The sequence below is a fragment of the Lactobacillus sp. ESL0679 genome (assembly GCF_029433515.1).
GTDB lineage: Bacteria > Bacillota > Bacilli > Lactobacillales > Lactobacillaceae > Lactobacillus.
Genome location: NZ_JAQTIG010000001.1, coordinates 288,055 through 403,397, shown reverse-complemented (window position 1 = coordinate 403,397; position 115,343 = coordinate 288,055). Strand labels below are relative to the sequence as shown.

General features: G+C 39.5%; 105 protein-coding genes, 1 pseudogene and 1 riboswitch (2 of these 107 only partly in view). Of the genes and pseudogenes, 78 read left to right on the top strand and 28 right to left on the bottom strand.

What is annotated here, in order from left to right:
• Positions 1–696 carry the 3' end of a M13 family metallopeptidase gene (locus tag PT287_RS02040; RefSeq protein WP_277132181.1) on the top strand. The gene continues 1,254 nt to the left of window position 1, outside the view, so the window shows 696 of its 1,950 coding nt (coding positions 1,255–1,950); the start codon falls outside the window, past its left edge; the stop codon is at positions 694–696.
• A 98-nt stretch (positions 697–794) separates the two neighbouring features.
• On the opposite strand, the gene PT287_RS02035 is transcribed toward PT287_RS02040, so the two are convergent.
• The 3 genes from PT287_RS02035 to PT287_RS02025 all read right to left on the bottom strand — a co-directional run bounded on the left by PT287_RS02035 (position 795) and on the right by PT287_RS02025 (position 4,424).
• Entirely contained in the window at positions 795–2,822 is a 2,028-nt protein-coding gene (locus PT287_RS02035) for a KUP/HAK/KT family potassium transporter (protein WP_277132180.1), read from the bottom strand.
• 118 nt (positions 2,823–2,940) lie between these two features.
• A complete protein-coding gene (locus PT287_RS02030; RefSeq protein WP_277132179.1) occupies positions 2,941–3,363 on the bottom strand; it encodes a hypothetical protein in 423 nt (140 codons plus the stop codon).
• A gap of 212 nt (positions 3,364–3,575) precedes the next feature.
• On the bottom strand, positions 3,576–4,424 hold the full coding sequence (locus PT287_RS02025; protein WP_277132178.1) for a hypothetical protein: 849 nt from the start codon (positions 4,422–4,424) through the stop codon (positions 3,576–3,578).
• A gap of 186 nt (positions 4,425–4,610) precedes the next feature.
• Between PT287_RS02025 and PT287_RS02020 the strand changes: the two genes are divergently transcribed.
• Complete coding sequence (locus PT287_RS02020) at positions 4,611–5,276, top strand: type 1 glutamine amidotransferase (RefSeq protein ID WP_277132177.1); 666 nt, start codon at positions 4,611–4,613, stop codon at positions 5,274–5,276.
• Between the two features lie 40 nt (positions 5,277–5,316).
• Here PT287_RS02020 and PT287_RS02015 read toward each other — a convergent pair whose 3' ends face one another.
• On the bottom strand, positions 5,317–6,231 hold the full coding sequence (locus tag PT287_RS02015; RefSeq protein ID WP_277132175.1) for a prolyl aminopeptidase: 915 nt from the start codon (positions 6,229–6,231) through the stop codon (positions 5,317–5,319).
• A 513-nt stretch (positions 6,232–6,744) separates the two neighbouring features.
• Here PT287_RS02015 and PT287_RS02010 point away from each other — a divergent pair.
• The 14 genes from PT287_RS02010 (at position 6,745) to PT287_RS01945 (ending at position 20,104) form a co-directional block, all read left to right on the top strand.
• The gene (locus tag PT287_RS02010) at positions 6,745–7,497 is read left to right on the top strand and encodes a PAS domain-containing protein (protein ID WP_277132174.1); all 753 of its coding nucleotides are present in this window, start codon (positions 6,745–6,747) and stop codon (positions 7,495–7,497) included.
• 99 nt (positions 7,498–7,596) lie between these two features.
• Positions 7,597–8,046 (top strand): DUF3290 domain-containing protein, encoded by a 450-nt coding sequence (locus PT287_RS02005; protein WP_277132173.1) that lies wholly within the window; start codon positions 7,597–7,599, stop codon positions 8,044–8,046.
• Positions 8,047–8,057: 11 nt separating this feature from the next.
• Positions 8,058–8,693, top strand: a complete 636-nt coding sequence (locus tag PT287_RS02000; protein ID WP_277132172.1) for a DUF421 domain-containing protein — start codon at positions 8,058–8,060, stop codon at positions 8,691–8,693.
• 11 nt (positions 8,694–8,704) lie between these two features.
• On the top strand, positions 8,705–9,526 hold the full coding sequence (locus tag PT287_RS01995; protein WP_277132171.1) for a Sir2 family NAD-dependent protein deacetylase: 822 nt from the start codon (positions 8,705–8,707) through the stop codon (positions 9,524–9,526).
• A 12-nt stretch (positions 9,527–9,538) separates the two neighbouring features.
• On the top strand, positions 9,539–10,492 hold the full coding sequence (locus tag PT287_RS01990) for an exonuclease domain-containing protein (RefSeq protein ID WP_277132170.1): 954 nt from the start codon (positions 9,539–9,541) through the stop codon (positions 10,490–10,492).
• 97 nt (positions 10,493–10,589) lie between these two features.
• The gene (locus PT287_RS01985; RefSeq protein WP_277132169.1) at positions 10,590–11,450 is read left to right on the top strand and encodes a DNA/RNA non-specific endonuclease; all 861 of its coding nucleotides are present in this window, start codon (positions 10,590–10,592) and stop codon (positions 11,448–11,450) included.
• A 402-nt stretch (positions 11,451–11,852) separates the two neighbouring features.
• On the top strand, positions 11,853–12,065 hold the full coding sequence (locus tag PT287_RS01980) for a DUF1659 domain-containing protein (RefSeq protein WP_277132167.1): 213 nt from the start codon (positions 11,853–11,855) through the stop codon (positions 12,063–12,065).
• Positions 12,066–12,107: 42 nt separating this feature from the next.
• On the top strand, positions 12,108–12,383 hold the full coding sequence (locus PT287_RS01975; protein WP_277132165.1) for a DUF2922 domain-containing protein: 276 nt from the start codon (positions 12,108–12,110) through the stop codon (positions 12,381–12,383).
• A gap of 1,698 nt (positions 12,384–14,081) precedes the next feature.
• A complete protein-coding gene (locus PT287_RS01970; RefSeq protein ID WP_277132163.1) occupies positions 14,082–16,007 on the top strand; it encodes an SLAP domain-containing protein in 1,926 nt (641 codons plus the stop codon).
• 82 nt (positions 16,008–16,089) lie between these two features.
• Positions 16,090–16,407: a hypothetical protein gene (locus PT287_RS01965; protein WP_277132161.1), complete on the top strand. Its 318-nt coding sequence runs from the start codon at positions 16,090–16,092 to the stop codon at positions 16,405–16,407.
• A 584-nt stretch (positions 16,408–16,991) separates the two neighbouring features.
• Positions 16,992–19,193 (top strand): SLAP domain-containing protein, encoded by a 2,202-nt coding sequence (locus PT287_RS01960; RefSeq protein WP_277132160.1) that lies wholly within the window; start codon positions 16,992–16,994, stop codon positions 19,191–19,193.
• Positions 19,194–19,356: 163 nt separating this feature from the next.
• A complete protein-coding gene (locus PT287_RS01955) occupies positions 19,357–19,599 on the top strand; it encodes a type II toxin-antitoxin system RelB/DinJ family antitoxin (RefSeq protein WP_277132158.1) in 243 nt (80 codons plus the stop codon).
• Complete coding sequence (locus tag PT287_RS01950) at positions 19,592–19,873, top strand: type II toxin-antitoxin system YafQ family toxin (protein WP_277132157.1); 282 nt, start codon at positions 19,592–19,594, stop codon at positions 19,871–19,873. The genes PT287_RS01955 and PT287_RS01950 overlap by 8 nt, the downstream gene beginning before the upstream one ends.
• A gap of 87 nt (positions 19,874–19,960) precedes the next feature.
• Positions 19,961–20,104: a hypothetical protein gene (locus PT287_RS01945; RefSeq protein ID WP_277132156.1), complete on the top strand. Its 144-nt coding sequence runs from the start codon at positions 19,961–19,963 to the stop codon at positions 20,102–20,104.
• 220 nt (positions 20,105–20,324) lie between these two features.
• Here the strand turns inward: PT287_RS01945 and PT287_RS01940 are convergent, their stop codons facing one another.
• Together PT287_RS01940 and PT287_RS01935 are read right to left on the bottom strand one after the other, a co-directional pair.
• Positions 20,325–20,480, bottom strand: coding sequence for a hypothetical protein (locus PT287_RS01940; protein WP_277132155.1), 156 nt, complete (start codon positions 20,478–20,480; stop codon positions 20,325–20,327).
• A gap of 315 nt (positions 20,481–20,795) precedes the next feature.
• Complete coding sequence (locus tag PT287_RS01935) at positions 20,796–20,951, bottom strand: hypothetical protein (protein WP_277132153.1); 156 nt, start codon at positions 20,949–20,951, stop codon at positions 20,796–20,798.
• A 364-nt stretch (positions 20,952–21,315) separates the two neighbouring features.
• Here PT287_RS01935 and PT287_RS01930 point away from each other — a divergent pair, with 364 nt between their 5' ends.
• The 7 genes from PT287_RS01930 (at position 21,316) to PT287_RS01900 (ending at position 28,606) form a co-directional block, all read left to right on the top strand.
• The gene (locus tag PT287_RS01930) at positions 21,316–22,080 is read left to right on the top strand and encodes a hypothetical protein (RefSeq protein WP_277132151.1); all 765 of its coding nucleotides are present in this window, start codon (positions 21,316–21,318) and stop codon (positions 22,078–22,080) included.
• 21 nt (positions 22,081–22,101) lie between these two features.
• A complete protein-coding gene (locus tag PT287_RS01925) occupies positions 22,102–23,262 on the top strand; it encodes an XRE family transcriptional regulator (protein ID WP_277132149.1) in 1,161 nt (386 codons plus the stop codon).
• Between the two features lie 287 nt (positions 23,263–23,549).
• A complete protein-coding gene (locus PT287_RS01920; RefSeq protein WP_277132147.1) occupies positions 23,550–24,389 on the top strand; it encodes a hypothetical protein in 840 nt (279 codons plus the stop codon).
• Positions 24,390–24,620: 231 nt separating this feature from the next.
• Positions 24,621–25,127 (top strand): sigma-70 family RNA polymerase sigma factor, encoded by a 507-nt coding sequence (locus PT287_RS01915; protein WP_277132145.1) that lies wholly within the window; start codon positions 24,621–24,623, stop codon positions 25,125–25,127.
• 108 nt (positions 25,128–25,235) lie between these two features.
• Complete coding sequence (locus PT287_RS01910; protein ID WP_277132143.1) at positions 25,236–26,456, top strand: glucosaminidase domain-containing protein; 1,221 nt, start codon at positions 25,236–25,238, stop codon at positions 26,454–26,456.
• Positions 26,457–26,484: 28 nt separating this feature from the next.
• The gene (locus PT287_RS01905) at positions 26,485–27,627 is read left to right on the top strand and encodes an SLAP domain-containing protein (RefSeq protein ID WP_277132141.1); all 1,143 of its coding nucleotides are present in this window, start codon (positions 26,485–26,487) and stop codon (positions 27,625–27,627) included.
• Between the two features lie 127 nt (positions 27,628–27,754).
• Positions 27,755–28,606: a PfkB family carbohydrate kinase gene (locus PT287_RS01900; RefSeq protein ID WP_277132139.1), complete on the top strand. Its 852-nt coding sequence runs from the start codon at positions 27,755–27,757 to the stop codon at positions 28,604–28,606.
• A gap of 47 nt (positions 28,607–28,653) precedes the next feature.
• On the opposite strand, the gene PT287_RS01895 is transcribed toward PT287_RS01900, so the two are convergent.
• The 3 genes from PT287_RS01895 to PT287_RS01885 form a co-directional block, all read right to left on the bottom strand.
• A complete protein-coding gene (locus tag PT287_RS01895) occupies positions 28,654–29,616 on the bottom strand; it encodes a Gfo/Idh/MocA family oxidoreductase (RefSeq protein ID WP_277132137.1) in 963 nt (320 codons plus the stop codon).
• A 101-nt stretch (positions 29,617–29,717) separates the two neighbouring features.
• Positions 29,718–30,494: a DUF6612 family protein gene (locus PT287_RS01890; RefSeq protein WP_277132135.1), complete on the bottom strand. Its 777-nt coding sequence runs from the start codon at positions 30,492–30,494 to the stop codon at positions 29,718–29,720.
• 176 nt (positions 30,495–30,670) lie between these two features.
• The gene (locus tag PT287_RS01885; protein WP_277132133.1) at positions 30,671–31,462 is read right to left on the bottom strand and encodes a hypothetical protein; all 792 of its coding nucleotides are present in this window, start codon (positions 31,460–31,462) and stop codon (positions 30,671–30,673) included.
• Positions 31,463–31,619: 157 nt separating this feature from the next.
• Here PT287_RS01885 and PT287_RS01880 point away from each other — a divergent pair, with 157 nt between their 5' ends.
• Complete coding sequence (locus tag PT287_RS01880) at positions 31,620–32,309, top strand: 2,3-diphosphoglycerate-dependent phosphoglycerate mutase (protein WP_277132131.1); 690 nt, start codon at positions 31,620–31,622, stop codon at positions 32,307–32,309.
• A 62-nt stretch (positions 32,310–32,371) separates the two neighbouring features.
• Here PT287_RS01880 and PT287_RS01875 read toward each other — a convergent pair whose 3' ends face one another.
• Together PT287_RS01875 and PT287_RS01870 are read right to left on the bottom strand one after the other, a co-directional pair.
• Positions 32,372–33,562: an MFS transporter gene (locus PT287_RS01875; protein ID WP_277132129.1), complete on the bottom strand. Its 1,191-nt coding sequence runs from the start codon at positions 33,560–33,562 to the stop codon at positions 32,372–32,374.
• A gap of 25 nt (positions 33,563–33,587) precedes the next feature.
• A complete protein-coding gene (locus tag PT287_RS01870; RefSeq protein ID WP_277132127.1) occupies positions 33,588–34,508 on the bottom strand; it encodes an FAD-dependent oxidoreductase in 921 nt (306 codons plus the stop codon).
• Between the two features lie 189 nt (positions 34,509–34,697).
• Between PT287_RS01870 and PT287_RS01865 the strand changes: the two genes are divergently transcribed.
• From PT287_RS01865 to PT287_RS01800, 14 genes are all read left to right on the top strand, one after another.
• Complete coding sequence (locus PT287_RS01865) at positions 34,698–35,003, top strand: thioredoxin family protein (RefSeq protein ID WP_277132125.1); 306 nt, start codon at positions 34,698–34,700, stop codon at positions 35,001–35,003.
• Between the two features lie 19 nt (positions 35,004–35,022).
• Positions 35,023–36,444, top strand: coding sequence for an aryl-sulfate sulfotransferase (locus PT287_RS01860; protein ID WP_277132124.1), 1,422 nt, complete (start codon positions 35,023–35,025; stop codon positions 36,442–36,444).
• 13 nt (positions 36,445–36,457) lie between these two features.
• Positions 36,458–37,342 carry a LysR family transcriptional regulator gene (locus PT287_RS01855; RefSeq protein WP_277132122.1) on the top strand — a complete coding sequence of 295 codons (885 nt, stop codon included), beginning with the start codon at positions 36,458–36,460 and terminating at the stop codon, positions 37,340–37,342.
• 193 nt (positions 37,343–37,535) lie between these two features.
• Positions 37,536–38,729 (top strand): MFS transporter, encoded by a 1,194-nt coding sequence (locus PT287_RS01850; protein ID WP_277132120.1) that lies wholly within the window; start codon positions 37,536–37,538, stop codon positions 38,727–38,729.
• Positions 38,730–38,758: 29 nt separating this feature from the next.
• Positions 38,759–39,949 (top strand): MFS transporter, encoded by a 1,191-nt coding sequence (locus tag PT287_RS01845; protein WP_277132118.1) that lies wholly within the window; start codon positions 38,759–38,761, stop codon positions 39,947–39,949.
• Between the two features lie 250 nt (positions 39,950–40,199).
• Positions 40,200–40,361 (top strand): hypothetical protein, encoded by a 162-nt coding sequence (locus tag PT287_RS01840; protein WP_277132116.1) that lies wholly within the window; start codon positions 40,200–40,202, stop codon positions 40,359–40,361.
• A 367-nt stretch (positions 40,362–40,728) separates the two neighbouring features.
• The gene (locus PT287_RS01835) at positions 40,729–41,622 is read left to right on the top strand and encodes a LysR family transcriptional regulator (RefSeq protein ID WP_277132114.1); all 894 of its coding nucleotides are present in this window, start codon (positions 40,729–40,731) and stop codon (positions 41,620–41,622) included.
• A 209-nt stretch (positions 41,623–41,831) separates the two neighbouring features.
• Positions 41,832–43,319 (top strand): FAD-binding protein, encoded by a 1,488-nt coding sequence (locus PT287_RS01830; protein ID WP_277132113.1) that lies wholly within the window; start codon positions 41,832–41,834, stop codon positions 43,317–43,319.
• A 23-nt stretch (positions 43,320–43,342) separates the two neighbouring features.
• Positions 43,343–44,536, top strand: coding sequence for an MFS transporter (locus PT287_RS01825; protein ID WP_277132112.1), 1,194 nt, complete (start codon positions 43,343–43,345; stop codon positions 44,534–44,536).
• Positions 44,537–44,667: 131 nt separating this feature from the next.
• On the top strand, positions 44,668–45,576 hold the full coding sequence (locus PT287_RS01820) for a LysR family transcriptional regulator (protein ID WP_277132111.1): 909 nt from the start codon (positions 44,668–44,670) through the stop codon (positions 45,574–45,576).
• 196 nt (positions 45,577–45,772) lie between these two features.
• A complete protein-coding gene (locus tag PT287_RS01815) occupies positions 45,773–47,257 on the top strand; it encodes an FAD-dependent oxidoreductase (RefSeq protein WP_277132110.1) in 1,485 nt (494 codons plus the stop codon).
• Between the two features lie 31 nt (positions 47,258–47,288).
• A complete protein-coding gene (locus PT287_RS01810) occupies positions 47,289–48,506 on the top strand; it encodes an MFS transporter (RefSeq protein ID WP_277132108.1) in 1,218 nt (405 codons plus the stop codon).
• A gap of 27 nt (positions 48,507–48,533) precedes the next feature.
• Entirely contained in the window at positions 48,534–50,396 is a 1,863-nt protein-coding gene (locus PT287_RS01805; RefSeq protein ID WP_277132106.1) for an FAD-dependent oxidoreductase, read from the top strand.
• Between the two features lie 71 nt (positions 50,397–50,467).
• Positions 50,468–51,913, top strand: a complete 1,446-nt coding sequence (locus tag PT287_RS01800; RefSeq protein ID WP_277132104.1) for an FAD-binding protein — start codon at positions 50,468–50,470, stop codon at positions 51,911–51,913.
• Positions 51,914–51,974: 61 nt separating this feature from the next.
• Here PT287_RS01800 and PT287_RS01795 read toward each other — a convergent pair whose 3' ends face one another.
• The gene (locus PT287_RS01795) at positions 51,975–52,181 is read right to left on the bottom strand and encodes a hypothetical protein (RefSeq protein ID WP_277132102.1); all 207 of its coding nucleotides are present in this window, start codon (positions 52,179–52,181) and stop codon (positions 51,975–51,977) included.
• 80 nt (positions 52,182–52,261) lie between these two features.
• The gene (gene mmuM, locus PT287_RS01790) at positions 52,262–53,182 is read right to left on the bottom strand and encodes a homocysteine S-methyltransferase (RefSeq protein ID WP_277132100.1); all 921 of its coding nucleotides are present in this window, start codon (positions 53,180–53,182) and stop codon (positions 52,262–52,264) included.
• A gap of 198 nt (positions 53,183–53,380) precedes the next feature.
• On the opposite strand from mmuM, the gene PT287_RS01785 reads away from it, so the two are divergent.
• From PT287_RS01785 to PT287_RS01760, 6 genes are all read left to right on the top strand, one after another.
• Positions 53,381–53,833: a MarR family transcriptional regulator gene (locus PT287_RS01785; RefSeq protein ID WP_277132098.1), complete on the top strand. Its 453-nt coding sequence runs from the start codon at positions 53,381–53,383 to the stop codon at positions 53,831–53,833.
• Between the two features lie 48 nt (positions 53,834–53,881).
• Positions 53,882–55,285: an MDR family MFS transporter gene (locus tag PT287_RS01780; RefSeq protein ID WP_277132096.1), complete on the top strand. Its 1,404-nt coding sequence runs from the start codon at positions 53,882–53,884 to the stop codon at positions 55,283–55,285.
• 124 nt (positions 55,286–55,409) lie between these two features.
• On the top strand, positions 55,410–57,164 hold the full coding sequence (locus PT287_RS01775) for a sensor histidine kinase (RefSeq protein WP_277132094.1): 1,755 nt from the start codon (positions 55,410–55,412) through the stop codon (positions 57,162–57,164).
• 17 nt (positions 57,165–57,181) lie between these two features.
• Positions 57,182–57,925 carry a LytTR family transcriptional regulator DNA-binding domain-containing protein gene (locus PT287_RS01770; protein WP_277132092.1) on the top strand — a complete coding sequence of 248 codons (744 nt, stop codon included), beginning with the start codon at positions 57,182–57,184 and terminating at the stop codon, positions 57,923–57,925.
• Between the two features lie 145 nt (positions 57,926–58,070).
• Complete coding sequence (locus PT287_RS01765; protein ID WP_277132091.1) at positions 58,071–58,514, top strand: CidA/LrgA family protein; 444 nt, start codon at positions 58,071–58,073, stop codon at positions 58,512–58,514.
• Positions 58,514–59,239, top strand: coding sequence for an LrgB family protein (locus tag PT287_RS01760; RefSeq protein ID WP_277132090.1), 726 nt, complete (start codon positions 58,514–58,516; stop codon positions 59,237–59,239). The genes PT287_RS01765 and PT287_RS01760 overlap by 1 nt, the downstream gene beginning before the upstream one ends.
• 161 nt (positions 59,240–59,400) lie before the next feature.
• On the opposite strand, the gene PT287_RS01755 is transcribed toward PT287_RS01760, so the two are convergent.
• Positions 59,401–60,756, bottom strand: a complete 1,356-nt coding sequence (locus PT287_RS01755; RefSeq protein WP_277132088.1) for a threonine/serine exporter family protein — start codon at positions 60,754–60,756, stop codon at positions 59,401–59,403.
• A 136-nt stretch (positions 60,757–60,892) separates the two neighbouring features.
• Between PT287_RS01755 and PT287_RS01750 the strand changes: the two genes are divergently transcribed.
• The 4 genes from PT287_RS01750 to PT287_RS01735 all read left to right on the top strand — a co-directional run bounded on the left by PT287_RS01750 (position 60,893) and on the right by PT287_RS01735 (position 65,848).
• Positions 60,893–62,083, top strand: a complete 1,191-nt coding sequence (locus tag PT287_RS01750; protein ID WP_277132086.1) for an amidohydrolase — start codon at positions 60,893–60,895, stop codon at positions 62,081–62,083.
• 141 nt (positions 62,084–62,224) lie between these two features.
• Positions 62,225–62,980, top strand: a complete 756-nt coding sequence (locus PT287_RS01745; protein WP_277132085.1) for a DeoR/GlpR family DNA-binding transcription regulator — start codon at positions 62,225–62,227, stop codon at positions 62,978–62,980.
• Positions 62,980–63,894: a 1-phosphofructokinase gene (gene pfkB / locus PT287_RS01740; RefSeq protein WP_277132083.1), complete on the top strand. Its 915-nt coding sequence runs from the start codon at positions 62,980–62,982 to the stop codon at positions 63,892–63,894. Before PT287_RS01745 ends, pfkB begins: the two co-directional genes overlap by 1 nt.
• Positions 63,895–63,910: 16 nt before the next feature.
• Positions 63,911–65,848: a fructose-specific PTS transporter subunit EIIC gene (locus tag PT287_RS01735; RefSeq protein ID WP_277132081.1), complete on the top strand. Its 1,938-nt coding sequence runs from the start codon at positions 63,911–63,913 to the stop codon at positions 65,846–65,848.
• Between the two features lie 44 nt (positions 65,849–65,892).
• Here PT287_RS01735 and PT287_RS01730 read toward each other — a convergent pair whose 3' ends face one another.
• Positions 65,893–66,324 (bottom strand): Fur family transcriptional regulator, encoded by a 432-nt coding sequence (locus PT287_RS01730; RefSeq protein ID WP_277132079.1) that lies wholly within the window; start codon positions 66,322–66,324, stop codon positions 65,893–65,895.
• A 367-nt stretch (positions 66,325–66,691) separates the two neighbouring features.
• Here PT287_RS01730 and PT287_RS01725 point away from each other — a divergent pair, with 367 nt between their 5' ends.
• The 9 genes from PT287_RS01725 to PT287_RS01685 all read left to right on the top strand — a co-directional run bounded on the left by PT287_RS01725 (position 66,692) and on the right by PT287_RS01685 (position 76,423).
• A complete protein-coding gene (locus PT287_RS01725; RefSeq protein WP_277132077.1) occupies positions 66,692–67,573 on the top strand; it encodes a zinc ABC transporter substrate-binding protein in 882 nt (293 codons plus the stop codon).
• Between the two features lie 19 nt (positions 67,574–67,592).
• Positions 67,593–68,729, top strand: a complete 1,137-nt coding sequence (locus PT287_RS01720; protein ID WP_277132075.1) for an SLAP domain-containing protein — start codon at positions 67,593–67,595, stop codon at positions 68,727–68,729.
• A 57-nt stretch (positions 68,730–68,786) separates the two neighbouring features.
• Positions 68,787–69,407, top strand: coding sequence for an ATP-binding cassette domain-containing protein (locus PT287_RS01715; RefSeq protein ID WP_277132458.1), 621 nt, complete (start codon positions 68,787–68,789; stop codon positions 69,405–69,407).
• Positions 69,407–70,204 carry a metal ABC transporter permease gene (locus PT287_RS01710; RefSeq protein ID WP_277132073.1) on the top strand — a complete coding sequence of 266 codons (798 nt, stop codon included), beginning with the start codon at positions 69,407–69,409 and terminating at the stop codon, positions 70,202–70,204. The genes PT287_RS01715 and PT287_RS01710 overlap by 1 nt, the downstream gene beginning before the upstream one ends.
• A 174-nt stretch (positions 70,205–70,378) precedes the next feature.
• A complete protein-coding gene (locus tag PT287_RS01705) occupies positions 70,379–71,608 on the top strand; it encodes a lactate oxidase (protein ID WP_277132072.1) in 1,230 nt (409 codons plus the stop codon).
• 458 nt (positions 71,609–72,066) lie between these two features.
• Positions 72,067–73,566 carry an ABC transporter substrate-binding protein/permease gene (locus PT287_RS01700; RefSeq protein ID WP_277132071.1) on the top strand — a complete coding sequence of 500 codons (1,500 nt, stop codon included), beginning with the start codon at positions 72,067–72,069 and terminating at the stop codon, positions 73,564–73,566.
• Positions 73,559–74,308 (top strand): amino acid ABC transporter ATP-binding protein, encoded by a 750-nt coding sequence (locus PT287_RS01695; RefSeq protein ID WP_277132070.1) that lies wholly within the window; start codon positions 73,559–73,561, stop codon positions 74,306–74,308. Before PT287_RS01700 ends, PT287_RS01695 begins: the two co-directional genes overlap by 8 nt.
• An 11-nt stretch (positions 74,309–74,319) precedes the next feature.
• Positions 74,320–75,468 (top strand): ArgE/DapE family deacylase, encoded by a 1,149-nt coding sequence (locus PT287_RS01690; RefSeq protein ID WP_277132069.1) that lies wholly within the window; start codon positions 74,320–74,322, stop codon positions 75,466–75,468.
• 118 nt (positions 75,469–75,586) lie between these two features.
• Positions 75,587–76,423 (top strand): hypothetical protein, encoded by an 837-nt coding sequence (locus tag PT287_RS01685; RefSeq protein WP_277132068.1) that lies wholly within the window; start codon positions 75,587–75,589, stop codon positions 76,421–76,423.
• Positions 76,424–76,704: 281 nt separating this feature from the next.
• Here PT287_RS01685 and pepF read toward each other — a convergent pair whose 3' ends face one another.
• Positions 76,705–78,510, bottom strand: a complete 1,806-nt coding sequence (gene pepF, locus PT287_RS01680) for an oligoendopeptidase F (RefSeq protein WP_277132067.1) — start codon at positions 78,508–78,510, stop codon at positions 76,705–76,707.
• 158 nt (positions 78,511–78,668) lie between these two features.
• On the opposite strand from pepF, the gene PT287_RS01675 reads away from it, so the two are divergent.
• The 3 genes from PT287_RS01675 to PT287_RS01665 all read left to right on the top strand — a co-directional run bounded on the left by PT287_RS01675 (position 78,669) and on the right by PT287_RS01665 (position 82,736).
• Positions 78,669–79,889, top strand: a complete 1,221-nt coding sequence (locus tag PT287_RS01675) for an LCP family protein (RefSeq protein WP_277132066.1) — start codon at positions 78,669–78,671, stop codon at positions 79,887–79,889.
• 18 nt (positions 79,890–79,907) lie between these two features.
• Positions 79,908–80,279: a hypothetical protein gene (locus tag PT287_RS01670; protein ID WP_277132065.1), complete on the top strand. Its 372-nt coding sequence runs from the start codon at positions 79,908–79,910 to the stop codon at positions 80,277–80,279.
• Positions 80,280–80,477: 198 nt separating this feature from the next.
• Positions 80,478–82,736: an SEC10/PgrA surface exclusion domain-containing protein gene (locus tag PT287_RS01665; protein WP_277132064.1), complete on the top strand. Its 2,259-nt coding sequence runs from the start codon at positions 80,478–80,480 to the stop codon at positions 82,734–82,736.
• Positions 82,737–82,869: 133 nt separating this feature from the next.
• On the opposite strand, the gene PT287_RS01660 is transcribed toward PT287_RS01665, so the two are convergent.
• The 7 genes from PT287_RS01660 to lysA are packed head-to-tail and all read right to left on the bottom strand — an operon-like array spanning position 82,870 to position 90,017.
• A complete protein-coding gene (locus tag PT287_RS01660) occupies positions 82,870–83,922 on the bottom strand; it encodes an aspartate-semialdehyde dehydrogenase (protein ID WP_277132456.1) in 1,053 nt (350 codons plus the stop codon).
• Between the two features lie 10 nt (positions 83,923–83,932).
• A complete protein-coding gene (locus tag PT287_RS01655) occupies positions 83,933–85,111 on the bottom strand; it encodes an aminotransferase class I/II-fold pyridoxal phosphate-dependent enzyme (RefSeq protein WP_277132063.1) in 1,179 nt (392 codons plus the stop codon).
• 18 nt (positions 85,112–85,129) lie between these two features.
• A complete protein-coding gene (dapB, locus tag PT287_RS01650) occupies positions 85,130–85,906 on the bottom strand; it encodes a 4-hydroxy-tetrahydrodipicolinate reductase (protein ID WP_277132062.1) in 777 nt (258 codons plus the stop codon).
• On the bottom strand, positions 85,899–86,825 hold the full coding sequence (dapA, locus tag PT287_RS01645; RefSeq protein WP_277132061.1) for a 4-hydroxy-tetrahydrodipicolinate synthase: 927 nt from the start codon (positions 86,823–86,825) through the stop codon (positions 85,899–85,901). Before dapA ends, dapB begins: the two co-directional genes overlap by 8 nt.
• A 17-nt stretch (positions 86,826–86,842) precedes the next feature.
• Positions 86,843–87,997 (bottom strand): N-acetyldiaminopimelate deacetylase, encoded by a 1,155-nt coding sequence (locus tag PT287_RS01640; protein ID WP_277132060.1) that lies wholly within the window; start codon positions 87,995–87,997, stop codon positions 86,843–86,845.
• Positions 87,998–88,001: 4 nt separating this feature from the next.
• Complete coding sequence (gene dapD, locus PT287_RS01635; RefSeq protein ID WP_277132455.1) at positions 88,002–88,712, bottom strand: 2,3,4,5-tetrahydropyridine-2,6-dicarboxylate N-acetyltransferase; 711 nt, start codon at positions 88,710–88,712, stop codon at positions 88,002–88,004.
• 15 nt (positions 88,713–88,727) lie between these two features.
• Entirely contained in the window at positions 88,728–90,017 is a 1,290-nt protein-coding gene (lysA, locus tag PT287_RS01630) for a diaminopimelate decarboxylase (RefSeq protein WP_277132059.1), read from the bottom strand.
• Positions 90,018–90,101: 84 nt separating this feature from the next.
• Positions 90,102–90,278, bottom strand: a riboswitch (Lysine riboswitch).
• A gap of 169 nt (positions 90,279–90,447) precedes the next feature.
• Between lysA and PT287_RS01625 the strand changes: the two genes are divergently transcribed.
• From PT287_RS01625 to PT287_RS01590, 8 genes are all read left to right on the top strand, one after another.
• Positions 90,448–91,812 (top strand): aspartate kinase, encoded by a 1,365-nt coding sequence (locus PT287_RS01625; RefSeq protein ID WP_277132058.1) that lies wholly within the window; start codon positions 90,448–90,450, stop codon positions 91,810–91,812.
• A 2-nt stretch (positions 91,813–91,814) separates the two neighbouring features.
• Entirely contained in the window at positions 91,815–92,801 is a 987-nt protein-coding gene (gene dapF / locus PT287_RS01620) for a diaminopimelate epimerase (protein ID WP_277132057.1), read from the top strand.
• A gap of 535 nt (positions 92,802–93,336) precedes the next feature.
• Positions 93,337–94,881, top strand: a complete 1,545-nt coding sequence (locus PT287_RS01615; RefSeq protein WP_277132056.1) for an ABC-F family ATP-binding cassette domain-containing protein — start codon at positions 93,337–93,339, stop codon at positions 94,879–94,881.
• A gap of 94 nt (positions 94,882–94,975) precedes the next feature.
• Positions 94,976–95,656 (top strand): TetR/AcrR family transcriptional regulator, encoded by a 681-nt coding sequence (locus PT287_RS01610; RefSeq protein WP_277132055.1) that lies wholly within the window; start codon positions 94,976–94,978, stop codon positions 95,654–95,656.
• A complete protein-coding gene (gene lepA / locus PT287_RS01605; protein WP_277132054.1) occupies positions 95,634–97,421 on the top strand; it encodes a translation elongation factor 4 in 1,788 nt (595 codons plus the stop codon). Before PT287_RS01610 ends, lepA begins: the two co-directional genes overlap by 23 nt.
• Before the next feature lie 352 nt (positions 97,422–97,773).
• Positions 97,774–98,742 carry an ABC transporter substrate-binding protein gene (locus tag PT287_RS01600; protein WP_277132053.1) on the top strand — a complete coding sequence of 323 codons (969 nt, stop codon included), beginning with the start codon at positions 97,774–97,776 and terminating at the stop codon, positions 98,740–98,742.
• 18 nt (positions 98,743–98,760) lie between these two features.
• Complete coding sequence (locus PT287_RS01595) at positions 98,761–99,675, top strand: ABC transporter permease (protein ID WP_277132052.1); 915 nt, start codon at positions 98,761–98,763, stop codon at positions 99,673–99,675.
• Complete coding sequence (locus PT287_RS01590; RefSeq protein WP_277132051.1) at positions 99,653–100,456, top strand: ABC transporter ATP-binding protein; 804 nt, start codon at positions 99,653–99,655, stop codon at positions 100,454–100,456. The genes PT287_RS01595 and PT287_RS01590 overlap by 23 nt, the downstream gene beginning before the upstream one ends.
• Before the next feature lie 222 nt (positions 100,457–100,678).
• Here PT287_RS01590 and PT287_RS01585 read toward each other — a convergent pair whose 3' ends face one another.
• Together PT287_RS01585 and PT287_RS01580 are read right to left on the bottom strand one after the other, a co-directional pair.
• On the bottom strand, positions 100,679–101,386 hold the full coding sequence (locus PT287_RS01585; protein ID WP_277132050.1) for a C39 family peptidase: 708 nt from the start codon (positions 101,384–101,386) through the stop codon (positions 100,679–100,681).
• Positions 101,387–101,475: 89 nt separating this feature from the next.
• Entirely contained in the window at positions 101,476–103,053 is a 1,578-nt protein-coding gene (locus tag PT287_RS01580; RefSeq protein ID WP_277132049.1) for a multicopper oxidase domain-containing protein, read from the bottom strand.
• Positions 103,054–103,409: 356 nt separating this feature from the next.
• On the opposite strand from PT287_RS01580, the gene PT287_RS01575 reads away from it, so the two are divergent.
• The 4 genes from PT287_RS01575 (at position 103,410) to PT287_RS01560 (ending at position 106,635) form a co-directional block, all read left to right on the top strand.
• The gene (locus PT287_RS01575) at positions 103,410–104,003 is read left to right on the top strand and encodes a hypothetical protein (protein WP_277132048.1); all 594 of its coding nucleotides are present in this window, start codon (positions 103,410–103,412) and stop codon (positions 104,001–104,003) included.
• Between the two features lie 6 nt (positions 104,004–104,009).
• Complete coding sequence (locus tag PT287_RS01570; RefSeq protein WP_277132047.1) at positions 104,010–104,342, top strand: hypothetical protein; 333 nt, start codon at positions 104,010–104,012, stop codon at positions 104,340–104,342.
• A gap of 137 nt (positions 104,343–104,479) precedes the next feature.
• The gene (locus PT287_RS01565) at positions 104,480–105,877 is read left to right on the top strand and encodes an ISLre2 family transposase (protein ID WP_277132046.1); all 1,398 of its coding nucleotides are present in this window, start codon (positions 104,480–104,482) and stop codon (positions 105,875–105,877) included.
• A 137-nt stretch (positions 105,878–106,014) separates the two neighbouring features.
• Positions 106,015–106,635, top strand: coding sequence for an LVIS_2131 family protein (locus PT287_RS01560; RefSeq protein ID WP_277132045.1), 621 nt, complete (start codon positions 106,015–106,017; stop codon positions 106,633–106,635).
• A 42-nt stretch (positions 106,636–106,677) separates the two neighbouring features.
• Here PT287_RS01560 and PT287_RS01555 read toward each other — a convergent pair whose 3' ends face one another.
• Both PT287_RS01555 and PT287_RS01550 read right to left on the bottom strand, forming a co-directional pair.
• Positions 106,678–108,180 carry an O-antigen ligase family protein gene (locus tag PT287_RS01555; protein ID WP_277132044.1) on the bottom strand — a complete coding sequence of 501 codons (1,503 nt, stop codon included), beginning with the start codon at positions 108,178–108,180 and terminating at the stop codon, positions 106,678–106,680.
• Positions 108,181–108,626: 446 nt separating this feature from the next.
• Positions 108,627–109,112: a winged helix DNA-binding protein gene (locus PT287_RS01550; protein ID WP_277132043.1), complete on the bottom strand. Its 486-nt coding sequence runs from the start codon at positions 109,110–109,112 to the stop codon at positions 108,627–108,629.
• A 177-nt stretch (positions 109,113–109,289) separates the two neighbouring features.
• Between PT287_RS01550 and PT287_RS01545 the strand changes: the two genes are divergently transcribed.
• The 6 genes and pseudogenes from PT287_RS01545 to PT287_RS01520 all read left to right on the top strand — a co-directional run.
• On the top strand, positions 109,290–110,153 hold the full coding sequence (locus PT287_RS01545; protein WP_277132042.1) for an AvrD family protein: 864 nt from the start codon (positions 109,290–109,292) through the stop codon (positions 110,151–110,153).
• A gap of 9 nt (positions 110,154–110,162) precedes the next feature.
• Entirely contained in the window at positions 110,163–110,945 is a 783-nt protein-coding gene (locus PT287_RS01540) for an AAA family ATPase (protein WP_277132041.1), read from the top strand.
• Between the two features lie 16 nt (positions 110,946–110,961).
• A complete protein-coding gene (locus PT287_RS01535; RefSeq protein WP_277132040.1) occupies positions 110,962–111,651 on the top strand; it encodes an ABC transporter ATP-binding protein in 690 nt (229 codons plus the stop codon).
• Positions 111,648–113,900, top strand: a complete 2,253-nt coding sequence (locus PT287_RS01530; RefSeq protein ID WP_277132039.1) for an ABC transporter permease — start codon at positions 111,648–111,650, stop codon at positions 113,898–113,900. Before PT287_RS01535 ends, PT287_RS01530 begins: the two co-directional genes overlap by 4 nt.
• A 211-nt stretch (positions 113,901–114,111) precedes the next feature.
• Positions 114,112–114,360, top strand: a complete 249-nt coding sequence (locus PT287_RS01525) for an acyl carrier protein (RefSeq protein ID WP_277132038.1) — start codon at positions 114,112–114,114, stop codon at positions 114,358–114,360.
• 223 nt (positions 114,361–114,583) lie between these two features.
• A pseudogene (locus PT287_RS01520) lies at positions 114,584–115,083 on the top strand (transposase); the annotation flags it as partial.
• A 34-nt stretch (positions 115,084–115,117) separates the two neighbouring features.
• Here PT287_RS01520 and PT287_RS01515 read toward each other — a convergent pair.
• A protein-coding gene (locus PT287_RS01515) for a DUF2187 domain-containing protein (protein ID WP_277132037.1) crosses the window boundary here: on the bottom strand, positions 115,118–115,343 show its 3' portion. The gene runs 89 nt beyond the window's last position; 226 of the gene's 315 nt are visible here — the last part of the coding sequence; its start codon lies off the right edge, out of view; it ends in the stop codon at positions 115,118–115,120.

The following is a 115,343-nucleotide window of genomic DNA, read 5'->3' as shown; positions in this document are numbered from 1 at the left end:
GGCAGTTTGTATTCAAATAGTCGCGCCTTTGCTGTTGAGGAACAAAAGTATAACATTGAACAATTGCACAAGGAAGTCGACCGGACAATCTGGGCAATGCCGGGTAATTTGGTTAATGCGTGTTATGATCCACAAAGAAACGATTTGACGTTCCCAGCTGCCATTTTGCAGGCACCATTTTATGATTTGAAACAGGACCGTGCAACTAACTTTGGTGGGATTGGTTCAGTAATTGCTCACGAAGTTTCCCATGCCTTTGATAACAACGGTGCGCAATTTGACGAGTTTGGTAACATGACTAATTGGTGGACTGATGCAGATTACGCCGAATTCAAGAAGCGGACCCAAGATGAAATTGACATTTTTGACGGGATTGAATATGGCCCAGTTAAATTGAACGGTAAGCAGATTGTTTCCGAAAATATTGCCGATCAAGGTGGTCTGACAGCCGCAGTTGAAGCTGCTAAGAATGAAGGCGATGATTTAAGAAAACTGTTTGAAAACTTTGCTCGGATTTGGGCTAACAAGCAATTGACCGAATCAATCAAGACGCAAACTGCTGTTGATGTTCATGCGCCGGGTCCTGAACGGGCAAATGTCCAAATTCAATGTCAAGATGACTTCTATGATGTCTTTAATGTCAAGCCTACTGATGGAATGTGGCTTGATCCAGACAAGCGAGTTCATATTTGGTAATTGTGAATTTACGTAATAAAAAAGGAGCAGTGCTACTGCGCAACTCCTAAATAAAGAGCGTTTGGATTATAATCCAAACGCTCTTTTGATGTCTATTTTTAATTTTCTTCATTCTTTAAATTAGAATAATCGCGTGCTGCAACTCGCTTAATATGCAAGTTGCGTTCAGGTTTACCTAAGATCAGCGGTACGCGTTCGACAACAGTGTCTGTGTATTCAAGACCAAACCATGTTGCTGGGTTGGACGACAAGTTTTGCAGCCAAACCCGAGCTTGAACAATCCATTTTTCAAAGCCCTTAAGCTTAGTTAGTGGACTGACAACATCGTTAACGATAACGAAGGAAAAATCACCGACTTCACGTCCAGGCATTGTAGTGTATTCTTGTGGCTGGGCCTCAATCGTCCCGTCTTTGATTAGATCGTGGACGATTTGCCGCAAGTAGACGTTAACGCTAGTCTGCTTTTTAAAGCCGAGGAACAACTGGACGTTAATCACGTTCTTGGTGTCATAAGTATTAACGGCGTACTTGGCCGTGAATGGCTCGTTAGTAATGTTAACGGAAACGAACCAATAGGCATGTGCCCGCTTAGGACGCTTGTCCAGAATTGAGTATAAAATTTCCCGCTTGATAAATTTATTGTATTTAACTTTCGCCATATAAACCAAGTTGGTGGCGTAGACTGGGAAGTCATCGTCATGGCTCAAGTCGGTTAACATATCGGTAAACTCGTCAAGACGCACATAGGTGTTGGCACCTTCGTGTTTGTCGCGCACCTTATTACCAAAGTACCAGATGAACATGACAACACCGATAAAGCCGGCGATTAAGACAGTCACATAACCACCGCGCATGAATTTGGTTAAACTGGAAATCAAAAACATGCTTTCGATAAAGCCAAAGACTAACAGAAAGCTCAATCTTAAAATCAGTGGGCTCTTTTTAGTGCCCAAATATTCAAATAATAACAATGTAGTCATCAGCATTGTTACTGTGATTGACAGACCGTAAGCAGCCTCCATGTGCTCAGATGTCTGGAAGAACATGACAATGGCAATGGTTGCCACACAGAGCATTTTGTTCACTGATGGGATGTAAATTTGTCCGTGTTCAGTAGTTGGATAGTCAATATTCATTCGCGGCAGGAATTTTAACCCACTGGCTTCAGAAACTAGGGTAAAGGACCCAGTTATTAAGGCTTGCGAAGCAATAATTGCGGCGATAGTTGCCAAAATAATGGCAAACAGTCGTAAATTGGCTGGCACAGCTTCAAAGAAGGGGTTTAATTCAGTACCGTGAGTTTGGTAATTAGGATTTTGTAAAATCCATACTCCCTGTCCTAGGTAATTAAGTGATAAACAGATGAAGACATACGGCCAAGAACCGCGAATGTTACCCTTACCAACGTGCCCAACATCTGAATATAGGGCTTCAGCACCAGTAGTTGCTAGGAAAATTGACCCAAGGATAAAAATACCAACCTTGTTGGCAGGACTGAACAAAATTTTAATTGCCCAAAATGGATTAAGCGCTGCTAAAATCGACCAGTCGTGTGCCATGTTTAATACGCCGATTGCACCTAAGAAGGTAAACCAGACAAGCATAATAGGGCCAAAAGCCTTACCAATACTGCTGGTGCCGAGCATTTGAATTGAAAATAGCAGCAGCAAAATCACAATAGTAATGATGATGACCATTGTCTGACTGGGGACGGGGATACTAGAGCCAAACCGCATATTTTTTAACCCTTCAATTGAGGTGGTAACTGTTACGGCTGGCGTTAGTGTTCCATCGGCAAGTAGCGCTGCGCCACCGACTAAGGCAGGAATGACCAACCACTTGGCACGCTTGCGCACTAGCGCGTAAAGGGCGAAGATACCACCTTCGCCGCGGTTAGTTGCGTTAAGTGCCACTATTACGTATTTAACAGTGGTTAGTAAAGTAACCGTCCAGAAAATCAACGAGATTGAACCCAAAATTAATTCGCGATTAGCACTTGCCAGTCCGCCATTACCGGTTAGGATTGATTTCATTACGTAAAGAGGACTTGTCCCAATATCACCGTAAACAATTCCAATTGTAATTAGCATTCCAGCGGCTGAAATGCGCTTCTTCTTTTGATCCATAGTTATAAATACTCCCATAGACTAAAATAATATTTGCTTTTAAGTAAAAAAGAATGTCCAACAAGGCATTCTCTTTAAGTATCTATTTTGTTCTTTTTTCGTTGGTAGTACAAGTAAATTATGACAAAGAATTTTCGATTTTACTGCGACGGTCTTCATACCAATTGTCCCAGTCAATGTAAGCTGTCATTTTACTTGGGTCAACTTCGTCCTTCTTGGCAATTTCGTCAATTAAACTTTGGAAGTTGGCTGCGTGATATTGTAAAACGTGTCTGATTAATTCTTTACGTGAAAATTTGATGTTATCAAGCAAGTAGTGGTTAATGTCAACCATGTTTGCGCTGGTGTCATATCTGTCCATAATTTCTAAATCACGTTGATTGAATTGAGAAATGTAGAAGTCGGTGAAGACTTGCAAGTAGTCAGGCTGCTCAGCAAATTCTTCTTGTGTCATGGTAGACCAATCGGCATCTGGCATGACAACTTTAAGTTCATCATTTTCTTGTTCAGTATCTTTAGTGTTATTTTCTTGTTCAGTCAATGCGGACACTCCTTTAATAAAAATAGGAAACGTGAAAGTCAATAGTCATTTTACCGAGTTTAAGCGGTAAAAGCAACTATTGCGATAATTTACGTTAAATATAGTTGATGTTATCTATTAATTATATCATGTTTTTACTATTAAATTGGACTAGCAAGATAAAGCTCGTCCTTGTAATAAGAGGACGAGCCGAGAATTAATTGTCTTAAAAGTTATGGCTTTAAGTATTTTTGTACATCTTGCTTGGTAATTTGGCTTGGGCTAGTGTGGCCAGTACTTCTGTACATGTCAATTAAGTCCTGCGGACTCCATGACATTGAGTCAAAGCCTAAGCTCTGCAATTTTTTGCGTAATTGTGAAATTTGGCTGGTACCAACGGTCTTGCCATTAACCCTATGGTTGCCCATTGCACCTTCACCGGTTTTACCAGCATTGCCAGTGTCACCAGTAGAATCTTTAGCGGTAGTTACACTAGTGCCTTTTTCTTTAGCGGCGTCTTTGTTATTAGCGATGCCTTTTTGAGCTTGTTCCTTATATTTAGCATAATATTTGTCTTCAATGTAAGGCAGGTCAAGAATTTTTTGGTAGTGGTCAACAGCTTGCTGGTATTGCTTATCTTGCTCGGCCTTCTTGGCTTGGTCAAAGAGCGGCTTCAATTCGTGTTCGTAATTGTCTTTGACGTCTTTAATCGTTGCCTGCAGCTTTTGCCCTTGCTTAGCAAGTAGAGTATAGCCGTTATTTGCATTAATCACGTTATTAACATTGTTCAACGCGTTAGTATATTCGCCGTCTTTAGTGGCAGAAATAGCAGTCAGCATCTTGTCAGCTTGGTCTTTATATGCCTTAGCTGTTGCCGTATTCTTGAGCTTGATGGCTTTAGCAAAATTGCTGCTGGCACGGACATAGTCCTTGTCCATTACCGCGTCTTTGCCGTTATCCATCGCCTCAGTATATGCGGCGTTGACCTGATTGTTGCTGGCCTTCTGGGTACCATAAATGGTACTCCCACCAAGCACAATGATTACAACTGCCACAATTGTCCAAATCGTAGTTTTTTTCATAATAGGAAAAATCCTCCTTATTAACTTACTCTAATTATAATTGCTTAGGGCATATTTGACTACTGTTGGTGCTTTCTTAAATAAAAAACAACTCTCTAAGTTGATTATTCAATTTATTTAAACACAAAAAGTGTAAGATTACTGTATGATTAAAATTAGTAAAGCATTTTGAAAGAAGGCTACGTTATGCGCGTTAATATTCTGCAACATACACCTAATGAAGGTCCGGGCTCAATCATCGATTGGGCTGAGAGTCGCCATCATGAAGTTTATACGTATCATCCCTATCAGTTTGGCTATTTGCCAACTGCAGACGAGACAGAGATGTTGATTATTCTGGGTGGACCAATGAGCCCCAATGATGACTTGCCGTGGATTAAGCAAGAGCGCCAGCTAATTAAAACACTGCTGGCGCAAGATAAGCCGATTTTTGGTGCCTGCTTTGGTGCTCAACAAATTGCTAAAACGCTGGGTGCTACTATTAAAAAGGCGGCAGTCAAGGAAGTGGGCTGGGCCCCTGTTCATTTGGAAACAACTGCAATTCCTGATTTGCCAACTGAATTGCTTGCTCTGCACTGGCACGAGGAAATGTTTGAATTGCCGCAGGGGAGCCAATTATTATTTTCAAGTAAGTACCACCAAAATCAGGGCTTTGTCATCGGTCACCGTGTGCTTGGTCTGCAATTTCACTTTGAGCCTAAGGCTAATAATGTTCGCGAAATGGTCGTTAATGATTTTCCTTATATTAAGGGGTCAATCTTAAAGCAGTCGGCAGACGATATTTTACGCCAAGCTGTTCCGCAAGAGAACAAGGAGGTCATGTTCAAATTGTTAGATTACATTACCGAATAGTAAACAAAAGAGCAACTCGCAGTCGAGTTGCTCTTTTATTTTATTCACCCTTGAAAGTGCCAGCTTCAACTTGCTTGATGAAGTCAGCCAAGTGCTTGTAGTAAACGGCAGAGTTGTCAACCATGTGGTGGTGACCGCCATCTGGCGTTGTAACAAGACGTGAGTTAGGGATTTCTTTTTGCATTGTCTTTGCGGTTGCAATCGGCATGGTTTCGTTTTCGCCAAAAGTCAACAGCGTTGGCACCTTAATGTTCTTGAGTTGATCTCTAAAGTGCCAATCCTTCAACTTACCGGTGATTACAAACTCATTGTCACCTTGGAAGGCATTGTAAACAGCAGTGCCGCCAATGTCTTTTAGGTGGTACAGCTTAGATGGCTGCTTACGATCGACAAAGTTAATGTTCAAGATGTTAACGTCAGCTTGGTAGCGGTCATTGTCGTAATCGTTATTGGCTTCACATTCGTGCATGAAGTCAATCTCGGTTTGTGGGAGGACTTCTTGCCGGCGGCGGTTAACGGACGCAACGTATTCGTCAATTTCGTCAACCATTGAAGAAATGATGGCCCCCTTCAAGTGTTGACCATATTTAACGGCATATTCTTGGACCAAGAGGCCGCCCCAACTTTGGCCGATTAAATAAATGTTATCCAGACCTAATTTAGCCCGAACCTCGTCAACTTCATCTAAAAAGTATTCGTAAGTCAAATACTTTTTAGCAATTTCGGGGTCAGAATAATCAGGTTGGTCAGAATAAAGGGACCCAAGTTGGTCGTACATTGTTACTTGAACGTCCAAGCCCTGCTTCTTTAATTGTTCAGCAGTATCTTCCCAATATTCGTGGTTGCCTCCAGGGCCGCCGTGCAAAGCCAAAAGGTGAATGTCGCCGTGGCCTTGAGTGTTGGTCCATAAATGGTAACCGTTGTCTAAAGTAATAATTTTAGTACCAGTTTTCATATTTTCTCCTTTAATGTAATAATTACACTCTCATTTTAGCTCATATCTATATGAAAGAAAAATTACAAACGCGGTAAAAAATATTTTTTTGTTTATTGAGATTGCGAATATCACTATCTTAGTAGCAATTTGCATTAAAAGATATCGCTTACTTCTGATATAATAAAAAAAGTACATGAGAAATCATGTACCCCAAAGTTCACAATGAAAGGAAGTCTTATTTTGACAAACCTTTTGGTGTTTGGCACTGGCTATGGGGCACACTGGCATGTACCTTGAGACGCAGTGCCTAAGTCTAATCTAATAGCTTCGTCTCACTATTACTATCTTTACCATCAAGGTAATAATAGCACGGATTTGACATTTAGTGAAGCAGTTAAGCCATCATGGTTTAACTGCTTTTTATATTGTTAACGCGGCAAAAAAATATTTTTTAATTGCTAGTGCAAATTAAGCGCTTTTATAATACAATTATACTATTAGTAAGTTATTTATTGAACAAGGAGAATACGAATGGCAGAACCACAATGGCTGAAGGACATGAATCCTGATGAATATATGCAAGAAGACTTTGATGCGACAGGCAAGAGCCGCTATACAGTTACGGGAATTAATAAGGAAGACCCCGACTGGTTAGATCAAGCTGCTAAGAAGGTCCATGCTGCTGAAGGTGACGATTACGTTAAACTTGACAGTGGTTTGTTAACAGTTAATCAAATTAACTGGATGTTGCGCGACACGATTGGTGAATTATCGTTTGTCGATGACAATAACCAATTCTTGTGGTACAACCGTCCAGTTGACCCGAACGCCAAGATGAAGGCTAAACGTGTTCCTGAACAAGTTGGTAACACAATGAACGATGTTCACCCGCATGTTGCCGACGTCATTCAGGAGACCAAGAAGGTTGTCCATGCTTTGCGCACAAGACAAGCTGGTCACGATGATGTTTACATGCCAGTTCCTACTGGTAACTTGAAGGAAATGGTGCTTCATTACTACAAGCGCGTAGTTGATGATGAAGGTAACTATGCAGGTATTTATGAATGGGTTCAAGACTTGTACCCATTGGTAAAATACTTCTGTGAAACTACTGGTCAAAAGCTGGTGATTGATGAAGATGCAACAACTGGTGCAACCTTCAGACGTAATTCTGATCCTGATGCCAAAACCGGTGCTTCTACTAAGGCAGAAGCCGCAAAAGAAGAAAAACCTGCAGAGCCAGAGCCAACAACTGATACAGCTAGCGGTGCTTCTGAAAATTAAAAATCACTAAGTGGTGGTCAACTAATAGTTGGCCACTTTTTGTTATACTAAAAGCATAGATTGTAACTTGAATTTGTTAGGATAAAGGATGACAATGTGATGACTTTTTATACACTTAAATATATTGAGCAAAATCAAAACACGAGCAAAACAATACTTTATGTGCTAATCGCGGCAGCGGCGCTAACGATGATTGTGTTTGCGATTTTGTATTTGCGCCACCGGTTTGATACGCGCTATCGCGATTTGGGGATTATTGCGTTGCTGTTTTTACTATTGTTTGTGGGTACGCAGTACGAAAAATACGTGGAAACAACGCTGGTAAAGTCGCAGTCGGTTCAGATTGTGCCGTTTATCAAGTCAATTGCGCGTGATCAAGGCGTGACGACATCCGATGTTCTGGTTAATTCGACAACGCTGCAGAATGGCATAATTGTGCGCATTAATTCTAAAGACACCGATTATCAACTTAACTTAAATGAGGATAATAACAGTTATACCTTGGGTAAAGCTCATGTTATCAATCATGATGTTAATGTGAAGAATTAGGAGGCAGTCTCATGGATTATTTGCAACTTTTTATTAAATTTGCCCTTGGTGTGTTAACCCTGATTTTTCAGATTAATGTCTTTGGCAAAAGCAACTTGGCACCGACGACGGCTCTGGACCAATTACAGAATTATGTTCTGGGTGGCATTATCGGCGGCGTGATTTACAATGCCAATATTTCTGTCTTGCAGTTTTTGCTGGTACTGATTGTTTGGACGCTGGTCGTTTTCATTCTTAAATATGCGCGTGAGCACAATAATTGGGTGCGCAACGTGATTGATGGTAAGCCAATTCAGGTAATTAAAGAGGGTAAGGTGCTTGTGCGCAACTGCTTAACTGCTGGAATTTCTGCCAATGAGTTGATGTTTAAATTGCGCAGTCAGGGGATTTATTCGGTTGAAAATGTCAAAAATTGTATTTTTGAAAAGAATGGTCAATTAACTGTCATTCAAAAAGATGAGACAAATGTCCGCTTTCCTATTATTAATGATGGTCAAGTTAATCAAGATGTGCTTGAATTAATTCATAAGGATAATGAATGGCTTACAGAAGAAGCCCGAAAAGCCGGCTTCAAGAACGTGAGTGATGTCTTTTTAGCTGATTTTAATCATGGCAAGCTATCGTTTACGGGTTATCATGATAATTAGAAAAGGAAACTATGGAAAATTTAGACAAGGCAAAGCAGTTGTTAGCAGATGCTGAGGTAGTCATCGTGACTGCAGGCAATGGCATGGCGCAAGTTGAGGGGCTGGACATTCTGGCTCAAGGGACGTTTGACCAAGATTTCCCAGAAATTGCGCAAAAGTATGATGTGCATACAATTGGGGATGCTCTGGGTAAGAAATTTGAATCATGGCAGGAGCAGTGGCTGTTTTGGAGTAAATTAGTGCAAAAGTATACGCTGGCTTATCAGCCGAGCAAGACAATGCGACAATTAAAGCAATTGATTGGTCAGAAGCAGTACTTTATTGCCACATCGACTTTTGGGCATTTCTTTGAAACAGCGGGCTTTAATGAAAACCGGATTTTCAATGCCTTTGGCGACTGGACCAAGATGCAATGTTCAAGTGGCATTAACCATGGCCTAGAGGATAATCGCACAATTGTTGCTAAATTGGCGACTAAGAAAATTGACCAGGTTACAGCGGAAATGGTGCCTAAATGTAAAATTTGCCAGCAGCCAATGGAGTTGCACATGCCGTTAAATGCGCATTTTTATCCCGATACTGATGCGAATACTCGGTTTCGCTGGTTTTTAACAGGGAACGAGGACAAGCATGTGGTCTTCTTGGAACTCAGCGTTGACGCGACAAGTCCGCAGCTACTTGATCCGATCGTGCATTTAGTCCAGCAGTTTCCGCAATGGTCGTACGTGGCAGCCGACTTAACGCAGGAGATGTTGCCGGATGATTTACAAAGGCGTAGTGCGGCAACTGGGAGTGGCACTACGGCATTAATTGCTGGTTTAGTACAAAAATAGTGGGAAGTAAGAATGAGTATTTTTATTAAAAATGGGGTGCTGCACGTTTCTGGTGCCCAAAATAAATTGCGCGGCAAGGGACAGGAACTGCCGAGCTTTTTGCCCGACTACACAATGCTGGATATTGAAACGACGGGTCTTAGTCCTTATCGCGATCACGTGACGGAACTTGGCGGCGTGAAGGTGCGGAATAACGAAATTGTCGCTCAGTATAGCAACTTGGTAACTTATCCTGGGTCTAATAAGGTGCCGGCCTTTATCACTAAGCTAAATGGGATTACAGAGCAGCAGCTGCTTGATGAAGGTGTCCCTGTGAGACAGGCAATGCCCGAATTTCGCGACTTTATCGGGGATGATGTGATTATCGGCTACAATGTTAATTTTGACCTGAACTTTTTGTATGATTTAACTAAAAAGTTCAAGCTGGATGAGTTGAACAATGACTATGTTGATGTCTTGCGACTAGCGCGGGTGTATTATCCCCGCCAACGTAATCGCTTGCTCGACTGCATTCAGCGTGCTGGGATTGCACAAATTGAGCAGCACCACGGCTTGGCTGACTCGATTGATACGAAAAAGGTCTACGATGATTTTCGCGAGCACTTTACTGCTGAATTACTGCAACAGGCTAAGGACAAGGTGAAGAATCTGGATTTACTGGCAGATGAACTGGAATCCTGGCAGTTGGGCTTTCGCAATCCTATTAATAATAAGAAGATTGTCTTTGCGGGCAACTTGGGGATGGCTCATGAGGAAGCAATGCAGCTGGTTAATAATCTCGGCGGCCAAGCTCAAACTGAAGTTACCCCAGATACCGATTATTTGATTATGGGCGACCATGACTTCTTTGATAAAAATAATGCGGCAAGGCTCAAGGCTGAGGAGTTTAATCACGCTGGCAGTAAAATTAAACGCTGGTCAGAAAAGTTCTTCCTCAACATGCTCGATGAGTGGGCAAGAAGTTAAAACTAAGCACGATAACAATCGCGCTTTTTTATTGCGCATATTGCAAACAACAGTTCGATTAGTTATACTTAATTGATATTATTTAAGGAGCAATTTTATGGCGCGCAAGCGAAGTAAACGAACTAGCAAGAAAAGCAGCAACTTTTGGTCAGTTGTGATTATTTTGATTGCCCTCGTGTGGGGCGTCTCGACTAAAGGCGGCAGTGACTCCAGTGGCAATCATTTGGTCGACCAGTTAACTGGCAAAAAGCCGCAGACTACTGATGTGGGTAAGGCGCAAAGAGCGGCAAAAGTTTATGGCGGCCTTGCTCAAAAGGACTATCAAAAGTTGGCGCAATTGAACTTTAAGAGTGGCAGTAAAGCCTATATTACGGTCAATCACGACCATTCCACGTTGATTAAGAACGCATGGAAGGTCAACCGCGTAATTTATTCAGATTTGGACAATTTGAACCGCACGTCGCATTCCAATACGGCATTTTTAGAAAAGCGGAACGTGGCTAATGATAGCTTGCGTGTGCGGCAGGTCGTTGAGCCAACAGCGTGGCATTATAATCATCGCGGCAGCACGCAACTTTACAATCGCGGGCATATGATCGCTTATTCCGTGTCAGCTGGGATTGATCAGGAGGGAAATTATAATCCCGGTAATAAATCCGGCGACCAAAATAATCCGAAGAATCTCTTTACCCAGACGGCTTTTTCTAATCAAAAGATCCAAACGATCTTTGAAAGCAAAATTAGGGCAGCATTGCGGGCTAACAAGCGGGTGATTTATCAAGCAACGCCGATTTTTCGTGATGATGAGCTAATGGCACGCGGGATTAACCTGCAGGCTGTAGCAACTGACGGTAGTCTGGACTTTAACGTGTATCTGTTTAACGTGCAGCCAGACTATATCTTTGATTACGCCAATGGTCGCGCCAAGGTTAACCACGAGTTACAGGTAATTGAATAACTAACGAGGACTATTGTGATATGGTCCTTTTTTCTTTAGCTGCTGTTGACTTTTTGTCTAATATAGAATAGTGTATTAGTTAGGCAATACAATTAATTGACATGGTCCAAGTACCACAATTATTGCTTTGCCTAAAAGATACGAGAGCAGGTGCGAGCAGCAGAAAGTTATAATGAAAAAATGTTATTGGCAGTCAAAAACTTTGGCTGCTTGGATAAACAATAAATATACTACTAAAGGACTACTGCACTGCAGTAGTCTTTTGGTATCTCGCAAAATTTTGCCCTATTTTAAATAAAAATGTTACACTTGGCGATTTCAATTCGTTAGTAATAGTGTAAGACATCTAGCGCGCAGGTCGATTACACAAACGCAATTATTAATTACTAAGGAGTAACAATTATGAACTTTGAATTATCAGACCAATCAATCCAATATACTTTTTTGAATGAAAAATACACCGGCGGTGCCAAAAGCCGCATCTTAAACAATGTGAAGGAGGGCGTAACGGCAGCTGGTCTAGCAGATGTCGGGGCAGCCTTATCAACATTGCAAGGTGACACACTTGGCGCGGCGACTTTAATTCAAAAGCAAATTGTACCGTTGGCAGACTAAGAAAAGTAAAGCAATTATCGAAAAGAATAGGGGTAAATAATTATGACTAAGACAACAAAGACTCTACAATTGGTATTTTTAAATGGTGCAAATAAGCGTTCCAGCTTATCTCTGCCTGACGCGGCAAATGACTTAGAGCCAGCTACAGTCAAGGCAGCAATGGATGCAATCGTTAAGGCTGATGCCTTCCAAAAGGATGGAGTTGATCTGTATAAGATTCCTCAATCTGCTGCATATATTGAACGAACTGTTACTGATATGTTTGACGATGCTGCAAGTAAGCCAGAACAGCCTGCTAATCCTAGTCAAGTTGGCTAAGATAATTAGGACAATTAGGCAGTTCTTTAACAGATAGAGATTAAAGGAGGCATGGATTCCATTGAGGGATGCATGCCTCTTTAATTTTATCTATAAATTTGTTCTTTTTTGAATAAACCATGTTATAATAAACTCATAGCGATTATTTTGCGTGTTATTCCTCATTGGGGTAACCCAAAAAGCCATATCAAGCTGGAACCTTGATATGGCTTTTTTTCACTTAAAGAAGCGTTTGGGTTATATGACTTACGTCATCGCTTATTGCGATTACGTAGATAGCATATAACTTTGTCTACTAACAGATTAACCAATTGAATAATCAATTTGGTCAAAACTGCAATCGCAACTTGCGCGATAATTTTGCGCATCTTCCTCACCTCCCTTCATGTTAAGGAGGTGCGATGACAAATAAGATTATATCAAAATAAGTTATTGATTGATATATGAAATTAGCAAATAAATTTGTTCCTTTTTGAATAAACCATGTTATAATGAACTCATAGCGAATATTTTCCGTGTTATTCCTCATTGGGGTAACCCAAAAAGCCATATCAAGGTGCGACTTGATATGGCTTTTTTTCACTTAAAGAAGCGTTTGGGTTATGCTATCATCGCTTGATGCGATCTCGTAGAATGCATACAATTTTATCTACCAGTTTGTTAACCAATTGAATAATCAATTGAGTTAAAACTGCGATCGCAATTTGTGCGAATATTTTTCGCATTTTCCTCACCTCCCTTCATGTTAAGGAAGTGCGATGAGAAACAAAATTATACCAAAATAAGTTATTGATTGATATATGAAATTAGCAAATAAATATTTATTTTTGAATATTTCGTGTTATAATCTAAGTGTCATCGCTTATTGTGATTTTGCAGATAGCATATAATTTTGTCTACTAACAGATTGACCAATTGAATAGTCAATTTAGTCAGAACTGCAATCGCAACTTGTAACTAAAAGGCCATATCAAGCTGTAATCTTGATATGGCTTTTTACATGTCTAAATTCGGTCTGCAATTATTTAAAATGAACTGGTTTATTCAGCAAATAATGCTATAATATACATGGTTATGCTACTCATAAATTTTCTTTTCTAGCACTTTGGGATGATCTCGCTTGAGTAGTACAACCTTCTCTAACAGTTTATCTTATACAACTAACTTCGGGGTCATCCATATACATATAAAAGAGCACTGCTTTAATGAGCAGTGTTCTTTTCTGTTTGCATTACAATAGGAAATGATCCGACAGTTTAACTTAACTGGTCAATTACATAAACGAATGATTTTCAAATAATTTTGTTATTATTTTGTAAAATTTATGCAAAACTAGAGATTTCTTATGTGAAGAATAGTGAGAAAACACGCTAAATACATTGCTAAATAAGGTTTTACTGTTTGTGATAAAATTACACTTTCAAAAAGTTAGTGAAAGCGTTTATTACAAAAGTGTGTAAAATTGCTTAACGCCTTGCATTTTCGTTAAAAGGTTAGTACAATATGAAGCGTGGTAAGTAATAGCTATGCTTCAGGTTCGCAAACCTGTACGCATGCGGGTTCTTCAGTCAGATAAGCTACCTCATAAGAGTTATAAACTTATGATTTTGACTTGAAGAATGTTGTAACAATGTAGGCTCAATGCGACTGAACCTATAGTCTATTACGATTTTGTATATACACAAGGAGGAAGACCACATGAAGAAAAATTATAGATTTGTTAGCGCTGCTGCTGCTGCATTATTAACTGTAGCTCCAGTTGTTGCTGGTGCTGTTTCACCAGTATTCGCTGATACAACAAGTACTGCAAATGCATCTACTGGTGCTATTTCGGTTACTGGTACAAATGGTAGTGTTGCAAACGCAAATGAAGCTCAAGCAAATGATATCGTATTTACTTCAACTATCGATGCTAGCGGTTTAACTGATGGTGCTGATGCTTCAACTGTTAAGGCAACTATTACCTCAACTGTTGGTACTCCAAAGGTTGATAATGGTCCAACTTACATCTTTAAGATTAATGCTAATGGTCAAACTGTTGGTAAAGATGGTGCTGTTATTGGTTATGGACAATACACTAAAGACAATGCTGTTAAGAATCTTTCATCTGGTGAAAGTTATGTAGCAGTAACTCCAAACGTTACTGTTAGTGGCTTGACAGCTGGTAAAAAATACAATTTATTTGGTAAGAGTAATATTGTAGCAAGTGAATATGGTAACATTACAAGTAAGGAAATGGGTGAAGCTCACAACATTATTAGTGACCCATTTACTGTTCCGGATAAGAAATTCGGGACACCAATGTTCTATTCAATCGATGATGCAAATCAAAAAGTTTTAAGTACTTATAACTATAAGTTAACTTCAACTAATTTGAATGTTGATACTATTGCTAATGAACTTGCAAGTAAGATTGGTACTAAGGTAGATGCTACTGGTAGTAGTGCTAATGACAGCGCTAAAGTTGTAACTATTTGGGATGCTAAGCATATTAAACCTATTTTGGTTAATGCACTTAAGTCAGCAAATGTTACTGTTAAGGGTTCAGCATTTGATATGCCTGCAGGAGATGTAAGTGTTAAATTTACAGTTACTGCAAGTAACAACAAGACTAATACTATGACTGTTGTTCTTAAATCTAATGCTGGTGACAAGTCATTCTACCCAATAATTTCACAAAATGGTGCTACTGATGCTAGTGTTTCTGGTACAAGTATTGTACCAGCTGATGGTACTAAACAAGTAACCGCTGACAGTGCTAATAAAGTATTTGAATTAACTAAGGCTAACAAAAACAAGTTAGGTGTTGGTCATATTCCAGTTAATGGTAATGTTGATGAAAGTGCAATTAAAGGTGCATTTACTGCTTCAGTTTCAAACATTTCATCTAATGCTATTGATTTGAAGGTTGATTCAAGTAAGGTTAACACTAAGGTTGCTGGTTTGTACCCTGTAACTTTGACTGCTACTAACCCTAATGGATACACTATTACTGCTTCATACAACATTGTTGTTGGTGATCCAGATGCTTCATATAAGACTGTTCAAAGTGACAGCGACATTACTGTTTACACTATTGATGGTAACAATGTAGCTAAGACAGATACTACTATTGCAAACGGAACACAAGTTGCAACTTATGGTTCAACTACTGTAAATGGTACTAAGTACGTACGTATTAACAGTGCTGATTCAAATCAATACATTGAATCACAATACGTTGATGGTACTTTCAAGCCTGCAAAACAATCTACTGTAACTGTTATGCACAATGCTTACATTTACGACAAGGATCACAAGCGCATAGGTACTAAGAAGATTAGTTCATACACTAATACTACTGTTTACGGTGACAAGACTAAACTTAATGATGGTACTGAAGCTTACCAAGTCGGTGATGGTCAATACATCGATGCTGGTAACGTTGATGGTTACAAGGTAACTTTGAACCACAACTCATACATTTACAAGACAAGCAAGAAACGTGCTAACCACAAGAAGTTATTGAAGGGTTCAACTGTAACTGTTTACGGTTCTTCATTCACTTTCAAGAATGGTCAAAAGTACTACAGAATTGCTAAGGGTCAATACATCAAGGTTGTTAACGCTGATATCGTTAAATAATTTATTTATTGAATCCAATCTAAGAAAAAGCGATGAAAATCATCGCTTTTTTATTCGAAGATGAATTGAGAAAATAAAATTTATGAAAATTAATGTAATTACTATAGTTAGTATATTAGTAGTACTAATTTTGGTTTTAGTTATAGCTATGATTTCTGATGCAAAAAAGAACTATAATATAAAAATCAGAAGTAGAGTTTTGACTAAAAGTACAGGGCAAAAATCAACTTATTACGTTACTTATTGGTTGTGGCAACCTAATAAAAAGCGGCAAGCGATAGCAGAATTAGAGCGATTGGGTGTAGGTCCAATATACTGTCAACATGCCCAAAGAAGACATAAATTAGAAAATTCTAAAATACCATTCAGAAGAGAATGCTTCGGCTCTAAAGAGTCGTAAAGAAGTTATAAATATGATTAAAAAGTCAAGAATTAGTGTGATTGACTATAGTCATTGGTTATTAGCCATAAACCTCAAAATTCAAGTTGAATGATGTAATTAAATCAGCATTCCAATATTGTGATATGAACTCTGGATATAGGCTAAATTTAGATTAATTGTGCCAAGTCCAGAACTTCAGTGTTCAATTAGAAGTCGAGATTATATCAACTTTGATGACTTGGAAGCAGGGCTTAAGTGATTAAATGAGTGAGTTTACATTTTATTTATTCAATTAAGAAAAAGGCGATGATTTTCATCGCTTTTTTGTTGCAATTATTTATTGGTAAGATATTTTTTTAGACTACAACTTAATTTGCCAAATAAATTAAATAACTTTATGTATAAAATAAGTAACCTAATATGTTTGCATAACTGTTTAAAAATAAGCTATATTTAGACCGATATATTAAAATTAAATAACAAAAATTTATTATTAAATGAAAAAGCAGTCTTGATTTTTGATTAGAATGTACTATGATTAACATGTAGTAATGTCAAGTTTAATATTTATTTAAAAAATCATAAAATGGAGGTTTTTAAGATTGAATTTTGATAGTAAGCGGAAATTACAAAAAGATATTTCCAAAGCTTTAAAAAGTGGAAAGTTTCATAAATCTGCTCGTAATTTGCTGGTAACAACAATTGCTACTGGTAGTGTTTTAGGTGGGTTATCATTAGTTTCTAATGTTAATCCGAGTGCTGTTAATACAGTTGTTGAAGCTAGAGCTACTAAAAAGAAGGTTGTTAAAGCCAGCTCAGTTGTAGTGAGAAGAATTTCTGCTGTTTACAGCAAAAAGGGCAAGAAGACTAGAGCAAGAATTAAGAAAGGTAAAATTGTCAAAGTCTATGGTACAAAGACTATTAAAGGTAAGAAGTACTATAAACTGGGCAAAGGCTGTTACATTTTAGCTAAGAATGTTATTGTTGCTACGACTGCAACTCTTAAGAAGAACTCATATATTTACAATAGCAAAGGTAAACGTGTTGGCAAGAAAATTCTGAAAAAGGGTAAGAGAATTAAGACCTATGGAACTAAGACCATTAAAGGTAAGAAGTACTATTATTTAGGTAACGGCAAGTATGTTGTTGCAGCTAATGTAGATACTCCTAAAGTACCGACCCCAGCTCCTACTCCAAATCCAGGTACCGGTAATTCAACTAGTGGGTCAGGTTCAACAGGTTCGTCTACTGGTGGATCAAGTACGCCAACCCCAACTCCAGTAACCGCTAAAGATATTACAGTAAATTACAAGACTTTAGATGATAAAGACGCAACTATCAAGAATCCTGCAGGCAAAGATGTTTCATTTAATGGTACTATTAAAGCTGATGGTCATGAAGTTAACGACAGTGTAGACAGCAGTATATTTGACACAACAGTGGGCGTAAACTCAAGAGGACAATATAGACTAGCAACAGCAGCAGAATTAGGCGACAAGAAGCAAGGCTTTGATAACTTAAGATACACAGACAAAGCCCAGACAATTACTGTATACGTAGTGAAGAAAACATCTACTTCAGCTGCTTCTGTAGCTAGCGCTGTTCGTCCAGGTATGACAGAGATTTATCATGGCTTAAATGATTTAAGTAGTAAATTAAGGGATCCTAAATATCAAGCTATAAAAGATGAAATTAAGGACGTATTAGCTAAGATTAAGGCTTTACCAACTACTTGGACAAATACTAATGATATGATTACACAGGTAACACCGATTTTGAATGATGCATTAGATATTGCTAAGAAGCTTGAGGGAGCTGGTGTGAAGACTGACCTTGTAACTGTTTTACATGGACTTGAAAAGGTAGATCAACAATTAGATCCAGGTCAAATTCAAAACCTTAAGAATGTTTATTCTGCATTAGAAAATATTGACGCAGGAACAAGTAAAGTTCGTAAAGATATTAAAGAACTTGCACAGGGCTTGCATCCAGATTTATCAAATGTCTATCATGATCTAGAAGCTATTAAGAGTGAAGTTTCACCAGCTGATTATCAAAGTATCAAGAATGATATTAAAGATATTATCAGTGGTACTAAGGCAATGCCTTCTAACTTTGATTGGTCAAAATTAAATGATGTTGATCATATCGGAGACGATGATGTTCAAAGTTTGTTAGGTAACTTTAGCACAATTTATACTGCTACTAAGGATATTGCTACTAAACTGCAAGGTAAAGGTGTCAAAACTAATCTAGAAAAGTTGTTGGCTGATACTGCACATATTAATACTACGTTAAAGGCTGATGAGTCTAAATTATTCAATGATTTGAAGGACTTAGATAAGTGCTTAGAAAACTACTCTGGTACAGACGAAACCATTAATAAAGCTAAAGGACTTGCCGTTTTAACTCACACTGACTTAGTAAATATTTATCATGCACTTGATGCATTAACAACAGCTCAAATTGATACTGCTGCAATTAATACTGCAATAAATGATGCACTTGGTAAGATTGAAAACTTACCATCATCAAACGACTTCTTAAGTAATGTTGCTATCGCACATTTAACAGGACAAAATTCTCCAGAATTAGACGCTGTTAAAGCTATTTACAAAGATTTGCGGGCAGTTGCTTCTAACCTTGAGGGTAAAGGTATTAAGACTCAACTTGTAAATGTTTTACATAGTCTTGAAGATTTGAACCAAAAAGTTGCCCAAGATCCAACTCAAATTCAAAATTTGAAGGACATTTATAACAGTTTACAAAATGGTGATTTTATTTGGTTAAATAACCTAAAATAATTAAATAAGATTACATTATATCAAGACAGCGATTTAGTCGCTGTTTTTTTTGATGTAAAGTTAAGCAGATCAATGTTAGATATTCAGATAATTGAATATAGTCATAAAATCAATTACTTGTTTGATATGGTATCAAATGGTACCATGTACTAGAGGTGATTAAATGACGAGTCAAGTGCATTTCAGAATGGATTCTGAAGATAAGGCCAAATTTGAAGTAGTTCTCAAAAATATAGGTTTAACACCAGGCGAGGCCTTTAGAATTTTTGCAAAAAAATCTATTGAAGCTGGAGGCATTCCGTTTGAAGTAACTGAGCCAACTCCAGAACTTCAGCGTTCAATTAAAAGTCGTGATTATGTTGACTTTGATGATCCAGAAGCAGGGCTTAAGTGGCTAAATGAGTAATTCTGTCTATAAACCTGCTTTTGAAAGTCAGTTCAAAAAGCATTACAAGAAGATGTTAAAAGGTGGTAAATATCAAGCTAAGGATTTTGAGCGAGTTTATCGCAAATTATTATGTAATGAACCGTTAGAAGCAAGATATAATGACCACCCGCTAATTAACCGTAGACCGGAACGAGACTTACATATCAAGCCAGACTGGTTGTTAATTTATAAATATGATGGTGAGTATGTAGATTTTATTAATACTGGTACACATTCAGATTTATTCAAGTAAGTTGATTTGGTGATGATTTTTCATCGCTTTTTATTACGATTATTTATTTAGGATTTTTATTGAATATTAATCGAAAGGAGAAAGTATATGCGGGCAACGACTGATAAAAAGAGAATCCAAGTTCAAGTTGATCGTCATCTTGCTTTAACTAATGCTTTTAAAGGATTACCAGCAAAAGATATAAATACGGATCAGGAATTAGAAGATTGGATTAACGAGAGTGAAGAATAAGTTACAAACTTCTGATATTGCATTTGTTGAAAGTAAGGTTAGTCTTGTCTTTAAATTTTCCTGCTTTCGTGTTAAACTATTTTTGTAATAAAAAGGAGCTGTGCTGTAACACAACTCCCTGACGTAGTTCCACTAAAAGTGGTTTACTACCCGAAAATTATTTGTTGACAAGCAACCGTCCTTTTCTTGGTAGATCAGACGGTTTTTTGCTTGCTCAAAATTAATTGAGCAAACTTCTTAGCAGTTCAACTACTAGTGGCAACAGATTTATTATCACTACCGCTAGTAGCGTATTCTGCTTCATCTTAGCTAGCTTAAATGCTAATCCTACTAAACTAATAGCAAAGATCACCACTAAGGCTAAAATGATTTCCAACTACCTGTCCTCCCTTCGTACAATAGATTGGAGTATGAATCCACTCATGCTCATAAGCATCAGACCTTTCACTCACAGGTAGTAAACCGTCTTTTAACTTTCTACGTCTTGAATATTATAACAAACTGATTGTTCAGTTGTCTTTAAATTTTTGGGCTTTCGTGTTACACTTACATGTGTAATAAAAAAGGAGCTGTGCTGGTAACACAACTCCTTGACGTAGTTCCACTAAAAGTGGCTTACTACCTGAAAATTATGGGTTTTACTAAACCGTCCTTTTCCTGATAGATCAAGACGGTTTTAGTTTAGCCAAAATTAATTGAACAAACTTGTTAACAGTTCAACTACTAGTGGCAACAGATTTATTATCATTACCGCTAGTAGCATATTCTGCTTCATTTCAGCAAGCTTAAAGGCTAATCCTACTAAACTAATAGCAAAGATCACCACTAAGGCTAAAATGATTTCCAACTACCTGTCCTCCTTTCTTACAATAGATTGGAGTATGAATCCACTCATGCTCATAAGCATCAGTCCTTTCACTCACAGGTAGTAAACCGTCTTTTAACTTTCTACGTCCTAAACATTATAGCAAACTGATGGTTTAGTTGTCTTTATAAATTTTTTGAGCAACATGTAATTGTATTTATGGTTCAGATTAGTTTTATTGAAGTAAGTATTGTTGTTATTTCATTAAGCAATAAGCAGCGATTTAGTCGCTGTCTTTTTTAGATGAAAAAATTAAATTGAATTTAGAATAATTTTTAAATATAATTATTTTAAATAAGAGTTTCGATAATTACACTTAAATTTTCATGTTTGAGGAAAAGTAAGAATGACAGATTTAAAATTACACGAAAATATTAATAGATTAATTGTGGATGGGATTCAACAAGGCTATAAAGACTATTTAGAGGTTAGACGTTCAGCAGTTGAAAAGTATGATTTAAAAGTTAGTTCTGCATATTCATGGATCAAAGGTAACCATATTGATTCTAGTGTTAATAAGGAATGTTCTAATAATGAAATGTTTTCTAGCGAAGTTAAAATAGCTGGTACATCTTGGGAGTATATTCAATTTTATCTCAAAAATTTATCTGAAAAATATATGCTAATTATCAAAAACAGTAGTATTAAAGATAAAATTTTTAATGGTAAAGTTGATAAAAAGAAGAAAAATAATTATCTTTATGGGTATGCGGGAATTAATAATAAGTTTAATGACGATATTCGGAATAAGGAAAAATTGCCACATAATACGTTTATCCAAATGACCATCCCTGAATTTGCTGATGATTCTGATAAGAATAAAGCTGAAGAAGATTTAAAGAATTATGATCGCTTTTATGTGGTGACTTATGAAATTGATAAAAATACTCAGAGAATAAAGCGAATAACTTTGTGTATGCCAAGTCAAGAGATGGTATTACATGAAATAGATGACTTAACGCCACTAATTGCTAATAGTAAGGTTATTATCAATGATGATGAATTAGAAATTGCCAAAGATGACAAATTTCCTAATGAGGAGTATCCTGAACAAATTAGTACATTTGGTTATGAGAAGCCTAAAAAGAGTCAGGAAGATACAGATAAATAAGATTAGAGAGATGTGAAAGAAATGTTTTATGGTGAGAAGCTAAGTAATTTACGTAAATTAGCTGGCCTCTCTAATGAAGAATTAGCTAATTATTTAAGAATTTTACCTAAGCAAATTGTTGAATATGAGAATAATAATATCTTACCAAGTACTCAAACTTTAAAAGGATTGAGCGATTTATTTCATGTTAAACCAAAATATTTTTTATCGGCGGAGTATCTTAAGGACAATTTTTCGGATAGACAAATAGCTTATCGCTCTACAGATAAACGGCTAGAAAAAAACACAAATTACGATCATGTCTTTTTAAATTATGCGGATTACTTTATAAATTATTTTGAGCAACATGTGATTGTACCTGCGGCTAAAATTAGTCTTATTAAAGATAAGTGTAATAGTATGATATTTAATAATATTGCTACCACTTCAATTGAGCAAATAGCAGAGTTTGTTCGTCAAGAATTACAGTTTCAAGATAATCACGATTTGATGTACATAATAGAAAACAGTGGTATTTATGTACTTGAAAAAGACTTAGGGCATAAAACTGATGCATACAGTGCAGTAACTAAAGATGGTTTCTTTTTTATTGTTTTGGGTATGGAGAAGAAATCAGCAGTAAGAAGGAATTTTGATCTTGCACATGAGTTAGGGCATTATTTTTTGCATACTAATATTGATATGACTAAGTTATCAGATACTAATTTAAAAGCTGTTGAGAAGGAAGCTAACAGGTTTGCTGCAGCATTTTTGTTACCACGAACTAAATTTGTCGCAGATTTTAGTAAAATTAGTAATCCTTGGAATCCAGATTCGTATATATTGATGAAGAAAAAGTATCAGGTTGCATTACAAACATTGGCAATGAGAGCTTATAACTTGGGCTTATTGTCAAAGGATGATAAGAGTCATTTCTTTGCATTACTTACTAACAAGGGGTATAAAACATTTGAGCCGCTGGATGATAAATTAGTACCGATACGACCAAGTAAAATTTTATCTCTGTTTAAATTTACACTTGATCATGATTTAATTAGTTTGCAAAATGTTTTGGAGCAATTTCATATCTCATTAGAGTTTTTACTACAATTATTTAACTTGGATAAGCAATTTTTTGAACAGTATTTTAATCGGGTTAGTGTAAATGATTCTAATTTGATATATCTTAATAGCTTTAGATAATAGGCAGTGATTTGGTCGCTGCCTTTTTTGGTGGGGAATTATAGTGACTAAATTCTAATCTTTCTTGAGTTATTGCTTCTATATTTTGCTTTAAGAATTTTCTGTTAATGAATACTACAAGGTATCATTAACAGGATAAAGTGCACAGCCCTTTTTATTGAGACTTAATAAGCCAAAGCATAAAAACTTTGGCTATTTTTTATTTTGCTCTATGAAAGCGATAACATTTTTAGTATACTTATATAAGTATACAAATACTAAAATATATTATTATGGAGGACAGAAATTTGCCTGAAACGACAAATCAAGGTTGGTGTTTACCAACTGCTAAGAAATACCTTAACTGGTCGAAGGCTAAGTTGCAAAAGGAGGTGCAATCGCCGGAATTAAGCGGGTATCTGGTGGATGATGCCAAATATCGTGTGAACGAGAATACTCTTGCCATTTACCAATTTCAAAAACAGCCGCTGTTAAATAAGTATAAAAGTGTGATTTTTGACCTACAAAAAGGGATTGTTTTGTGCACCAGCAGCAGTCGGTCGTTGATTAACGCTTTTACACAAAATAACCTATTAGGTGGGCTGGAGTTTCAACGTGAGTTTGCTAATTGGCTTAACCAGAGATCACATTATGTGATTGCGACTGGCAAACGTGCCTATTTTTCGATGCATGGCTACACAACAGGCGATACTGACTGGGTGGCGTTGCATCACATGGCTAATTTTCGTTCCCTTGGCAAGTCAACTATTGCCTTTAATACGGTGACGTGCCAAGGGATGACGTACACTTTTACGTTTACAGACTGTACGCGTTATATCAGTACGCAGGTCTACAGCAGCTTGTATTACAACCATGCCATGTACAAGCTTGGCAGTAGTCACTTGGAGTGTTCTTTAGGTTGGCAGGTGCGGCGATCGCAGGGCAAGTCACTACTTGATAAGCGTGCCTACTTTCATCCGCATCCAACGTTAAATACATCGTCTCTCAAGGATATTTATCAGGCTGTCTTGGATAAGAGTCATGCGCGCTATGGTAAGTGTTTGGCCAAGCTCCTTGAGCAGCCATTAATTCAAGATGACCACCATACTGTCTATCTTTCGAGTAGACGGCCGAATACATTGTTTTAATTGCACTGCACGAATTAACTAATTCGTGCTTTTTTTCTGCCTTTTTTCACCCAAAAGTAAGAGCTGATTAGATGATAGTTATTCTTAGGTCACGTAAATTCTCATAATTTGCATGCTTTATTTATCAATTGTTATCGCTTACTTCATCTGCTTTTTAATCATTGCTCAATCTTGCTAATCTAATAGTGCACAAGCGCTTGTGACAATATCGAAACCGAGGAAATGTCACACATGAAGATTAGTAAAGAGGCTTTTATAGCCGCATGGGAGAATCAAAGATTAGTTCGGGGCGCATTAAAAGCCGCCCACGTTAGACAGGACTATACTAATTATGATGACCTGTTGCAAGAAGGAATTTGCGTTTACGCACAAATGTTAGATCAGCCTGGGAGTTTATCGCCAGAAGAAGTTGATCGGTGGAGCTTTCGCAAGATTATCTGGCACACGATTGACCAGCTGCGCAAGGAACAAAAGACAAGTGAGCGGCAGGCCGAACTTGAACAAGCATATGATTTGGGCATGATAAATAACTGGGACAACTATCTGATTTTAGAAAGAGAAGTTGCACAGATGTCAGAATTAGAACAACTGTTATTTTTTCACAATCTAATTGCTGGCGAACCAATCAGTGCGTTAGCCCAAGAGGCGCGCGTCACGCGGGTACAGTTGCAACGGATTAAGCGTCAATTATTGGCTCATCTGCGTCAAGTTTTGGATGTGCAGATTACTAATTTGTAATAAAATGACGGGCAATATTACTTTTTGACTACAATTAAATGGAAACTATTGTCTAGTCGAGGTTTGCCCGATACAATAAAGATGTCGATTAAGGAGGACACATACTTTATGAAAAATAAATTTATCACTGGTTTTGCTGCCGCGGCTTTATTATCGTCAGCCGTTATACCAGTTACCAACAACTTAATTGCTACTTCTCCAGCCAAGGCTGAGAAGGTCAAGGCTGCTACGGATAATCAAAGTGCGTTCTTAGCTACTGCTGCTTCACAAGCAAAGAAGGTCGCTAAGAAGTATGGTTTGTACCCATCAGTAATGATTGCGCAGGCAATCATTGAGTCTAACTGGGGCCAATCAGGGCTGTCTGTTAATGCCAACAACCTGTTCGGGATGAAGGCCGACGATAGCTGGACAGGCGATGTCTACAGCAGTAAGACGCGCGAGGTCGATAAGAACGGCAAGAGCTATTATGAAACTGCCAAATTTAGAAAATATTCAAGCTATCAAGGTTCATTTGATGATAATGGAATGAAGCTGCGTGAAGGTGTCAGCTGGCAGCCAGATCGCTACCAGGGTACTTGGCTTGAGAATGCGGCTAGTTACGGCGCTGCCACTAAGGCTCTGACGGGAACTTATGCCACTGATCCTAATTACAACACAACTTTGAACCGTCAGATTACAACCTATAACCTAACGCAATATGACCCTAAGATTTCTAACGCTAGTGCTGCCTACACGGTTAAGAAGTCCGGTGCAACTTATGCTTGGCCGACAGACCATTCGGTTTCCGCAAAGACCAACTCAATTACTAAGGGCGATAACGTTACCGTTACTAAGACCATCACATTTTATAACGGTAAAAAGAGAATGTACATTGCAGGTAAAGGCTGGGTTAATGGCGCCAGTCTAAATCTCGGCAGTGCTTTGCCGCCAGCTTCTCAAGCTCCTAAGGGTGAAACCAAGGTTAAGAAGACCTTGATGCACAATGCTTATGTTTACACTTCAAAACTAACTCGCGTTAAGGGCATGAAAGCTCTTAAGGCGGGTAGCGAAGGCAAGGTCATTGCCACTTATGGTACCAAGAAGATCAACGGTAAGAAGTATTACCGGATCGGAGACGATCAATATGTTGCTGCCGGCAATATTGATGGTACAATGCGCATTTTGAAGCATAATGCCTATGTTTACAATGATTATGGCAATCGTGATAATGAAACGACAGAAAAGAAGGGTACAGCCGTAGCTACTTACGGTTCTACCTACACGATTGTTGGCCAAAAATATTACCGTATTGGTATCCATCAATATGTCAAAGCCGGTAATTTTAAATAAATCATAGTAATAAGGAATGAAATTTTAGATGAAGATAAAGAAACTAATAACTACTATTGCTATCGGAGTAGGTTTAGTTGCGCCTGTTTTTGGAATGAGTCAAAGTGAGACAACGGAGGCTGCCTCGATTAATTCGCTTGCGAAAGAGAACGATTATGTGGGTGTGACCTACCTATACAAATTGCTCCAGACAGAGGGGATTAAGTATAATAAATTTTATGCTGACGGTAATAAGATTAAGTATCGCTACGGTAAGCCTGAAGGGATAGTTATCCACGAGACAGCAACGCCTAACGCGACTGCTTATAACGAAGCCATTTACTTCAACCGTGAATGGATGAAGATGTACGCTTATGTTCACGCCTTTGTTGATCACAAGCAAGTTATTCAGATGATGACCCCTAAGTACGGTGTTTGGGGTGCCGGTGCAGTTGCCAACAACCGCTTTTTCCAGATTGAATTAGCTGAGGAAAACACGCGGGATAACTTTGCTAAGAGTGTGAACAACGATGCGATTTATGCAGCCAAGATTTTGCACCGCTATGATTTAACGCCAAGTAATGCAGTTAACAGCGGTAAAGGGACAATCTGGTCGCACCATGCTGTTTCTAAATATTTAGGCGGCACCAATCATACGGATCCCGACGGCTACTTTAGCAAGTGGGGCTACTCGATGAGCAAGTTTTACTCCTTAATCAAGTATTACTACAACTTGCAGGGTGCTGACACTGATGTGAGTGCGACCGATACTGATACTTCCACAACCGATGGAACAACCGCTGATACAGCAACAACAGTTTCGCAAGCACCAACTGGCAAGCAGACCTTGATGCACGATGCCTATACTTATAATGGACAAGGTGAGTGCACTAATGCAGCTTTGAAGACTGCTGGTACTAAGGTAACGGTCGGTAATTCTAAAACTATCAATGGTAAAAAGTACTTACAAATTGGTACTGACGAATATGTCGTTGCCAGCAACATTATTGGTAAGACACGAAAACTGAGTCATAATGCCTATGTTTATGATACGGCTGGTAAGAGAACGAACGGTGTCAAGCTTCATCGCGGCAGTCGTGTTCGTACTTACGGTGGCAAAGTTGTGATTAATGGCATGATCTACTACCAAATTAATACTACTGAATTTGTGAAAGCCACAAATTTTAATTAAATAAAATCACTTTAGGAGTTTAGCTTATTCCTAAAGTGATTTTTTCGTTAGTCTTAAAATGTTCTGCAGTGGTTGCCTCATGAGTTTATAATGTAAGTAAATTTAAATTACTGAATGAAGTGAAAATATGAAAACAAAGCGGAAATTATTACTCGTAGAAGATTATTCGGCAATTGGTGGCATTTCTACGACAACGGCAATTAGTGTCATGAGTGCATTGGGCATTAGGTATGGCAGTCTGCCGACGCAGGTTTTATCAACGCAAACTGAGGGCTTTGGCGCTCCGCAGATAGCTGATTTAACAACGTTTATCCCACAAGTATTTACACATTGGCGGCAGATTACTGACCTGGACTTTGCAACAATATTAACGGGGTATCTTGGTAGTCGAACAACTTGTAAATTGCTGGCTGAAGAATGTCGTAAGGGTCAGTTTAAGCAGGTAGTTGTTGATCCGGTGTTGGGGGATGACGGCGAACTTTATCCCGAATTAGTGCCAGCAGATATTGCGGCGGTCAAGGAACTAGTAACGACTGCGACCGTGACAACGCCAAACTTAACTGAATTAAATTTTTTATCTGGAACTAAATATAAGTTGCGCGCAACGGCTAGTGATGCAGAGTTGGTGCAGGCAATTAAGGCAGTTGAGGGGCAAAGCAAGCATCATTTACAAGTGGTAGTAACTGGTGTTCGCCGTGGTGAACAGATCGGCTGCTGCTGGTTAATGCAGGGGCAACTGCACTATTATGGTCAGGAATATGCTGCAGGGCATTTTTATGGTGCCGGTGACTTGTTTGCGGCTAGTTTGGCCGGGTTACTTAATTTAGGGTGGACGTTACCTGCTGCCATTAAGACAGCCGTGACTGCCACACATCTGGCAATTGCAGCTAATAAGACTGAGAAGCAGGAAGAACTACGCTATGGGATGGACATCAGTCCAGCATTAGCATATTTAATCGCACAAACGAAGACAAAATAAAAGCTGCAGTTAACCCATTAGTGGTTAACTGCAGCTTTATTTGATTATTAAACTGACTTAACGGCGGCAGCCAACACATCCATAACGGTCATGCTGTGGTCGTATAATTCGTTGGCAGTATCTACGTCGTGATTGTCAATAATATTGACAAAATCAGTAAATTCACTGGCCATTCTATGATCGAATTCGTTTAAATTAACTTTCTTCGTTTCACCGGTGCGTAACTCAATGGTGAAGTTGTCAATCACTCCAGTTGAACCATCGAAGTAGATTGAACCCTTTTCGCCCTCGATGAATGACCGCGGCGTCGTATAACAGTCCTTGGCTGCGACCAAGGTTGCCTGTTTGTCCGCGTATGTCAGGTTCAAAATTCCGGAAGTGTCAATGTTTTTCTGCATTACTGGGTAATATTGAACGTGGTCGGGCTTGCCGAATAAGCCAACGGCGAGGTGAATGTTATAAATATTTAGGTCCTTCAAGGTACCGCCATCTTTTGCTGGATCAAAGACTGGCTCAATGATACCTTTTAGGAAGTTGTCATAGCGACTTGAATACTGGGTGTAATTGAGCGCAACAATATGAACTGGTCCAATCTTAGGCAAGATACGCTTGATTGCCTTGTAGTTGGGCAAATGAATGTTGGTAATTGCCTCAACGATAATTACATGATGTTCGTCTGCAATTTGCTTGAGTTCCTGAGCCTGAGCGGTTGTTGCCATGTATGGTTTTTCACAAATTACGTTTTTGCCAGCTTCAAGTGCCTTTTTAACTACCTCGTAATGCAAGGAGTTAGGGACAGCTACATAAACCGTGTCGACATTGGCATCATGATAAAGTTGGTCATTATCGGCAAAGACTTTCTTGATGCCATATTGTTTAGCTAAATCGCGTGCAACCTGCTGACTGCGCTGAGTCGTTGAAATTGCAGCCAGTTCCAATTTAGCAATTTTATTTGCTGTTGTTAAAAAGTCGTGGACAATTTTGCCGATTACGACAATTCCTAATTTCATAGATAAGCCTCCATCTAAAATACGTTTTTAATTACCTTTATGTTAACATAATTCAATTTAGGCAATAAAAAAAGATGTCACTTAAGACATCTTTTTAGTATTTAATCTTTAGGAGCTTGGGTAGCAGAGCTAACAATGTCACTTGGAACAGCTAAATCACTGTGTTGACCAAATTCTGACATGTCCATGCTGAAAGTAAAGGAAATTTTCTTACTCAAGCCAACTTTAGCAGATAGCTTGTAGTCAGTTAATTTATCGTTAGTTATTGTCATCTTGACACTAACGTTCTTGAATTTCGTCTTTTTCAGTTGCTTTTTAAGAGATTTTTGTTCTTTCTTGGACAACTTTGTAGACTTGGCTGTATCAAGCATAATTTTAGAAAGCCATTTTTGATCGGTAATCTTGCCACTAACAGTATAAGCATCACCAGAATGAGTTAACTTAGCTTTTTTAGCTAGCTTCTTATAAAAGGCAGGATTGGTAGCTGCTTGAGTGGTGTCAGTAAATGAAGCTAAGTCTTCCTTAGACATATCGTCTTTAATCCAAGTTTTACCGCTTAGAACGTAAACTTTGCCAGTGCCACTGTCAACCCATTCTTCTACGCTGGTTGGCAAAAGCTTACTGTTAGCAACCATATGGACAACGATTGGCTTGTTGCCCATTGTCATTGTGCCGTTGAATTTAAGTTGCTTTTTACCAGTTTTAATACCGAACTTGATGGCTGCCTTAGTATCGGTAGCTTTGGCTAGATCTTGCTGAGTTACTTTAATGACGTCAGCCTTGCTTGTGCTAGCGGCAACAGGTTGTGTTGCAGTAGTGCCAAGAGCACCAAGGCCAATAGCGGCTAATAATGTTATGACAGTTTTCTTGAATTTCATAATTTCACCTCATATATGTTGTTACCTAATAGCACTACATGTTAGCGCTATTCTATATGTATAAGTGCATTATACAGGTTGAAATTCTGATAGACAATAATTAATTTATAATTTGATATAAAAATCACGATAAAAAGACCACTTTTGCTGATAAAAGTGGTCTGAATGAATTGATATTATTTCTTATTATTTTTCGGTAATGGTTTAGCATTTAACGCATTGCTTGGCAATTTCAGGAAGTCTTGTCGTCCCATGTTGCCATAACTTTGGCCAGCACTGAGCTTCATTGCCTTGCCTAAGCTGATGTTAACAAGGTAGTTGAAAGAGTATAACTTGCGATTTTTAACAACTAGCGTAACAGTCATATCTTGGAATTTGCCGGCTTTTTCAAGTTTACGATAGACCTTTAACTGCTGTGGGCTTTGAGTATTGGTTGTAAAAATTGGCTCAACGGCTTTTTGCATGATTTTAGTGTCATTAATTGTCGCGGTCAGCTTGTAAGTGTTACCTTTGCGCGTCATCTTGTAAGCCTTGGTTAAGGCAGCTGGTGGGCTCATTAACATGGCGTTGTTAAAGACAGCGTCAACTAAATCTGCGTACGAGTGGCCCGTGATTTTAGCAAGGTCAGCTTTGTACCAGGCACTTTGACCATTAAGATAGAGGTGGTTCATGTTGTCGGCCCACTGCTCAGAAGTTTGGGTTTTACCCTTAGCCTGTGTTTGGTAATTGACGTGGAAGACAGTTGGCTTGCCGCCAAAGGCCGCATTGGTGATGACAATTTGTTTAGTAGTGTCATTACCCAAGGTAACGGTTTGCTTAACCTGCCCACTTTTGAATATCTTTTGTGAGGCGTTAATGACCTGGCTCTTAGTTAAGATCGGCTCGCTCTTCTGCTGCTTCTTAGAACAACCGCCGACAATTAAGGCTGCGGCAAGGCTAAGACCAATGATTATTTTTTTGAATTTCATAGTATGTGAACATGCTCTTTTCTAATAATACTTGTTATCCTTATTGTATCGTAAAATCGTTAGCTAAAAAATGATTTTTAATGGTAAACCCTATGAAAATAAAAACGAAATGTGTAAAATAGTAAGTGAAACATTTAATTTGCAAAGGAGATATTTCATGTCAAAATTAGTTTTGATCCGTCACGGACAAAGTGAATGGAACCTTGAAAATAAATTTACTGGTTGGGTTGATGTTGACCTATCAGAAAAAGGTGTCGAGGAAGCAAAGAATGCAGGTAAATTGATTAAGGAAGCTGGTTTGCAATTTGACCAAGCTTATACTTCAGTTTTAACTCGTGCTATTAAGACATTGCACTATGCTTTGGAAGAAAGTGGTCAACTTTGGGTTCCAGAAGCCAAGTCTTGGCGTCTTAATGAACGTCATTACGGTGGTTTGCAAGGCTTGAACAAGAAGGCAACTGCTGAAAAGTTTGGTGATGAGCAAGTTCACATTTGGCGTCGTTCATATGATGTTTTGCCACCAAAGATTGAAGACAATTCAGAATTCAGTCAAGTGCACGACCGTCGTTATGCTGACCTTGACCCGAACATTATTCCACGGACTGAAAACTTGAAGGTTTGCCTTGGTAGAGTAATGCCTTTCTGGGAAGATCACATTGCACCAGACTTGTTAGCTGGTAAGAACGTTATTATTGCTGCTCACGGTAACTCATTGCGTGCTTTGACTAAGTACATCGAAAACATTTCTGATGCCGATATTATGAACTTGGAAATGAAGACGGGTGAACCAGTTGTTTACACCTTCGATGACAAGTTGAACGTCACTAACAAGGAAAAATTGGATTAATTAAGTCCTAACTAAAAGAGCCACCTCATAATTGAGGTGGTTCTTTTTATCTTTAAAAATAATCATGCTAATGCGTGCGTATGCTTTTTGCTTCTACTGTGCACGTAATTGATTGCCGCAATTACCGCTAAGCATAAATCGCCACAGGCGCAGATAATCATGACGTTGCATGGGTCATTACTGCCCATCAATTGGTTAATGCCGTTGACAATTTTCGGTGACAGCACCGTACCGATATTCAACGCAATCATTAAAATGGACTGTCCCATCGTTGCTGTATCGCTGTTAGTTAACAGAGCCATCCAATTGTAAATGAATGGCAGACAGAAACTATTACCGATGCCCATGATTAGCAGAGCGCAGATTAGAACGGCAAGGTTATTTGCTTGTGAAAGGGTAAAGTAGCCAGTCATAACTAGTAAGAAGCCAATTGGGAAAATGATTTTACCAACATGCTTCATCATGTAGCCAAATAGTGACGCAGTGGTCATTGTTGCAATTTGAACGATTCCCGCAACTAGCGCTGCCGTACTAGCAGAACCAATCTGTTTCTGAATGATTAATCGTGGCATCGTAAAGTTAATCGGCATGTAGAACACTAGGGTTGCTAACATAAAGAAACAAGTCAAGGCCATTTCACCTGTGAATTTAAATTTGGTCTTGCTTTTTTGTTTCTGAGCTGTTTCTTGTGGCCGATCAATACTGACAAAGAGCCCAAACAATACAATCGGCAGGATTGGAATTAGGTAAACCAAGAAGGCTTGGTGCCAGCCCCAAGCAACAAGGCTACCAACTGTGAATGACCCGAGAGCACTGCCTAATGTCTGGACCGTATTTTGATAGCCCATCATGTGTGCCATAGTATTTTTATCATTACGGTAAAGCTGCACGATTAGGCTAGTACATAATGGCATAAAGATGCCGAAGGCTAGGCCCACGATGACTCTAGCTGCCAAGATAACTTGGTATGAATTACTGAAGAAGGGAATGATCCCTAAAATAACAATTCCAGCCAGCCCAATGAGGATTGTTTTCTTTTGGCCAATCCAGCGAATGAGGAACGGACAGAATAGAATACCCAAAATTTTAGCTAAATTGGGAATGGTTGATAAAGTATCAATCTGCTCTTTAGTAACGCCAGGAAAGTGCATTAACGGTAGTGCTGGGGAAATTGTTGGTGCCAACATTACTGCCAAAGAAATGGATAGTACGGAAATTTTGAAAACAATGCTGTTGTGGGAAATGTTTTTCATAATTATTCTCCGAAGTCAGTGGCTTCTAGTGTGTGGCAATGTATTTTTGTGCTGCAGCGGCGGCAATTGCACCGTCATTGGCAGAAGTCAAAACTTGGCTGAGGTATCTCTTACGTGTGTCACCTGCAGCAAAAATTCCTTGGTCGCCAACGCTCATATCTTCTTTGGCATGCATGTAACCTTGGTCGTCAAGATCAACAATGTCTTTAACAACTGCGGTTGCAGGCATCATACCAAGGAAGAAGAACACACCATCGCAAGGCAAGTCGCGAGTTTCGCCAGACTGCATATCCTTAAGCTTTAAGCCCTCAACATTCATGTCACCGTGAACATCCTCAACTGTTGTGTTCCAGATAAAGTGCATCTTTGGCTCCTTGTCAGCACGTTCCTTGTTAGCAGCGCTGCAGGTAAGGTGACCTTCTGGCTTGTTAACGATGACGTCTACTTCACTGGCAAATTTACAAATTAGCAGACCTTCACTGATGGCTTCATTATTGTCGCCAACAACTGCAACCCTTTGGTCTTGGTAGAAGTCGGCGTCACAAGTTGCACAATAAGAAACACCCATTCCAGTAAATTCTTCTTCGCCGGGGATGCCCAATACCCGCGGTGTCATTCCTGTTGCAACAATTAATGTCTTAGCTTTGTAATCAACTTTACGAGTGTGGACAATCTTGTAGCCATCTTGGATTTCAATTGATTTTGGTGCTTGCATTTTAATAGTGGCACCAAACTTTTCGGCATGGGCGCGCATTTTGGCAATTAAATCTTCACCAGATGACTCTAAAATTCCGGGGTAAGTCGTAATTTTAGTGATTTGGTTAGCACGACCACCAACTTCGTCTTTTTCTAAAATTACGGTTTTCAAACCATAGCGAGCACTAAATAAACCAGCGGATAAGCCAGCTGGGCCGGCACCTAAAATCAATACATCACAATCTTCCATAAGAATTCTCCTTTTAAATAAATTATTTTTTTCACATTTTGTAACTATCTATAGGATATAACTTTTTGAAATCGCTAATATATAGGGGATTCCTATGTGATATAGATTTTACATATATACTAAAGTAAGCGCTTTTGGATTAAACTAATATTGTGAAAAAAATAATAAGATTTAAAAGGAGTGTCAATTATGAAAGAAATTAATTCTGAGTTTTTTGACGAAGTTGTTGAAGACGATGGGCAAAAATGCCTGATTCTGTTTTCACGTAAGACCTGCCCTGTTTGTAAAAAAGTTCACCCAAAGATTGAGGACCTGGAAGACGAGTTTCCAGATATCCCGTTTTACAACGTTGATGTTGAGGAAAATCCGGGCTTGCAAGCTAAGATGCGCTTGAAGGGCGTGCCTCATGTGATTTTATTTGATGATGGTGAAGCAGTTAGTCGTCTTAGCGGTAATCATTCCGAAGATGAATATGCAGACATGCTTTCTGAGTAATAATTAAAGGAGAAAAAATATGGGAAGAAGCGTTTATCCAACAGGAACTGTTAGATATAATCCAGACAAGACATGGAGTGGCTATACTCTATTTAATGCTGCTGGTGAAGGTGCAGTGCTAATTGATATGTCTGGTAAAGTTGTTCACGAGTGGAAGGACCTGCAAGGCTTTCCCAACAAGATGATTCCTGGTGGTAAAGTCTTTGGTTCATTGCGTTGCCGTGACCGTTTTGCTGCATACCAAGATTATGCTGATTTAACCGAAGTCGACTTTGATGGTCAGCCGATTTGGAGCTTTAATCACAATCAAGAAGTTGACGATGAAGATGTTGGCAAGGGCTGGGTTGCTCGTCAGCACCACGACTACCAAATTGAAGGTAACCCAGTAGGTTACTATGCACCAGGTCAAGACAGTAAGGATGACTTTAACAAAGTTTTGTTGTTGACACATAACAACGTTAAGAAGCGCAAGATTTCACCGCAACCATTGCTAGAAGATGTCTTAATTGAAATTGATCGTTCTGGTAAGAAGTTGTGGTCATGGCACATTTTGGATCACTTCCGTGAATTCCATTTGACTAATGTGCAAAAGAACGCAATGTTCCGTGATCCAAACACCCAACAAAGTGGTGAACATGGTGAAGGTGACATTTTCCACGTTAACTGTGCCAGCTACTTAGGCCCGAACCACTGGTTTGACGAAGGTGACGAACGATTTAATCCTAATAATATTATTATGGACTCTCGTGAAGCAAATATTATGTGGATTGTTGATCATGAAAGCGGTAAGATTGTTTGGCAAATCGGTCCAGATTATACTGCTACTCGTGCTTTGAGATTAATGGGACCGCTTGTTGGTATGCACCATTCACACATGATTCCACAAGGATTACCGGGTGCCGGTAACATTATGGTCTTCAACAATGGTGGTTGGGCCGGATATGGCTTGCCTGATCAAACTTCTAAGACGGGAATGAAGACCACTCGAATTGATACTTCAAGAGTAATTGAATTTAACCCAACTACATTAGAAGTTGTTTGGACATTTGCTGCAACTGACTTTGATAGTAAAGTTCCGTTCCACGGCCATCATTTCTATTCACCGCTTGTTAGTGACGCACAACGTTTACCAAACGGTAATACCTTGATTGATGAGGGTACTGAAGGTCGGTTCTTAGAAGTTACTCCTGATAAAGAAGTTGTTTGGGAATATGTTTATCCACATGTTGGTGAATATTTAGTATACCGTGCTTATCGTATTCCTTATGAATGGGTACCACAATTGACTAAGGAAGAACCTAAGGCAATTACACCACCTGCTATTGCTGACTTCCAAGTGCCAGGTGCTGCTGATCCTAACTTCAATAATGATGTTAAGGTTTCAGTTGAAGGTGCTACTGGTTATGGTAAGGGTGCTGCATTCTGTGTAGATAAACTTTAATTAGGAGATAAAAATGAAGCTCGTCCAGTTACAATATTTTCTAAAAGTGGTTGAATGTCATTCAATTTCAAAGGCTAGTTGTGAACTATATATATCACAGCCCGCATTAAGTGAGTCGATCAAGTCTTTTGAAAACGAAATGGGCTCCCAAATCTTTGAACGTACTCGTAAGGGCGTGGAATTAACCCCAAAAGGTAAGCAGGTTTACCACATTGTGCAGAAAATCCAACGTAATGTGGAGGAACTCAAGCGGTTTGCAATTAGTAATGAAGACATTCAGTCGATTAATCTGGCAGTAGTACCGATGATATCGGGGTCAATCTTTCTCAAGATTATCAATGAGATTTATCAACAATTTCCGAAGTTAGAAATTTCACCGGAAGAATTGCGACCTAAGAAACTTTTGGAGCAACTACGTGATGGCAAGATAGATATTGCCCTTTGTAGTAAACGTAAAAACGACGAAACTTTGTTTAATACAATTATCTCTGAAATGAATTTACAACATAAAAAGTTACTGGATGTGCCGCTGAAAGTTTATGCTTCTGTAAATAGTCCTTTAGCACATAAAAAGGAGATTACTGAAGCAGACGTTGCGGGCCTAACCTGTTTTGTCTTGAATGATTACAAAAATGGTGCGGGCCCTAAACAGCAGTATGTATTATCAAGTCGTGACATTATTTTTAATGCTGTTGCCCACGATCGTGGTTATACGGTGATGCCGGAGACGGCATCAATTGGAAATGATTATTTTATTTCCGGTCAAATCTGCACTATTCCCCTTGAGCAGAGACAGACCGTACCCCTTGAAATAATCTATCCTGCCAAAAATAGCGAGACTAAGTTGGATAAACAGATCTGTTCAATTATTGAACGGACACTACTTGATAATTACTAAATTCAATAATATACAGAGATCTAATTCTGAAATTTATTGGATTAGGTCTCTTTTTGTTCAGTTTTTACATTAATATAGTAACAAATAATAGTCTTATAGGCAGCGATTAATTAGTATAGTGCGTGCAATGACCGATTATGACGACTGCCCGAACATTGTAAATAATGTTTTTTGATTTTGAAGGAGAAAAGCTATGGAGAATGAAAGAAGTATGCCAGCCCTATCTAGTTATAGATGGGTAATATTAGCGGTTCTGTCGCTAATGAGCATGACTAGCAGCTATGTACAATTTCAAGTTTCAGCCTTGGCAACAAGAATTATGCCGGTGTTACATATTACGCCAACACAATTTTCAAGTTTGTTAATGGCACCAATGCTTGTTGCCGTATTTTTAAGTATTCCCGGTGGAACCTTAGGGGACAAATTTGGACCTAAGAAGGTTGTTGCTAGTGGATTTATTATTTCAATTATTGGGGCATTTGGTCGCTTGGTTGCCAATAACTTCGCTACAATGATGATTGCTTTATTGATGTTTGGCGTTTACATGGCTCTTGGTAATGCTAACTCGACTAAGATTATCGGTACTTGGTTTAAGCAAGATACTGGTATCGCAATGGGAATCTGGTTTGGTTGCGGTACGATTGGTACGACTTTATCGCAGTTGACGGGTGTTTTGTTCAAGACTGTTCAAGCAGCCTACATGTTTTCATCATGTGTATTAGTAGTTGTTGCTTGTTTTTGGGTATTACTGATTAGAAATGCACCGAAGGGTGAAGCCATTCCTAAACGTGAACCAGTTACTAAATACTTTGGCGTTGCTGCCAGAAGTAAGAGAGTTTGGATGCTTTGTATTTGTGGTGGTATTGTTAGTGCTGCTTCAATGTCCTTTATCGGAACTTTGCCACAGATTTTGATTAATTCTAAGGGAATTAATCCTGCAGTAGCTGGCGTTATGACGTCATGTGCTTCTATGGGTGCCTTAGTTGGTTCCATGGTTGGGCCTGCAATCATTAAGAAGCTGAATAATGCAAGACCATTTATGCTTTTTGCTGTTATTTTGTCAGGTATCATGATCTTCATGAACACGAAATTAACAGGTGGAGCATTAATGATGTGCAATTTAGCCTTAGGTGGCTTGTTCGGTTCAATGACAGGTCCGGTTTTGAAAGGAATGACAATTCAACTTCCAGAAATTGGTCCTAAATACGCTGGTTCTGCTGGTGGTATTGGTGGTACTGTTTCAATGCTGCTTTCTTATGTTGTCCCGGTAATGATTTCTGCAATTGCTGGACATAATCCAGTAATGACGATTGGTCTGCAAGCATTATTGCATGTTAGTGCAGTAATCTTCATTTTAATGTTGCCAGATGCCAACCACGTTAAGTAAAAATCATTTTAAGGAAAGAAATAAAAATTATGGAAGCAAAAAAATTACCAGTTCTATCAAGTTATCGCTGGGTTATTTTGGGAATCATCGCGTTAATGGATATGATAAGCAATTATACTCAGTTTCAGATTTCTGCTTTAGCTACGCAAATTATGCCGCAATTGCATATTTCAACAGCACAATTTTCAAGTTTGCTAATGGCACCGATGCTAGTTGCCGTATTTTTAAGTATCCCAAGTGGGATGCTAGCTGACAAGTTTGGTGCTAAAAGAGTAGTAACTATTGGCTGTATTGTATCGGTAATTGGTGCTTATGGTAGACTATTTGCACACAGCTTTATCACTATGATGCTAGTGTTAATGATGTTTGGTGTCTATATGGCGCTGCTGAATGCAAATACGATTAAAATTTTTAGTACTTGGTTTAAGCAAGATACTAACGTTGCAATGGGAATTTTCTTTGCTTCAGCAAGTATCGGGATTACGTTGTCGCAATTGACTAATTCACTATTTGCTAATGTGCAGGCAGCCTATATTTTTTCATCAACAGTTTTACTGGTTTTGACTGTTCTGTGGATTTTGTTGGTTAAGGATACACCTGAAGGTGAACCTGTACCTAAGTCTGAACCAGTTACTAAGTATTTGAGTGTTGTTGTCAAAAGTAAGAAGACTTGGTTAGTTGGTATTACTGGAGGAATCGGCTCAGCTGCAACTATGTCATTTACTGGAATTTTGCCGCAAGCGCTGATTAATGGTAGAGGAGTAGCAGTAGCTTCTGCTGGTGCGATAGCTTCTGTTGCAACTATCGGAAGTTTACTCGGATCGTTAATTGCTCCAGCTGTTACTAATAATCTTAATAAAGCTAAACCATTTATGCTTTTAACAAGAATTGTAGCTGCAATTTCAATTTTTGCTACTTGGTTTGTGCCAATGGGCGGATTAATGATGGCGAACTTGGTTATTGGTGGTTTCTTTGGAGCAGCTAATGGCCCACTGATGCAAGGCATGGTTGCTGCATTTCCAGAGATTGGTCCTAAATATGCTGGTAGTGCCGGTGGTTTAGTTGGTACCATTCAACTATTACTTTCATATATCTTTACAGTTATTATTTCAGCAATAGCTGGACAGAATTTCATGGTTACGTTTGGTATTCAAGCAGTTTTGACTGCTGCAACGATGATCTTTATCACGATTTTGCCAGATGCCAACCACGTTAAGTAATAAGAAGAAATTAAAGGTGATGAACGAAAAGTTCATCACCTTTTTTGATACAAGTAATTTAGATTGTTTATAATATTAATTTAAAAAATGTTTTGAATGTTGCAAAATTTGCAGCTAATTTTGCTATAATTAATTGAACATGAGATGAAGCTAGAATGCGGTGACTAATTTTTAAACTGAGGAAGTGGTGCTTATGGTGTAACAACTATTAAGTTCAGAATTCTAAAGAAAGGATTAGTCAGGTACCCACATGGATACTGTTATTGCCTTCGGATTAACTGTTGCAGTGATTATCTTGGTATTGGTAACAGTAGTTAAGCAATTAGTCAGCTTAATTACTGAAATTACTAACTTAGTTAATGCTTTTAGTAACTTGAAGGCTGCTTTAAAGAAATTTAAAGCAAACAAATAACCGCTCTAGTTCAGCAGACAAAGGCGGTTAACAGTTAATTGTCTAAGTCACCGCTTTTTAAGCGGAAACTCATGTTAAGAAGTCCTGATGTCAACGGGGCTTCTTTTTATTTACAGCCATATTATAGCATGGTTTTAGAAAGCAAACAAATAACCGCTCTAGTTCACAAAGACAAAGGCGATTATCAGTCAAATATCGTTAAGTCACCGCTTTTTAAGCGGAAACCTATGTTAAGAAGTTCTGACACCAACAGGACTACTCACAACTGTATTATAGCAAAAAAGCAAACAATTTAATAACTTTTTTGAAAATACTTACATTTAGTATATAATTAACATAAAAGATGTTTATGAACAGGAATGCAAAAATGAATTTTACTCAATTACATTGTTTTGTAAAAGCTGTGGATAATTCAAGCTTTACAATTGCAGCCGAGGCTTTGAATTTCACGCAACCTGCTGTATCTAAGAATATTAAGGATTTAGAAAATGAACTGGAAGTAACACTGATTAATCGTGGCCATCACCGAATTTCGCTGACCAATGCTGGTAAGTACTTTTATAAAGTTGCTCGTAATGTAGTTGACGATATGGATTATGCTAGTGAATATTTAAAAAGCCAGAAAAATAAGGTGGGCGACTTAATTCGTATTGGCTTTTCCAATACACCCCTTGAGCAAAGGTTAATGCCGCTGGTTTTACAGAAATTACATCAAGCCGATAGTAAGTTGGAAATTCAACTTGTGGATATTTTAACTAATACTGTGTCGGTTTTACTTAATCATCGCGTCGATGTCTGTGTTATTTCTCGCGACTCAATTGATGTTGTAGGGGATGTTAAATTTGAAACTTTAATTCCTGGTGGCTTTGTGGTTGCTTGCCCAGCTGGCTCGCCTTTGAGTGAACAAGAAAAGATAACCTTGGCTGATTTAAAAGATCAAAAATTATTTATGTTTGATCCTAATAATTCCTTTAGTTTTCAAATGCAAAATTCGTTGATTGCTCAAATTGGACTTGAACACATCAGATTTGTGCAGGACTTTTTTACAATGGGTATTTATGTCAAAGCAAATTTTGGCTTAGGCATATTGCCGAATTTTATCGCTGATTTTGAAAACAAAGACGTAGTTTATGTGCCTTTAGATTATGCTGGAATTCCGCCTTATGGCCTGGCTTATATTGGCTCAGTAGCTAAGGATGTCGATATTTCAAAAATTATCCAGGTATTTAAAGACGCAATTAAGGCAACTGTTAATAATTAATTTATAGATAGTAAGAGTATGTTGTTGGTTCCCAATAGGACTGACAATATACTTTTTTGTTTTGCCAAAAAAAAGAGCACGGAAGACTAGCCGGCCGACTGTGACATTCCATTTCGTTATCTTAAATTCTAATGAGCTTGCTAAGATAACTAATTCACATGTTAATTTAATAGTGTATTGAAAGTTGTTAAAGGAAAGTAGGAATTTGTATGGAAAATACTTACGATGTAATCGTTGCTGGGGCAAGCAATTCAGGAGGCATGGCTGCAATGGCAGCAGCCGAAAAAGGCGCTAAAGTTTTGTTAATTGATAAGATGGGGAGTTCACAATATCTCTACCGTTCTTCAATTGCTGCAGTTGACTCTAACGCTCAAAAAAAGGCGGGCATAAAGATTGATAAAGCAAAACTAATTAATTTCTTAACGTTGTTTGCTCAATCTAATGTTGATCAACGTCTCTTGTGGACGTGGGTTAATCACAGTGCTGATACAGTTAACTGGCTTGAAGATAATATTTTAAAGCCTAATGGTGGCCATATTATGGCTGAGCCTGATGCACATTATGAGTCGATTGTTAACACGGCTTTTCCAACAGAAAATGTTATTGCAACTAAGGATAATACTGATTGGGCACATTACGGAACATGGATGATTGATAAGGTTAAGGAACTAGGAGTAACGCTAAAGTACAATACCAAATTAGAAAAGCTAATTACGGCTGAAGATGGTACTGTTACTGGGATTGTTGCTAGTGATCGTGAAAGTGGTGCGACAACTGAATATCATGCAACTAAGGGTGTGATTCTATGTACAGGAGGATATGGCGCCAATAAAGAATTAATGGCCAAGTGGGACCCGCTAGGTTTAAAGAAAAATGTTTATTCAGATAGTCCAAGAGATGATGGTTCAGGTATTTTAGCGGGATTAGCTGTTGATGCTGCTCGCGATGAGGAACCAGCTGAAACCATTTTTGATCGTGGTGGCGTTAAGCCAGGTACGAACGCAAAAGATCATTATGTAATTGACTATCGCGGCTTTGGTTATTTCTGGCTGGGTTCATATCCATTACTAAAGGTCAACTTAAAGGGTGAACGGTTTAGTAATGAGAGTTTACCGTATGAATTTGATATTAATAGTGCTTCTAAGCAGCCGGGATACCTTGAAGCAGTCATTTTTAATGATGAAACATTGAACCATCTTGAGCAGTTCCACACATTGGGCTGTTCTCGTTTAGGTTGGCCGGGAATTTATAATACCGAAGGCGCAAAAGCTGAAGTTCAAAGACGACTAGATGATGGCACAGCACAAAAAGCTGACACAATTGAAGAACTGGCAGAAAAACTGCAGTTACCGGCAGAAAAATTAGTTGCTAGTGTTCGTTGTTACAACAAGATGTGCGAGCAAAAGCAGGATACGACACTTGGTAAAGAACCATCTAGATTGTTCCCAGTTGATCAAGCGCCATATTACGGCATTTTAATGGGCGGTCGCTTGTTAGCTACCCTTGATGGCTTGCGGATTAATACCAAGATGCAAGTGATCAATGAAGCTGGTGATGCAATTCCGCATTTGTATGCAGCAGGCAATGCTAGTGGTGGCTTTTTCTGGGGCAGCTATCCTGATCGGGTTCCTGGCCTTGCATGTAGTCGTGCTCAAACTTTTGGTCGGTTGGCTGGCCAAAATGCTGCGGAAAATTAATTGTTAGTTGAAAGGAAATAAAGATGGAAGTTAAACAAATGCCCAAATTATCTAATTATCGCTGGGTAATCTTGGCCTTGGCAGCTTCAATGGATATTATTAGTAATTATATTCAATTTCAAGTTTCTGCCTTGGCTACTAAAATCATGCCAGCACTGCATTTAACGCAGCCGCAATTTTCTAGTTTATTGATGGCGCCAATGCTAGTTGCCGTAGTGATGAGTATTCCAGCGGGATCATTAGCAGATAAGTTTGGTGCTAAAAAAGTTGTGATGGTTGGTTGTATTGTTTCTGTACTTGGAGCTTACGGTAGAATTATTGCTAATAATTTTGTGACGATGATGCTGATGCTATTGATGTTCGGCGTTTATATGTCAATTTTGAGTACGAATACGATTAAGATTTTTGGTATCTGGTTTAAGCAAGATACCAATGTTGCGATGGGAGTTTTCTTTGCTTCAGCCAGTATCGGAATTATGTTGTCGCAGATAACTAATCCGTTATTTCCTGATGTAAAAACGGCATACATGTTTTCATCAACGGTTTTGTTAATTCTTTCAATCTGTTGGGCATTGTTTGCTAAAGATGCGCCAAAAGGTGAGGTAGTACCACCGTCAGAGCCAGCAATGAAATACGTCAAGGTTGCAATTAAGAGTAAGAATACCTGGTTAGTAGCCTTGTGTGGTGGTTGTGGAATGGCTGCCTCAATGGCATACTCAGGAATTTTGCCCCAAGCCTTTACTTTAGGTCGCGGGATGTCGAGTGCTTCTGCCGGCGTAATGGCCGCAGTTGCTACAGTTGGTAGTTTCTTCGGTTCAATGGTTGGACCAACAATTATTAATAAGTTGAAGTATGCTAAGATATTTATGTGTTCGGTAACTGCAATTGCTGCATGCTCAATGTTTATTACCTGGTATGTTCCAATGGGAACGCCATTAATTATTAACTTAATTATCGGAGGTCTACTAGGTGCAATGACTGGTCCAATTGTTCAATCAATGCCAATTTCATTTCCAGAGATTGGACCAAAATATGCTGGTAGTGCTGGCGGAATAGTTGGTATGGCTTCAACTTTATTGTCATACTTTGTACCAGTATTTATTTCAGCTATTGCTGGTCGCAGTTTTGCAGCTAACTTTATGATTGAAGCCATTGTTACTGCAATGACAATCATTATTATGTTGATTTTGCCTGATGCTAATAAGGGTAAAAGATGATTGATCATCAAAAAGAGTTAAAAGGGAAGGGAAAATACCTTCCCTTTCATATTGAAAATTCATCTTTTCATGAAAAGCCTTACAAATTAACGTATAATAAAGTAAAACTATACGTTGAATGGATGATGAAAATGAATTTTACCCAATTACGCTGCTTTATTAAGGCCATTGATAATTCTAGTTTTACCATTGCTGCTGAGCAATTAAACTTTTCGCAATCGGCTGTCTCTAAAAATATTAAAGACTTAGAAAATACTATTGGTGTAACTCTGATTAACCGTGCACACCACCGAATTTCTTTGACTAATGCCGGCAGATATTTTTATCATGTTGCGCGCAATGTTCTTGATGATATGGACTATACTGTGGCTTATTTGCGGAGCCAAAAGAACGACGCCGGTAATTTATTACGCATTGGTGTTTGTGATACGCCGCTAGAGCAAGAAGTTTTGCCATTGTTTTTGCGAAAATTACGTGATTCAGGCAGCAATTTAAATATTCAATTTGTTTTTGTATTGAAGAATTCAATTGGCGAATTACTTAATCATCACGTTGATATTTGTGTAATTGCTCGTGATGATGTCGATATCGTAGATGATATTAAGTTTGAGTCGTTAATATCAGGTCATTTCGTGGTAGCTTGTCCTGAAGATTCTAAATTAGCGCAAAAGAAATTAATCACTCTTAAAGACTTAAAGGGCAAAGATATATTCTTAATAGACCCTAATGGCTCACTTAATGTCCAAATGAAATACCAAAATTCATTAATTGAAGAGATGGGAATGCGTCATATTAGGTTCGTGCAAGACTTTTCTGCAATGGATATTTATGTTAAAGCTGGTTGGGGCTATGGCATTTTACCTAACTTCATCGCTGATTATCAAAACAATGGTGCGAAGTATGTGCCAATGGATTATCACGAAATTTCGCCATATGGTATTGCTTATATGGAATCATTTACGAATGTAAAAGTTCTGGAACAGGTTTGCGAAATATTCAAGAAATCAATTATGGAATTTCTTCCTAAGCAAAATAATTAACACAATTTTGACGAATTTTAAAAAGTCTGCTTTATGCAATTAAATATTGCAATGGCGGGCTTTTTTTGCTGTTTTAAAAGTTTGATTATTCCATTTGGTAATCCTCAATTCTAAATATGGTGCAGAAGTTCACGTTATTCATAGTATTATGAAAGCGTATTAAAAAACAAAATTTTAAAAGAAGTGAGGGAGAAAAATGGCAAATAGTTATGATGTAATTGTTGCTGGTGCCAGCAATGCCGGCGCTATGGCTGCTATGGCTGCTGCTGAAAAAGGCGCCAAGGTATTATTGATTGACAAGTCTGGTAGTTCACAGTTCTTGTTTCGTTCATTCTTTGCCGCATTGGATAGTAATGCTCAAAGAAGAGCAGGAATTAAGGTTGATAAAGCTAAGTTAATGAACTTCTTAACTTTGTTCTATCAAGGCAATGTTGATGAACGTTTGCTTTGGACATGGGCTAATCACACTGATGAAACAGCTAACTGGCTTGAAGATAATATCATGAAGCCACACAACGCTGTTTTACGAGTACAACCTGATGCTAATTATGAAACAATCGTTAATACTGCTTTCAATACAGAATTAGCCTTAACAACTCCAGATAATGATTGGGCTCATTATGGTGACTGGATGATTGATAAGGTTAAGGAACTAGGCGTAACGCTGAAGTACAATACTAAACTTGAAGAATTAGTAACTGACGATAGCGGAAAGGTTACTGGCGTTGTTACTAGTGATCGTGCTTCTGGTGCTAAGACTGAATATGCTGCAACTAAAGGTGTCATTATTTGTACCGGTGGTTACGGTGGTAATCCTGAATTAATGCAAAAGTGGGATCCACTTGGCTACAAGAAGAATGTTTATTCTGATGGTCCACGTGATGATGGTTCAGGTATTTTAGCTGGTTTGAAAGTTGGCGCAGCTCGTGATGAAGAGCCTGCTGAAATCATCTTTGACCGTGGTGCTGTGAAGGTCGGCACTAAGGCTGAAGAGCATTATCTCATCGATTTTAAGGGTCAAGGTTACTTCTGGATGGGTGCTTATCCACTGCTCAAGGTTAACTTGAACGGTGAACGTTTCGAAAACGAAAGTGTACCTTATCAATTTGATACCAATGCCGCTGCTAAGCAACCTGGTTATTTGGAAGCTGAAATTTGGTCAGAAGAAACAATGGATCACTTGGCACAATTCCATACGCAAGGCTGTTCACGCTTAGGCTTCCCAGGAATTTATAACACTGAGGAAAACAAAGCTGAAATTCAACGCCGGATTGATGACGGTATGGTTCAAAAGGCTGACACAATCGAAGAATTAGCCGAAAAATTACACATGCCAAAGGATAATTTGGTTCATAGTGTTGAACGCTACAACGAAATGTGCAAGAAGGGGGAAGACACCGATTTGGGTAAGGAACAATTTAGATTGTTCCCAGTTGAGCATGGCCCATACTACGGTGTTGTCTACGGTGGCCGTTTACTTGCAACACTTGATGGCTTGCGGATTAATACTAAGATGCAAGTTATTGACAAGAACGGTAAGCCAATTCCACATTTGTTTGCAGCAGGGAACTGCAGTGGTGGCTTCTTCTGGGGCAGTTATCCAGACAGAGTTCCGGGTCTGACATGCAGTCATGCACAGACATTCGGACGTTTAGCCGGTCAATACGCCGCTGAAAATTAGTTTTTATTTAAAAGTAAGGGGATTTTAAATAATGAAAGAAAAACAATTACCAAAATTGACAAGTTACCGTTGGGTGATCTTGGCAATCGCTGCTGGACTTGATGCGATTAGCAACTATGTTCAGTTCCAAATTTCTGCTTTGGCAACACAAATTATGCCAGCATTACATATTACACCAGCTCAATTCTCGAGTTTATTAATGGCACCAATGTTAGTTGCCGTATTCCTGAGTATTCCTGCTGGTTCATTAGCAGATAGATATGGTGCTAAGAAAGTTGTTACTGTTGGGTTAGTAATTTCGGTTATCGGTGCTTTTGGTAGATTGTGGGCTAGTAACTTTATCTCGTTAATGATAATGCTGTTAATGTTCGGTGTTTATATGGCACTGTTAAATGCTAATACAATTAAAATCTTTGGTATCTGGTTCAAGCAAGATACTAATACAGCGATGGGTATTTTCTTTGCTGCTGCTAGTATCGGGATTATGTTGTCACAGATCACTGGACCAATGTTTCCTAGTGTTCAAGCAGCTTACATTTTCTCATCAGTTGTTTTACTTGTTTTAGCTGTTTGCTGGGTATTATTTGTTAGAGATGTGCCTAAAGGTGAAGAAATTCCTAAGCAAGCTGGCCAAGCTGCTAAGACTGAATCTTCATTGAGTTACTTTAAGGTTGCTGCTAAGAGTGGTAAGACTTGGATTGTCGGTATTTGTGGTGGATGTGGTACTGCTGCATCAATGGCCTTTTCTGGAATTTTGCCACAGGCATTTGCTGCTAAAGGAATGAGTCCTGCTCAAGCCGGTCAAGTTGCTGCTATTGCTACTATTGGTAGTCTTTGTGGTTCAATGTTTGGCCCAGCGATTGTTTCAAAATTTGGTAAAGCTAAACCTGTTATGATTTTAGTAACTCTGTTATCTGCTGTATTGATGGCAGCAACTTGGTACATTCCTGTTGGTCCAGTATTGTTAGTAGTTTTGATTTTAGGTGGATTATTTGGCGCTATTACAGGACCAATCATCCAAGCATTACCAATTCAATTTCCAGAAATCGGGCCTAAATATGCTGGTTCTGCCGGTGGTTTAGTTGGTACTATTTCATTATTATTGTCATACATTGTACCTGTAATTATTTCATCAATTGCGGGAGCAAACTTCATGTTGACATTTATCATTCAAGGTACAATTTTTGGTGTAACAGCAATTTTAATGGCAATTTTGCCTGATGCTAACGCTGCAAGACACCACAGATAGTTTTAATTAATAAAAGGAATTTTAATTATGACAAAGAAAATTACGGATAAGCCGGGAAAGTACACCGGCTCAGGACAAGGCAAGGAAAGTATTATTAACCTTGAGGTTGAGGTTAGTGCTGATAAGATTACTGCTGTAACACCGCTTGACGAGTATCGTCCGGGTAGTTTACAAGCTAATGCCTTTGACAAGATGGCCCAAAAAATTGTTAAACAACAATCGGCAGATGTTGATGTTGTCTCAGGTGCTTCTGAAACTTCACGAGGAATCTTGGAAGGTGTTAAAGAAGCCTTAGATAAAGCTGACGTTGACTTTGACGCATTAAAAGAAAATAGTGCGCAAAATTCAAGCTCAGCTAAAGAAGTAATTGATGTCGATGTTGCTGTTGTTGGTGCTGGTTCTGCCGGTGCTGCAGCTGCACTTGCTGCCAAGCAAGAAGGCGTAAGTGTTGCCCTTCTTGAAAAGACAATTTCACCACTTGGTGCTGGTACTTTTGCTGGTGGGATGTTTGCAGCTGATAGTCAACAACAAAAAGATTTGAACCAAGTTGTTTCTAAGAAGTGGCTGTATGACGAATATATGGATGCTTCTCAAGGTTACATGAACTCAATCTTAGTTCGTCGGATTATTGATGAATCTGGTAAGACAGTTGACTGGCTGAACGAAAATGGTGCCATCATGAAGTTAGTTGATGCTGGTACTGGTGGTAGCTATGACCACATTGGGATGCCTGCAACCTTGCACGGCTACCAAGAAGGTGGTACTAAAGCAATTACTAAGTTGATTGAAAAGTTTAAGTCAATCGGCGGTAAGATGTACTTTGGCTTTGCTGCTAAAAAGTTATTGCAAGATGATGCTGGTGCAGTTACTGGTGTTGTTGCTCAAGGCGATGACAGTGAACTTGAAGTTCATGCTAAAAAGGTCATTATTGCTACCGGTGGTTTTGGTGGTAACCCAGAAATGCGTAAAGAATACTTGGGTGACGTCAGCACACAAGGACAAGTTTTGCAAAACACTGGTGATGGTTTGAACATGGCTTGGGATGCAGGTACTGCTCACCATATTAATGGTTCAACCCACTACTTCTGGCAAACATTCAGTAATGAAGATATTGGTGCAATGGCTAAAATCGTTGGCCCAGGTTGGATGCCGCTCAATGCTTTGGCAGACTTCCCGAACTTGCGGGTAAATAACCGCGGTCAACGTTATGCTAGTGAAACTCACGCTTTGGACTTTGCTGTTCACGGTGCAGAGTTATCGGAGCAACCTAAGCAAACTGAATTTGTTATTTTTGACCAAGCAATGCTTGACAAGATTAAAGAAGGCGGAACTGTAGCCATTGAAGATCACTATGGCAAGTGGAAGAACCACCGTGAATTCTACATGGAATTCAATTATCCAACAGATACTGAAGAATCCATTAAGCGTGAACATGAAAAGACAGACTTTACTAGTTTATTGGGCAAGCTTGAATCAACTAATGTTGTCTTTATTGGTCAAACAATTGACGAATTAGCTGAAAAGATGGGCGTTGACAAGGAAAACTTGAAGAAATCTGTTGCTCAATACAACAACGCTAAGAAGACTGGCGAAGACGACCTATTCTTCTCCGATACCAAGCGGATGATTCCAGTTGAAGAAGGACCATTTTACGCAGTTAAATATATTGCTCGTAACTTGGGTACTCTTGGTGGTGCAACAATTGATGAAAAGATGCACGCTTTAACGCCAGAAGGCGAACCAGTTCCAAACTTATACGTAACTGGTGCTGATGCTTCAGGGATGTATGGTAAGGCATATGTTGACTTTGAAGGTGGAACTTTAGGCTTTGCATATATTTCGGGTAGATTAGCCGGAATTGATGCAGCACAAACCGCTAAAAAGAATTAAAAGTAATGACATGTGCAGATTAAAGATAATTTAATTTGTGCATGTTTTTTGTTAAAACGAGGTATTAAATTATGACAGAAGAACAATACGATGTTGTCATTGTTGGTGCTGGTCTTGCTGGTTTTGCTGCCGCAACTGAAGCTGTTGATAACAACTTGAAGACCTTATTAGTAGAAAAAGGCAAGACAACTGGTGGTACTGGTAACTATGTTGAAGGTGTGTTTGCTGCTGATTCCGAATTGCAGAAGAAAGACAACGCTGTAATTGACAAGAAGGAATTGCTTGAAGAAGAATTGAATTATTCTCACTATAAAGGTGACGGCAGAATGTGGGAACGCTACATTGATAATGCTGGTAAGAATGTTTCTTGGCTGCAAGATCACGGCGTTAAGTTCTGGATGGTTGTCAACATGGGTACTAGTGTTAGAACTTGGCACTTGTTTGAAGGTAAAGGCTATGACGCTATTCATAATGGTTTGGAACCATACGCTAAGGGCAAGGGTCTAGCTATTGAGACACTGACTAAAGTTACGGACGTTGAGCCAAACGCCGATCATACTTATTCCGTAACTTTGACAACAGTTGAAGATGATGCAACTAAGGTTGTTAATGCCAAGAACGTTGTCTTAGCTGCCGGTGGTTACCTGAATGATAAGAAATTATTTGGCAGTACCCCTCACCAAAATCCAGATAACGTAATCCCTGTTAACTCAGGCAAGAGTACAGGTGATGGCCTGCGTCTTGCTTGGAACTTGGGAGCTCAAAAGTACTTTACTGGAATGTCAATGATGTTTGGTGGTCAATTTAAGGATGACACTATTCCAGCATTTAAGCTGTGGGGAACAGCAATGTGGAGTTCAGTTTGTGACCAACCACAAATGTGGGTTAACGAACTTGGTGAACGTTTTGTTGATGAGGCTGCTTGTGTTGTTAACTGGGCTAATGAAGGTAATGCCATGAACCGGCAAAGACGTGTCTTCTGTATCTTTAGCCAAAAGATTCTGGATGACTTTACCGACAAGTCATATCCACGTTCAATGAAGCCAATGGTACCAGAAGATCGTTACCCAACTTTGCGTGATGATATTGAAAAGGCTGAAAAAGATGGTTGCAAGTTCTTGCACAAGGCTGCTACAATTGAAGAATTAGCTAAAGAAATTGATACACCAAACTTGCCAGCTTACGTTAAGCACTACAATGAGATGGCCGCTAAGGGCGAAGATACTGACTTCCATAAGCCAGCTAAGTACATGTTGCCTGTTGATGGTGATGGCCCATTTTACTCAATTGAATTAGGCGTTGGTGCATACACCACTGGTGATGGCTTACGTGTTAATGTCAATAACGAAGTATTGGATACTAAGGGGCGTCCAATTGAAGGTTTGTACGCAATTGGTAGCGATGGTTCAGCCGTTCTTTACGGTGACACTTACGGCGTTAACGTACCTGGTACGCATGCTGGATACTGCATCTTCTCTGGTAGAAATGCAATTAAGGCAATTGCTAAAAAGAATTAAAATATAAATAATTGGGAACAAAATAGAGTAGCTAAAAGCTACTCTATTTTTATACTTATAATTAATGATTTACGATTAACGCGTATAACCAATCATAAACTTGATGTGAGAATGCTGGCGCTAATAGTAGGACCAGACCACCTAATAAAGCTATACTGCCGACTGATAAAGTTAAATATTTTAAGGTATGGTTGGCAGTACCAGATAGTGCGATGTAGATTAAAGCACCACCGATAATTAAGCCACCCATCATAAGAATAAAGCCCATTATAGCCCTCTTTTATTATTTATATATTGTCAGTTTAATCGCAATATCTTAAGAAAGCTATACAAAATAATTAAGTTAAACTAAATTTCTTGAAAAGCGCGAGCAATTTCACGTGTCTGCTCTGGTCCAGTCGTGCAGCAGCCACCAATTAAATGGGCTCCTGCCTGGTACCATTCTTTGGTGCTTTGATAGAAGTCAATTGTTCGTTTGATTTTTAGCCAAGTTTTAGAAAATGAGTCATAGGAGTAGCCCTGATTAGGATAGACGACAATTTCTTGATTAGTGAATTGGCAAATTGTCTTGATTGCTGGTGTGACTAAAGCTGGCTTAACGCAATTGACACCGATCGCAAAAACTTGTGGATAGTTATTAACAGTTTCAACAACCTTTTTTAAACTAGTGCCGTCGCTAATGCGCACGGTATCGTGTAGGGTAAAGCTAACATAAACGGGAATTTGAGGTTCATTTTTGGCTAGCCAGGTTAAAAGTGCTGTAACTTCTGCCAATTTGGGTTGAGTTTCGATTGCAAGACAGTCAGGCTGCTGCGAGATGATTGTTTTTAAACGAGGTAAATGAAAGTTAAGATATTCGTCAGCTGTGAGGTTGTAATCACCGCAGAACTCATTACCGTTTGATAAATAGGCACCGTAAGAACCAATAGAAGCAGCGACAAAGTTGTGCTTACCAGTCTTTTGTTCATAATCATCACGTGCCTTTTTAGCGATTTTAACTGCATCAGCGATCATTTTTTGGGCTTCTTGCTCAGTATAACCTGCGTTAATGAAGGCAGGAATGTTTGCTTGATAGGTATCGGTAATAATCAGTTGGGCACCTGCTTGGAGGTAGTCCCAGTGTGCTTGATACACGGCCTGCAGGTTGTCCTTCAATGCGGCGGCTGTCCATAATTTGTTGTTTGTAGGTACACCCTGCTTTTCAAGTTCATCGGACATTGCGCCGTCTAAAATTAATCCTTTGTTGTGAATAGTTGTTAATAAGTCCATTTAATTACCTCAAATTTGGTTGTATCATTAACGATAAACCAATCTTATTTTAATTATAATCTAATTATGTTAGCGCGCAAAGAGATTTTGGGATCTAAAAAATTATATTTATGAATATATATGTTTGTTTTTATTATTGAGCATATTGATTGTCGTGATAAAAATGTAGTATACTACATAACAGAAAGGAAGCTAAGTATGTCTGATAAACTTTTAAATCGCTTAGGACCTAAGATAAAAATCGCTAACACGCTAATTGAGAAGGAACTAAACAATCATTTTGCCAGTCTATTTCAAAATTATTCCTTAACCGGAGCGCAAATTTCGCTTTTGGTCTATTTATATGATTCTAAGGGCAGAACAATTACGCAAAAAGAAATCGCTGATACTTTTGTACTTAGCCACCCGACAATTCGCGGAATTGTAAAGCGATTAGCAGATAATGATTTTATTCAAACGGCACATTTGCAGAGTGATCAACGACAAATTGTGCTGACCTTGTCGGCTGCTGGATTTAAATTAATTGATGAAAACATTACTGAAATTCATGCAATTATGGATAAAATCAATGGCCAAATTATCGCTGGTCTCGACGCTCAAGATGTTAAACAATTAGAAACATTTTTAAATCAGATTATTGCTAACTTCTAATTTCTTATTATTGCTAAAAATGTAGCTTACTACATAAAAGGAGAAAATATGACGCAAGAAATAAAACAAATTTCTACAAAAAAGCGAAATTTAATGATGGCGGTTCTGCTATTTGGTGCCTTTGTGGCACTGTTAGCAGAGACCTTTTTGAATAATGCGTTGCCGACAATTATGCGCGCGTTTGGCGTTAGTCAATCGACGGCGCAATGGCTGACGACAGCGTACTTATTGGTGGTTGGGCTAATGATTCCAATGTCAGCTTGGATTTTTGAGTCATTCAATATGAAGCAAAATTATCTAACAATGATGGGAATTTTCTTCATCGGGTCTATAATTTGTGTTTTTGCACCTAATTTTTATGTTCTGTTAACTGGGCGGATTATCGAGGCAATTGCAGCCGGTGGATTAATGCCGTTTATTCAGAACGTAATTTTGATGATGTTCCCACCCGAAAAGCGAGGCATGGCAATGGGGATCACCGGCTTAGTCATTGGCTTTGGTCCAGCTGTTGGGCCAACAATTTCTGGATTAATTTTAAAATATTCTGGCTGGCAGATGCTCTTTATCATTTTGAGTGTAACCAGCGGGATAGTGGCTGTTTGTGCGATTTTTGCGGTGCAAAATATTACTACACCACACATGAGCACCACAGATGTGGTTTCATTTTTAGAATCGATTTTTGGGTTTGGCTTAATCCTGTATGCTTTGTCAGAAATCGGTAATACTGGTAAAATCACGCTGATGCTTGGCCTAGTCTTAATTGTGGGCATCATAATCATCTATCTCTTTTGCCTGCGGCAATTACACATGAAAGAGCCTTTGCTTGATATTCGAGTGTTTAAAAATCTTAAATTTGATTTATGTACTCTATTAAGTACAATTAGTAACTTAGCGATGGTCGGAATTGAATTGGTGCTGCCGCTATATTTGCAAACAACGCGCGGCGAATCCGCTCTGACTTCTGGATTGGTAATGATGCCGGGAGCATTGTTAATGATTATTTGCAATCCGGTTTCGGGAACTTTGTACGACAAATTAGGGATCAAAAAGTTATCATTATTTGGCTTTGCAATGCTAGTAATTGGAACCTTGCCAATGTTAACGTTCAGTGCGCAAACTAGTTTGGTAGTAATCGGTCTGTGCTATGCGCTGCGAATGGTCGGGATTTCCTTTACAATGATGACAACATTTACTGCCGGAATTAATCAGGTACAAGCAAACATGACTGCTCATGCTAATGCAGGCTCATCAACAATCCGGCAAATTGGCGGGTCGCTGGGAACAGCTCTAGCAATGCTCGTTGTAACCTTGGGGTCTGCTAACGCCGGTGTGAACAACGTTGCGGGTTTGGCAACAGGTTATCATTGGGGCTTTATCCTAATGTTAGTCTTTGCGGTAATTGGTTTGATTGGCTCGTTTGGCTTGCCAACGGCTAAGGAAGAAAATAAATAAATATTAATTAAAAAGTTTTGTTAAGTTTTAACTTAATGAAGCTTTTTTTGATAGCAGTTTGCAGCAATTTAATTTGATTTTGTGCAATAATAATGTAATAAGATAAAGATTTGGGAGTATAACAATGTTTAACTTATTGATTTTGCTGATGGAACGGCTAGGCATTATTATGTTGCTAGCATTTTTGCTTGTTAACATGCGCTTTTTTAGAAATTTAATTGAAAAAAGAACGGTTAAGTCGCAAATTTGGCTGACGATTATTTTTGCACTTTTTGTTGTAATGGCTAATTTGACCGGTGTTGAAATTTCCAGTTCTAAGGAAGTAGTAACGCCGCTGATTATTACGGGTTTGCCGCAATCGGATTCGATAGCGAATACGCGAATTTTGGTGATTACTGCCGCTAGTTTGACTGGCGGCCCCTATGTCGGGATGCTGGTTGGTCTGGTCGGCGGCTTGCACCGGGTTATTTTTGGTGGCTTTTCCGATTATTTTTACATTGTTAGTTCAGTTCTAATCGGTTATCTTGTCGGTATCTGCGGTGACCGTGTTAAAGGCGATAACCTTTACCCATCAACGCCGTGGGTTGCTGTCTTGGCTTTTTTTGCGGAACTGATTCAGATGGCGTTCATCTTTACGTTCCACGGGTATGGCTTGATCAAGTTGATTTTTGTGCCAATGGTTCTACTGAATACAATTGGTGCGAGTTTATTTATCGAAATTCTGCGGACATATTTATCTAACGAGCGGCAGTTAAAGGCAGTTCAGACTAAGGATGTTTTGGAATTAACGAATAAAACCTTGCCGTATTTTCGCAACGGGTTAGATTTTGACTCAGCTGACCATGTGTGTCGAATTATTAAAAAGTATACTAACTTTGATGCGGTAGGTTTGACCGACCGCGTAAATGTTCTGTCGCATATTGGAGCTGGCGAGGACCATCATATAGCTGGCGAGCCTGTAATAACGGACTTATCCAAGAGTGCGATTTTAACAGGGAAAGAAAAGTTGGCATATACCAAAGAGGAGATTGGTTGTCCGGAACCATCCTGTCCGTTAACTTCCGCAATTGTTTTCCCCCTGCGTGTCAACGACCAAACAATCGGCGCACTTAAAGTTTACTTCTGTGAGGGTAGTAAGATGACCGTGGTTGAAGAAAATTTGGTTCGCGGTCTTGCCATGATTTTTTCAGGGCAATTAGCTATCGGAATCGCCGAGCAGCAGACAAGCTTGCTTAATGAAGCAGAAATTAGAGCCTTGCAGGTACAAATAAATCCGCACTTCTTCTTCAATGCGATTAATACAATTAGTGCATTAATGCGGGTTAATGTGGAGAAGGCACACCAAGCATTGATGCAGCTGAGTGTTTTCTTTAGGTCAAGCTTGCGCAATGGCCAGGAAAAAGAAGTAACGCTCAAGGAAGAACGACGCCATGTTGATTCGTACATGAGCATTGAAAAATTGCGTTTCCCTAATAAATTTACAATTGACTATCAAGTTGGCGTTCCCAATGATACATTGCTGCCGTCATTCTGCCTGCAAATTTTTGTCGAAAACGCGGTTCGTCACGCCTTCAAAGGCCGCAAGCAGGGCAATCGGATTATTATTCGCCTTAAGCAGCTGGATGATGAGCACATGGAGATTGACGTTATTGATAATGGTAACGGGATTGACCCAACCGTTCTTAAACACTTAGGCAAAGAACCAATTAGTGAGTCCAAAGGTAGCGGGACCGCATTGTATAATTTAAATATGCGCCTCAAAGGTTTGTATGGTACCAGCAGTCAGCTGCAGATTGAGACTAATGACAACGGTACGATTTTTAAGACGAATATTCCATTAAAAAATAAGGCGACAGTGAATTTGATTGGTAATAATTAAAAAAGAGGACACAAATAATGAAGATTTTATTGGTTGACGATGAGCCACTGGCGAGAACAGAGTTAGAATATTTGATTACGAAAAGCCCAAGCCTTGCTGGCGTAACAGTCAATATTTATCAAGCAGAAGATATTAAGCAGGCCCAAATGGAACTGCTTAAAAACAAAATTGACTTGATGTTTTTGGATATTTCACTTAATGAAGAAAATGGCTTTGAGTTAGCCAATGAATTGAAGCCAGCGGATTATTCACCGATTATTATCTTTTCAACCGCCTATGATGAGTATGCGGTTAAGGCGTTTGATGTTGGTGCCGTGGATTACGTTCTAAAACCATTTGAGCAGGAACGAATAGACCAAGCCCTGACTAAGGCGCGTAATGTCATCGAGTCGCGAGTACAAACGCAGATTCGTAAGGAACCACCTCATGTAGTTAATGAAATGCTCAGTATTGAACTAGATGATCGTAATATTGTCATTAAAAAGAACGATTTAATTACGGCGACAATCAATAGTGGTGTTCTAACAATTTCAACAGCTCAAGAACATTATAAAACTCACGAGACTCTGGCTTGGTTAAAGGAGCGGCTCAACCAAGCTAAGTTTATGCAGGTTCATCGCAATGCCATCATTAACGTTGAGGAAGTCAAAGAAGTACAGCCGTGGTTTAATAACACGCTTTTGTTAGTAATGAGTAATGGCGAGAAGGTGCAGGTTGGCCGCTCATACAGAAAAGATTTAAGCCATCGTTTAGGCATGTAAGCGCTACAACAAAAAACAACTTTTACTTTCGCTCACATGCAGTTCACCAGTCGATTTTTGCAGTTCGGCGTGATTTTGCTCACAAAATGCCTTTTACCTAGTATCTTTATCAGTGAAGATAAGGAAACGAGAAAGGATGAGTAAGATGAAAAATAAAGAACCCGAACATAAATCAGCGCCACTTTTATTTCAAATGTTGGTTTATGCAGCAATCTTGTTTGCATCACAATTAATTTCAGAAACAATGCCAAAGAACTTCCCGGTACCAACACCGGTTATCGGTTTAGTTCTGCTATATGTATTATTAACAACTCACGTTATTAAACTTGAGTGGGTTGACTCATTTGGCAGTGCACTAATTTCATTAATCAGCTTTATGTTTGTTCCATCAGGAATTTCCATTGCAGCTAACCTTGACATTATGAAGGCCCAGGGTGTGCAACTAGTCTTAGTAATTTTACTATCAACAATTATTCTATTAGTTGTAACTGCCTACACAACTAGAGCATTGCTTTGGTTAAAGAAGAAGTTGACCTCAGTTAAGTTGGGTTCAGTTTCTAATGATGTTAAGACTGGAGATGGAAAATAATGGCTTATATCAGTAATCCTTTATTCGGTGTCTTTTTATCACTGCTCGTCTTTTTAATTGGTAAGTGGTTATTTAAAAAGTCTCATGGACTATTTATTTTCCAACCTTTGTTTGTTGCAATGGTTTTGGGAATTGCGATTTTAGTAGTTTTGGGCAAGTTCTTTGATGTTTCAACAGCTCAAGTTTATGCTAAGGCTTACAAGCCAGGTGGCGATATCATCTTTTGGTTTATCACACCGGCCACAATTGCCTTTGCGGTACCTTTGTATAAACGTAACGATGTTGTGAAGAAGAATTGGGTTATCATCTTGTTGAGCCTAATCATTGGTACCTTTATCTCATTAATCTTGATTACTTTAGTTTCTAAGGCAGTTGGACTTGATGAAGTAGGGATTAGATCAATGCTTAGTCAATCAGCAACAACAGCAATTGCAATGCCATTAACGACATCAATTGGTGGTAATGCTTCAATTACTGCAATGGCCTGCATCTTGAATGCGGTTGTGATCTATGCTTTAGGTAAGCAAATGGTTAAGTGGTTCAGACTTGATAGTGACCCAATGGGTACAGGTTTAGGTCTAGGTGCTGCTGGTCATACAATCGGTTCAGCTTTCGGGCTAGAACTTGGCTCTGTCCAAGGCGCAATGGCTGCAGTTGCAGTGGTTGCTACTGGCTTAGTAGATAATTTACTTGTTCCAGTTTTTGCTCATATGTTGGGCTTATAGTTGGGACAAGCAAATAGGTTGTAAAAATTTATTGGTTTTATTAATATTTAATAGCTAATGTTTACTTACACAGAAACGGACAAGATAGGAGTCTTGTCTGTTTTTATTTTGACTAAAAATAACAAACGCTCAACAATGTGAGCGTTTGTTTTATCTAAAAATTAATCGGCGTGGCGCCACTTAGCATCAGTTAAGATGCGGGCTGTCAATAGACCGATTGGCAGAGCGACCACAATCATTAAGGCGTTCATAATCCAATAAGCACCGACATTAATATTAGTGATACCAAAATTGAATACGGCGCGGTACATATAAAGCCCAGGCACCATAATCACGATTGCCGGTACAGTGATGGCAATCCTAGGGAAGCCCACCTTTTCACGAACAAAGCTGGCGAGCAGCCCTGCTAGTAAAGCACCGATAAAGGCGGCAAGTGCTGCCGGTAGATGATTATAGTCAACTAGACTGAGGCGTAAGGTGTTGGCAAGGGCCCCAATTAAAGCTGCCACAAATGCCATTTGCGGCTTGGCGTTGAACATTACGGAGAAACCGAAGACGCCGCCAAAGCTTGCTAAAATTCGGCAAAAAGTTAGAACGCTGGGTACGAGATTGAGCTTAGGCATGGCGCCGGGTGTCAGGTTGAGGGCGATGGCAATTCCCCAGCCAACCATAGTTGCCGTCATGATTACCAAGCAGGCATAAGCCAGTCGCTCTAATCCCGAACGCATATCGAGTTTCGACATGTCAAGACCAGAAGTAATGAAGGGAAAACCAGGAATAACGTAGAGCATCGCACCGATATAACCATATGCATGGTCGTGGTTCCAGCCCAATATCTTTTGCCCCAGCATAAAGCATAAAAAATAAACTGCACAAGAAATGGCAACTCCCACGGCGATTTTAGCCACAAGAGTGATTTTACGTTTGCCCATTTCACCGCGCACGTAATTGCCGATTAATGCGCCAAAGAAGGTACAGATCATTTCTGGTAGGCCGCCACCTAATAGAAAAATGAAACTACAGCAGGCAATTCCAGCACTTAAAGCTGAAATGATGACGGGATAATTAACCGTGTGCCGTTCAATTTCGTTTAAACTATGGTGGACTGCCCCAATGGATAAGTGGTCATGATCATTCTCAAATTTACGAATAAACTGCTCCATCTTGTTAAGCTTATTCATGTTAACTTCGGTTGTTGCTAAAGTCAGGGTCTGCGAATATGACTTATTATTAATGTCAAAGCAGGTGTATTCAATTGAAATCAGCCCAATATCAACCGAGCAAGTAATATCAAGTGCTCGCGCCACGGTGTTCATTGAGTCACGCACGCGCCAAGCTCCCGTTCCGCACTCCAGCAGCATAATGCCGATTCTGCCGACTAGCGACCCTTTTTCAACTAAGGTTGTGTCCTTAATTAGGGTGTCGTCAGGACTTTTAAAAAATTCTTTCCATTGAATTTTCATGTGGTGACTAGCAGAAATATGGTGTCGTCGTATCTGTGGTTCGTTTTCTTCCATTAATTAAACTTCCTTACTTCTTTATCAAAGACAACCTTTTAATTTTAGCACAAGATCAAGTCCATTTTTAGTACTAGCAAAATTGTGTTGTATAATTGAATTAATTGTAACGTGCTAGAGTTCTAAGGAGAATAAAATGACAGTTGAAGAAGAATTAATGCAGCGTCTGGATAATGACCAGGATGAAATGATTAAGATTCGGCGTCACTTGCATGCTCATCCCGAATTATCAAATCAGGAAAAGCAAACGCATGATTATATTAAGCAGTTCTATGGTGGGCTAGACTGCACGGTTAAAGACTGCGGCTCAGGTTATGGTATTACCGTGGATATTGATAGCGGCAAGCCCGGACCTAAGTTGGGGCTTCGGGCTGACTTTGATGGCTTGGCCGTTCAAGAAGACAATGATTTACCATTTAAATCGCAAAACGCTGGAGTAATGCATGCTTGTGGTCATGATGCCCACACTGCTTACTTGATGGTGTTAGCTAAAAGTTTGATCGCAGTGAAAGACAAATTGCGCGGTTCAGTTAGAATTATCCACCAGCCAGCCGAGGAAAAGGCGCCAAGTGGTGCCCAAGCAATGATTGCTGGCGGCGTCCTAGACAATGTTGATAATGTTATCGGCATTCACGTGATGTCAACCATGCCTGTTGGTTCAGTTGCCTATCATTTAGGTGAAAGTCAGACGGGACGGTCGAATTTTACGATTAAGTTCATTGGTAAGGGCGGTCATGGTTCAATGCCGCAATTGTCAAATGATGCCATTGTTGCGGGTTCTTATTTTGTAACTGCCTTGCAAACGATTGTGTCGCGGCGCATTGAGCCGGCCGATCATGCAAGTATTACCGTTGGCTCGTTTGACGGCGTTGGCACCAGTAACGCCATTAAGGAGTCAGTCACACTTAAGGGTGATATTCGCATTATGAAGGAAAGCACGCGTAAGGTTATTCATGAGCGTCTCAAGCAATTAATTGAAGGAACTGAGGCAATGTTTGGTGTCAAAGCTGAATATGAAATCACGAAGGATGTACCAGTTTTGTACAATGACCCAGATTTTACCAAGCAGGTAGTTGCCGGTTTGCAAAAAGAAGTACCTAATATTCCAGAGATTAACGAAGTAACAGATTTTGGCGCTCAAGATCCGTCTGAAGACTTTTCTTATTATGCTTTGCAAAAGCCATGTACCTTTTTATATGTTGGCTGTGATATTGCCGATGGTCAGACTCATCCGCACCATAGTCCTAACTTTATGTTAGATGAACGCTGTCTGTTGATTGCGGCTAAAGCTGCGGGTACGGCAACCGTCCAATATTTATTGGCTTAGCTTAAAAAGCACTAACTTCTTTAGTTAGCGCTTTTTTGATAGCTATTTATGCACATTTATGAATAAAAATGAATATTTTTGGCTAAAAATGATTGATTTTGACGATGGAACCGAATACAATAGTTGCAAGAGGTGGATAGAATGTTAACGCAAGAAAGGCAAAAAATTATTGAGAATTATGTTAATCAACACGAATTATGTCAGGTCAAGGACCTATCGACGATTACCAACACGTCAGAATCGACGATTCGCCGTGATTTAATTCAATTGGAGCAGCAGGGACTGCTGAAGCGAATTCATGGTGGCGCGCAATCCGTGAAGAATTTTGCCCATGACGTATCGCAACATATTCGCTTTAGTATGAATCATGAAGCCAAGATTAAGATTGCTCGTTATGCAGTTGAACATTTTGTTCATGAAAATGACTATATTTTTATTGATGCGGGAACAACTGCTTACGAAATGGTGCCTTTTTTGGCAGATGTACCTCACGTGACGGTTGTGACTAACGGCCTTGAAACGGCGCTAGGAGCATTAAATCACGAGATTGATACGATCCTGTTAGGTGGCCGCATCAAGGAGGATACTCACGCTGTTGTTGGTCAGTCTGCAATTACTCAGCTGCAAGGGATGAAATTTGCGGCTAGCTTTGTTGGAACTAACGGTTTGGATCAGGAAGGTAATTTGACTACGCCTGACCCAGAAGAAGCCGCGATGAAGAAATTAGAGATTATGCAGGCGCGGCATGCTTATGTGCTGACAGATGCTTCTAAAATCGGTGAACGCAACTTCGCGATTTTTGCTAATAGTCAAGATGTTAATGTAATTACGGCTGACCTGACAAAGGAGCAGCGGCAACTATTACCAACTAAAATTAATTTAAAGGAGGCAAAGTAATGATTTATACAGTTACAGTTAATCCGGCTTTGGATTATGTCATGCAACTGAAAGAAGTCACTCCCGGTGCTGTCAACCGAACACCAAGTGCGGTCTTTTTGGCTGGTGGGAAAGGAATTAATGTTTCCCAAATTCTTAACCAGTTAGGAATTGAAAACACGGCTTGGGGTTTTGCTGGTGGCTTTACCGGTAAAGAACTGGTGCACCAGTTAAATCGGCGCCGAATTGTTAATGATTTTGTGACAATTAAGCAAGTGACACGAGTGAATGTCAAGGTGCATGCCGGACAGGAAACGGAAATCAATGCGGCAGGCCCTGCGATTGCCCCAGCGGAAGTTGCGGCCTTTGGGGACAGGCTTAGTGATTTACAAGCAGGCGATCTTGTAGTTTTGAGTGGTTCACTAGCAGCGAATTTACCGGAAGACTTTTATCAAAAATTGTTGCCGCTAATTAAGAAAGCTGGTGCCGAATTTGTGATAGATACCACCGGTCAAGCCTTGCTCGATACATTAAGTTACAAGCCACTAGTGATTAAGCCCAATCATCACGAATTAGCGGACTTGTTCAACACGACTTTTAATAGTGAGCAAGAGATGCTTACTTGTGCACATCAGTTGTTAGACAAGGGTGCGCAAAATGTCATGGTGTCGATGGCGGCCAAGGGTGGCTACTTGATAACACCGGAACATGTGTATCATGCGCCAGCCGCGGTCGGCACTGCTGTTAATTCGGTTGGTGCTGGTGACTCGATGATTGCCGGCTTTGTCGGCACTTATGTTAAGAGCGGCAATCCAAAGGAGAGTTTCCGAGTGGGGATGGCTTGTGGTGCCGCGACTGCCTTTACTAAGGATATTGCGGTTAAAAGTCAGATTGATGCGGTTTTGCCGCAAATCGAAGTAGAGCAGATTTCATAAAAAAGGAGAGTTAGCTATGAAAATCAAAGATATTTTAGCTCCTGAATCCATGATTATGTCGCTGAAGGCGACGAATAAAGAAGATGCGATTAAGGAGATGGCCGATCTCGAAGTGCAAACAGGAATTGTTAATAATGAAGATGAATTCATTAAATCAATTTGGGCACGCGAAGACGAGTCGACAACGGGAATTGGTGACGGCATTGCAATGCCGCACGCTCGTAACAAGTCAATTAACAAAGCGCGGGTTTTGTTTGCTAAAAGTGAAAAGGGGATTGACTTCAATTCACTTGATGGTAAGCCAGTTTATCTATTCTTCATGATTACTGCACCTGATGGTGCTGATAATACGCACCTTGAGGCTTTAGCAAAATTGTCTGGGCTATTAATTAATCCGGATTTGGTCAGTGCACTTAAGTTAGCCCAATCACCTAAGGAAGTAATTACCCTGTTTGAACAAGCTGAGGCTAAGAGTGATGCCGAAAAGCGGGCTGAAACTCAGACAGCAAATACTGGCGAGAAGCCGCTGATTGTTGGGGTAACAGCCTGCATTAACGGGATTGCGCACACTTACATGGCCCAAGAAGCGCTGATTAAAGCCGGTAAAAAGCGCGGCGTCGATGTCAGAATTGAAACTAACGGTTCAGAAGGAGTTAAGGACCGACTGACTCCTGAAGAAATTAGCCGTGCCCAAGGTGTCGTGATTGCTTCCGATAAAAAGGTTGATATGCCGCGCTTTGATGGCAAGCCATTGATTAGTCGGCCGGTAGTTGACGGAATTAATAAACCTGATGAGTTAGTTGCAACCGTTCTGGATGGCAAGGCCAGTGTTTATCATTCAGATAGTAAAATTGCTGACGCCGGTGACAGTTCAAAGCAAGGCGTCTGGGGTTCAATTTATAAAAACCTGATGAATGGTGTTTCGCACATGTTGCCGTTTGTTATCGGCGGCGGGATTTTGATGGCGATTTCCTTTATTGTGGAAAACTATGCCGGCGGACCGAAATCACCAGCCTTCATTTTCCTTAATAACGCTGGGAATATGGCCTTTGCCTTTATGGTACCGATATTGTCAGGTTATATTGCCGAGTCCATCGGCGATTTGCCGGCATTGATGCCCGGTTTTGTTGGTGGGTTTATGGCGACCGTTTATAGTGGTTCTTACGGTGGCGCCTATGTTGCTAACGTGGTCACGAACGCCAAGTCACCGGCCGGATTCTTGGGCGGCTTAGCTTCAGGATTTATTGCTGGTTATCTGGTAGTTGGTCTGAAAAAATTATGTGCTAAGATGCCAAAATCGCTTGAGGGGATGAAGCCGATGCTGATTTACCCAATTTTAAGTCTGCTGTTCATTGCCTTAATTATGTATTACATTGTTAACCCAATTTTCAGCACAATTAACTTTGCGATTACCAACTTCTTAAACCAAATGGGAACGGGTAACTTAGTTGTCCTAACCACAATCTTGGCAGCGATGATGTCTATTGATATGGGTGGCCCTTTCAACAAGGCAGCTTATGTCTTTGCTTCCGGCGCCTTTGCCAATGACCCTCATTCAACCGTTGCCGCTGTAATGATGGCTGCCGTAATGGTCGGCGGGATGGTACCACCGTTTGCAACTGCCATTGGGACTGCATTCTTTAAGAATAAGTACACGGAAGATGAGCGTCGTGCTGGTGTTACTAACTGGATTTTAGGCTTTTCCTTCATTACCGAAGGGGCAATTCCATTTGCTGCAGCCGATGCTGGACACGTTATTCCGTCATGTATCATTGGCTCAGCTGTTGGTGGTGCCTTAGTTGGCCTTTGGCGGATTGGTGTCCCTGCACCCCACGGTGGTCTGTGGGTATCGCCGTTAGCCAACCACATTGTTTTGTACTTTGTTGCAACAATTATCGGTTCGATTGTAGCCGGAGTGATCTTAGGTTTGTGGAAAAAACCGGTGGATAAGTAAATTTTAACAGTAAAAAATAGAGCAGTATTCTTACTGCTCTATTTTTATGGTTGTTTAAGTTGGCACTGGTCGCACAAACCATGAATTTCCACTTGGTAATCATTAATTTGAAAACCGACAAGCTGGACATTAACCTTGCTAAAGTCGGGTAGCGGCAACTCAATTGTGCGGCCGCATTCTTGGCAGATGAAGTGACTGTGATTAGAAGTGATAAAGTCGCATTGGAATTTCACCCGTAAACCATTAGGAAACATTTTGGTTTCAACAATGCCAATTTCCTGCATTTCCTTAACGTTGCGGTAAATCGTGTCATGACTCATTTTTGAAAAATGCTGTCGTAAGTGCTTATCAAGTTGAGTTAAGGAAAGATAGTAGTCAGAGTATTGATAGAGATAACTGAGCAGCTCTTGGCGCTGCTTAGTTAACTTATAATGATTAGTTTTTAAAATATTTAACGCAATTGTTAATTTATCCATCTATCATACTCCTGTTTTATGCGCAAAATTTAGCATTACTAGTTTAACATCTTTATTTATAAAAAACTAATCTACTTTATAATAAATAGATGTTGTTACGATTTAAAGGTTAGCAATTCAACCGTAATAATTTGACTTAACAGTAATTAAAATTTATGGTTGTTGACAAAAAAATCAGATAGCGTTTAACTTAAATAGTATTAATTACGATTAAGAACGATAGGCATTGTTCTTGATTTTTGATTAAATGTCGGAGCAATAGTACCGCGGATTTTAGTGTATAATGTTTATTAATTATGATTAATACTTATATAGATTGAATAAAAATTAGCTAATAACAAGATTAAGCATCAGAAAAGAGATGGATATGAAAGAATTACGAAAATGGTTTACTGTGATAGGTTTATTAGGTGTCCTAATATTGACGCTTAGTGGCTGTGTGCAAAAGCCACACAAGAGTTCAAAGATAACAATTATCACAACGACAAATATTTATGCAGATATTGCTCAGAATATTGTGGGTAAATATGGTAAAGCTGATGCACTCATCAAAAAAGCGGCGATGGACCCGCACGATTTTGAGCCGACGACTAACGATGCCAAGGAATTATCAACCGCCGATATTGTTGTGGCTAATGGTTTGGGGTACGATAGTTGGATGGACAAGTTGGCTTCTGCAGTTGAAAAGAAGCCGGTTTGGGTCGGTGAAGACCTGATGGGCTTGAAAAAAGGTGCCAACCCGCATATTTGGTATAACTTAACGATGCCGGTTAAATACGCTAATTATCTAGTTAGAAGGCTAAGTAAGAAGGACCCCAAGCATGCGGCGTATTATCGCAATCGAGGTCAGCATTATTTAACTAAAGTAGCTAAAATTAAGAGAATAGCTGCTAAAATTAACGGCCAAAGTAGCAAACCGGTGTATGTTAGTGAACCCGTTTTTGATTATGCCTTGACAGCAGCTCATCTAAAGGTTGCCAATCAAGACTTTGAACAAGCAATCCAGAACAATACTGATCCGAGTCCAGCGACAGTTCAAAAAATGACAACGGGAATAAAAGAGCATAAGATTGCATTCTTTGTTGATAATGAACAAACTTCAAGTTCAACCGTTAATAATTTTGTTAAGCTAGCTCAGGAACAACAGATTCCAATTTTGAAAATCCGTGAAACGTTGCCTGATAGTATGACGTACTTAACTTGGGTGACGACAAATTATCAAAAGTTAGCCCGAATAGCTCACAAATAATTAGAGGAGAAATTAAAAAATGAAAAAATTAATTACAGCATTGGCATTAGCAACAACGATTGCCGTGCCAATTCAAGCAGCACCATTGGCAGTACAAGTTCATGCTAGTTCAATTAATGACTTAGCCAAGCAAGACAGTTATGGCGGCGTTACTTATGCAGATAATATGCTGGCTCAAGAAGGAATTAAGTATAATTCGTTTGCTGAAAACGCAATTCCATACCGTAATGGCAAGCCAGAAGGAATCGTTATTCATGAGACGGCAACGCCAAACGCAACGGCTCATGATGAAGCGATTTACTTTAACCGCGAATGGAAGAATATTTACGCTTATGTGCATGCCTTTGTTGATAAGACCGGTGTCATCCAGATGATGTCACCTGATAGTGGGACTTGGGGTGCTGGCCCACAAGCCAACGATCGGTTTATTCAAGTAGAATTATGTGAGGAAAATAACGCCGCTGACTTTGCTAAGGGCGTTAATAATGATGCGATTTATGCAGCAGCACTATTACATCATTATGGCTTGCAGCCAGATAATGCTGTGCATGATGGGCAAGGAACGATCTGGTCGCACCATGCAGTCAGCCAATATTTAGGCGGCACGGATCATACTGATCCCGACGGCTATTTCGCTAAATGGGGTTATACGATGGATGATTTTTATAACCTTGTGAAGTATTACTATGATAACCAAAATGGGACTACAGCTGATAACAACTCAACTACTAATACACCAGCTAACAAGCCAAGCGATAAACCAGCAACCAATAAGCCGGCTGCAACCTTACCGAAGCCTACTGGCACTAAAACCTTAATGCATGATGCCTTGGTTTATGATGAAAATGGCGACACTACTTCAGCAGCAACTAAAACGGCCGGTACTAAATTAACTTTGTATGGCTATAAGACGATTGCTGGTAGAAAGTATTTGCAAATCGGTTTAAATCAATTTGTCGTTGCTAGCAACGTTGACGGTAAATTGCGTAAAGTTAAGCATAATGCTTATTTATATAATGCTAACGGCTACCGAATTGGCAAGGGCAAGCTTTATCGGCGTACTTATATTAGAACTTACGGTGGTAGAGTGAAGATTGCAGGTCATAAGTACTACCAAATTGATGTTAACGAATTTGTCAAAGTTGGCAACTTTTAAGGTAAACCAGAAAGAAGTGCAAGTGTGACCGATATTTTAGAAGTAAATAATCTTAGTATGAAATTTGATAAGCAGGCGGTTTTTACTGACCTGAATTTCAAATTGAAAGAAGGATCGATGACAGCACTTTTGGGGCCGAATGGTGCTGGTAAAACGACGCTGATTAACGTCCTGATGAAGATGCTAACGCCAACAAGCGGGGCATTTGCGTTTACTCAAGGGGCTCGCTTGGGTTACGTGCCGCAATTTCGAAATATTGACGTAGAGTATCCATTGTCAATTGAGGCCTTCATTGCCTTGAATGCGCCGGTGATTAAAACAAAAAAAGTCAAGCAGGCGATTAAGACTCAGCTTGAAGAAACTAACTTGTACGCTATTAAAAATACACGGATGGGTGAAGCTTCTGGTGGTCAAAAGCAGCGGGCATATTTGGCACAGACTTTACTTGATAATCCCAATGTGATTATTCTGGATGAAGCAACAGCCAGTCTTGACCCAGTAGCTAAAGATGAACTAATGGGCCTAATTAAGCATTTGAATGAGAAGCACCGAATTACGGTTTTATTTGTAACCCATGATGTGCCACTAGCGCGCAAATATATGAAGGATTATCTGTATTTAAATAACGGTTCGATTGAGCAGGGCAAGATGTCCCAGTTTGAGGAGGCGTACGAATAATGTTTGCATTACCATTTATGCGCAACGCCTTTTTGGCCAGCACGTTTATTGCAATTACTTGTGGGACAGTTGGGGTCTATGTCGTGGCCCGCAACTTTAGCTTTTTGGCCCACACTTTGTCTGAAATCGGCTTTGCTGGTGCGGCTTTTGCCGTGTGGCTGGGAATTGGTCCCTTGTGGGGGATGCTCCTGTTTACCTTGCTAGGTTCGATTAGTGTTGGTGAATTATCGCTGCACAGCGAGCAGAAAGAATCATCAATTAGTGCGATTTCTGCCTTATTTATTGGTCTTGGTGTTTTGTTTTTAGCCATTTCTGGTGCCAATAGTAATTATGCAACCAATATTTTATTCGGCAGTATTATTGGCGTTGACAAGCAGGGTGTCATTCAGTTAGTTGGGCTATCAGTAATCGTGCTGCTGCTCATCTTTGCAATTCAAAAGCAATTGAACTTTGATTCGTTTGACCACATTGGTGCCTTGGCTCATGGGGTAAAAACCGGCCTGGTCAGCCTGATTTTTCTAATTGCTCTAGCAATGTCTGTTTCTGTTGGTGCGCAGATTGTTGGCTCATTGCTTGTGTTTATCCTATTGACTTTGCCGCCAGCAACGGCTAATTATCTTGGCAAAACCGTTGGTTCGATGATTGCTTGGTCAGTCTTTTTTGCCTTAATCGGTGTCTGGCTGGGACTATATTTAGGCTTTGCCACCAATTTACCTGTAACTTTTTTTATTGCAGTGATCGAAGTTTTTATTTATCTTGTTACTTACTTCACTCATCTAGTCAAGCATAATTTATAGGAAAATAACCAATTTGGGAAGTAATGTTAAGTTGCTTCCTTTTTACTTGTGAAAAAATAAGCACTCTTGTTGGCGTTAATTTAACATTCTTTAGAAATTTCACTAACTATTGTAAGCATTTCCATGTATAATAAGGATGTAGATAATTTATGTAGGAGAAAAGGAGTTATTAAAATGACAGCTTATTATAATGGGTTTCCACAAAGTGACCGTGATGAAGCAATTAGTATGATTAACCTTGATGAACTTGAGGAACGTGCTAAGAGTGTTATGCCAGAAGGTGCATACTACTACATCGCTTCTGGTTCAGAAAATGAATGGACATGGCGTAACAACACCACTGCCTTCAACCATTTCCAAATTGTCCCACGGGCATTGACGAATATGACTGATCCACAAACTGATACTAAGTTTATGGGCATGGATTTGAAGACACCAATCATGATTTCACCAATTGCATGTCACGGTATCGCTCATAAAGACGCTGAAGTTGCTACGCAAAAGGGTGCTGCAGCTGCTGGTGCTTTGTTCTCATCGAGTACTTATGCAAATAAGAGTGTTGAAGATATTGCTGCAGCTGCTCCAGATGCACCACGCTTCTTCCAACTTTACTTAAGTAAGGATTGGGAATTCAACAAGATGGTCTTTGATGCAGTTAAAAAGGCAGGCTACAAGGGTATCTTCTTGACTGTTGATGCTTTAGTATCTGGTTATCGTGAAGCAAACCTTAGAACTAAATTTGCTTACCCAGTTCCACTAGACTTCTTTACTCGTTACCAAGGTGGTAAGGGTGAAGGTCAAACTGTTGCTCAAATGTATGCTTCATCTGCACAAAAGATTGGTCCAGATGATGTTCGCCGGATTAAGGAAATGTCAGGTTTACCAGTAATTGTTAAGGGTGTAGTATGTGCTGAAGATGCATACCTTGCAATGGGTGCCGGTGCTGATGGTATTTATGTTACTAACCATGGTGGTCGTGAAGTTGATTCAGGTCCAGCTACTATTGACATGTTGCCAGAAATTGCTAAGGCAGTTAACCACCGTGTTCCAATTATCTTTGACTCAGGTGTTCGTCGTGGTTCTCATGTCTTCAAGGCTTTGGCATTGGGTGCTGATATTGTTGGTATTGGCCGTCCTTACCTTTACGCTTTGGCTCTTGGTGGTGCTAAGGGTGTTGAATCAGTTATCAAGCAATTAAATGACGAATTGATTATTGATATGCAATTAACTGGTTGCAAGACAATTGAAGACGTTAAGCATGCAAGATTAACTCACTTTAACTACACTGCAGATAACTTGAAGTCAAACACCGATCCTTCAAGAATTACCCCTTATCCTGTAACTAAAGAAAATCAAATGAAAGATGACGGTTCGGATGCCGTTTCTGGTGCTTCACAAGCTTAAAGATAATATCTTTTAAAAATAAAAACTGATGTGGAAGTTATTTCTTCATCAGTTTTTGTTTGCGGTCATTTGTTAAAATAGGCTAAATTTAACTTTTTAATTATTTTTTAACTTTTAAGCAAAAAATAATGGACAATCCAGATTTTTCTGCTATAATTTCTATTTAAATAGCTTAGGAGTAGTAATTCATTTTTTCTATTAAGCGAGTTTGCATAGAGTGGAAGGCAAACTAGAGGATGAATGAAGGCGTGTTTAAGCGATAATGCAGTCAATTAATAAGCGGATACTTTGTATCAACAAGAGTGGTACCGCGGGTAAAAACTCGTCTCTTCTTACAGGAATGTAAGAAGGGGCGAGTTTTTTATTTAGGAGGTTAAAAATGAATTTAATAAGTAAACGACGATGTGATTTGGGCAATTCGTTTTTTAATCGCGTTAATATCAAGAAGTGAGGAACATATGAAAAAGGCAATTAAATGGCTCAAGGCTGCCTTAGTGATGCTGGTAACACTGACAATGTTAGTCAATTGTGTTAGTGGCGTGCAGGCAGCACAAGCACCGCAAGCAACAGATAATTATTTAAAAAAGGTTAAGCAAAAGGGCGAGTTAATCATGGGGACGAGTCCCGATTTTCCGCCCTACGAATTTGTTAAGAATATTAACGGCAAGTCCAAGGTGCTTGGCATGGACATTGAGGTCGGCAAGAAAATTGCTCATGACATGGGAGTGAAGTTGGTCGTTAAGACAATGGACTTTGACTCGTTATTGGTTGCTCTAGAAACTGGCAAAATCGATATGGTAATCGCTGGGATGTCGGCTTCACCTAAGAGAGCAAAGAGTGTTGCCTTCAGTCAAGTCTACTATGCTAGTGGTCAGGACTTGATTATCAGAAAGGCCGATGCCAAGAAGTATCACGATTATCATTCTTTTGCCGGCAAGACAATTGCGGCACAAACGGGTAGTTTGCAGAGTGATTTAATTAAAAAGCAAGCGCCAAAAGCAACACTAAAAACAATGGACAAGGATAGCGATCTAATCTTAGCGCTGCAGACACACAAGTTTGATGCAGTTGCAGTCGACTCAGCTTCGGCCGATGCTTACGTTAAAAATACAACGGGTATTATCAATATTCCTTCGGGCTTTAAGGACAAGTCAGTTGGTTCAGCGATTGCCTTTCATAAAGGGGCACAGAGTTTAGTCAATGCGGCTAATAAATCAATCGATGAAATTAAAGCAAAGAATTTAATTAAAAAGCAGTATTTACCAGCGGCAGGTAAGTATCTGGCAACAGCTGGTAAATCCAAGAAGGCAGCTAAGGTTGATAATTCCATGTGGGCATACAAGGACTTCTTCGTTGCTGGTGTAGGCTACACATTATTCATTTCCGCAATTTCTGTTTTCTTTGGTTTCTTGTTAGGTGCCATTCTTGCCTTGATGCGGCTAGGTCGAAATAAAATTGCCCATTCGATTGCAACAGCTTATATTGAGTTTGTTCGGGGCACACCACTGATGGTGCAACTGCTCTTTATCTACTTTGGCTTGGGCCTAGTGGTCAACATTCCCGCATTATTATCCGGAATTATTGCAGTTTCTCTTAATTCGGCGTCCTATGTTGCGGAGGTCATTCGTTCAGGGATTAACTCAATTGCACCGGGCCAGACTGAAGCATCACGGTCCTTGGGAATGTCACGGACGGAGACAATGCGTTACGTTATCATGCCACAGGCAATGAAAAATATTTGGCCGGCTCTGGGGAACGAATTTGTTTCCTTAATTAAGGAAAGTTCGATTGTGTCGGTTATTGGGGTTAAAGATCTAATTTACCAATCAAGAATTGTGCAGGCTGATACTTATCGGGGCGTGATGCCATTAGTAATTACGATGATTTTGTACTTTATCATTACGTTTGGCTTGTCCAGCTTGATGAAGGTATTTGAAGGGAAGATGAAGCATGAATAACGAGGAACCATTAATTAAGGTCGAACATTTGAAAAAGACTTTTGGCAATAATGAAGTTTTAAAAGATATTAACGCCGAAGTTAAAGATGGTCAGGTTATCTGTTTAATTGGACCTTCAGGAGCTGGTAAGAGTACCTTTTTACGGTGCTTGAACTTGCTAGACCAGCCAACGTCTGGCAAAGTGATTTTTGAAAATAAAGAGCTGACTTCTTTGAGTGAAGACGAGCTGAACACTTTGCGGGAAAAGATGGGCATGGTGTTCCAACAATTTAACCTGTTCCCACACATGAGTGTCTTAGAAAATCTGAAATTGGCACCGATGAAAGTTAAGCACGTTGCAGAAGAGGTGGCTACGGCAAAGGGCAAGGAATTACTTGCACAAGTTGGCTTAGCTGATAAGGCTGATGCGTTCCCAGCCAGCCTTTCTGGTGGTCAACAACAGCGGGTGGCGATTGCTCGGGCACTGGCAATGGATCCAGAAGTGATGCTCTTTGATGAGCCAACTAGTGCGCTTGATCCAGAAATGGTCGGTGAGGTGTTGAAGGTTATGCAGGATTTAGCCCAAAAAGGGATGACGATGGTGGTTGTTACCCACGAAATGGGTTTTGCCAAGAATGTGGCCGATCAAGTTTGGTTTATGGCAGATGGTTATATTCAGGAAAAAGCAGCACCAAGCGAATTCTTTGCAAAGCCAAAGACGGCGCGAGCACAAGACTTTTTAGCCAAGGTTTTGGAAGCATAGAGGCAAATATCATGGAAGATAAAAAAGCACTCAAAATATTGTCCGATTTAATTGGAATCGAATCGGCTAACGATCATGAAACAGTGGTGGCTGATTACTTAGCCGACTTATTTAAGGATTATCCGGTAAAAATCACGCGGGTACAGTACGCCGAAGATCGTGATAATTTAGTGATTGACATGGGTCAGCAGGGGCCACTATTAGGTTTTTCTGGTCACGAAGATGTGGTTTCTGCTGGCAGCTTGGATAATTGGCACACACCACCATTTGCTGCAACGATTAAAGACGGTAATTTATATGGGCGCGGCGCTAGCGACATGAAGTCAGGACTTGCTGCAATGGTCGTGGCCATGCTTGACTTATTAGAAAGTGATCAGGAACTGCCAGGCCGTATTCGTTTGCTAGCATCAGTTGGTGAGGAAACTGGCGAATACGGTGCGGCACAACTAACTAAGGAAGGCTACGCCGATGACCTTGATGGCTTAATTATTGGTGAGTCGTCCAACTGTGATGTTGTGGTGACGCACAAGGGCGTAATTGATTATTATGTAACTTCCAAGGGCGTGACCGTTCATTCTTCAACGCCAGAAAAAGGTAAAAATGCAATCATGCCGCTGATTAAGTTTGCTGAACAAGCTCAGGCTAAGATGGACAGCCATGATCAAGTAGACCCAGTATTGGGGCCCTTAACTCATGTAATTAGTCAAATCCAAGGCGGCAGTCAAATTAATTCAGTTCCAGATAGTGCCTGGCTTTCAGGCAATATTAGAACAACGCCGCTTTACCCGAATGACCAAATTTATCAAGAGCTTGAGGAGATTGTGGCAGAGTTAAACCAGCAGGGTGCAGAACTCACAATTCGTTATAGTTTCCCAGAGGTGCCACTGCCTAACCAAAAGCACACTAAGCTTGCTAAGTTAGCGCAAGCTGTTATCAAGGAAAAGATGAATTATGGTGGTAATTTTGTCGCTGATACAGGAGCAACCGATGCTTCAGAATATATCCGAGCTAAGGGAAACTTTCCAATCATAATTATGGGCCCAGCACCGGGGAATGTTGCCCACGAGCCTAACGAATACACACCAGTAAGTAATTATTTAGATGGCTGCAAGCTTTACCAAGATTTAGCTTGGAAGTTTTGGCAGGAATACGCAAAATAGATAAAAAATCCAGTATGAAAAATACTGGATTTGTTTATTTCTCTTAATAATTTCACAAAAAAATCATAACCATAATAATGCTAAGATTAAGCATAATCATGTGATATAGGAGAATATAATGAGAAGTTCTTGGTCTGTATTTAAAGTGCTCTTTAAGCAAAAAAGTCGGTTGGCACATCGCACATTTGGTGTGCAATTATTTGCGACGGTAGTTTTTTCATTGATAATGTTTTTTACATCGGCAGCTGCCGAGCGGGTAAACTTGTATCCAGACTATTTGGAAACCGCCTTTGTCTTGCTTAGTTTGCTAGCAAATTTAATTTATCTAGGAATTACTTGCTGGCAGAATGAAAAGTTTAACCGAGAACAAACTTGGCGCTTGGTCCCAATGCGTGATAGCGAATTATATTTAGCTAACACAATTTCTTCTGGCGTTGCGTTTATTTACCTTGACCTTTTATTAGGAGTTGAGCTAGCAATTATATTGGGGGTGCTTTCTCCATTTGATAAATATACTAGGCGGCAGGTCCGGGATTTTGGTTATTGGCTATCACATTTAACATTATTAAATGTGGGGAAATTATTCTTGGCCATACTATTATTGTTGCTTGTTGGCCTAGCTGTTTATCTGACTGTCAGTCTTTTAAATTTCAGTAGTCATGCTGTGATTGACTTTTGGCCGGGGAAATCGCATAAAATTATCACTTGGCTGGTGCGGCTGTTGATGATTGTGATAATTAGTTGGTTGCTAGTGATTAGCTACAACATTTGGTGGGACGTATACGCCAATATCAATCATTTTTTATTTGGAAGTTCTTATCAAGATATGGAAGTAACAGTCCCCAGAATTAGCTTAATGGGTGATTTTTGGGTCTTCTTATTTTATGACATCATTGCACTAGCGGCCGATCTTTGGCTTTTTAACCATTATGTCGAAGCCAAAGCAAACAAATGATATGCTTACTATTACTTAAAACACCTTTGAGATAAGGTTTCAAAATTGAGTATCAGAGGTGTTTTTAATAAGTATATAAAATGTAGATTACTATCCGGCACGTAATGATAATTGTGAATATAGCCTCAATTTGACATTAAGTTAATTAGTAAGTAGCCAATTAAAACGCCTAAATTATTTGCAAACTAAAAACGACTTCTTATTGAGAAGTCGTTTTTTGATGTGAGAAACTTTTTTGTTTCCTTAATAGTTATATTATTTGTGCTCGCAACTTGCAAGTCTTATTTGAAATTATTTGCGATAATTTTCTCAAGCTCATCTAGGCGCTGGGCAAAAGTGGCGAATGCGTCCTTTAAATAAGCATTCTTAGTCATGTCAACGCCAGCGCGCTTCATGATTTCTACAGGATAATCGCTTGAACCAGACTTGAGGTAACCAAGATAAGCTTCACGCTGCGCGTCTGTTCCGTGAACGACATTGTTGGCAAGGGCAGTTGCGGCTGCAAAACCAGTGGCGTATTGATAAACGTAGAAGTTGTAGTAAAAGTGCGGGATGCGTGCCCATTCCTTGGCAATATCGCCGCCGGGCTCAACACTGTCGCCATAATAGTGTTGGTTCAATTGGCCGTAAAATTCGTTAAGGCGGTCAGCAGTCAGCGGTTCCCCCTTGGCGTCTTGCTCATGGACATACTGCTCAAATTCCGCAAATTGTGTTTGTCTAAATAGTGTGCCCTTGAAGGAGTCAAGGTAGTAGTTAAGGACAAAGGCCCGTGTCTTAGGGTCAGTTACATGATCTAAAAAGTATTCTGTTAGAATGTTTTCGTTAGTTGTTGACGCGATTTCCGCAACGAAAATCGGGTAATCACCGTACACGTAAGGTTGAGTTTCTCTGGTATACATACTGTGAACCGAGTGGCCGGTTTCGTGAACCAGTGTGTAGAGTGAGTCAATATTGTCTTCCCAATTGAGCAGTTCGTAAGGGTCAGTATCGTAAGAGCCACCAGAATATGCTCCTGTGGCCTTGTTTTGTGATTCAACAACATCAATTACACTATTGTTAAAAATATAGTCAACATGCTTCAGGTAGTCAGCACCTAGTGGAGTCAAAGCCTTTTTGGCTTCTTCCTTAGCTTCATCAAAGGTGTATGCCATTGCCGGCTTACCAGTCAATGGCACGTACATGTCCCACATTTGTAAATCATCTAGGCCGAGGATCTTTTTACGTAAAGCAACGTAGCGGTGAAGCAAGTCAAGGTTGGAGTCAACTTCATTAATTAAAGTGTCGTAAACCACAGTTGGTACACCATTTTCGTGTAAGGCTGCGCTGCGTGCAGAGTCATAATTATGCACCTGCGCGTTGTAATTGTGCTCCTTAACAACGCCGGAAAGAGTTGAAGCCAACGAATTTTCGAATTGACCATAAGTTGCATACATTGAGTCAAAGGCATCTTGGCGCACGTCGCGATTTTGTGACTGAATTAATAGTGAATACAAGCCATCGGAGAGCTGCACCATCTCGCCATCATCATTTTGGACGTAGCCGTATTCCATGTCAGAATTAGTGAGGACATTGAAGGTATTCTCGGAAACGCTCATTGCGTCACCAGCGTCTGCCACTAATTTTTCTTCTTTGGCAGATAATGTATGTGGCCGCATTTGCGTAATCTGGTCAAGCCAGTGGTCGTAGTCTTTGAGTTGCGGCTCGTCTTGCTTAAATTGCGTTAATTCTGCTTCTGAAATACCTAAAATTGCGGGATTAATAAAGGATGTGACGGCATCAAATTGACTGGCTAATGATTGGACTTGCGCAACATACCCTAAATAGTGGGCGTTACTTGTATCAACGTCACTTGATAATGTCGCATAGGCGTAGAGTTTTTCCAGCTTACGACCAACTGCTAAAATCTTGGTTAGGCCATCATATAAATCATGTCCTGATTTGGCAAAATTCGCCTGTAAATTGCTTAAGGTTTGTATTTCTGTTTTAACTGTTGTATATTCGTGTTCCCAGTCAGTATCAGATTTAAATACGCGGGTTAAATCCCATTTGAGTTCTTCAGGAACGGCGGTTCTTTTTGGAATTGTCATTAAAAATTCTCCTTTTATGTATCTAATTAATGTTAATAATGATTGTGCGAAAACGCAAAAAATAAGATATTATTAATTATATTTGATAATATTTTAATTCAAGTTTAAAAGTGTTACAAATACATTTGGACAGTTATTGGAAGGGAATAGATAAAGGAATGAATCCAAACTCTAAACGAAGGGAAGATTATCGTCGTCGATCTTCTTTAAAACTTCATCGCAATCATGCCTTCGCGGCCCCGGCCGCTACTTTAAAAGGGAATGCCCTTATGCACATCGTCGGGATTATTGCGGTTTTGTGTGTGAGTTGCGGCTTGGCTTGGGCAGCGCACATGTATTTTAGCCTGCATAGTGCAATTGATGGCCCGGGCGGTAACACAGCGACGTCAGCTAGGATTGCTAATAAACAACCGATTTCGGTTTTAATTCTTGGTGTTGACCAGGGGATTGAAGGCCGGCATGATAAGGGAAATTCCGATACCTTAATCTTGGCAACGGCTAATCCTGATAAAAATAAGGCAACGATGACCTCGATTCCACGTGATACGTTGGTTAATATTTTGGGTGATCCCGGCGACAAGTACAACATGTTCCGTATCAATTCGGCCTACGGGATTGGCGGCAGCAATGCTTCGATGCAGACGGTTTCTGCTCTTGTCAATGTGCCAATTAATTATTATGTCGAAGTCAATATGAAGGCACTGAAGAATCTGGTTAATGCCGTTGGCGGTGTTGAAGTTAACGTGCCGTTTAAATTTTCGTATGATTGGTGTGACTTTCATAAAGGAAAGCAACATTTGAATGGCCGGCACGCAGTCGCTTATGTCAGAATGCGCCATGATGATCCCCGCGGCGACTATGGTCGCCAGATGCGGCAGCGTCAGGTAATAACGGCAGTGGTTCATAAGGCAATGTCAATCAATACCCTTACCAATTATCGCAAGTTGGTTAAAATCTTTACCAAATATGTGAAGACCAATTTGACTTTCAATGACATGCTTGCCTTGGCAATGAACTATCGCGGCTGCATGGATAATCTAAAGAGCGGCTATATCCAAGGCCACGATGCGTGGATTAATGGCTCCTCAATTCAAGTTGCCTCAACTGATACTTTGCAAAAGACATCGAATCAGCTACGAACGAATTTGGGTCTTGATACAGAAATTCTGGATAATGATGAAACGCGGCTTAATAAGTTGAATGAGCAGCGCAATAGCATTAATTGGAAGGACCCTAATGCCTTCACTAATTATCAGATTTATTCCTCTGTTGTTTCCAGTGATACCGATAATGGTAATGATGCGAATAATTCAACTGGTGCTAATTCGAATAACGACAATAATTCAAGTAATGGCAACAATAGTATTTTTGGCAATTAAGGCTTTTAGGAGGGCAAAATGCATAAGAACTCACTTTTTCCCGTTATTTATGGCATAGTTTCGGCATTAATTGCCTTTATTGCCGCCTTTTTTATCTGTTTGCGCAGCTTTGGTTGGACTCTTCCCAATGCAGTCTTAACCGCAGGCGGCTTCGCACTGGCCTTTTTCGTCTGGTCGTGGTTTCGCGGACATGCATCCGTTGAGATTAAGCGAATTACCAGAGAATATCACTTGTCTGACCAGGATTTAGCACGGATTACCGGCATGAAAGCCAGTGATTTCCCTATTTATCAGGACAAATTACAATTAATTTTGCCTAAACGTTACTGGCCGCAAGTCTTGCAGGCGCTGCAAAAGTATGAGAAGGAGCGTAAGCAGGCAGGATTATAATGTGAAAATCAGTAGATATTTTAAGAAGTGTTTAGTTTATGGACTAGACACTTCTTTATTTGGCACAAATAGTAATTTTATAGCCTAGATAATTTTGCGGGATTATTTGATATTATTTAATTAAAAATCCTATTGATTAAGGAAACAAAAAGATTAAAATTAAATTGTAATTAAATATTAGTATAGGAGGGTTTAGTATTGAATTATCAGGGAAAGAAAAAGTTGATAAAAACTTTTTTGAAAAATAACAAAAAAGTAACTCGTAATGTATTAGTAGGAACTGCAGCACTTGGCGGGATGCTTGGCGGCTTGGCATTGACTAACAACACTGTAGTTAATGCGGCTCCTAAGACTACGCAAACTGACGTCAAAAAGACCAAGACAGCTTCAAAGACTGCCAAGATGATTAAGAAGTCATATCTTTACAACAGCAAAGGTAAAAAGATTGGCAAGAAGTCTTTAAAGAAGAACAAAACTGTTAAAGTCTATGGTACTAAAGTAATTAAGGGCAAGACATATTACAATTTAGGTAATGGTAAATATGTTTTGGCAAGTAAAGTTAAGATTGCCAAGAAAGTTAAGGTAACTAAGACCACTGCAATATACAGTAGCAAGGGTAAGCGTATCGGCAAAAAGTCAGTTAAGAAGGGGAAAACTGTCAAAGTCTATGGTACTAAGACCATCAAAGGCAAGAAGTATTATTCTTTAGGTAACGGCAAGTACATACCAGCTAAAAATAGCTCAACGGTAAATACTACTCCAGCACCAGCTGGCAATAACACACCAAGTGGCAGTAATACACCAGCAGGTAGCAATGCTTCGGGCAGTACTCCAAGTAATAGTAATAAACCAAACAATGGTAACAACTCAGGCAGCACGGCCCCAAGTGACAGCAACAAGCCAAGCAACGGTAGCAACTCAGGCAGCACGGCCCCAAGTGACAACAATAAGCCAAGCAATGGTAACAACTCAGGCAGCACGGCTCCTAGTGACAACAACAAACCAGGTAGTGGCAGTAACTCCGGCAGTACAACGCCAGGCGACAACAACAAGCCAGGTAATGGCAACAACTCCGGTAGTACAACGCCAGGAGACAACAATAAACCAGGTAGTGGCAGTAACTCCAGCAGTACAACGCCAGACAACAGCGATAAACCAGGTAGTGGCAGTAACTCCGGTAATACGACGCCAGGAGACACCAATAAGCCAGGCAATGGTAGCAACTCCGGCAGTAATAAGCCAAGTGATGGCAATAAACCGGGTAATAGTAACAACTCCGGTAGTAATAAGCCGAGTGATAGCAACAAACCAAGTAATGGCACCACTACGCCTAATAAGCCAAATAATAGTCCAAAAGCTACAATTAAGTTACCTAATGGCTATACTAGAGATGAATTGCGTAAGGCGTATGAAGGACATCCAAGTGCTGCATTTATTAACGCATGTATAGCTGGTATGAATATTAATGATTTTGATAGTACAGATGTGATTGATGAAGTAGACGATGATACTACAATTGTCGATCCAACTAATTTAACTCCAGAACAAGCACAAGAGGTAATTTCTTATACTTTAAGATTAATTAATGAAGCACGGGCAGACTTAGGCTTAAAGCCATGGATTCAAAGTACAGGTGTGCAAAAGTTGGCTGAGGATATAGCTGCTCAATATAATGCTCATGGTACTTCAGTATTTGATGGTAAACATGATATTCCAGGAATCGTTGCTGCCTGTAAAGAAAATGGTTTAAATACCATAACAGATAATTGGATTGAAGATATGACTGGCTGGGGTTACGGGAGTAAGCAGATGTCATTGTCTGAACTCAAGAAGCATATTTATCAAGGCTTAACAATGATGCTTTTTGGTCGTGTTAATGCTGAAACTACTCCAAGTAATCTACAAAATTGCGAATGGCATCATGCTGGTGATTTACTTGGAACTATGGGATCAAGCTCATTTGATGATGAAGAATTTTACTTTGGTCTTAGTGTAACACGACTTGATAATACGAGTAGTGGAACAGAATATAGTATTCATTATGTTCATGTGTCATCTTATTTCATTAATGGAGCAGATAGTAAAGGTAATACCTTCAATCCAGGTAAAGATGCAGATGGCAAGCAGATTGTTATACCAAATATAGGCGATAGTGTTGCCAAAAAGTTTTCAATTGAAGATTTTAGACAAGAATTTTTAATGAAAATTAATGATAGCAGAGAAAAAGCTGGTTTTGCTCCAGTAACTGCGAATGAAAAGGTTGCTGAATCACACGATGAAATCGGAAATATTACAGGAGATTTTAAGGGTACTTCGAAATTAACTGCAGATGATTTCTTTTCAACTGATGCTGATTATTACATGGATCCTAATATAAAAGAGATATGGATTAATGCAAAAGTGCTAGAAGACGGTAGAATTAGCTGTGACGTTAGTGTGTCATTTAATAATCGATAAATTAAACTAAATCATTGTACTTTCGACCCAGGCAAAGATGCGGATGGTAAGCCGATTGTTTTACCCAGCGCAGATTAATTAGTCACATATAAAAAAGCAATATCTGATTTTGAATCAGGTATTGCTTTTTTGATTAAATTAAATTGTCTTCGACTAGGCATTCAGCGATTTCGACTGTGTTCCATGCCGCGCCTTTAAGCAAATTGTCGGAAACAACCCACATGTTGAAGGCACCGGGATTTTCTTCATCGGCACGCAGACGGCCAACAAAGGTTTCTCGTTTACCCGCTGCAGTTAGTGGTTGCGGGTAGAGCTGCTCTGCCGGATTATCTTGAACGACAACTCCTGGCATCTGTGCTAATTGCTGCCGTAAGTCGTTAGCAGTTGCATGTTGATCAGCGACTTCAATGTAAACCGACTCGCCATGGCCTAATTCGACGGGAACTCTAACGCAGGTTGCCGTGACCTTAATGTCAGGACTGTCCATGTCGTCCAGCAAAATCTTTTTAGTTTCATGAATCATCTTCCATTCTTCATGCGTGTAACCATTATCTTCAAAGACGTCAATCTGCGGCAGGAGGTTAAAGGCTAATGGATAATGGTGCGGCTCGCCTTTAACCGGTGTAATGTCGGCAGTCATTGGTTCATTATTCAGGCGCTGCTGTGCTTGGTGCAACATTTCGTTCCACGCCGCTTGACCTGCGCCAGAAACCGCTTGGTAGGTTGAGACGATAACCTGTTTCAGGCCGAAGGCATGATAGATTGGTGCCAAGGCGATTACCATTTGGATGGTTGAGCAGTTGGGGTTGGCAATAATTCCGTGGTGGTTTTTAAGTGCTGCACGATTAACTTCCGGGATTACTAGTGGAACATCGGGTTCCATGCGGAAGGCGCTGGTGTTGTCGACGCAAACGGCACCATTTTGAACGGCAATGGGGAGGAACTTTTGCGAGACACTCCCACCGGCGGAAGCCAAAACTAAATCAATATTTTTAAATGAATCCGAGGTGGTTTCTTCCACCGTTAAGGGTTCATTTTTAAATTTTAGGACTTTGCCAGCTGACCTTGCGGAAGCGAGCAACCGTAAATTTTTAACAGGAATATTTGACTCTGCCAACTGACTAATTAGGCGGCCACCGACAGCCCCAGTGGCGCCTAAAATTGCAACATTATATCCATTCATGATGATTACTTCCTTAATTATTTAAAAAATCAGCTATTCTGTTGAGTGCTTCGCGAATTTTTTCAGGACTAGCGGCATAAGAAAAACGCACATAACCAATCCCGCCATCACCAAAAGCACTACCAGGTATACAGCCAACGCGAGCACTGTGTGCTAATTCACGGGCAAACGTTAAGTCGTCAGTGCCGTATTTAGCGGGGATTTTAGCGAACAGGTAAAAGGCACCTTCTGGCGGAATAATTTCAAAGCCTAACTGACTTAACCCGGTACTGATTAAGTCTTTACGTTCAGCGTAAATTTTGTTAGCCTTTTGTGGATCGGCATCCCCGCGCACGGATAATGCCTCGCAGGCGGCAGCTTGTGTCATATTGGGAACGGCCGTTACCAATAATGCGTGCGTAGTCGTGAGCAATTTGATTACTTTTTGTGGGGCAGCGATATAGCCAACGCGATAGCCGGTCATGGCGTGGGACTTTGACAGACCACTGATAAGGATTGTTTGTTCAGGAAGGCAGCGCGCGATTGAATAATGCTTGGTTCCGTATATTAATTCGCTGTAAATTTCATCAGAAAGTACATAAAGCTGGTGCTGCTCAAGGATTGCGGCCAGCTTTTTTATCAAAGTCTCGGGATATTCACGGCCAGTTGGATTATTAGGATAATTCAAGATAATTCCTTTGGCGTGGGGATGCTCCTCTAGCGTTTTTTTTAATCTCTCTGGCTGCAATAAAAAATCATCTTGGGCCGTGTTAATGGTGACTGCCTTAACGCCAAACAGGTGCAGCAGCGAAAAGTAAAGGGCAAAGGTAGGCGTAGGAACAATGACTTCATCGCCAGCATTGAAAAGAGAAACAATCGTGGTCGCAATGGCTTCAGTTGCACCAACTGTGACAATAATTTCTGTTTCGGGGTCGTAGACTAAATTTTGTTTCCGTTTTAGGTATGCACTGATTGCCTGATCTAACTTGAGAGATCCCATTTGCCTGCCGTAGTGTGACTCGTTATTGTTGATACTGTTAATAGCAGCTTGTTTGACGTGCTCTGGCGTATTTAGGTCCGGTTCACCTATAGTTAATTTGATAATCCCAGGAATTCCGGAGATTTCTTGGTCAAACTTCCGAATGGCTGATGGCGTCGTGGTTAGTAACCGGCAATTGACAATTGGTTCTAAATTAGCAGCTAGTTCTGGCATAAAATACACTCCTTAGGTTTAAATTAAATTTTCAAGACCGACAATTAATTCGTCGAGCTGCATAACTTGCTTTAAAGCTAGTTCTACACCGGACATAAATGAGTTGCGGTCAAATGAGTCTTGTCTGATAGTTAAGGCTTCACCAGCACCACCAAACAAGACTTGTTCGTGGGCGACATAACCGGGTAAACGCACCGCGTGAATTGGCACGCCGTAATAGTCACCGCCACGTGCGGGATTGTCATTAAAGTTGGCAGCTACTTGAGAAGTGCGACTTTGCGCAATTTCCTGGGCAGTTTTAATTGCCGTACCTGATGGGGCATCTTTTTTGTCAGCGTGGTGCATTTCGATGATTTCCGCATTAGGGAAGTAAGCTGCCGCCATTTTAGCAAACTTCATTAATAAGACTGCTGAGAGACCAAAGTTGGGTGCAATAATGCCGCCAACTTTAAGTTGCTTAGCTAAAGCTTGCAATTCGGTAACTTGTTGATCGCTTAATCCCGAAGTTCCGATAACTGGCCGCATCTGGTGTTCAATTGCGAATTTGGTATTAGCATAAACAGTGCTAGGAGTAGTGAAATCAAGCCAGATGTCAATTATGTCAATTTGGCCAGTAATGTCTGTCAGGCTGGTAAACACCGCGGTATCTGAGTCTAAGTTATAGTCATTTGGATTTAGGCTATGCAAGTGCGGCGAAAGGACTGCTGCTAGCTTGTAGTTCGGCATTTTTTGCACTAACTTGACGGCTCTTTGCCCCATTGCCCCGTTAAACCCGGCGATTAAAACTCTAATCATGATCGGCTCCTAACTGTAAATTGATTGGCTGACTTAAGTCACCATTTGCGATTCCGAGAGCATGGGCGAGTTGCCTTTGCTCATCATCATTTAAATTAACGATGGGCAGGCGGCAGCCGCCGGTATGAAAGCCTTGGGCATTGAGCGCTGCCTTAACGCCAGATGGCGATGGAAACATGAATAGGGCAGCCATCTTAGGCGTTAACTTGCGTTGCCAAGCTCCAGCTTCGGCGATATTACCAGCATCCAGAGCCGCGTACATTTGACTCATTTGGTCACCATAGAGGTGAGAAGCAACGGAAATTATCCCTTGAGCACCAACTGTTTTGGCTGCTAAACTTTGCGCGTCTTCGCCACTGAAAACGAGAAAATCATGGGGTGCATGTTCAACCAAGTATTCCAGATCCTCAACAGTTGTACACTGCTTAACGCCGATAATTTGGGGATTTTTAGCCAATTCCAAAATCGTATCGTTGCTCATCGTGACGCCGGTGCGGCCGGGGATGTTATAAATAATGATTGGCAAACTCGAATGTGCCGCAACTGCGGTAAAGTGGGCAATCATTCCGCGTTGATTGGGCTTGTTGTAGTAAGGAACCACCACGAGTTGAGCTGCCAGCCCCGCAATTTGACTGACTTGCTTGCTCAATTCAATTGTTGCTTGCGTATTGTTTGACCCCGTGCCAGCGATAACCGGTACGCGACCCGCCGTAATCTCGACAAATTTTTGATAAAGTGCCAGTTTTTCTTCATTAGACAGGGTGGCGACTTCGCCAGTGGTGCCACCAACGACAAAGCCTTGACTGCCGTGAGCTATTAAGTGATTGACTAACTCTTCAAGGCCGTGATAATTGATTGTGCCATCATCGTTAAATGGCGTGACGATGGCTGTTAAAATTTCTGCGTTTTGTAATAACATTGCTAATCCTTTCTATATTAATTGTTCTGCATTCGTCTTTTTAAAAAGCCAATAACCGTTTCGACGCCCACTAAGATGGCCCCTTCGTCAGGGGTAAAGGTGGCGGAATGCAGCGAGCCGTGTTGACCAACACCTAACCAGAACATTGCACCCGGAATTTGATTGGTTAAATAACCGAAGTCTTCGCCAGTCATTGCAGGCTCTATTTCGGCAAAGTTGACTTGAGGTGATTGCTTAAGAAAAGTAATCAAGTCTGTAGTTAGTTGCGGGTCATTCACGACTGGGAAATAGCCGCCCTGATTGAAGCTAATCTTAATGTCGGCTCCATAACTTGTGGCCACGCCAGTAGCTACTTCGCGCAGGCGCTGCTTGATTAAAGTAATCATGTCCTGAGTTAACCCGCGAATTGTCCCCTCGATGTGCGCCGTGCCAGCGATGGCGTTGCGGACATTGCCTGCCGTCATTTTGCCTAAGGTAATGACGCCAGCTTTTAACGGATCAATACTACGTGAAATGATTGTTTGCACTTGCGTAATGAATTGCGCGGCGGCAACAATCATGTCGTTGGCATTTTGCGGGTAGGCGGCATGGCCATCTTGCCCGGTAAAATCGACGTCAACTTCGGTAGTTCCGGCAAATAATGTTCCTTGTCTAGTCCCGATTGTTCCTACCAGTAATTGCGGGGTATCGTGTAGTGCGTAAATTTCGTCTAAGGCGAATTGTCCGGTAAACAGGTGCTGGTCATACGCGATTTTAGCGCCACTTTCACTTTCTTCAGCCGGTTGAAAGAAGAAAACCAAATTATCTTGTGGCTGATGATTGGCAAAATAACTTAGAGCGCCAAGGGCAATGGTCATGTGCAAATCGTGGCCGCAAGCGTGCATGATGCCGGGATGCTGCGATTGGTAGGGCAGGTCGTTTTGTTCAGCAATAGGCAGACCGTCAATGTCGGCGCGGTAACCGATTGTTTTTTGGGCGTTTTTTCCTTTAACCAAAACCATGATTGCAGTTGGCAATTGCGGGAAAGTTTTAATTGTTAAAAATTGCTGCGGTAATTCACTAATTAGTTGCAGCAATAATTTTTGGGTTGCCGTTTCTTTAAGCGCCAATTCAGGAATTTGGTGTAATTGGCGTCTAATTTTAATTAAATCTTGTTCGTTAAATTGGGTCATGCAGTCACAGCTTTCGCAAGCTAGTTTCCAGACCGGTTTTACTCTTGGTCTGGTCGTCAACTTGCTTAATTACTTTGGCTGGGACACCAATAACGACGGTATTAGGGGCAACATCCTTAGTCACCACAGCCCCGGCGCCAATTACGGCCCCGGCGCCAATTTGGATGCCTTCAAGTATCGTGGCGTTAGCGCCAACTAGGACATTGTCGCCAATTCTGACGGGTTTGGCCGACGCTGGTTCAATTACGCCAGCTACCACTGCGTTAGCACCAACGTGGACATTTTGCCCAATAATTGCTCGGCCGCCAATCACCGTTCCCATATCAATCATCGTATTAGAGCCGATTTCCGCCCCGATATTAATCACTGCGCCCATCATAATCACGGCTTGCTTACCGATTTTGACGTGGTCGCGAATAATCGCGCCGGGTTCAATGCGGGCGTTAATCTTGGTGTAATCGAGTAACGGCACGGCGGAGTTACGAGAATCGTTTTCACGGTGATAGCGAGTAATTTGTGCCTTGTTTTTGTCTAAAAATGGCTCAATCTCGGTCCAGTCGCCAAACAGAATGCCAATTTTGTCGTCTAAAAAAGCCTGAATGCTTTCGGGGACAGCTAGATTAGCTAAATTTCCTTGGACGTAAACCTTAACCGGCGTCTTTTTGGGTGCGTTACTAATAAAATCAATAATTTCTTGTGCAGTTTGCTTCATTATTTTTCCTCATGTTACTTAAAGATAATTTAGGTCTAGGCTGGTTAAATCCGCAATTGACTCGCGTTTAACGACGAGTTTGGCGTTGCCGTTTTCCGCAAAGACGACGGCTGGTCGACCTACACGATTGTAGTTGGAAGCCATCGAGTAGCCGTAAGCTCCTGTTGCAAGGACTGCTAAAATATCGCCGGGTGCACTTTCAGGTAGCGGCTGATCTTTGACCAGAATGTCGCCGGACTCACAATAGCGCCCAGCAATTGTCACGGTTTCTGTTGGCGCCGCCTCTGGCTTAGCAGCTAAGACGGCCTGATATTCGGCTTGGTAAAGGGCGGGGCGAATGTTGTCGCCCATGCCACCGTCAACGCTAAGATAAGTACGAATACTAGGGATTGTTTTGCGCGCACCGATTGTATAGAGGCTGTAACCAGCTTCACCAACGATTGAGCGCCCCGGCTCTAGCCAAACTTCGGGCAGAGCCAAGTTAGTCTGGGCGATTTCTTTTTTCAGTGTTTGCATCATGTCGTGGACAAACTCTTGCGGGGCTAATGGGTGGTCGGCGTTGGTGTATTTGATGCCAAAACCGCCGCCAAAATTTAAAACCTGTGGCTGATAATGGAATTTTTCCTGCCAACTGGCTGCTAGCTGAACCATCTTCTGTACTAGAGCCGTAAAACCAGCAACTGCCATAATTTGGGAGCCAATGTGAGCGTGATAGCCGCGCAAATTGAGTTTAGGATTTTGTAACACCTGTTTTAGTGCCTGCTCTGCCTGACCAGACTGAACGTCAAAGCCAAATTTGCTGTCGACTTGACCGGTTTGAATGTAGCGGTGAGTATGCGCCGAAATGCCTGGCGCAATGCGCAACATGATGTTAACCGGCTGCTTATGCTTAGGCAGCAATTTGTTTAACAATTCTAATTCGTAAAAATTATCAACGATGATTGTGCCAACGTGATTGTCGAGGGCTAACTGCAGTTCCGCAAGGGACTTGTTGTTGCCGTGAAAGCTAACGTGTTCCATCGGGAATCCAGCCTGAACAGCAGTCATTAATTCGCCGGCCGAAACAATGTCCAAATGTCCGTTTTCTTGTGCGATAACTTGGTCAATTGCCCTGATGGCAAAGGCTTTGCTGGCATAACTGATGGCGTATTTGACGCCGGTTTTGTCAAAAGCTTTGTGAAATTGTCGTAATTGCTGCCTAATCATGCTGACATCGTAGACATAAAGTGGCGTACCGAAGTCTTTAGCGAGCTCAAGTGCATCGCAGTTGCCGATTGATAAGTGTCCTTGTGAGTTAACGTTAACCAAGTTGATTCCTCCCAAATTAGCTAACAAAAAAGGTTCTTTTGTTTGCGCTGAAACAAAAGAACCTGAATTAATATCTGGTATCAAATTGTCGGAAGCGCTCCGTAGATTTTCTACGACAGTCCATGATTTGTTCAATCATGGCCCAGCTATTAATTCTTGCTTGTGAATTAATGCTTCGGCAGTTTCCCCTTTCAATTAGCTTCATAGTTCTAGCAAAACTCAGATAATTTACTAATGGTCACTGCGACCTCTTCGATTGCTTAAATATTATATTATTTTTAGAAAGCTGTCAATAATTTTAATTAAAAAAGCAAACCAGTTTATAATTTTAAAAATATTTTTCTTGCAGATTAAAAAATAAATGCTAGAATTGCAACTAATCTTTCAAAAATTTACCAGTAGTTTTTATAAAAAAGGATTAGACCAAAAAATGAAAGTAGTTAAGTTTGGCGGCAGTTCATTAGCAGATGGCCCACATTTTGAGAAAATTATTAAGATTATTACCGCAGATCCAGAGCGCAAAATTATTGTGACTTCTGCGCCTGGTAAGCGAGATAAAAATGACTATAAAATAACAGATTTACTAATAGAATACGCAAATAGAACGCTGGCTCATCAAGACTTGTCTGCTATTCAGGAGCAAATTTGGCAACGTTATGCCGCAATCGGCAATTATTTTTCCGTACCAAGTGAAAAAATGACAAGGTTAAAGCAAATCTTGTTGGACTTACCAAAAAAAGAATACCAAATTGATGATTATTTATTAGCGACTTTTAAAGCACATGGTGAGATTCTAAATGCACACTTGTTAACGCAAATATTGCAAAAATTAAACTTAAATGCACATTTTGCTGGTAGTGGAGAATTAGGAATCGAAGTGACGGATAATCCTCAGGCAGCCATGATTTTACCAGACACCTATGACAAGTTAGCACAATATCATTTGCCAGCTGGCTACTTAATTGTGCCGGGCTTTTATGGCTTAACCAAACAAAAGCAAATTGCCACGTTTTCTCGTGGTGGCTCGGATATTACTGGTGCTGTTTTAGCTCGTGGCTTTCATGCGGATGTGTACGAAAACTTTACCGATGTTGACGCAATTTATGCGGCTAATCCGGCAATTGTTGCACATCCAAGGGCGATTAACAAAATGACTTATCGCGAAATGAGGGAATTATCATACGCGGGCTTTTCTGTTTTTCATGATGAAGCGATTTTGCCGGCAATTGCGGCTAATATTCCGATTAATGTCAAGAATACTAATCATCCTCGTCTTAAGGGAACAATGATTGTGCCAGCAAAGGACTTTCAACCAGCTAACGTAATTACGGGAGTGGCGACTGCAACACATTTTTCGGCACTTTACTTACACCGATATTTGTTAAACAAAGAGGTGGGTTTTACCCTGAAGCTGCTGCAAATTTTTTATAAATATCACATTTCATACGAACATATGCCGTCAGGGATTGATGACTTGACCGTGATTTTTGATAATCGCCAGTTTACTGCCGGCGTTCGCGAAAAGATGTGTCAGGAAATTCGGACGGAATTGCAACCGGATAGTCTGGAATGGATTGATGATTATGCCATTATCATGGTGGTTGGCGAAGGAATGCGAAATAAAGTTGGTGTGATGGCCAAAATTATTGAGCCGCTCGCAGCCCAAAATATTGGTGTTCACATGATTAACCAGGGGGCATCACGGATTTCGATTATGCTGGGAACTAAGCGTAAGGATGCTCCGGCAGCTGTTAGACAAATTTACAACAATTTTTTCATACAGAAAGCAAAATAATAATGATTAATATAGAAAAAGTTCATGGGTCGCAAAACAGCTTCTTTTTGCTGGACCAAACAAAACTCACGCAGCCACTAACAACACCTGAATTAGAGCACTTGGCTGTTAAGCTAACCGACGCCAAAGCGGGATTGCTTGGCGGCAGTGACGGCTTATTAGTTGTCGAACCGGCGACTAACCAGACGGCTGTCGCGCAAATGCGAATTTTTAACAAGGACGGGTCACAAGCTTTGATGTGTGGCAACGGTCTGCGCACAGTTGCCAGATATTTAGCTAATAAACTGCACAAGCACAAGTTTTTGGTGCAGACGGCTGCGGCGAATTTGCATGTGCAGCAATATCCAGACTTGGCTCCTAACGTGCCGACTTTTAGTGTTGAGATTGCGCCGGTGTCGTTTGTGGCAAGTGATGTTGGTTGGCATAATTTGTCCTTAACCAAAATTATTAACCAACCGATTCCAGAGCTAGCTGCTAAGCTGAAATTTACGGCACTGGCAGTTCCTAATCCGCATTTAATCAGTTTTGTCGATGATATTCATGCGGCTCATGACACGCTGCGGCAATTGGGCCAGCAATTAAATCAACCTAATCCGTATTTTCCAGATGGGGTGAATGTCAGTTTTGCGCAAATTTTGGCGTCTAATCGATTGTTTGTGGAGACTTATGAGCGCGGCGTTGGTTTTACCAATGCCTGTGGGACAGGAATGTCGGCGACCAGTTTAGCCGGTCACTTAACTTATCCAGAGCAGGTTGCCGCGGATGAGTTGCTGACGGTTTATAATCCTGGGGGATTGGTGCAGACAAAAATTCACTCTGAGGCTAATCGTTACTGGATCGAGCTAATTGGTAATGCAACCGTAACCCACCAGATTTCTCTACCTGAAGAATGCTTGCATGAAGCAGAATTTGCGCAAGATCAGATTAAAGTTGCCGCAACTGGCGAGCAGGAAGCTTATTTAAAGTTTGTGTCTGTTTTCAAAAAATAATAAGAAGCAGTGCTTTATGCTTTAATAGCTCGGGCATCAATAAAAGGTCCACTGGAATTTAAAGATTCCAGTGGACTTTTTGCAGTTAGTGAATTATTTATAAAAGAAAACATGCTAGGCTCGAAACCTAGCATGCTTCTGTAAGTGATTTAATGAATAGAGCATATTATCTTGCTCAATCCTGCTAGGTGTTTAATCTAGCAGGTGGTAAACCTAGTAATACCAAGATGTTGACTACAACAACTTACATATTTAGTCATTTTATAAGATTGATAAATTATTAGATTTTAAAATAGTATAATTAGTATTTCTACTTCTCTTGATATAACTAATTAAAGCATAATTCATTGTGAAATTCAATACTAATTGTAAAAATATTAATTATTATGAAGTGGCATAATGATTAATGATAGTTTCCTGCGTATTTATTTTCAGATTGCTGGCAAAATTTGTGGCAACCAGCTTCTTGTTTGAGCCAAAAGTGCGACTTTATTATATACTAGAGCGAGTTGTTTTAGTTCGAAAGGGATGGACGATGAGTTTACTAACGGTTAAAAATCTGGGCCAAAGTTTTGTTGATAAAACTTTGTACGAGAATGCGAATTTTGTCCTTAATAAAGAGGATCACATGGGGGTCACGGGACAAAATGGGGTTGGTAAATCAACCTTAATTAAGATTTTAACGGGAGAAATGTTGCCGGACGAAGGGCAAGTTAAGTGGCAGAATAAGGTTGATGTTGGCTACCTTGATCAGTATGCCAAATTAACACCGGGTGAAACAATCCGCGGCTTTTTGCGAACGGCATTTGCACCACTATATCAAAAAGAACGAGAATTAAATGAGCTTTATGCCAAATATGCCGAGAATGGTGCTGCCGAGTTACTTGAAAAGGCTGGTAAAATCCAGACTTATTTAGAAGAAAATAATTTCTATGGTATTGATACGGAAATCGAGCGCGTTGCGTCGGGGCTTGGCTTGGCAGAATTAGGCTACGATCACGATGTGGCTCAGCTTTCTGGTGGGCAACGTTCGAAGATTATTTTAGCTAAATTATTATTGCAAAACCCTGATGTCTTGCTGCTGGATGAGCCGACTAACTATCTTGATGTGTCGCATATTGACTGGCTAGTTGATTATCTGAATGACTTCGCAGGTGCGTTTATTGTCGTCAGCCACGATTACGACTTTTTGGGTCGAATTACCAACTGCATTATTGACGTTGATGTCGGCACAATCACGCGCTATACGGGAACTTTGAAGCAAGCAATGCGCCAAAAAGAAGCTAACCGTGAGACTTATCTCAAGGCTTACGCTAATCAGCAGCGCAAAATTGCCAAAACCGAAGCCTATATTCGCAAGAATAAGGCGGGAACACGTTCCAAGAGTGCCAAGTCACGTGAACGTCAGTTAGCTCACATGGATGTTTTGACACCACCAAAGTCTAATCGGCGTGCGCGGTTTGAATTTCCTTATGTCGCAACGGCTTCTAACTTATTGCTGCAGACGCAAGACTTGGTAATCGGTTATGATCATGCTCTTGTTAAAGAAGCATTTAACTTTTCGGTTGGTGGCAATGAAAAAGTAGCCATCACCGGTTTTAACGGAATTGGGAAAACTACCTTGCTTAAAACTCTGTTAGGGCAATTAAAGCCAATTTTTGGTGATTTCGAGTTGTCAACAACAGCGAAATTAGCCTATTTTAAGCAGGACTTGACCTGGCCGAATAATAATATGACGCCGCTGCAATATTTGCAGGAAGAATTTGAGCGGCAAAAGCCAAAGGAATTACGCGGAGCTTTGGCTCGTATGGGTGTAACGGTGCAGCAGGCAATGAGTCCATTGAAAAAATTGTCTGGCGGTGAACAAGAAAAGGTTAAGCTGGCGAAGATGCAGTTTGAACCAGCTAACTTGCTGTTCCTAGATGAGCCGACCAACCACTTGGATCGTGATACCAAGGATGCATTGCGTAAGGCAATCGTTAATTTCCCTGGTGGCGTAATTATTGTTAGTCACGAGCGCGACTTTTTCCAAGGTGACTGGGTCGACAAGACAATTGACATTGAAACGATGAATCAGTAAGTAAAAGGATCAGTTAAGCTGATCTTTTTTAATTGGTTAAAATTGACCTTTGGTCAGTTTTGCGTAATAATATCTTTAAGTTAGAGGTGAAAAAATGCCAAATGTTCATACAGTCCAGCAAAAACGCGCCAAACGCCAACTAATTATGCAGGTGGCCATGCAGCTTTTTGCCGAGCAAAGTTATACCCAAATTACAATGAAACAAATTGCCGATGCAGCGGGAATGGCTAAGGGCACGGTTTTTAACTATTTTGCAACCAAGGAAGACTTATTTATGAGTGTCTTGCTGGAAGACTATTGTGCCTTTTTTACTAAAATCATTGAGCAGGTTAATCAAAAAGGTGAAGTAACCCAGGCGGATTTTACTAACTTAATGATTAGTTCAACGCGAGAGTTAATTAATGGGCATGCGGAATTGGTTCGCTTAAATGCCATTCGCGGCCCGGTGCTAGAAGGTAAAGCCAATATGACGGAAACGATTAAACGCCGCAACCAGTTATATGCGGTTAGTCAGGAGTTGGGCACGCTGCTGGCATCCAAAAGCAAGCAGTTATTAACGCAAGGGCAATTCAGTCATTTGTTTATTATTCAAAGCGCAATTATCAGCGGCCTGATGAATATGTCCTCGCTTGCTAGCTTCAACCACCAACAAGTTGCTTTGACTTATCCCGATTTTACGATTGATTTAGTCGCGGAAGCTGAAGCTCAAATGAGATATTATTTAACAGGATTTTTTGAGGAACAAAAACACAATGAAACAAGCACAAATTCGTAATTTTGCGATTATTGCCCACATTGATCACGGCAAGTCGACCTTGGCCGACCAAATTATGGCGTTGACCAAAACAGTTAGTGAGCGTGAACGCAGCGACCAGATGTTAGATGACATGGAAGTTGAGCAGGAGCACGGCGTAACTGTTAAGGCACGAACTGTGCGGAATTTTTATCAGGCGCAGGATGGTCAGGAATATGAATATAACCTGATTGACACCCCTGGCCACGTTGATTTCAATTATGAAGTTGCCAAAAGCCTGGCCGCAACTGAAGGGGCGCTGCTGTTAGTAGACGCAACTCAGGGGATTCAGGCGCAAACGATTGCCAACTATCGCATTGCTAAGAAAAACAATCTGGCCTTAATTCCGGTAATTAACAAGGCGGATATTGCTTCGGCTGACGTTGTCCGCACACAGCAGCAATTACTTGAGCTGGATAAATCCTTTACGTCGGCGCAAACACTGCTAATTTCTGCTAAAACTGGTCAGGGGGTTCCCGAATTGCTTGAAGCCATTAGAACGCGAATTCCGGCGCCTAGTGGTAATAGCAGTGCACCGCTTAAAGCACTGGTATTTGATTCAATTTATGATGCTTATCAGGGAGTGATTATTAATGTGCGGCTGGTTGACGGTCAGTTAACGGCCACGTCTGATTTGCAATTGATGCAAGCTGATTTGTCGTTTCGGCCTAAGGGCATCGGAGTGTTAACTCCGAATATGCAGGCCCAAAAGGACTTGCAAGCAGGTGAAGTTGGCTACATTGTTACGGGCATTAAGGATCCGAAAAAAATTCGCGTTGGCGATACAATCACTACTAAAATGACGCCGACTAAAGAGGCCTTACCGGGGTATGAACCGGCTAAACAGTTGGTTTTTGCCGGAATTTATCCTAAGAATAATGATTTTCCAGCATTAAAGCAGGCACTGAATAAATTAAGCTTGAACGATACATCATTTTCATTTGTCGAAGAACGTTCAGAAGCCTTGGGGCAGGGCTTTCGTTGTGGCTTTTTAGGGACTTTTCATTTGGAAATTATTCGTGAACGGCTGAAAGATGAGTACGGGATTGATGTTCTGACAACAGCGCCGAACGTGACGTACTTCGTCTATCTCAAAAATGGCCAAACGATGAAAATCAATAACCCAGCGCAATATCCCGCTTTTGGCTTAATTGATCACGTAACAGAGCCATTTATTAAAGCCGAAATTATGACACCCAATGATACTTTGAATGCCATTTTAAAATTGGTGGAGCAACATAAGGGTACGCTACTTGACTTAGACAATGATGAGGCACAAATTTTGGTGACCGTTAAGATGCCACTGTCAGAAGTGGCTTACCATTTCTTCTCCGAGTTAAAGTCGGTATCGCATGGTTATGCCACACTTAACACAGAGTTTCTGGATTACGAGGATGCTGACTTGGTTAAAATCGAGGTGGATATTAACTATGCGCCGGTTGATTCATTATCATTTGTTGTACACCGCGGGGATGCACCACAAATGGCGCAAAAGTTGGTCAAAGAATTAAAGTATACTGTCCCGCGGCGGCTCTACCCGACGCCGGTGCAAGCAATCGTTGAAGGCAAAGCAATTGCTCGTGTTGATGTTCCACCATTGCGTAAAAACGCGGCGGTTGATGGCAAACAGCGTAGTGTTTCCAAAAAAGCAGCGCTACTAAGACGACAAAGTTTAAATAAACGTCGTGCAGCCCAAGGAGAAGTCAAATTACCACAGGAAGTATTTAACGTGATTTTGGAATTATAGTTAAAATTTAAAAATGGTATTGACATTAATTTTTAAATATTTTATAATTTTGTCATCAAAGGCCGGAGGTAGTTTTCAATGAATGAGATTAATCATAAACGAGAATTACAATTGAATAACTGCTATTATCTTAGCTATTTTAGATAGTGTTTGGATTCATCAGGATGAATTCAAACCGAGCACAGTTTGAGTTTATCTATGATGGCTAAGGTTATTTGACATTGATTAGCCACATACTTCTAAGTGGCTAATCGCGATAGTTTAATCAGATTAAAGATAATTTTTGAGCACCCACTTAGAGATAAGTGGGTGTTTTTATTTGGCAATATTTTTGGAAGTTGGAGGAAAAACCATGAATATTAAAAAATTAGCGACAGGAATTAGTTTGGTTGGCTTATTGCTTTTAGGTGGTTGCAGCAGTAAAAAAGCAGGAACAAGTACGACAGTAAAGCATGTTGGTGTTCTGCAAGTTGTCCAGCACCCATCACTTGATAAGGCCTACAAAGGTTTCAAGGAAGGATTAAAAGAAGAAGGCTACGTTGAAGGGAAAAATCTGAAGATTGATTACCAAAATGCTCAAAATAGTCAGGATAATCTCAAAAGTATGAGTGAAAAATTAGTTAATGAAAAATCTGACCTGATTTTGGGAATCGCTACACCCGCTGCGCAAAGTTTGGCTAATACATCTCAGGATATTCCGATGGTTGTAACTGCAGTGACTGATTTAAAGGCGGCCAAGTTGGTTAAGTCTGATGCCAAGCCGGGCAAGAACGTGACGGGAACCACCGATATGGTTTCAATTGATAAGCAAATAGAATTATTGCTGTCAATAGTACCGCATGCTAAGACAATTGGAATCATGTACAATTCTGGTGAATCGAACTCAAAAATTCAGGCTGATTTGGCAATTGCTGCTTTAAAGAAGGCTGGGGTAAAAGTTTTAGTTAAAACCGCGAATACAACCAATGATGTTCAACAAGTTACCGAAACTTTAGCAAGCAAGGTTCAAGGGATCTTCTTGCCAACCGACAATACTTTTGATTCTGCGGCTTCACTTGTAGGTAAGGTAGTCAAGGAAAAGAAGGTGCCGTTAGTAGCCGGCTCAATTGACCAAGTAAAAGTTGGTGGCTTGGCTTCAATTGGAATTGATTACGAAGCATTAGGTCGCCAAACTGGTAAAATGGCAGCCAAAATTTTGTCAGGTAAGGCTAAGCCAGCAGATATGCCGGTTCAACGGGCAAAGAATTTGAAATTAGTTGTTAACAAAAAGATGGCTAAGGCTTTAGGCATTAACCCGAACTCGATTAAAGCTCCTAAATAGAAAGGCAGTTTAACGTTGATGAGTACTTTCCAAGATTTATTTTTATCAGCTACTTCACAAGGGCTGTTATGGTCGCTAATGGCAATTGGTGTTTATCTTACTTTTCGTATCTTAGACTTAGCCGATATGACAGCAGAAGGCAGCTTCCCGCTGGGCGGCGCGATTACCGCAATTTGCTTAGTAAAAGGGGTCAATCCTTTTGTAGCGACAATTGCTGCATTTGGCGGTGGCTTAATTGCTGGACTTGTTACTGGAATCTTGAATACCAAGTTGCGCATACCAGCATTATTGGCGGGGATTATTACGATGACGGGGTTATATTCAATTACTTCGCGAGTAATGGGCAACGCTGCTAATGTCTCTCTTTTAGGTAAAGCAACTATTTTTACCAGTATGCAAGATTGGGGCTTGTCACATAATAATGCAGTGATTGTGATGGGCCTGATAATTAGCCTATTGGTGATTATCTTACTTGATGTCTTTTTTAAAACTGAAATTGGCTTGGCAATGAGAGCAACGGGAGATAACCCGCAGATGAGTGCCGCTAATGGTATTAAGACTGAACAAATGAAAATTTTAGGCTTTATGATTTCCAATGGTTGTATTGCACTTTCTGGTGCATTGTTAGCCCAAAACAATGGCTTTGCCGACCTTAATTCCGGCGTGGGAACTTTGGTTATTGGATTAGCTTCAATTATTATCGCCGAAGTTTTGGTTCGTAATCTGTCAATTGGTAAACGGCTATTAACACTAATTGTGGGAGCAATTATCTACCGGTTGATTTTAGCTTTAGTATTCCAAATGAACGTGGAACCGTCTGATTCTAAATTGGCTTCGGCGCTGGTATTGGTTGTTTGTTTGGCACTGCCTAATTTTCACTTAACTGGTAAGAAAAAAGGAGAAACTAATAATGACGCAAGTATTAAAAATTAAGAATTTACACCAAACCTTTGGTCGTGGCACGGTTAACGAAAATCAGGTGCTGCGCGGAATTAATCTTGAGCTTGCGGCGGGTGACTTTGTTACGGTAATTGGAAGTAATGGTGCTGGTAAGTCAACGTTATTAAATAGTTTGGCGGGAACATTGCCCGTTCAAGAGGGACAGATTTTTTTAAACAATCAAGATGTTACTAAGTTATCGGTGACCAAGCGTTCTAAAAATATTAGTCGTGTCTTTCAGGACCCTAAAATGGGAACAGCAGTTAGATTAACAGTTGAAGAAAACTTAGCTTTGGCGATGAAGCGCGGCCAGCATCGCGGCTTCTTACCTGGAGTTAAGCGTTCAGAACGCAAATTTTTTCAAAAAGAATTAGCACAATTAGGGTTAAACTTGGAGAATCGCTTGCAAACGGAGATTGGCCTGCTATCAGGTGGGCAAAGACAGGCAATTACGTTGTTAATGGCAACATTAAAGCGTCCTGACTTAATTTTGCTTGATGAGCACACAGCAGCACTTGATCCTCAGACTTCAATCACTGTCATGCACTTAACCGAAAAATTAATTACTGAGCAAAAATTAACGGCTTTTATGGTAACACACAATATGGAAGATGCGATTCGCTATGGCAATCGCTTGATTATGCTCCATGAAGGCCGCGTGGCATTAAATCTTGCTGGAGAAGAAAAACGGCAATTAACGGTTCCTAAGTTAATGACACTCTTTCAACAGAATGTTGGTTCTAGGTTGAGGGATGATGCAATGTTATTGGCGTAAGAAAGTTGCACTTGGTTGAGAAACATGTATAATAAATGTTACGAGCCGACAAAAAACGCGAGATGCGTAATTTTGTTACAAGGACACCCGTCTTAAATGATAGGCACGGGAAGTGCTGGCGTTTGGCCTACCTGATGTGAACAGAAGTAGCCAACCATTTTTGTGAAAAATGGCCTTGACTAAAAAGAGCAAGTTCTTAATTGAACCTGCTCTTTTTATTTATTATTTGATGTATAAAGCCTGTTTTCCCTGCTGATTATAGCTTCGCTCTAAATTAGCCCACGGAATTTGTTCATTTTTATGTCCGAATGGATCATTGACATAAATAATTCGCGCTTTTTTATTAAAGCCGGTAATAACACACGCATGGGAAGAAGGGGTAACGTGAACGTTGCCTTGAGCTGTCCGCCAAGTCTGCATGTCACTAACATGATTAAAGTTAGTTGTTGTGATAATCATAACGGGATGGCCAGTCGAGACTAACTTCATTGTTTGAATAAAGTCATGTCCAGTGTAGTTCTGAATACGATTAGTATATTTTCGCGCGACCTGTTCAAGTGGCTCATTATAAACACACCAGCCGGCATTGGCCTGACTCATGTAACCGACAAACCCCTTGTGAGGATTACCGCGATATTGACCATTATCAGTAAATGAAGCAACGTGGGCAATGTTTTGCGATAGATCCAGCTTGGTAACTTTTACACCATAATAGTTTAAAAGCATGCTTAAAGAGGTGACCTCACAGCCATTAGGTAGGTCAGGATATTGATTTTCAAGTGGAACATCGAGTTTTTGCTCAGACTTTAAGGTTAACCAGTCATATTGGTTACGTAAACTCTTGGAATTGAAGGCAAAAATAATAACTCCAAGAAGTAGGAGTATCATTAGTAAAGTTAAAGATTTTTTAAATGATTTTGTATACTTCATAGTTGCTATTTAATCATAAAAAGCTATATATAACCAAAAAAGCGCTCAACTTAATGAGTGCTTTTTTGGGTTATTAATTGAAAAATGAATTAGTGATGACTTGCACCTGAAAATGCATCCATGGTGTGGTCTTCACCCTTAACATCCATACCTTCAACGTCCATACCTGGGCAGTAAACTTCGTCCATTGGAATGCCTTTTTCTTCAGCGAAAGCCTTAGTCAAAGTTTCCATGTCCATCAAGTGGTACTTCTTGTCTGGGTCCTTAGGATCAACGATTTGAATTTGAGCCATCATACCAGCATCTTCGTGTTCGATAATGTGGCAGTGGTACATGAAGACACCAGTGTTTTGGAAGTAAACCTTAATCCGAACAGTTTCTTGAGGAGCAACTTCAACAGTGTCCTTGTAAACGCCTTGTTCGTTTGGATATGGGTCATGACCGTCACGTGATACAACTAAGAAGTGAGCACCGTGAACGTGGAATGGGTGAAGCATACCGTTCTTCTTGTCGTTAGTGTTGGTTACATCCCAGTATTCAGCACTCATCAAGGTTTGCTTCATGTCAATTCTGTTCATAGCGAATTGCTTACCGTTGATTTCGTTGTGGTTGTCCATTGTGACCTTGCGGATTTCCTTGTTTGGATTTACAACTGGGTCATATGGTGTGAACAATGTGTCAGGAATTACACTGTCGTCTTTTTCATACTTGTGAATTCTGAATTCAACTAATTTGAAGTCATCAGTGTAAAGGTTAACTACGTCGCCTTCCTTGTAGTCCTTGAAATCAACAACTACTTGTTGACGTTCACCTGGCCCGATTAAAATCTTGGTCATCTTAACTGGATGCTCCAAGAATGAATCGTCACCAGCGATTTGAGTCATAACCAAATCATCAGTGAAGTGTAATCTCCATTCACGACGGTTAGAACCACCTAAGAAGATCAAACGTACTTTTTGAGTAGTAACATCAACGTAAGGCTTAATAGTAGCGTTGATAACTGGAGTATCACCAAAGATACCCATTGCGTTGTAGTCTGCCTTGTAGTCGAATTGGTTGTCTTCGTGGAAGATCCGGTCTTGTAAGATGATTGGGAATTCATCTTTACCGTAACTCTTAGGAATTGGCAACTTAGCTTCGTTAGCGTCAGTAACAACAACACCCATAGCTAAGCCCATCCATACTTGAGCAGCAGTTGATGGACATGGGTGAGCATGTAACCAAGTAAGAGCAGCTGGTTGGTTAACAACGAAGTCAATGTGCTTTTCTTCGCCAGGGTATACAGGTGAGTGACAAGCACCATCGTTACCTGGTCCTGAAACTTCCATACCATGCCAGTGGTAAGTAGTCAATTCTGGCAAGCTGTTCTTCAAAGTTACGTGGACATGTTGTCCCTTGGTTAAGACCATTGTCTTACCAAGAACTGGGAAGTTGTAGCCCCAAGTATGGGTCTTCTTGCCTGGTAAAAATTGAAAGTCGCCTTCTTGGGATTCAATGGTGTACCAAACATCGTTGTTTTCAACCTTATCTGGTTCCAATACTGGCGGAACAATTAACGGAGAAGCTTCGACACCTTCAGGAATATGGAGTTCTTTGTAACCCATTTCGTGATTCTTGTCAAAGTCTTCTGAATTATAGAAATAATCTGTGTAAACTTTATCTGACATATTTGTCTACCTTTCAGTTAAAAAAATTTTAGTAAAAAAATTTCATTACGCCTTAAATTTACTCTTGGTGAAAACGCTTGTAAAGTGGTTAAAATCATGATTTTATGCAAATATTATAAAATAAACTCGTTTTCAGAAAAAATCGTAGTAAATGTTATTTAATTAGAAACTAAAATGCGTTAAAAGTAGTGATATTTTTGCCCGAAAATGCTTGTCTTACTTGCTTACAAAGTTACTTACTAAAGATTAACGTTTTTTAAAAATAAAAATAAATAAATTGTTTTTACAGCCGATTTTGAGTATCGTATAGAAGAATGATAAATAAGGTTATAAATTGAAAAAAAGGAATTTTTAGTTTGAAGATTAATTTAAAAAATTTAACTGAAAAAATTGAGCAAGAAGATTATTTACAGGATTTGGCGACTATCAAGTATGCCGATTTAAGTAAGTCAAAGGCCAAAATTAAAGAGGCTGCTGCCAAAATGGTGCAGGAGACGGCAATGGCCATTAAAAAAGGTTCGTTAAGTCACATTGCGCTGGAAGTAACGGGCCAGCGGCCAGTAACTTTTGCCTTGGAATCCAACATTATTAACTTGCCTTACAGTAACTATAAAAAGATTGCTAACTTTTTTGAAGAAGGCAAAGATTATCCCGTTAATATTTACTTTGAGACCGCGTCTGACTATTTAAATGCGTCGAAGTTTCGCATTGACCAGCTAGCAACTGAGGCGGAATTACAAGATGAAGATGCAGTTATTGCAAAATTAACGGCGGCAATCGCTGAAAAGATTAAGCAGGTGCGGGAGTATGAGAAGCCAGCACCAGTAACCAAAAAGGCACCGAAAAAGACTGCCGCAAAGAAGACAACGACTAAAAAAGCTGCAAAGAAAACTACTAAGGCAAAGAAGACGACTGCCAAATCAAGCAGTGCTAAAAGTAAAAAAGAGTAATGACTAGTGAAAGTTGAATATGAGCGTTCGGGGTGCAAGCAATTTTTCAAAAAGCACAAGAACGAAGTTAAGATAATTAAAGATTGCATTGCTTCGGCATTGACGGTTCAGGTTGAAACGGGGATGTCGAAGGTTAAACGGGCAGCCAGTGAACGAGTTAACGGCGCCTGCGTTTACGAATGCCGGGTAAATTTGAAGAAGACGGGCTCGGCACGTGTTGCGTTTATTGTTGATGATGAGAGCCAAATTACCGTGATGTATATTTCGTCTACTTTGCAAAAAGATGCCTTCACGCACTTACTTGAACGCAATTTGAAGGAAAATCATTATTCAGCTTAAGAAAAAAGATTGGCAATTTTGCCAGTCTTTTTTTGGTGTTAGCGTAAAGTATTTGTGGGGAAAATAAAAAATAGAAGAAAACCTTCTGTTAAAATGTAGTTTGAACAAAATTTACATTCAGAAAGGTTTTCTTCTATATGACTAGTTTACTACAAGACTTACAACTTTTGTTAGATAATTTGACTGCCAATACTAATAAACTGCTGGACAGTCAGCTTACTTTTGATGATGTCTTAGAAATATTCATGCAGGAATTACGCCATTGGGGTTTAAAGCTAATTGGTTTTTATCTTGAGCAGCTTGATGCTAGTTATAAGCAGTTGCCTAGTCGTAAAAAGCAGTATGAAGTTAAAGCCATGCGTACATGTATTAAGCAGACTTTGTATGGGCAATTAACTTTTAAGCGTACTTATTACCAAGATAAACAAGACCAACATTATTTCTTTTGGCTTGATCAAGCCTTAGCTTTCACCAAGTATAGCCGGATGACCTTAGGCTTTAAGGCGGCTGTTTTAGAAAACGTAGCTAAATATCATTATCAGGCAGCCATTGATTTACTTAAATATAGTGAAATTCATTCTAAAACAACAGTCATGAATATTGTTCATCGTGAGGGTCAACTGCTGCCTAATCATTCTGATCAAGTGCAAACACGAAATAAGCAAATTGTTTATTTAGAGGCTGATGAAGATCATGTCGCCTTTCAAGACGGCAGTAATCATTTTATGAAGTTGGTGTACTTACACGAAGGTTATGATGACAGTCAAAAACGCCATCACTTAATTAAGCCTAAATATTTTACTGGTACTTATGCTGGTATGGCCGATGAACAGCTGTGGGACGAGGTGCTATGTTATTTAGAAGCCAATTATCCCCAGGCTAAGCAGTTTTATCTTGCTGGTGATGGCGCGCCTTGGATTAAGGCGGGCGCTAAATATCTACCTAACTGTAAGTTTGTCTTGGATCGTTTTCATTTATTAAAGTATTGCCGTCAAGCCGCTGTTAATACTAAGGCAGCAGCCGCTTATCGCTTATATCATTGGGCTTTAAGCGGTCAGCGGGATAAAGTAGAATTATACTTTGAAACTCGCTTTAGTGATCCCGACGTAACATCAACGCAAATTGCCGCTCTTAACCAAGCTAAAACTTATCTATTAGGTAATTGGCAGGCAATTTTAAATACGCAAGAAGCAGCTTATCAGCGTTGCACCGCTGAGGGTCACATCAGTCATTGTTTGTCAGAGCGGCTGAGTTCAAGACCAATGGGCTGGAGTAAGGTAGGAGCTGAAAGTGTAGCCAGAAGTATTATCTTCCAATTAAATGGCGGCGATATTAGCCAATATTTGCTTAACGAGCAACGAAAAGCTGCTAAAGAGCAAAGAATTAGGCAAGTAGACCATCGTTTTAAGGCAAAGAACAGACCGTATTATGAGCATTTTCAAGCAGACTTTGGCGAAACGGCCAAGACACATTATTGGAATCAAGGGATCATTAATGGTGGGCAGATATTTGATTTACCCGAGCAAATAATTTAAAAGCGAAAACTACAAATAGCAGCAGGTAAAGGCTTAAAGTTTATTACCCACAAAAAGTTGACACTAACTTTTTTGGTAGATAGCTATTCAAAACGAACTTTTTACAATATAATGGAAGCAATCACAGGAGGACTTTTATGTTTAGCTGGAATCTACTTGGCATCTTGTTATGGGTAGTTATTATCCTTTATTTTGTATTTGTGGTTCAGAATATTCGCAAGCGGCGGATTACGATGATTATTAAGAAGCATTGCCGCTTCAGCTGGCCCAATTTTTTGCTGGATATTTTAGAAGTTGTTGTTTTGTTAGTTGGACTTGGCGCCATGTTTACCAAGACCATACTCGATAATCCTGACTTGGAAGACACGAGCGAGATTTCTTCACATATTATTTATCAGCCGCTGGTAATGGATACGGGGACAGGCAACTCAAGCTACGTGACGATTAATTCTAAGAAGAAAAAAATGGGTGCGCAAACTTACACATTTTATCGTTCAGGTAAGCGGGTCAAGGTATCCAGTGACTTTGCGACGGTGGCTTACGGGAAGAATCCGCTGGATTTGAATGCTGAGCGGGTGCCTTATAAAGTTGAGCAATTAAAGCAAATGGATAAAAAGTACCAGAAGGCTTACGTTGCGATTTATACTGCGACTTATAAGAAAATTTGGCAAAACGGCATTGGGATGCATGCGGGTCACAACGCGATGACCTACTATTTGATTAGAATTCCAGATGCATCGTTTATTAAGCAAAAATAAAAATGGCGACTTCAAAATTGGAGTCACCATTTTTTAGTATGATTAATTATGCTTGACCTGCCTGAGCAAGTTACCGTCAATGAAGGCAAGCAGGAAACTGGCAGTCAAGAAGTCTAGAACGTTGCCGGATGAAAAGGCGGCAAGTAAAACAAAGAGGCTAGCCAGAATAAGAGAACTGACAAGATAGGTTCGTGCTGCGCGGTATCTTAGCCATTGATAGATGCCGTATGCCAGAACAGCGAGGTAAGGACCAACAAATAGCAGCATTCCCAGCCATCCGAGAGCATATATTTGTGCCGAAAAGTCACGTTCTAAGTTAAAGATGTTGTTTTCTCGGGTATATGAAATCCCGAAAAATTTGTCTAACCGATTATTATTTGTTTTGACAACCTGATTGAGCATTGCTTGTTCAATATGGCGGTTTTGCATCCTAGTTTGACCAGGCTCGTTCATGATTTTGAGCCAAAATTCGGGATCATATTGGTAAGGGTAACTCTTGAAGACAAACTTAGGATTAAGAGCATAGGCTTGATAATTGTTCTTAATAAAGTTACGTAAAAAGTTATTCCGCTTTTTTCCTTGGGGATATTTTGCCAGTCCTGCTTTAAGTTCACGTGTTTCAGCCGTTAAGTCATGGTCGGATTGTTTGGCGAGGTAAATTTCGTAATTGTAGCGTTGAATAGCGGGGCCAAACGGTAAAATCACTAATGACCCAAACTCAATTAAGATGGCAACTAGGATTGCCCAGCCACCTTTTTTAACATCCTTAATAATATATTTATGGAAGGTAAACAGCAGACAACTAATGATAATCCCGCCAATTAAACCAATTGCGGCCACTTTAGTCCCAATTTCAATCATGGCAAGTGCCTGCACGACATTGAGGGTAATTGTCCGCCAATTAAATTCTGTAAATAAGTAGTACATCATTAGTGGCAATAGCATGAATAAAACGGCAGAAATCATATTAGTAAAATTGAAAAAGCCCTTGGAAGCCATGTGCGAGTAGCCAATATTAGGATTGAAGAACCACATAAAAATGTTGGCACTAATTGTCCCTGTTTCATAAGATTTAAGAGAAACAACAAACAAGTTGGACAATACAATCGTTCCTGAAAAAAGTCCGGAAACACCCTCAATTACCAGCCGTAATTGCTTTTGCCCAAAATCAAGTTCGTCGGTTAAGAATAAGACAATCAGTGGCAGCGCCATTCGAATTAAGTAAAAGACTTCACTGACTGTTGAGTAACCGTATCCTGTGGGGTTAATGCTGGTAAAACTGCGCACGTGGACAAGGTGCATTGCTGAATAAATGACTAGTAGTGCCAAGTAGGCGATTAGCCACTTACGCTGGCCAAGTTTGCGCCACGATTCTTGCTGACTTAAAAAGAGTCCGAGTAAAACACCAACAGCTAAAATCCGAATGATTGTTGGCAAGGTGAAGGGCAAAATATTGGCAAGCTTGCCGTGATAAAACCAATATAAGTCCAAAAATGGTTGACTGAGAATGAACCAAAACAAAATGGTTCTTGCTTTTTCTTTCACTGTGATTCTCCATTGTTTAAATAAATTATTTTGTTAGCTTAATTTTAGGCAAAAAAGGTGTAAAAAAAAAGGTGTCTGGAAAAAAACTCTGATTTTGAAAAAATCAGGTTATAAGTAGCCGTTAAAATCGAATGCTATTGCTAATATCTTTAAGTTTTTGTAACTTTTCAGAGCATAATATGAACAAAATATTGTATAAAAAAAGAAATGTTAGTTTTTTATTTTAACATTCCCTTTTGTGCTGAGTTTTTTCCCAGACACTTTTTATTAAAAGAGAGCTGAAAAAACCTGAAATTAAATTTTAACTTTGTTTGGATAGAAAAGTAATGAATAAGAGTCTTTTAATTAGAATACAGAAAAAGGAATAATTATATTTGATTTATCGGTTATTTTTGAGTATTTGATAATAAAGAAGATTGCAAATCAAAATGATCTGCAGCCTTCTTTTATTTAGATTTAAAATGCAATTCATTAGGGTAGCGTAACTCAATTTTTTTACCCGTTTCTGTTCCAGATAAGTAATTACTAAAAATTTTAATAAGATAATTTATCGTATCATCATTATCGATTCGATTCAAAATTAACTTATTTAATTTATCATTGACTTCATTTATCTGAGGAATAAGCAGATTACCTTTTTTAGTTAGGGTTAAAACATTCTTTCTTTTATCAACTTTATCGGTTCCCTTACTAACAAGCCCTTTGTTAACTAAAGACTGAATTAATCTACTTGGAGAACCTTTTTCACATATTAATAGTTTGCCAATTTCTTTAAGTGATATAGGCTCAACTTGTTTAAGAATCATCAATGCTTCTGCTTGGTTAGCAGTTACATTATAGTCTGAAAGCATTTCGTTGAATATTCTTATTGACTCGCGTTCACTTCCCTTGATCAAGAAGCGTAAAAGTTCATATTTTTTTTCTGTCAACATAAAATCACTAACCTCCTTGTATTTAGTATTATTAATTTTAACGTATTCGTTTGTAAAAATCACTAAATTTAATTGACATGACATTTATTTAAAATTATAATGCTTAACATATCATGCATTATATGTCATGTATGATATGTGAAGTATTATATAAATAATGTAAAAGGGTGAAATTTAATGGATATTGATGATATTCTTGGAAATTATGAGGAACGTTATTTCGGTGCTGGTCATAGACGAACAAAATATGCTATTGGTAAAGTGGTAAAACTAGACAGTAATAGATATGCTGCAGATGCTAAAGTTGGCTTGAATAAAGAAAACTGGTCTAAGAAAAAGGGTATTGAGCAAACAGTTCATCTTAGTACCATTGATTCTATTATTTTAAGTTGCTTAATGTTTGAAAAAATAAATAATCACAAAAATTTGAATAATTTTTATTTGTATAAATTTAAATTTAGAGCTGGAAAGAAACCTATCGAATATACAAAAAGTATAAAAATACAAATTTTTAATATTTTATTTAATGATAAAAATATTTCTTTTAAAACTGAGATAGAAGGGATGAAAATATCAATCGAACTTAAAAAGAGTAATATGCAAAATAAGATTAATAATATACAAGACAATAAAAGAAGATTCATTGACCATCATTTAACAGATACTCACTTGAACGTTAAGGATATTAATTATATAGATAAAACAGTACTTACGGCTAATATTAGTCGTAAACGTGACAGAAATATAGAGTATTGTGGATTAGGTAGTAATTTAAAGCAAAAATTATCTATATTGGAATGGTTAGTTGTATTTTCACAACTTGGAGAGGCTTTAGCTTATAACTATGACAATGTATTACGAGAAGATTCCAATAATATGTGGATGAAGCGTATAGTTGCTACATGTGATGAAAATATAGATTGTGATTCTTCTATTGTTGAAATGAAGGGTAAAAAGTGGCGAATTCTTAAAGAAAAATGTTCAGATAATAATAATAAAGTTGAGTTTGAAGCACAAATTACTCATGAATTACCATACTAAGGGGATAACATGAAAATAGAAGATAAAGGTAGACGAATAGTTATTTCAGGCACCTATTCCACAGGCAAAACAACAACAACAACTGCATTATCCATTGCAACAGGAATACCAATGGTTAATTCGCTTTCAGCTCGTGAAATTTTAACAGATTTATATCCAGGAAGACGGTTTCAGGATATGACAGCTGATGAATTGATGGCCTTAGGGTTGAAGCGTTTTGAGGAACGTATTAAAGCTGAAGAACGGCTCTTGTCCAAAAATAGTAGCTTCATTTCTGATGGCTCTGTTCTTAATGAATGGATCTATGGAACAGTGAGAATGAAGGTTGGAATTAATCCTGGCTCCACATTACCGCATCGAATTGCAAAAAATATTCTTGGAATTACATCAAAACCGTTTATGAAAAAGTATTTACAAAGTTATGGTGTAGTTGTAAATGAGCATGCTAAAAAATGGTATACAGATGTTATTCATTTACCAATTGAATTTCCAATGTCACCAGATGGACATAGACCTGTTTCAGAAAAATATCGAAAGTTATCTGATCAAGAAATTTTGCGTTCTTTTAATAACATAAAATTAACTCCATATATTGTTAAAGGATCAATTGAAAAAAGACTGAAAACAATAATTGATCATTTTAGTCTTTCACAAGTGATACCAGTGGATGAAGCAATTGAATTAGCAAAAGAGAAAATAATAAATAATCGTGAAATGGTCTCTCAACATATAATAGACCAATATCACGAACCAACTTTGAAAGAGAAAATAAAAATAATGACAAAATATTAGAAAGGTGAGAATATTTATGCTTGAATTTAGCAATGTTAGTAAAGAATACCATGTTGGTAATCAAACCATAAAGGCTCTTGATGATGTTAACTTTAAAATTAATAAGCACCAATTTACGGTAATACTGGGACCGTCAGGATCAGGTAAAAGTACATTATTGAATATTTTAGGTGGTATGGACCGACCAACTAAAGGAAATATTAAATTTAAAACTCAATTTGTAAATGAATTTAGTGACCATGATTTAACTATTTATAGGCGTAAGGTTGTAGGCTTTGTCTTTCAATTTTATAATTTGATTCCGAAGTTAACAGCACTAGAAAATGTTGCCATTGCAGCGCAGCTGAATAACAATGAGGATGCTGCTAGCAGTTATTTAGAAACTGTAGGACTTAGAGCAAGAATTAATAATTTTCCTAATCAAATGTCAGGTGGGGAAATGCAAAGAGTTTCAATTGCCCGTGCTTTAGCTAAAAAGCCACAGCTTCTATTGTGTGATGAGCCAACTGGAGCACTTGATTCTGTAACTAGTATGAAAATAGTTAATATTTTACAAGAGATATCTAATAATTCTGATACAGCTGTGGTAATGGTTACTCACAATCCTCAATTTGAGCAGTACGGAAATCAAATTATTAAGCTTAAAGATGGTAAGGTTGTGTCGGTAAGACATCAGGATCCTGTATTAGTAGGTGAATCGGAATGAAGTATTTGAATAGAAAATTATTCCGTGATATTAAAGAGAACTGGACACAATTTTTTTCAGTTTTTTTAATGGCTATGCTGTCGGTTATTGTGTTTGTTGGTCTTCAGGGAGCGTGGCACGGGTTACAAAAGAGTTTAGATGAATTTACTAATCAAGCTTCATTACCTAATTATTGGGTCCAAAGCAGTACCATTACAAATCCAGATTTAGAAAAAGTAAAATCTCTGTCCAAAGTTTCAAATGTAGAACGAGGTACGAGATTCCAGGTAAAGCAATCTGGGCGTCAGTTAATTGTTGATGTTTATCAGCATCCGATGTCTCATTTTTATATTGTTAAGGGAAATAGATATGATAATCAAAGTATAAGGGGGATTTGGATAAATAAGGAATATGCGCAAAATCATAATCTTGCAATAAATGATGACCTGAGATTGACAATAAATAATCAAAGTAAAAATTTTAAGATTAAAGGAATAGTTCAAAGTCCTGAGCATATCTATTTTACGGGAACGCAAGAATTTATTGCACCTAATTATTCAAATTATGGATATGCATATATATCGCCTAAGGCATTAACCGAATATTTAAGTTACCATGCGCCATATAACATTATGGAAATTAAAGGTAATAAAAATAACATGCGTAGGAATATTGAAAGGATTTTTTCTGATCGACTAATTGGTTTTTATTCAAGAAAAACACTGCCTGATGTTTCGAATGCTTTAGATCGAGTGGGCCAGATTCGCAATTTATCATATTTATTTTCCTTTATCTTTATTTTACTAGCAACGTTAGCAATGTATACCACTATTCAAAGATTGATTAAAAACCAAACTGATATAATAGCAACCTTTAAAGCTTTAGGCTTATCAAATCTTAAAGTAAGACTGCATTATGCTAGTTTTGGCTTATTAGTGGGTGGTCTGGGAACGATAACAGGGTTTCTCTTTGCGCCAGCAATTTCGTGGTTTGTATTGGTAACTCAGCAACAGATGTTTTCAATTCCGCATTGGAAAATTTCTTTTACGTATAGTTCTGTTTTAGTAGTTATTGGTGTAATTGTAATTTGTATTTTAGCTGCATTTGAAGCAGCTAGAAATGCTACTAGTGGACTACCTGCCTTGTTTTTACGTGGAAAAGAAGAAAATTCTGCTCATAAAATTTTGCTTGAACATTGGCGATTACTGTGGTCGCATTTATCTTATGAAAGTAAGTGGGCATTAAGAGATATTTTTATTAATCGCGTGCGTACTTTAATGGGAATTGTTGGTGTAGCAGGTGGAATGATGCTGATGATTGCCGGATTAGGAATGCCACAATCAATGCATCATTTAGTAGATAAAGCTTACACTCATGATTTTACGTATGATAGACGTTTAATAGTAAAAGATTCTGCAAAATATAAAAAAGCTAATCCTCATGCACAACAATGGGTTCAATTAAGTCAAGCTCATTTTACACCTGATGATGGTTATGATCGTACTTTAGTGGTCTTGGGAACGGGCAGCGAGGTAGATACTACCACCACTACTGGTAATAAGATTAAAAATGGTGGCATTTATGTAACAAATGGTTTTGCTAAAAAAGCCCATCTTAAAGTTGGTGATAAGGTAAAAATAAGAACTTTTGCTTATAATAAATCGCATAAATTTAAGATTAAGGGAATAATCACAAGCGAAACCAACCAAGGTGCCTATATCACTAAAAAGACATGGACAAAATACGGTGGTACTTTTAACCCTTCGACTTTACTGGTAACAAAGCATTATAAATATAAAAAGTCAGACATTAATTCAATTATTTCAATTAAAGATCAACATAAAAATGCCACAGATTTTGTTGAAAATTTAATTAGCATTTTTATATTGATTATTGTTTTTGGAATTTTATTGATAATCATTGTTTTATATAATCTGGGGTCTCTTAGTTTTGTTGAACGTACACGTGACTACGCTACTTTACGTGTTTTAGGGACAACACAAAAAGAAATTCGAAAATTAACTATTTTTGAAAATATAATTACTACTTTTGTGGGTTGGATTATTGGTATACCAGCAGGAATTTGGTTTTTAGGTAAATATGTTAATACATTTTCAACAATTAATTTGGAATATGTACGTTACTTTGATTGGAAAACAATTCTTGTTTCAACGATTATTGTTTGGTTGGCATCCTTATCTACAACACTATTTATTAGTCATAGAATTAAGCGAATTAATATGGTAAGTTCACTAAAGAGTGTTGAATAATATATAAATCTTAGGTTTTAACACTTCGGTCTGTTTTTGATCATTTTTCCGCTAGTAACAGTCATGTAGTATTGATTACAGTTAGGTATTAAATTAGCATGTTTATTAAGCTTAAGAATAACTTTAGTAATTGTTTGTTTATCTAACTTTAGGCATTGGAAAACTGCCATTGTTGCGCTTATTTTTTAACAGATTTAAAGGAGTTTATAACATGACAGACGAAGAAATTTTTAACGAAGTAAAAGAAGTTCTAGCAAGCGAAACTGGGGAAGATAAAGCAGCAGTTACTTTACAAGCCAATATTAAAGATGATTTGGATGCTGATAGCTTGGATATTTTTGAAGTAATCAATGAATTGGAAGATGAGTTCGACATAAAAATCGAAGATGAAGAAGGCATTGAAACCGTTCAAGACTTGGTTGACTTTGTTAAAAAACAATTGGCTATGAAAGTAGGTTAATTCATGAAATTAACACTATTTATGAAAAGTTTTGACTTAAAGTATTCTATCTTTCAATAAGAGATAGCTTGCTGTTAAACTAGTTTAGGCTATTTCTAACATTTTGAATTAAGCGCTATTGGTGAGCTTAATGGTGTTCAAAGCATAAATCATGCCTTCTATGATTATACAATCTCTAATGCTAAATCGACAAAACCTCAAAGACTAAAAGATGATGATACTTTTAGATAAATTCAAGAATATTGTCACCGATGCTGGTTATGGCAGTGAATACAATTATTAGCTACTTGAAAATGAGTATGAAGACAAGAATTATTACATTGACTGACAAGGCGTGTGCTCCAACTTTAAAAGATACGGTAAATGTAAAAATAAGAGTACTGGCTTAGTATCTGATCTTAAAATCTATGAAGCAGATGAGTTTCAATTAACAGCTGAATTAACTGAACTAGCTAAAACTAAGAGCGGTCGGCAAAAACAGATGTCGAACCAGTCTTTGGACACATGAAGAGCGTATTTGCATTTGCTAAACGCAGAACTCATTTACGCGGTAAGAAAAAAGTTGAGACTGATGTTGGTTTGGTGTTCATGATGATGAACTTAAGTAAATATTGGAGCAGAAGATGGTCCAAAATAGGACTTTTAGGACTAAAAAGGCAAAAAAATAGATCAAGGTTTTCCAAAAGGGAATACTTGGTCTATATTTTTTGTCTAAGAAGCTAGTTTTTTCCCAGACACTTTTAAGCAAAAAATATTTTTATTTTGTTTTTTCGTCGTCTTCTTGGTCATCTAACTCGGCCTTAGCGATTTTTTCAATCTTGACATCACTGTCAGCTAAAGATTGAATTTCCTTAACCTTACGCTTTGGAGCAGCTTTTAAGTTCTTAAAGTTGACAACAAGCTTGTTGTTTAAGTCGCTAATAGCAGTTTTATCAGCTTTGTCGAAGTCAATAATTTTTAACATAGCAGAATTTTCGTAGATT

What these genes read in the sequence shown, in the direction of transcription:
- PT287_RS02035 (WP_277132180.1), bottom strand. Translation starts at nt 2,822, where the DNA reads ATGGATCAAAAGAAGAAGCGCATTTCAGCCGCTGGAATGCTAATTACA.
- PT287_RS02025 (WP_277132178.1), bottom strand. Translation starts at nt 4,424, where the DNA reads ATGAAAAAAACTACGATTTGGACAATTGTGGCAGTTGTAATCATTGTG.
- PT287_RS02020 (WP_277132177.1), top strand. Translation starts at nt 4,611, where the DNA reads ATGCGCGTTAATATTCTGCAACATACACCTAATGAAGGTCCGGGCTCA.
- PT287_RS02015 (WP_277132175.1), bottom strand. Translation starts at nt 6,231, where the DNA reads ATGAAAACTGGTACTAAAATTATTACTTTAGACAACGGTTACCATTTA.
- PT287_RS02010 (WP_277132174.1), top strand. Translation starts at nt 6,745, where the DNA reads ATGGCAGAACCACAATGGCTGAAGGACATGAATCCTGATGAATATATG.
- PT287_RS02005 (WP_277132173.1), top strand. Translation starts at nt 7,597, where the DNA reads ATGACTTTTTATACACTTAAATATATTGAGCAAAATCAAAACACGAGC.
- PT287_RS02000 (WP_277132172.1), top strand. Translation starts at nt 8,058, where the DNA reads ATGGATTATTTGCAACTTTTTATTAAATTTGCCCTTGGTGTGTTAACC.
- PT287_RS01995 (WP_277132171.1), top strand. Translation starts at nt 8,705, where the DNA reads ATGGAAAATTTAGACAAGGCAAAGCAGTTGTTAGCAGATGCTGAGGTA.
- PT287_RS01990 (WP_277132170.1), top strand. Translation starts at nt 9,539, where the DNA reads ATGAGTATTTTTATTAAAAATGGGGTGCTGCACGTTTCTGGTGCCCAA.
- PT287_RS01985 (WP_277132169.1), top strand. Translation starts at nt 10,590, where the DNA reads ATGGCGCGCAAGCGAAGTAAACGAACTAGCAAGAAAAGCAGCAACTTT.
- PT287_RS01980 (WP_277132167.1), top strand. Translation starts at nt 11,853, where the DNA reads ATGAACTTTGAATTATCAGACCAATCAATCCAATATACTTTTTTGAAT.
- PT287_RS01975 (WP_277132165.1), top strand. Translation starts at nt 12,108, where the DNA reads ATGACTAAGACAACAAAGACTCTACAATTGGTATTTTTAAATGGTGCA.
- PT287_RS01970 (WP_277132163.1), top strand. Translation starts at nt 14,082, where the DNA reads ATGAAGAAAAATTATAGATTTGTTAGCGCTGCTGCTGCTGCATTATTA.
- PT287_RS01965 (WP_277132161.1), top strand. Translation starts at nt 16,090, where the DNA reads ATGAAAATTAATGTAATTACTATAGTTAGTATATTAGTAGTACTAATT.
- PT287_RS01955 (WP_277132158.1), top strand. Translation starts at nt 19,357, where the DNA reads ATGACGAGTCAAGTGCATTTCAGAATGGATTCTGAAGATAAGGCCAAA.
- PT287_RS01950 (WP_277132157.1), top strand. Translation starts at nt 19,592, where the DNA reads ATGAGTAATTCTGTCTATAAACCTGCTTTTGAAAGTCAGTTCAAAAAG.
- PT287_RS01945 (WP_277132156.1), top strand. Translation starts at nt 19,961, where the DNA reads ATGCGGGCAACGACTGATAAAAAGAGAATCCAAGTTCAAGTTGATCGT.
- PT287_RS01930 (WP_277132151.1), top strand. Translation starts at nt 21,316, where the DNA reads ATGACAGATTTAAAATTACACGAAAATATTAATAGATTAATTGTGGAT.
- PT287_RS01925 (WP_277132149.1), top strand. Translation starts at nt 22,102, where the DNA reads ATGTTTTATGGTGAGAAGCTAAGTAATTTACGTAAATTAGCTGGCCTC.
- PT287_RS01915 (WP_277132145.1), top strand. Translation starts at nt 24,621, where the DNA reads ATGAAGATTAGTAAAGAGGCTTTTATAGCCGCATGGGAGAATCAAAGA.
- PT287_RS01910 (WP_277132143.1), top strand. Translation starts at nt 25,236, where the DNA reads ATGAAAAATAAATTTATCACTGGTTTTGCTGCCGCGGCTTTATTATCG.
- PT287_RS01905 (WP_277132141.1), top strand. Translation starts at nt 26,485, where the DNA reads ATGAAGATAAAGAAACTAATAACTACTATTGCTATCGGAGTAGGTTTA.
- PT287_RS01900 (WP_277132139.1), top strand. Translation starts at nt 27,755, where the DNA reads ATGAAAACAAAGCGGAAATTATTACTCGTAGAAGATTATTCGGCAATT.
- PT287_RS01895 (WP_277132137.1), bottom strand. Translation starts at nt 29,616, where the DNA reads ATGAAATTAGGAATTGTCGTAATCGGCAAAATTGTCCACGACTTTTTA.
- PT287_RS01890 (WP_277132135.1), bottom strand. Translation starts at nt 30,494, where the DNA reads ATGAAATTCAAGAAAACTGTCATAACATTATTAGCCGCTATTGGCCTT.
- PT287_RS01885 (WP_277132133.1), bottom strand. Translation starts at nt 31,462, where the DNA reads ATGAAATTCAAAAAAATAATCATTGGTCTTAGCCTTGCCGCAGCCTTA.
- PT287_RS01880 (WP_277132131.1), top strand. Translation starts at nt 31,620, where the DNA reads ATGTCAAAATTAGTTTTGATCCGTCACGGACAAAGTGAATGGAACCTT.
- PT287_RS01875 (WP_277132129.1), bottom strand. Translation starts at nt 33,562, where the DNA reads ATGAAAAACATTTCCCACAACAGCATTGTTTTCAAAATTTCCGTACTA.
- PT287_RS01870 (WP_277132127.1), bottom strand. Translation starts at nt 34,508, where the DNA reads ATGGAAGATTGTGATGTATTGATTTTAGGTGCCGGCCCAGCTGGCTTA.
- PT287_RS01865 (WP_277132125.1), top strand. Translation starts at nt 34,698, where the DNA reads ATGAAAGAAATTAATTCTGAGTTTTTTGACGAAGTTGTTGAAGACGAT.
- PT287_RS01860 (WP_277132124.1), top strand. Translation starts at nt 35,023, where the DNA reads ATGGGAAGAAGCGTTTATCCAACAGGAACTGTTAGATATAATCCAGAC.
- PT287_RS01855 (WP_277132122.1), top strand. Translation starts at nt 36,458, where the DNA reads ATGAAGCTCGTCCAGTTACAATATTTTCTAAAAGTGGTTGAATGTCAT.
- PT287_RS01850 (WP_277132120.1), top strand. Translation starts at nt 37,536, where the DNA reads ATGGAGAATGAAAGAAGTATGCCAGCCCTATCTAGTTATAGATGGGTA.
- PT287_RS01845 (WP_277132118.1), top strand. Translation starts at nt 38,759, where the DNA reads ATGGAAGCAAAAAAATTACCAGTTCTATCAAGTTATCGCTGGGTTATT.
- PT287_RS01840 (WP_277132116.1), top strand. Translation starts at nt 40,200, where the DNA reads ATGGATACTGTTATTGCCTTCGGATTAACTGTTGCAGTGATTATCTTG.
- PT287_RS01835 (WP_277132114.1), top strand. Translation starts at nt 40,729, where the DNA reads ATGAATTTTACTCAATTACATTGTTTTGTAAAAGCTGTGGATAATTCA.
- PT287_RS01830 (WP_277132113.1), top strand. Translation starts at nt 41,832, where the DNA reads ATGGAAAATACTTACGATGTAATCGTTGCTGGGGCAAGCAATTCAGGA.
- PT287_RS01825 (WP_277132112.1), top strand. Translation starts at nt 43,343, where the DNA reads ATGGAAGTTAAACAAATGCCCAAATTATCTAATTATCGCTGGGTAATC.
- PT287_RS01820 (WP_277132111.1), top strand. Translation starts at nt 44,668, where the DNA reads ATGAATTTTACCCAATTACGCTGCTTTATTAAGGCCATTGATAATTCT.
- PT287_RS01815 (WP_277132110.1), top strand. Translation starts at nt 45,773, where the DNA reads ATGGCAAATAGTTATGATGTAATTGTTGCTGGTGCCAGCAATGCCGGC.
- PT287_RS01810 (WP_277132108.1), top strand. Translation starts at nt 47,289, where the DNA reads ATGAAAGAAAAACAATTACCAAAATTGACAAGTTACCGTTGGGTGATC.
- PT287_RS01805 (WP_277132106.1), top strand. Translation starts at nt 48,534, where the DNA reads ATGACAAAGAAAATTACGGATAAGCCGGGAAAGTACACCGGCTCAGGA.
- PT287_RS01800 (WP_277132104.1), top strand. Translation starts at nt 50,468, where the DNA reads ATGACAGAAGAACAATACGATGTTGTCATTGTTGGTGCTGGTCTTGCT.
- PT287_RS01795 (WP_277132102.1), bottom strand. Translation starts at nt 52,181, where the DNA reads ATGGGCTTTATTCTTATGATGGGTGGCTTAATTATCGGTGGTGCTTTA.
- mmuM (WP_277132100.1), bottom strand. Translation starts at nt 53,182, where the DNA reads ATGGACTTATTAACAACTATTCACAACAAAGGATTAATTTTAGACGGC.
- PT287_RS01785 (WP_277132098.1), top strand. Translation starts at nt 53,381, where the DNA reads ATGTCTGATAAACTTTTAAATCGCTTAGGACCTAAGATAAAAATCGCT.
- PT287_RS01780 (WP_277132096.1), top strand. Translation starts at nt 53,882, where the DNA reads ATGACGCAAGAAATAAAACAAATTTCTACAAAAAAGCGAAATTTAATG.
- PT287_RS01775 (WP_277132094.1), top strand. Translation starts at nt 55,410, where the DNA reads ATGTTTAACTTATTGATTTTGCTGATGGAACGGCTAGGCATTATTATG.
- PT287_RS01770 (WP_277132092.1), top strand. Translation starts at nt 57,182, where the DNA reads ATGAAGATTTTATTGGTTGACGATGAGCCACTGGCGAGAACAGAGTTA.
- PT287_RS01765 (WP_277132091.1), top strand. Translation starts at nt 58,071, where the DNA reads ATGAAAAATAAAGAACCCGAACATAAATCAGCGCCACTTTTATTTCAA.
- PT287_RS01760 (WP_277132090.1), top strand. Translation starts at nt 58,514, where the DNA reads ATGGCTTATATCAGTAATCCTTTATTCGGTGTCTTTTTATCACTGCTC.
- PT287_RS01755 (WP_277132088.1), bottom strand. Translation starts at nt 60,756, where the DNA reads ATGGAAGAAAACGAACCACAGATACGACGACACCATATTTCTGCTAGT.
- PT287_RS01750 (WP_277132086.1), top strand. Translation starts at nt 60,893, where the DNA reads ATGACAGTTGAAGAAGAATTAATGCAGCGTCTGGATAATGACCAGGAT.
- PT287_RS01745 (WP_277132085.1), top strand. Translation starts at nt 62,225, where the DNA reads ATGTTAACGCAAGAAAGGCAAAAAATTATTGAGAATTATGTTAATCAA.
- pfkB (WP_277132083.1), top strand. Translation starts at nt 62,980, where the DNA reads ATGATTTATACAGTTACAGTTAATCCGGCTTTGGATTATGTCATGCAA.
- PT287_RS01735 (WP_277132081.1), top strand. Translation starts at nt 63,911, where the DNA reads ATGAAAATCAAAGATATTTTAGCTCCTGAATCCATGATTATGTCGCTG.
- PT287_RS01730 (WP_277132079.1), bottom strand. Translation starts at nt 66,324, where the DNA reads ATGGATAAATTAACAATTGCGTTAAATATTTTAAAAACTAATCATTAT.
- PT287_RS01725 (WP_277132077.1), top strand. Translation starts at nt 66,692, where the DNA reads ATGAAAGAATTACGAAAATGGTTTACTGTGATAGGTTTATTAGGTGTC.
- PT287_RS01720 (WP_277132075.1), top strand. Translation starts at nt 67,593, where the DNA reads ATGAAAAAATTAATTACAGCATTGGCATTAGCAACAACGATTGCCGTG.
- PT287_RS01715 (WP_277132458.1), top strand. Translation starts at nt 68,787, where the DNA reads ATGAAATTTGATAAGCAGGCGGTTTTTACTGACCTGAATTTCAAATTG.
- PT287_RS01710 (WP_277132073.1), top strand. Translation starts at nt 69,407, where the DNA reads ATGTTTGCATTACCATTTATGCGCAACGCCTTTTTGGCCAGCACGTTT.
- PT287_RS01705 (WP_277132072.1), top strand. Translation starts at nt 70,379, where the DNA reads ATGACAGCTTATTATAATGGGTTTCCACAAAGTGACCGTGATGAAGCA.
- PT287_RS01700 (WP_277132071.1), top strand. Translation starts at nt 72,067, where the DNA reads ATGAAAAAGGCAATTAAATGGCTCAAGGCTGCCTTAGTGATGCTGGTA.
- PT287_RS01695 (WP_277132070.1), top strand. Translation starts at nt 73,559, where the DNA reads ATGAATAACGAGGAACCATTAATTAAGGTCGAACATTTGAAAAAGACT.
- PT287_RS01690 (WP_277132069.1), top strand. Translation starts at nt 74,320, where the DNA reads ATGGAAGATAAAAAAGCACTCAAAATATTGTCCGATTTAATTGGAATC.
- PT287_RS01685 (WP_277132068.1), top strand. Translation starts at nt 75,587, where the DNA reads ATGAGAAGTTCTTGGTCTGTATTTAAAGTGCTCTTTAAGCAAAAAAGT.
- pepF (WP_277132067.1), bottom strand. Translation starts at nt 78,510, where the DNA reads ATGACAATTCCAAAAAGAACCGCCGTTCCTGAAGAACTCAAATGGGAT.
- PT287_RS01675 (WP_277132066.1), top strand. Translation starts at nt 78,669, where the DNA reads ATGAATCCAAACTCTAAACGAAGGGAAGATTATCGTCGTCGATCTTCT.
- PT287_RS01670 (WP_277132065.1), top strand. Translation starts at nt 79,908, where the DNA reads ATGCATAAGAACTCACTTTTTCCCGTTATTTATGGCATAGTTTCGGCA.
- PT287_RS01655 (WP_277132063.1), bottom strand. Translation starts at nt 85,111, where the DNA reads ATGCCAGAACTAGCTGCTAATTTAGAACCAATTGTCAATTGCCGGTTA.
- dapB (WP_277132062.1), bottom strand. Translation starts at nt 85,906, where the DNA reads ATGATTAGAGTTTTAATCGCCGGGTTTAACGGGGCAATGGGGCAAAGA.
- dapA (WP_277132061.1), bottom strand. Translation starts at nt 86,825, where the DNA reads ATGTTATTACAAAACGCAGAAATTTTAACAGCCATCGTCACGCCATTT.
- PT287_RS01640 (WP_277132060.1), bottom strand. Translation starts at nt 87,997, where the DNA reads ATGACCCAATTTAACGAACAAGATTTAATTAAAATTAGACGCCAATTA.
- PT287_RS01625 (WP_277132058.1), top strand. Translation starts at nt 90,448, where the DNA reads ATGAAAGTAGTTAAGTTTGGCGGCAGTTCATTAGCAGATGGCCCACAT.
- dapF (WP_277132057.1), top strand. Translation starts at nt 91,815, where the DNA reads ATGATTAATATAGAAAAAGTTCATGGGTCGCAAAACAGCTTCTTTTTG.
- PT287_RS01615 (WP_277132056.1), top strand. Translation starts at nt 93,337, where the DNA reads ATGAGTTTACTAACGGTTAAAAATCTGGGCCAAAGTTTTGTTGATAAA.
- PT287_RS01610 (WP_277132055.1), top strand. Translation starts at nt 94,976, where the DNA reads ATGCCAAATGTTCATACAGTCCAGCAAAAACGCGCCAAACGCCAACTA.
- lepA (WP_277132054.1), top strand. Translation starts at nt 95,634, where the DNA reads ATGAAACAAGCACAAATTCGTAATTTTGCGATTATTGCCCACATTGAT.
- PT287_RS01600 (WP_277132053.1), top strand. Translation starts at nt 97,774, where the DNA reads ATGAATATTAAAAAATTAGCGACAGGAATTAGTTTGGTTGGCTTATTG.
- PT287_RS01595 (WP_277132052.1), top strand. Translation starts at nt 98,761, where the DNA reads ATGAGTACTTTCCAAGATTTATTTTTATCAGCTACTTCACAAGGGCTG.
- PT287_RS01590 (WP_277132051.1), top strand. Translation starts at nt 99,653, where the DNA reads ATGACGCAAGTATTAAAAATTAAGAATTTACACCAAACCTTTGGTCGT.
- PT287_RS01585 (WP_277132050.1), bottom strand. Translation starts at nt 101,386, where the DNA reads ATGAAGTATACAAAATCATTTAAAAAATCTTTAACTTTACTAATGATA.
- PT287_RS01580 (WP_277132049.1), bottom strand. Translation starts at nt 103,053, where the DNA reads ATGTCAGATAAAGTTTACACAGATTATTTCTATAATTCAGAAGACTTT.
- PT287_RS01565 (WP_277132046.1), top strand. Translation starts at nt 104,480, where the DNA reads ATGACTAGTTTACTACAAGACTTACAACTTTTGTTAGATAATTTGACT.
- PT287_RS01560 (WP_277132045.1), top strand. Translation starts at nt 106,015, where the DNA reads ATGTTTAGCTGGAATCTACTTGGCATCTTGTTATGGGTAGTTATTATC.
- PT287_RS01550 (WP_277132043.1), bottom strand. Translation starts at nt 109,112, where the DNA reads ATGTTGACAGAAAAAAAATATGAACTTTTACGCTTCTTGATCAAGGGA.
- PT287_RS01545 (WP_277132042.1), top strand. Translation starts at nt 109,290, where the DNA reads ATGGATATTGATGATATTCTTGGAAATTATGAGGAACGTTATTTCGGT.
- PT287_RS01540 (WP_277132041.1), top strand. Translation starts at nt 110,163, where the DNA reads ATGAAAATAGAAGATAAAGGTAGACGAATAGTTATTTCAGGCACCTAT.
- PT287_RS01535 (WP_277132040.1), top strand. Translation starts at nt 110,962, where the DNA reads ATGCTTGAATTTAGCAATGTTAGTAAAGAATACCATGTTGGTAATCAA.
- PT287_RS01530 (WP_277132039.1), top strand. Translation starts at nt 111,648, where the DNA reads ATGAAGTATTTGAATAGAAAATTATTCCGTGATATTAAAGAGAACTGG.
- PT287_RS01525 (WP_277132038.1), top strand. Translation starts at nt 114,112, where the DNA reads ATGACAGACGAAGAAATTTTTAACGAAGTAAAAGAAGTTCTAGCAAGC.